Here is a 115,343-nt window from a genome sequence, read left to right as displayed (position 1 = left end):
AGGGCGAAATTACCGAGCGCGCGAATACCGACGGCGATATTATGTCGATATTTTTGCCCACCACACCAAACCCTACATCGGGTTTCTTGCTGTTCGTCCCCAAACGCGATGTCATCGAACTGGACATGACCGTTGAGGACTCTGCCAAGCTGGTTATTTCGGCGGGCCTTGTCTATCCAAATTCAAAAACGTTGGAGAGTGGCGGTGCGCCAATTGCCGATTTGAACGGACGCGTTTAGGCGAACATTTCGCGTAGATCGACGCTGCTGCGTTTGCCGATGTTATCAACGTCTGTGCGCAAAAACTGCTCTGCTGCCTCGCAGCCTGCATCTTTCAATTGACCGATAACATGCGGATTTGCCACCATTTTGGTCGCCGCAGACAGTTTCGCCATGAGCACGTCATCCGCAATCATATGAACGCGAACGCGCGCCATATTGTCAGAGGTCAATGTGCCCTCCTCAATCAAACGCTGAACAAAGTCGATCGCACGTAGCTCACGCAAGAGGCTTGAATTAAAGCTGATCTCGTTGATGCGGTTTTGAATTTCACCGGGGGTTGTCGGGATATCATCCCGCTCCAGTGGATTGATGTTAATAATAACGATATCCGCAGGCAGCGACGGATTGAACAGTGGGAAAAGCGCAGGGTTGCCTGTAAAACCGCCATCCCAGAACGCCTCAACGCGGTCCGTGGTCTTGTCATACATTTCGATTGCCTTGAAAACTGTAGGCAAACAGGCAGAGGCCATTAGCGCATTTGGACCAATCTCGGCACCCTCAAAAATTCTGATCTTGCCGTTGCGCACACGGGTTGCGCCCACATAGAAAAGCGGCGCATGGCTGTCACAAACGCGGTCATAGTTGAACTTCTCGACGATATCCTTGAGCGGGTTTTTATAAAGTGCGCCATAGTCATAAGGCGACATCAGACGCGTCACTGCGTTGCCCATGATCACGGGCAGGCTGTATTCGATCTGCTTGCTCAGCGTTGAAAGGCCGAAGGGAGCCATCCAGTCGCCCATTGACAGATCCGTAACCCCGGCAACTTGCATCCACAACCATTCAAGGTTTTCGCGTGCACCTTCGCGACCACCACTAATCATCCCTGCCTTCAAGGCCGCCCCATTGAGTGCCCCTGCAGATGTTCCCGAGATACCCGATATTTCAAGCTCGTCTTCTTGTAACAATCGGTCGAGAACACCCCATGTGAACGCACCGTGCGCACCTCCCCCTTGAAGGGCGAGGTTGATCTTTTTGGTCTTTGCCATGATGCCGCGCCCCTTTGGGAGTTGTGTTTAAAGTGCTGTCCATCCGCCATCAACGCTGATGGTGGTGCCGGTAATCTGGTCGCCTGCTGCCGAACACAGGAAGGCGGCAGTGCCGCCCAACTGTTCAACAGTTGCGAACTCTTTGCTGGGCTGGCGCTTGAGCATGACGTTCTGGATCACCTCTTCACGGCTCATGTCGTATTCTTTCATCGTGTCGGGGATCTGCTTTTCCACAATCGGGGTGAGCACATAGCCGGGGCAGATCGCATTTGCCGTGATCGGCTCTTCGGCTGTTTCCAATGCTGTAGTCTTTGTCAGTCCGATAATCCCGTGCTTGGCCGCGATATAGGCCGATTTGTAGGGTGAAGCGGTGAGGCCATGAGCGGACGATATATTGATCACACGGCCCCATCCTGCCTTGCGCATCATCGGCAGAGCGATGGCTGTGGTGTGAAAGGCCGAGCTGAGGTTGATCGCAATGATCGCGTCCCACTTCTCGGCAGGGAAATCGGGGATAGGTGCAACATGCTGGATGCCTGCATTGTTGATCAGGATATCGCAAACGCCTGCTTCCTCGATCAACATGCGGCATTCGTCGCCCTTGGACATGTCCGCTTTGATGTAGCGCGCCGTCACGCCTGTCACATTGGCAATTTCCTCGGCCAGTTTGTGATCCTCGTCGCGGTCGGTAAAGGAGTTGAGCACAACGTTCGCCCCTGCCTGTGCCAATTGTTGCGCAATCCCCAGACCGATGCCGGAGTTTGATCCGGTGATAACAGCTGTTTTACCGGACAGATCATATGTAAGGGCCATGGGAATTCTCCTGTGAATTGGATGTCGCCCCGCTTATGGCGTGGACAAGCTGGAATGAAAACGGACAAAACCGTGATCTTGTTCCCCTTTGCACCCAATTCAGTGCCCTGCCAAAAAAAAACGCCCGCACAAGGCGGGCGTCAAGTTATTGAGGCAGGTTTCATACAGGCAAGAAACCTATCGAGCAGTGACACCTTTATAGTGAATTATCCCCCAAACGCCAAGCATTAAGTTTGCGCCTCCGTTCAGACCCCGTTAGAGGTTTAGATAATAAAAAAAAGGGCAGCGCGGGATTGTTTCGAAAATGGCTTTAGATAATTTCTCAAGTGCACAGGGCTTTGCAGCCGTCTCTTCACTGATTCTCTGGGGATTCGCCGCACAAGCGGAGCCGCGCCATGCGATTGCCATGTACGGTGATCCTGCCCTGCCCGCAGACTTCACCAGTTTGCCCTATGTAAACGCCGACGCGCCCAAAGGCGGTGCTATCGTTTTGGGTAATACAGGCGGCTATGACAGTTTGAATCCCTTTGTGCTCAAAGGGACGTCGCCTTGGCAACTCCCCTTCTTTACCCATGAGACGCTGATGGGCCGCTCTTGGGATGAACCATTCACGCTGTATGGCCTTTTGGCGGAAACGGTCGAGACGAATGAGGACCGCACATGGGTCGAATTTACGCTGCGCGAAGGTACGACATTCTCTGACGGCTCACCGCTGACTGTTGAGGATGTGATTTTTAGCTTCAACATGCTCGGCACCGAAGGGCATCCGCGGTATCTGAGCCTCTACAACCAGATCGCAAGTATTGAACAAACCTCGGAGCGCGCTGTGCGCATCACGTTCGACAGTGAAAACCGCGAGCTTGCCTTGCTGGCGGGATTGCGACCCATCGTGTCCAAGGCTCAGTGGGAAGGGCGCGATTTTGCCAACGCAACAGTTCAGGACATTCCCCTTGGCTCTGGTCCCTATTCGGTCACGGATTACGAGCCAGGTCGCTTTGTGCAACTCACCCGCAATCCCGATTATTGGGGTGCAGATATCCCCTTTCGCCAAGGCACCCATAATTACGACAGCGTAAAGCTGGATTTTTATGGCGATTCCAAAGTGTTGTTCGAAGGGTTCAAAGCGGGCGAGATTTCCGCCGTGCGCGAATTTAACGCCGAGACATGGTCAAGCCAGTATGATTTTCCCGCCATCGAACGCGGCGATATCGTAAAATCGGTGATCCCGCACCAAAAGCCGTCAGGCATGACAGGTTTTGTAATGAATACGCGCCGCGCCCCCTTTGACGATTGGCGGGTGCGCGATGCGCTGATCCACGCGTTCAATTTCGAATTCATCAACGATACGCTGACGGGAAATGCCCAGCCGCGTATCACCTCATATTTCTCTAACTCTGTTTTGGGTAAGGAGGACGGCCCCGCCGAGGGTCGCGTAGCAGAGCTTTTGCTGCCTTATCAGGACACCCTGCCCTACGGCACAATCGAGGGGTATGCCCTGCCCGTCAGTGATGGCTCCGCGCGCAACCGTGCGGGCATTCGCGCGGCAATGGCCCAGTTCGAGGCAGCGGGCTATATGGTCGAGGGCGGCAAAATGCTGCGCGGGGACGGCACGCCTGTCTCCTTCACGATCCTCATTGCCAAAGGCAGCACCGAGGACATCGCCATTGCCGAGCTTTACATGCGTGCGTTGGAGCGTCTTGGCATTGACGCTACAATTGATGCCATTGATGACGCACAGTATTTCTCCCGTACGGGGGAGTTTGATTTTGATATAACAACTTTCCGCCGCTCCCTCTCACTCAGTCCCGGCAACGAGCAGAAGTTTTACTGGGGCTCTGAGGCTGCGGATCAACCGGGCTCGCGGAACCTTATGGGTGCACGCAGTCCTGCCATTGATGCGATGATCAATGCCATGCTCAATGCCCGTGACAGTGCTGACTTTATTGCGGCAACCCGTGCGCTGGATCGCATCCTAACAGCAGAGCGTTTCGTCATCCCCTTCTGGTCCTATACCGAGGGGCGCATTGCCCATGTGAAAGAGATGAAGTTTCCTGACACATTGCCAATTTATGGCGATGGTTCTCAATGGATGCCCGAAGTGTGGTGGTGGAACGACAGCCAGTGAGAATACGGCACTGTCATAAAACTGTAGCCTTCGGAGCTTAGGTAAGCTGCATGAATATACTTGTCTTATGCACTGGCAACTCTGCCCGCTCGATCCTCCTTGAATGTCTTCTGCGGCGTTTGGGCGATGGCCTTATCACCACTTACTCCGCTGGCAGCCAACCCGCAGGCATTGTGCATCCGCAATCCATCGCCCTGTTGTCTGCCAAAGGCTATGATGTCAGCACCCTTAGCTCGAAAAGCTGGGATGTGTTCGTGGACGGTGATGCGCCAAAAATGGATGCGGTGATTACGGTTTGCGGATCGGCCGCCTCCGAGACATGTCCCATCTGGCCAGGTGTGCCGCTGCGCGCCCATTGGGGGGTCGAAGATCCTGCCGCAGTTGAAGGTCCCGACGCGGTTGCCGCATTCCAAACCGCCTATGCCATTTTGCACCGTCGCGCGGCCAAATTCGTTGCTGGCGACATCGCCAAAATGGGCCGATCAGAGCTTCAGGCCCATCTGACCGCCTGCGGGAATGTCGCATGAAACGCAAGCTTGCCGCCGAACTGATTGGCACCGCCATGCTGCTGATCTCGGTCATTGGGTCCGGGATCATGGGTGTGGAGCTAGCACAAGGAAATGACGCGGTAACCCTGCTTGCCAATGCAATTGCGACGGGCTGTATGCTGTTCGTGATCATTACCGTGCTTGGTCACATCTCGGGTGCGCATTTTAATCCCGCTGTAAGCCTTGCGTTCTATTTGCGCGATGAATTAACCGCAACGGGCCTTGCGGGATACGCTGTCGCTCAAATCATCGGCGCAGTCTTGGGCGTTTGGGCAGCGCATCTGATGTTTGATCTGCCGCTGCTGCAACTCAGCCAGACGGTGCACCGCACTGGGCCTGCGCAATGGTTCTCCGAGGGGCTCGCCACATTGGGGCTGCTTTTTGTGATCTTTGGTGGATTGCGGGCGCGGCCCGATGCCGTGCCGACCCTTGTGGCCCTTTATATCACAGGGGCTTATTGGTTCACGTCTTCAACCAGCTTTGCCAATCCTGCCGTGACCTTTGCGCGTGGTTTTTCGGACACTTTCGCAGGGATCTATCCCGGTCACATTGCGATGTTCATTCTGGTACAGGTCGCTGCGACCCTGATCGGCCATGTCGCGTTGAAGTGGGTATCAGACGAGTGATGTGACCCAAAGCAGCGTTGCATCATCTTCGGAGACTGAGATAATATTGTGACCCATCGCCGCGTCGTAATATGCGCTATCGCCACGCCGCATCTCGATCGGCTCGTAAAACTCTGTGTAAAGTTTGATCACACCTGTTAGCACATAGAGAAATTCCTCGCCGTCATGACGTACCCAACCGTCGAATTCCTCCATCGTACGCGCACGGATACGGGCACGGTAGGGCAGCATGTTTTTCTTGCGCAGCGTGTCCGCCAGTAATTCATGCTCATACGTGGTGGTAGCCTGAGCTGTCCCCTCACCCGACTTGGTAACTGCCATGCGGCCATTGATCTGGTCACCCGCTGGGGGTGTGAAGAGCTGTGGTACAGTAATCTCAAGGCCGACCGCCAGTTTTTTCAGGGCGTCATATGTCGGTGACATCTGGGCATTCTCGATCTTTGACAAGGTCGAGCGGGCAAGTCCGGCCTGACTGGCCGCCTGCTCAAGTGTCCAGCCCCGTGCCTTGCGCAATTCGCGCACACGCGCCCCCAGATCAATCGGTGGCACAGTATGTGCTGCACCATCTTCACGGGCGATTTGAATCATTGATTTTGCGGCATCATTTGTCATGCCCATCATATAGAGCCAAGGCACGGACCTTGCAACGCGCAGCACTGCACGCTAGCGATTGCACATGAAATCAGAATTCGATCAAGGGCCACTGGCCGCCTGTCCTGCGCCGTTCAACATGGCGCGATATGTGCTGGAACGTGGCGCTGCCATGCCCGATAAAATTGCACTCTGCGTTTTGGGCGTCGAGCAGTGGACATACGGTGAATTGCGCGATGCGGTGCTGGGAACGGCCACGGGTTTGTTGCAGGCTGGTGCAAAACCTGGTGACCGCGTGTTGATGCGCTTGGGCAATACGGTGGACTTCCCGCTCGCCTATCTCGGGGCGATTGCCGCAGGTCTGGTGCCTGTGCCGACAGCCTCCGCGCTGACCGCGCGGGAAGTGGCGCCAATGATTGCCACGCTCAAGCCCTTACTGATCTTGCGCGACCCCGATGTAGAGTGTCCAGATGATCCGCGCATTATGACGCTCAACGCCTTGCGCGGTATGCGCGATCTGCCTGCCGCACAGTGGCAAATGGGCGATCCCGAGCGTGCGGGGTATATTATCTATACCTCTGGCACTTCGGGAAAGCCGCGTGCCGTTGTGCATGCACACCGCGCAATTTGGGCGCGTCAGATGATGTTCGAGGGCTGGTACGGCTTACACAGTGAGGATCGTGTCCTGCATGCGGGTGCGTTCAATTGGACCTATACTCTTGGGACGGGCCTGATGGACCCTTGGACCATGGGGGCAACGGCGCTCATCCCCGCCGCAGGAACGCAAGCCGCCGATCTCCCTAACTTGATTGCCGCGCATAAGGCAACGATTTTTGCCGCCGCACCTGGGGTTTATCGCCAACTTTTAAACCAACCCGACATAGTCTCCATGCCTGACCTGCGCCATGGCCTCAGCGCAGGAGAAAAGCTGCCGCCTGCGACCTGCGCCCGTTGGGAAGCAGAAACCGACACGCCAATCTATGAAGCTTACGGCATGTCAGAATGCTCAACTTTTATCTCAGCTGGCCCTTCGCACCCTACGGCATCCACTGTATTGGGCCGGCCACAGAACGGCCGGCGGATTGCCCTACTGGGCGAAGATGGCCCTGTGCCGCTGGGCGATGAAGGTACCATTGCTGTTCATCGCTCTGATCCCGGCCTGATGCTGTGCTATCTGGATGCGGCAGAGGAGACCGCGCAAAAGATGCAGGGCGAGTGGTTCCTGACAGGCGATCAGGGCCGCATGGATGCGGACCACCAGATCACCTATCTGGGACGCAACGACGATATGATGAATGCAGGCGGTTTCCGTGTCTCGCCCGTCGAGGTGGAATCCTGCCTTGCCCGTTATGATGGTATCACCGCCGTAGGCGCGGCAGAAGTCGCCGTGAAAGAGGACGTAACCGTTATTGCGGCCTTCTACACTGCCGCGACCCCACTGGACGAGGACGCGCTGCGCCGTTATGCCGAGGCCAATCTGGCGCGGTACAAGCAGCCGCGCCTCTATATCCATTTACCCGCCCTGCCCATGGGCGCCAATGGCAAGCTCCTGCGCGCACAACTGCGCCAGCAATTTGAGGCCTCCCGATGAGTGAAACAGTCAAACTTGATATCATGTCCGATCCGATCTGCCCTTGGTGCTATATCGGCAAGGCACATCTGGACCGCGCCCTTGCGGCGGCCCCTGACCATCCGTTCCTGATCGAATGGCATCCGTTTCAGCTTAACCCCGATATGCCACAGGGCGGTATGGACCGCCGCGCGTATCTTGAGGGTAAGTTTGGCGGCAAGGAAGCAGCCGTGAAAGCCTATGCACCTGTGGTCGAGCATGCGGAGAAGGCAGGCCTAAAAATCAACTTCGAAGGGATGAAGCGCACGCCGAATACGCTCAATGCCCACCGCCTTATTCATTGGGCAGGCATCGAGGGGCGTCAGACTGCCGCTGTGTCAGCCTTGTTCAAAGCCTATTTCGTAGAGTGTCGGGATATTGGCGACGACGAAGTGTTGGCCGATATTGCTGACAGCATCGAAATGGATGCCGCATTGGTGACGCGCCTGTTGGGAACCGACTCCGACCTGCAAGAGATCCGCGACCGTGACGCTCACAGCCGCTCTATGGGAATCAATTCGGTGCCAACATTCATCGTTGGTGGCAAGCACGCCGTACCGGGCGCACAGCCACCTGAATTATGGGCAAAAGTGATTGCCGAAGTGACAGGTGCCTCAACGTAATGTTGCAAAAGCGCCGCGTGCTGCGCGGTAGCGTGAAAAAGAGCTAGGCGGCAGGTCTCCTGTGGCCTAGAAATTAACCCAAGGGGCAAAAAGCCTCATCTAAAATAATAATACCTTTGAGCAGGTGTGCAGGCAGTGAACAGGCAAGCGTTTTGGGACGCACCCTTTCCGATATTTGTGCGGCGTTATCGTCGCCATACCGCTCATTTTGCGCTTCTGCGCGAGGTTTGGTGTATTGAGAAAGGCTGTTATATATGATTTCCCCGATGTCCTCACGTGTGGTCCTGACCTACGGATCGTTTGATCTGTTCCATCAGGGGCACGCCCGTCTGCTGCAACGTCTCTCCATGCTGGGCAGTGAATTGATTGTCGGATGCTCAACCGATGCTTACAATGAGAAAATGGGCGTTCCCGCGGTGACCTCCTATTCGCAGCGCCGCCTGATGCTTGAAAGTTGCCGTTTCGTGAGCCGGGTCATCGCGGAGCAGGAATGGGACCAGAAATATACCGATATCATCAACTATAACGTTTCGGTTTTCGCGATGGGTGATGACTGGACAGGCCAGTTTGATCATTTTGAGGACATTACCCAAGTCGTATATGTCCCCCGCGCCGACATCATCGGAGAGCGGCGCCCGTTCCATGTTGTGCCACAACCCGCTCTGCGTGTGGCTGCTGGATAATCCCTTTCGGATTGTCACGCTTGCACTCTTGCCTTAACAGCCTAGAAATAAACATTCTTAATCTGTTAAGTACATCGGAGTGCTGTGTGTCTTCATCACCTGAACCGTTTCGGATGGGCCGTACCGAGTTTGTGGCCCTGCTGGCCATGATGCTGGCCTCTGTTGCCTTTTCCATCGATTCCATGCTGCCTGCCCTGCCCCAAATTGGTGCCGAACTCTCACCCGATGCGATTGAAAAAGCACCGCTGATCCTGAGCACATTCCTACTCGGCATGGGAATTGGTACATTCTTTACCGGGCCGCTGTCGGATGCATTCGGGCGCAAGCCTGTGATCCTCGTCTCCAGCGCTCTTTTTATCCTGAGCGCGGCAGTCGCCTACGTCAGCCAATCCTTCGAGATGGTACTGATCGCCCGTTTGGTCCAAGGCCTGGGTGCTGCCGGTCCACGTGTTGTGACAAATGCAATCGTGCGCGACCGTTTTTCAGGGCGTCAAATGGCCAAGATTATGTCGATCATAATGATGGTTTTTGTGCTTGTTCCGGCGTTAGCTCCCCTGCTGGGATCCTTCATTATCGGCTGGAGCGGCTGGCGCGGTATCTTCGTAGCCTTCATCCTTTTTTCCGCGACATTCACCATCTGGATGATGATCCGTTTGCCCGAAACCCTGCCCGTCCAAAACCGTCGTCCTTTGCGCCTGCGGCTAATGGGATCAGCGGTGCGCGAAGTACTGTCGCAGCCCATTGTGCGCCTGGCCATTATCGCCCAAATGCTCGTCTCGTCGATGATTTTCCTGACACTGATGCTGGTTCAGCCGATTTATGACATCGTTTACGGACGCGGGGACGAATTTCCCTACTGGTTCTTCGGCATCGCCATTGTTGCTGGCAGCGCAAGCTTGCTTAACGCATTGTTGGTCGAACGGTTTGGGATGTGGAGGCTGATTACCACAGCAGTCATCGTTCAGATTGTCTTTGCAGGTAGCTTCATCATCTTTGATTTGGGCAGCGGCGCAAATGGATTTTTCTTTTTTCTCTTCTGGATGACGGGGATATTTTTTCAGGCGGGTTTCAGCATCGGTAATCTAAACGCTATCGCGATGGAACCTGTAGGCCATATTGCGGGCATGGCGGCCTCTGTTATCAGCGCTATTGCCACTGTCGGGGCTGTAATTATCTCTGGGCCTATCGGCACACGGTTTAACGGCAGTGAGCAGATGCTCACCATTTCAGTGCTTGCCATGGCATTGCTTGGATTGCTGTGTATGCTTCGTATGGGTCGGCTGATGCGAGATCCCGCAAACTCTTAGGCTTTTGCCTTTTTCATCGCTTTTTCCTTTGCCACGACGTGCTCGGCCAGATCGCGGGCAATTGCAAATGCGCCTTTGATCTTATCCGTATCCGTCGCCCAATCGCGGCGTACCACTATCTTGTTGTCTTTGACTTTGGCCAAGCCACGCTGATCATTGATGAATTGGACCAGCCCCTCTGGCGAGGCGAATTTATCGTTGTGGAACTGGATCGTCGCCCCTTTAGGACCGCCATCAAGCTTAGAAATTCCAGCGCGTTTGCACATCGCTTTGATCCGCACCACCAACATCAGGGTGTTTACCTCTTTTGGCAGCGTACCAAAGCGGTCAATCAGTTCAGCGGCAAAACCTTCAAGCTCAACCTTTTTGGTCAACTCCGATAGGCGACGGTATAGGCCGAGGCGTACATCAAGGTCAGGCACGTAAGCCTCTGGGATGAGCACAGGTACGCCAAGGTTAATCTGGGGTGCCCATTGGCCATCGTTGTCCACAACACCTTCAAGCTGCCCCGAGCGGATTTTGGCAATCGAGTCTTCCAGCATGGATTGATACAGCTCGAAACCCACATCGCGCATTTGGCCAGACTGCTCTTCCCCCAGAAGGTTGCCTGCCCCGCGAATATCGAGGTCTTGGGAGGCCAGGGTGAACCCCGCTCCGAGCGTGTCGAGCGAGCCAATTACGCGCAGACGCTTTTCTGCCAGCGGTGTGAGTTTTGCACGCGGTTTGGTTGTCAGATAGGCATAGGCGCGGGTTTTGGAACGGCCCACACGGCCCCGGATCTGGTACAGTTGGGCCAGGCCGAACATATCGGCACGGTGGACAACCATCGTGTTGGCAGTCGGGATATCGAGGCCGCTCTCGACGATCGTCGTGGCCAGCAGGATATCATAGCTGCCATCGTAAAAGGCATTCATCCGATCATCAAGTTCGCCCGCCGCCATCTGGCCATGGGCAATGACATAGGACAGCTCAGGTAGCTGATCCTTAAGAAACGCTTCAATCTCTGGCAGGTCGGAAATACGCGGCACAACATAGAATGATTGGCCACCACGGTAATGTTCGCGCAGCAAAGCCTCGCGTAGGGTGACCTTGTCAAATTCGGAGACATAGGTGCGGATACTCAAACGGTCCACAGGCGGCGTGCCAATGATGCTCAGATCGCGCACACCTGTCAACGACAGTTGCAGCGTCCGCGGAATCGGCGTGGCGGTCAGCGTCAGTACATGCACATCCGTGCGCATCGACTTGAGGCGTTCCTTATGCCCCACGCCAAAGTGCTGTTCTTCGTCAATCACCAACAGGCCAAGGTTATTAAACTTGATGGATTTCGCCAGCAGCGCGTGCGTGCCGATAACGATATCGACTGTGCCTTTGGTAATCCCATCACGGGTGGCAGTGGCTTCTTTGGCGGTGACGAAACGGCTAAGCTGCCGCACTTCAATCGGGAAGCCGCGAAACCGCTCCGCAAAGCTCTTGTAGTGTTGACGGGCAAGCAGCGTGGTCGGCGCAATCACTGCAACCTGAACACCCGACATTGCCGCGACGAACGCCGCACGCATGGCGACTTCGGTTTTGCCAAAGCCCACGTCGCCGCACACTAAACGGTCCATCGGATTACCGCTTGTCAGATCGTCGATCACATCACCAATAGCTGACAACTGATCGTCGGTTTCTTGATACGGGAAACGGGCGGAGAACGCGTCCCACATGCCCGGTGGCGGCTCAAGCACAGGCGCGCGGCGTAAGGCACGCTCGGCTGCGATTCGGATGAGTTTGTCGGCCATCTCGCGAATGCGCTCTTTGAGTTTAGCCTTCTTGGACTGCCACGCGCCGCCACCGAGCTTGTCGAGCAGACCTTCTTCATGGCCATAACGGCTCAGCAGTTCGATATTTTCAACTGGAAGGTAAAGCTTTGATTGCTCTGCATATTCCAGCACTAAACACTCATGTGCGGCACCGATTGCGGTGATAACTTCCATGCCCAGATAGCGGCCGACGCCGTGGTCCACATGCACAACCAGATCGTTTGGTGTGAGGCTTTGAACTTCGCTGAGGAAATTCTCGGCGCGACGTTTGCGCTTGGGACGCCGGATGAGGCGATCCCCCAGCACGTCCTGCTCGGAAATTACTGTGAGGTTCGGCGCCTCGAACCCGTGTTCCAGCGCCCACACCGCGAGATGCAGGCCGCGTTTGCCAATGCGCGTGAAGTCTTTGACAGGGATCGCCTCTGACAGGCCTTCTTCCTCGATCAGCCCTGTTAGCCGCTCGCGTGCACCTTCGGAGTAGCTTGCGATGAGGACCGGCCCTGCATCAAGTTTTGCTTTCACGTGCGACGCTAAAGCCCCGAAAAGGCTAATGGATTCCTGTTGGCGCTCTGGCGCAAAGTTGCGCCCGATGCGCGCCCCTGCATCCAGAACGCCCATACCAGTTGGCTGCGGCAGCGGAGCCAGTTGCAGCACGCGACGGTCCGCAACAGCTGCCTCCCATGCAGCATCGTCCAGATAAAGCCCCTCAGCAGGCGCAGGCTTATACACGCTGTCCATCTTGGAGCGGTTCGCCATCGCAATTTTGCGCGTCTCGTATTGATCCGCAACACTGTCCCAACGCGCCAGCCGCGTGGCTGTCAGTTGATCATCAAGGCTAACAGTGGCCTTGGGCAGATAATCAAACAAGGTCTCAAGCTGGTCATAGTAGAAGGCCAGCCAATGCTCCGCACCCTGATGTTTGCGGCCTGCCGAAATCGCTTCATAAAGCGGATCATCCGTACCAGCCGCGCCAAATTCGATGCGGTAGTTCTGGCGAAACCGCGTAATCGCCGCCTCGTCGAGGATGACTTCGGAGACAGGAGCAAGCTCGACCAGTTCCAGTTTTTCAGTGGTGCGCTGCGTCGCCGGATCAAAGCGACGCGCACCGTCCAACACATCGCCAAACAGATCAAGCCGCACAGGCCCCATGTCTCCGGGGGGATAGATGTCGATGATGCCGCCGCGCACGGCGTAATCGCCCGCTTCCATCACTGTGGGGCTTTGGACAAAGCCCATGCGCACCAGAAATTCGCGTAGCGCTTTCTCATCAACCCGAGCGCCTACTTGGGCACTCCATGCGGCTGTGCGTAAAATTTCGCGGGGCGGAATACGCTGGGTCGCAGCCCCCATCGTCGTCAGCAGAATAAACTGTGACGGCATCCCGTGCACCAACCCCGCAAGCGTCGCCATCCGCTGAGCCGAAATATCAGCATTTGGCGAGACGCGATCATAGGGCAGGCAATCCCAACCGGGAAAGACAACCACAGGCATATCAGGTGCGAAAAACCGCAGAGCCTCCTGCATTGCGGCCATGCGTTTATCGTCCCTCGCCACATGGATCAGGGGCGTGCCCGACTTGGCCACCTCGGCCAGCAGCAAAGAGGCGTCAAACCCTTCAGGCGCGCCAGACAGCGTGATATGGGTGGAAGATTTCATATGCTGTGTGATGTGGCCCGTGTGACCCAGCTGTCAACCGCCAAAGGGGCCAACATTCAGGTTCTGGTACATACCCCAAAGTGCGGTGACAAAGATAGAGATCATGCCAATGATCTGGGTATAGAGGCGGTGACGCATCAAACGCTTGCGCAGCTTTTCGCCGCGCGCCTCCTCCTCTTGGATCAAACGCGCAGTGGAAATGCTGAGTAGCCCGACAATCGAAAGAGGAAAGCCGAGCAAAATCAAGGATTGCGAAAATTCGTTTCCATAAACAAATCCGAGCAAAGCAAGAATCGTCAGGAAGAAGCAGGCAAACCCCGCGATCCACAGGCCGGACATTTGTGCGATGAACAAGATGCGGTTAGTGTTGATGCGTACCAGATCCTCAAGGTCGATTTCGGTCTGGCCGCCGTGCCGCTTGGCCCGCAAGACCATGTCAAACGGTACGCCAAGGCCATAGTGGCTGGTCGTAGACCACACAACAGCAAGCACAATCCAGAACCACAGGTTCGAGAAAGAGCGCATGTCGATCAATTCAAAAAGTGTCTGGTACCAGTCCAAAGCAATGCTCGTTATTCGTGTTGCCCCCCTCATAGCGGGGTGCGTTGGTAATTCCTACCCCTAGAGGGCTCTTGAGCATGGCAAAAATACGTGTCAACTTTGACTGACATATCAGCCCGAGGACCACGCCCATGCAGCCCATCCAAGCTCCCTTTCCCGCGACCCGCCTGCGCCGTGTGCGCCAGAATGAGGGCATCCGCGGATTGGTGCGTGAAAACTACCTCTCGCCTGCTGATTTCATCTGGCCAGTGTTTGTGCGCAGTGGTGAAAATATCGTGGAAGAAATCCCTTCCATGCCCGGGGTGATGCGACATTCGGTTGACCGGATTGTAGAGGCCGCAAAAGAGGCTTGGGACCTTGGCATCGGGGCGCTGTGTCTATTCCCCTATACTGGTCTCGAAGAGCGCACCGAGGATTGTGCAGGTGCATGGGATCCTGACAACCACGTGAACCGCGCCATTCGCGCGATCAAGGCTGTGCTGCCTGATCTGGTCATCATGACTGACGTGGCGCTCGATACCTATAACATCAACGGGCATGACGGCTTTGTCGTGGACGGTGAGATCATCAATGACGAGACGGTCGAGGCTTTGGTGAAGATGTCAGTGGAGCAAGCCCGTGCGGGTGCAGATATTATCGGGCCGTCCGATATGATGGACGGGCGCATCGGCGCGATCCGCGCAGGGCTGGAGGCGGACGGCCACCGCAATGTTATGATCCTCAGCTATGCCGCGAAATACGCCAGTGCGTTCTATGGCCCGTTCCGTGATGCGGTTGGCGCATCAGGTGCGCTCACAGGTGACAAGAAAACCTACCAAATGGATCCCGCCAACAGTGATGAAGCGCTCCGCCTTGTGGCGCGTGATCTGGCCGAGGGCGCGGATATGGTCATGGTCAAACCCGGCCTGCCCTACCTCGACATATGCCGCCGCGTGAAAGATGCGTTTGGTGCGCCGACCTTTGCCTATCAGGTGTCGGGCGAATACAGCATGATCAAGGCGGCTGCGACCCAAGGCATGATTAACGAAGAACGTGTGATGATGGAAAGCCTGTTGGCCTTCAAACGCGCAGGCTGTGACGGCATCCTTACATATTTCGCCCCTGCCGCTGCGCGTCTGCTGAATGCACAAACGCCACGTGGATGATCCTTGTATGAAGGTGGTGCTGGTCACCCCTGAAATCCCGTTCAACACAGGCGCAATCGGGCGGACATGCGTGGCGCTGAATATGGAGCTTATCCTGATAAAGCCTTACGGCTTTTCTCTGGATGAGAAATCAGTACGCCGTGCGGGGACCGATTACTGGAAACACGTGACCTTGGCGGAATATGACAGCTGGGAGGCGTTCATCTCAGCCCGACAGCCTGCGCACGATCACCTCTACTTTTTTGAGGAACATGGCACACGGAGCATCTATGAGCCTGAGTTCCAGAAGGACGCTTATCTTGTATTCGGATGCGAGTCTGCGGGCCTGCCGCGAACGATCCTTGATGATGTAGAGGACCGCGTCTTTCACCTACCGATGCTAAACCCGAAGGTACGCTCGCTCAATCTGGCAAATGTTGCCACGGCAGTCGTATATCAGGCCATGCGCACACAGTTGGGCGGCTGAGCTGCGTAGCTAAAACAGCATCTTTTCGCCAACCTGTTCAAACCTCATGACAACCTGCAAAAAACCGCCTATAGGTGGGGACAAGTCGGGCAAACCGGCACTTTGTTGAGCAGTGTAATCAAGACAGGCAAATCATATGACCCATTCTATACTTACGCGCCGCGCATTTGCGTTGGGCGCGGTTGCTGGCACCACCACTCTGGCCGCATGCGGTAATGGCGTAGGTTCTACCGGCGCTGGCACAATCGATGCGCGGGTAAATACCACACTAGAGCAGATGTACCGCGAGTTCCCCAACACGCGGACCCTGGCCGAAAAATCCAACGGCATGCTCGTGATGCCATTGGTCACCGAAGCGGGCCTTGGCCTTGGCGGCGCATTCGGACGCGGAGCGCTGCGGGTAAATGATACTTCGGTTGATTACTATTCGGTTACAAAAGCCTCTGGCGGTCTGCAGATCGGCGCACAACAATACGCGCACGTACTGTTCTTTATGACCAATGACGCGCTGACTAATTTCCGCCGCTCGCCTGGCTGGGCTGCGGGTGCGAATATCGAATATGTGATTTCGGACCGTGGTGACAGTGTGAACGCAGATACAACAACGGTGCTGTCACCTGTCTTGGCCGTTGTCTTTGGCCGTGCGGGTCTGCGCATCGGCGCGACCCTTGAGGGCAGCAAATACACACGGATCATTCCCTGAACAAACCTATGGCGCGACATGAATATCGCGCCATAGGCTTATGATTTAAATATCCATTCTGCGCAAACGCTGGATCAGACTTGAGGTGTCCCAACGTCCGCCACCGAGTTTCTGAACATCCTTGTAGAATTGATCGACCAATGCGGTGATCGGCAGGCTTGCACCCGTCTCATCAGCAGTATCAAGACAAATCCCCAGATCCTTGCGCATCCAATCCACGGCGAATCCGTGCTCGAATTCGTTGTCGATCATCGTCTCATAGCGGTTGGCCATCTGCCAGCTGCCTGCGGCGCCCTGCGAGATCACTTCGACCACAGCGCGACCATCAAGCCCTGCCTTTTCTGCGAAGTGCAGGGCCTCGGATAACCCCTGCACGACACCCGCAATCGCGATCTGGTTGCACATTTTGGTCATTTGGCCCGCGCCGCTGTCGCCAATGCGACGGCAAATTTTGGAGTAAACCTCCATCGCGGGCAAAGCCGTGTCAAAAGCTGCCTGATCCCCGCCACACATGATTGAAAGTTGTGCATTTTCTGCACCGGCCTGACCGCCAGAAATCGGCGCATCGACAAAGCTGATTTTGAGCGCGGCGGCGGCTGCATTAAGCTCGCGTGTGACCGCAGCCGATACAGTTGTGTGATCCACAAAAACAGACCCTTCGGCCATCCCTGCAAAGGCACCGTGCTCCCCCAAACAAACGGATCGAAGATCGTTGTCATTGCCGACACAGGCCATGACAAAATCCGCGCCTGCAACGGCCTCGCGCGGTGTGGCCGCATGACCGCCACCATAGGTTTTGGCCCAGTCTGCGGCTTTGGATGTTGTGCGGTTGTAGACCGTAACATCATGCCCTGCCTTTTGCAGATGCCCTGCCATCGGCGCTCCCATTACGCCCAGACCTAAAAATGCCAGCTTTGTCATGTGCTTTTCCTTGCTTTGATGTTGCGCTATTGCTGCGTTTGTATCTATCACCGCGCACGCCTGCGTCAAACGCATCAAAGGGCGGCATCACAGGGGTTCTACTGCATGGCACTGATTTTTCGCTGGCTGATCCGCCTGACCGCCGCAATGCTGGTGATTGGTGTGGTGGTGATTGCCATGGTCTATTGGCTCGCCTCGCGGTCTTTGCCGGAATACAATGCCGAAGTCGAAGTCCCCAACCTTGAGCGCCCTGTCGAGATTGTGCGCGACAATGCCAATGTCCCTCACATTTTCGGCCCGCGTGATGAGGATGTGTATTTTGGTCTTGGATTTGCCCATGCCCAAGACCGCATGTGGCAGATGACCACCATGCGTCGCACAGCCCAAGGGCGTCTGTCCGAAGTGTTTGGTGCCGCAACGCTTGATACAGACAAACTCCTGCGCCGCTTTGACATTTATGCGCTGTCAGTCGCATCGATGGAAGCGCTGGATCCTGCTACACAATCTGCTTTGCGGGCTTACTCCGCAGGCGTGAACGCGCGTCTTGACCAAATCAACATGGAGGCCTTGGGCCGTGGAGCGCCGGAGATGTTCCTGTTTAACGCTCCTATGGCACCGTGGCGTCCTGCGGACAGCGTTGCCCTTGTGAAACTTATGGGTTTGCAATTGTCTGGCCACTTGGACGCCGAAGTAACCCGTGCCCGTGTCTCCCTTGCCCTGCCCGACGATGCGCGTCTGCGCGATATCTTGCCCGATGCACCCGGCGCAGGCGTTGCTGCGCTGCCCGAATTCGCAAGCCTCTTTCCTGACGCACCCCGATTTGCCGATGCCACCCCCTACACCTCACATCCATTGTCTCCGTTCAAACGCACTGCCTTTGCTGGTGCGTCAAATGCTTGGGCGGCGGCCCCTTCGCGCTCTGCCTCGGGGGGGACGCTGTTGGCCAATGATCCGCATCTTGGGCTCACTGCGCCTTCTATCTGGTATCTGTCACGGCTTGAGCTTGAAACAGGCGGTGTGATTGGTGCGACCATTCCAGGCATCCCCGTGGTCCTGACGGGTCGGTCTGCTGATCTGGGTTGGGGACTGACGTCCTCCTATCTCGACGATCAGGACGTCTATATCGAAGAGTTGAACCCCGCCAACCGCGAGGAATACCGCACGCCGACGGGATTCAAGAAGTTCCGCACGCGGGCCTCGATCATTAACGTAAAAGACCTTGATCCTGTCACGCTCACCTTGCGTTGGACAGACAATGGCCCTGTCTTGCCGGGCAGCCATTATAACCTTGGCGCAATTACCCCCCCCGGTCATGTGGCCTCTGTCAACTGGACGGTGCTGAGCCAGCGCGACACCACCCTTCAGGCCGCGATGGAGCTGATGCGGGCCAAAACTGTGGCTGACGGGATAAGTGCTACGGAGAAGTTCATCGCACCCTCACAGAACCTGACGCTGGTGGACCGCGAAACCATTGCGTTGAAAACGATTGGTGCCGCGCCGAAACGTGATCCGAACCATCAAAGCCAAGGGCGCATGCCCAGCCCGGGCTGGATTGAGGCAAACCGTTGGCAGGGGACATTGCCCTTTACCGCCAATCCCGGTTTTGTGGCCCCCGAAGGCGGGATATTGGGTAATACGAATAACAAGACAGTAGACCGCCCCTTTCCCAACCACATGTCGTTTCTGTGGGGCGACACTCAGCGCGTGCAGCGTTGGCAGCGTTTGATGCAGGGGCGTCAGGTCCACACCCGCGACAGCTTTATCGAGGCACAGTTGGACACGGTCAGCTTCACCGCCCGCTCGCTCTTGCCGCTGATCGGGGCCGAGCTTTGGTTTACTGGAGAAGCAGCACCTGACGGCACCCCCGAGGCACTGCGCCAAGATGCGTTGAGCTTGCTCGCCGGCTGGTCGGGAGAGATGAACGAGCACCTCCCAGAGCCGCTGATCTATGCGACATGGCTCCGCGCGCTCCAGTCACGGCTCATTCAGGATGAATTGGGGCCGCTTGCCGCAGAATTTGATCACGTTGAGCCGCTGTTCATCGAGCGGGTGTTTCGCAATATCGAGGGTGCTTCCGCATGGTGTGACGTCTTCCAATCCGCCCCCACCGAGACATGTGCAGATATGGCGCGGCTTGCTCTTGATGATGCGCTTCTGACGATCTCCAACAGCTATGGTACATCGCTTGAGTCCCTGCGCTGGGGCGATGCACATCAGGCAACCCATGACCATCCTGTGCTTGGGACGGTCCCTGTGCTGCGCTATTTCGTGAATATCCGTCAAAGCACATCTGGCGGTGACAATACCCTTATGCGCGGCCGGACCAAAGGCACCGACCCTAATCCATTCCACAATGTCCACGGCGCGGGGTACCGCGGGGTCTATGACTTTGCCGATCCCGACAGCTCTGTCTTTGTCTCTTCCACAGGGCAATCCGGGCATTTCCTGTCTCGCCACTATGATGATTTGGCACAACTGTGGCGGCGTGGCGAATATATCCCAATGTCGCTTGATCAAGAGCTGGCGCGTGCGGCGGCTGTTGGTGTGACCTTGTTGATCCCCCAAGCGCCATGAGCACCCCGCGCGTAATCCTGTTTAACAAACCTTTTGGGGTTTTGTCGCAATTCACCGACAAAGGCACCGAAGGTTCACCGCGGCCCACGCTCTCTGGCTTCATTGACGAAAAAGGGTTCTACCCCGCTGGCCGCCTTGACCGCGACAGCGAAGGGTTAATGGTTCTGACGGACCATGGCCCGTTACAGGCGCGGATATCGAACCCGAAATATAAACTGGAAAAAACCTATCTGGTGCAGGTCGAAGGGGCGCCCGACACAGCAGCGCTTGATGCGCTGCGCAGCGGAGTGAGCCTCAAAGATGGCGTTACGCGCCCTGCGCTTGTGACTCAAACCGATCCGCCCGATGATCTGTGGGAACGCGACCCGCCTGTGCGCTTTCGTAAATCTGTGCCCGATGCGTGGCTGTCGATCACGATAACAGAGGGGCGCAACCGCCAAGTGCGGCGCATGACCGCCCATGTGGGCCTGCCAACCCTGCGCCTGATCCGTGTCCAAGTGGGGGACTGGCAGCTTAACCAGCTTCGCCCAGGTGCATGGCGCTTTGCCGCCGCGAACGGTGCCTGAAACTTACAAGCCGACAGCGCGGGTGATTGCCACGCCCGTCACCGCAGTAGCGCCGGTCACAACTGTGCCCCACGTGAGGTCCACCATAACCAAGGTCGGCGTCCAATCGCGCAAAATCGCATAATTCGTGAATTCGAACGTACCGTAGGAGGCCGCACCGATCAGAGCGGCAGACCCAAAGACCCACCAAAGCGATTTATCCGCATCAAGTGCAGGCCAAGCGACAAACCACATCACCACAAAAATCAAAAATGCATAAAACAGGAACGCCGGCAGCACCCGAAACTCATCGAGCATCAATGGTCCGATATCGCGGGCGAAAATTGGTTTAATGAAGTAGCTCAGCCCTATGAAATCGGCGATGAGGAAAGCTGCAAACGTAGCGATATAGACGACGGCATAAGACATGTGGGGCTCCTTCTGGGGCATTCATTGCTCTATATGTGGCAAACCCCGCAAAAGGCTAGAGGCGCTGGTACGCGGCCTCCACGTCAGCGGACCACCGCACCACCAAATCAAACCCTTCATCCGTCTGTGTCTCGCTCACCACCACGTCCTGTGCAAAGAGCCACGCACGCTTGCGCCCGTCAGAAAAGGGCAGCGACAGTTCGGCCGTGCGCAGCGCCCCTTGGAGCGCCTCTGCCACTGTGGCTTGGAGCAGTTCAAGCCCCTCACCTGTAATGGATGAGATTGCCAACACTGAATCGTCGCGCTTTGCCCGTTCGCGGACAGCTTCGGCACGGTCGGGTGGCAGCAGGTCAAGCTTGTTCCAGACTTCAAAAGTGCGGGTATCCTCGGGCACTCCCAGCGATGTCAGAATATCGCGTACATTGCGGGCCTGCTCCTCGCTTTCTGCGTGTGAAATGTCGCGCACGTGCAAGACGATATCAGCGGCCAGCACTTCTTCGAGGGTGGCACGAAAGGCCGCGACCAACTCGGTCGGCAAGTCGGAGATAAAACCAACCGTGTCGCTGAGGATGATTTCTGGCCCGTCGAGCAATTCGAGGCTGCGCATTGTGGGGTCCAGCGTCGCAAACAGCATATCTTTTGCCATCACATCCGCACCTGTCAGGCGGTTGAACAGAGTCGATTTTCCCGCATTGGTATAACCAACAAGGGCGACAATCGGGAAAGGTATCTTGGCGCGTGCCGCACGGTGCAATGCGCGGGTTTTCACCACTTTATCAAGCTGGCGGCGCAAGCGGACCAACTGCTCGTCAATGGCACGGCGGTCGGATTCGATCTGCGTTTCACCCGGACCACCGACAAAGCCGAGGCCACCACGCTGACGTTCCAAGTGGGTCCAAGCCCGCACCAGACGCGTGCGCTGGTAGTTAAGGGCGGCCATCTCGACCTGCAACACCCCCTCACGGGTGGCGGCACGGTCACTGAAAATCTCAAGGATAAGCCCCGTGCGGTCGAGGAGTTTTACATTCCACGCCTTTTCAAGGTTGCGCTGCTGTACAGGTGTGACAGGACCGTCCACCAACACCAACTCAATTTCGTTCTCGCTCAGGATTTCTTTGAAATCAGCAATTTTGCCTTTTCCAAACAACTGCCCCGCATTTACGGTGCGCAGCGGAACGATATCTTGACCCACAACTTCGAGGTTCGGGAGTGCTTCGGCCAGTGCCACAGCTTCCGCCAATGCCGGCACGGGATCGCGACGGTCATTGTCGTTTTTGATGTCAGGATGCAGCACCCAAGCACGCGTCAGCGCGGGGCCATCTGTCTCATCAATCTGGAATTGTGTTTTGCTCAATTAGCGTCTTCGCCCTCATACAGGCTGATCGGCTGGCTTGGCATGATGGTCGAAATTGCATGCTTGTAGACAAGCTGGGATTGGCCGTCACGGCGCAGCAGAACACAAAAATTATCAAACCAGGTAATTACACCCTGCAATTTGACCCCGTTAATCAGGAAAATTGTTACCGGTACTTTAGTCTTACGTACGTGGTTCAGGAACGCATCCTGAAGGTTCTGTCTATCAGACGCCATAGTTTGATCTTTCATTTTTTTCTTGTCATTAGCCGCAATCGGCACGTCGAGGTTGACTATGAAGTGCGATAAACGAAGTTTAAACCCCCAAAATCCAGCAATTGCAAAGGGCTGGCTCTACGCGTGTCAGCTACGCCACAGGTCGGGCGTCAGCAAAGCAATGATCGCAAGCGTTTCAAGACGCCCCAAAACCATTGCTCCCGCAAGGATTGCTTTGGCTGAATCGCCGAGTGACATCAACACAATCGGCTCTTGCCCGCCAACTTCGGTGAGGGGACCAGTCGTCGACAGCATCGCAATTGAAAGAACGAGCGCCTCCTCAAAGGTGACCCCTACAAGGGTCAGCGCAAGAGTGACCGCGGCAAATGAAAGCGCAAAAAGCATAAAGAATATCCAAGCGATGAACGCCCCACCCGATTGCAAACGCCGCCCCGCAACCCCGGCGCCAGAGACGGAATTGGGATGGACCAGCTGCTCCATCTCGCGCATTGCGTTTCGGTAAAGCGCGAAGACCCGCAACAGCTTTACACCGCCCGCAGTGGTCGCCACGCCGCCGCCAACCAGCGCGAGCCCCATCAGGATCAACCCCGGTGTTCCCAAGCCTGACCAGCTTTGTGTCTCGCTCCAGTACTCCGAGACAAATCCCGTGGTCGACATGAAGGACAACACGGTAAACAATGAGCCCCACAGAGCAGCGAGCGCGCCCAGAATAGTGTCTTCACTCTCAAGCTCGAACGCGCCGATAAAATGCCGCGCGAACAAAATTGCAGGCACGATCACCACAATACTCAAACCGATGCGAAATTCAGGATCGGTGCGTAGCCCCCCTTGAGAGGCAGTCATGGTATCGGAGGAAAAGGTCAGGCGTGAAAGCGCAAAAAGCATAAACATTGCCATGATGATCTCACCCACAAGGCCCACAGAGGCACCCTCGACACCGCCGCTGGCGGATATCCCTGACGTCGCCATCACAGACATTGCATGGCACAAGGCCCCGAAAGGGTCCTGCCCTGCAAAAACCAGCAACACCCACAGTAGAAGCGTCAGTCCGCCATAAAGCGGTGCGAGCATTTGTGCCGCGCGCCAGATGCGGCGGCGCGGGTTGAGCGGTGCGGTCTCATAAAGACCTGTTTCGCGGCGGCCCGGTTCTGCTTGTGCGGTAACTTCAAAACCGCCAAGGTTGAGCGGCGCAAGGATTGCCACAGCGGCCACCCACATGAGTAATCCGCCCATCCATCCTACCTGTGCACGCCACAGATGCAGCGCCGGTCCCAGCCGTGTCGGATCATCAAAAAGCGTCGCACCCGTAGTGGTCAGCGCGCTCACCATCTCAAAGTAAGCGTTATAGAACCGGGTTGTGGGCAATGCTTCGACAAAGGGAATTGCAAAGAAAACAGGCAAAAAAACAAAAGCCGAGAACAGCGAGAGCAGCGGCCCCAATGCGCCGTGACGGGGTGCGCGTCCCGCATGGGCGACCGAGATGAGCGCAAAGGCCAAGGTCCCTAAAAGCCCGGCATAGAAAAACGCCTGACTTGTCTCGTGGCGATCTGCCACGGCGCCGTAAGCAGCGGGTACAAACATCGACAGCGCACTCACCCCAAACAGCAGCAAAAACAGCGGGAGCTGCATCATCTTGTCCGTAAAGGTGGTCTTTTTTGGCACTGATGCCCTTCCTAGAAAAAGTCGATCGAAACTTGCATCAACTGTTCAAGCTGGGCCACGTCCTTGGTCAAGACAAACACGGCGATCACGTCCCCTTCCTCGATGCGGGTGTCGCCCATGGGGCGGGTAATCTTGCCCCCTTTGCGGATCGCACCGACCAGCGCACCTTCGGGGAAATCGATCTCGTTGATTTTCTTGCCCGCAATTGGAGAAGTCGAGAGTACTTCGGCCTCGATGACTTCAGCCTCGGCATCGCCAATGGAATAGACCTGCCGCACGCGTCCGTGGCGGATGTGGCGCAGGATCGAGCTGACGGTGGTCGCGCGCGGGTTGATATAGGCATCAATGCCCAGCGGCTGCATCAGCGGCACCAGCGTCGGGTCGTTGATCAGCGCAATCACATAGGGACAGCCCTCGGCCTTTGCACGCACACAGGCCAGCATGTTGGTTTTGTCATCGTCGGTTACAGCAAGCATCGCATCGGCGCGGCTGATCCCCGCCTCCGCCAGCAATGCCGCATCAAGGCCGTCGCCGTTAAGGACAATCGTGCGCTCCAACGCTTCGGCGGCACGCTCCGCGCAATGGCGGTTCTTCTCGATGACTTTGGTGCGGATGCGTTTTGCCCGCCGCTCCAGTGTGAGGGCCACGGATAGGCCGACATTACCGCCACCCACGAGAACAACGCGGTCTTGGGTGCTGGTGGTTTTGCCAAAAATCTCCATTGCACGGGAAATGTCGTCGCGGTGCACAAAGATGTAGGCATCATCGCCCGCAAAAAGCTGGTCTTTCGGCTCTGGCGCAAACAGCGTTCCTTCGCGGCGGATACCCACAACTACGGCGCGCAGGGTGGAAAACAGATCCGTCAACTGGCGCAGGGGCGTGTTGAGTACGGGACAGTCATCGTCCAGCGTGATCCCTAAAAGCTGGGCCTGATTTTCCATAAACAGTTCGGTGTCAAAAGCCGCAGGTGCTGCAAGGCGTTGCAGCGCCGCCGCGGCCACTTCACGCTCGGGGCTGATAACCACGTCGATGGGGAGGTGATCACGGCGGTAGAGGTCAGAATAAATCGCATCGAGATAGGACTGCGAGCGCAAGCGTGCGATCTTGCGCTGGATGCCAAAGACCGAATGGGCCACCTGACAGGTGACCATATTCACTTCATCCGAATGTGTGGCCGCGATGATCATATCGGCATCCCGCGCACCCGCACGATCCAGCACGTCAGGATAGCTGGCGAACCCAGCTACACCTTGCACATCAAGGGTATCAGTGGCGCGGCGGATGAGATCAGCGTTGCTGTCAACCACGGTGACATCGTTCCGCTCACCCGAGAGGTGGCGTGCGATTTGCCAGCCAACCTGCCCTGCACCGCAAATAATAACTTTCATGATGTGGAGATCTCCTGCTGCGCAGGCAGTGCTGCACACCGCCGACACGCCCGTGCCTGAATAGGGCAAGAGATGTCAGAAGCGGCCTGCGGGGTCAATTCAAATGTCCCCGCAAGACCTGCCGGTGACCTCAGGTCTTAATCCTCGTCTACATGGGCGATGCGTGTGCCTGACTTCGCGGAGGTGACCACCCCGAGGCTCTTTAATTTGCGGTGCAGCGCAGAGCGTTCCATACCGACGAAATTGGCCGTGCGGCTGATATTGCCGCCAAAACGGTTGATCTGGGTGAGCAAATATTCCCGTTCGAACGCCTCACGTGCTTCGCGCAGCGGAAGACTAGCCATGGCACCTGACAGCACCACGCGGCCCTCTTCTTCGGCGTGGTCTTCTTCACCAGGCAATTCACGGGCCTCGATGGGGGCCGTCCCTTCGCCAAGGATGAGCACACGCTCCACCAGATTTTTGAGTTGTCGCACGTTTCCGGGCCAAACCATTGTTTGCATTAATGCTTGGGCGTCATCGCTGATCTCACGCAAAGGCAACCCTTGGGCGCTGTTGAATTCGGCAATAAAATACTCAGCCAAAAGGGGGATATCTTCGCGACGTTCGGCCAAGGACGGCACAGCAATAGGGACAACATTGAGGCGGTGATACAACTCCTCGCGGAAACGGTCAGCTTCAATCTCGGTCGACAAGTCTTTGTTCGTGCTTGAAATTACCCGCAGATCGACACGCACTTTGTCATTTCCACCAACGCGGGTGAACTGCTGGTCCACCAATACCCGCAGGATTTTGGACTGCGTGCCCAGTGGCATGTCAGCCACTTCGTCGAAATACACAACACCACCATGACCCTGCTCCAGTAGACCCGGCTCTATCCCGCGCTCAGGGCTTTCGCGGCCAAACAGGACTTCCTCCATCCTGTCAGGGGCCACGCCTGCGCAATTCACGGTAATAAAAGGGGCCGAAGCGCGGTTTGAGTTGGTGTGGATATAGCGCGCGGCCACTTCTTTTCCGGCACCAGCGGGTCCTGTCAGCATCACGCGGCCATTGGATTTGGTCACCTTATCAAGCTGGCTCACCAAGGTTCGGAACGCGCCCGAATTGCCGATCATCTCGGCGGTGGAGTGGTCCTTGCGCTTGAGCGTGAGGTTTTCGCGACGCAGGCGGGATGTCTCCATCGCGCGGCGGATCACAACCATAAGTTGATCGATATTAAAGGGCTTTTCAATGAAATCGTAGGCACCCTGTTTAATCGCTGCGACTGCAATCTCGACGTTGCCGTGGCCAGAGATGATGACGACAGGCACGTCAGGATTGTCCCGCTTCACCACTTTGAGGATGTCGATACCATCCATCTTGCTGTCTTTGAGCCAAATATCGAGGATCATCAGCGCAGGCGGCTCGGCGTTCACGGCGGCCATGGCATCATCGGAGTTTCCCGCCAGCCGCGTGGCAAAACCTTCGTCCTTCAGAATATCCGAAATCAGCTCGCGGATATCACGCTCGTCGTCCACAATCAGAATGTCACTCATGATTTTTCTCCTCATTGCCCGTATTATTGTCGATGCCCAGCGGCAGTGTAATCACTGCCATGGCACCAAAGTGGTTTTGCCCGTCAAAGACAGGTGCATCGGTGAGAGTCAGGCTGCCGCCATGCTCCTCGATAATTTTTTTCACGATGGGCAGGCCGAGGCCCGTCCCCTCGGAGCGTGTTGTCACATAAGGCTCGAACAGGCGTGCGCGGTCTTCGGGCAGGCCGATGCCATTGTCAGCGATGGTGATATGCGCGGTGCTTGCATCCGTGGTCATGGTCACATGAACTTGGGGGACCAACCCCTCGGGTGCGCCGTCTTCTTTGAGTGTGTCGATGGCTTCGCCCGCATTCTTGATTAGGTTTGTTAAGGCCTGTGTAATCATTGTTCCATCGATAAGGGCGGGGATTTCTGCCGCAGGCACGTCAGATATGAGTTTTATGTCAGGTCTGCCCGTTTTTTGCAGCAGCACAGCATCGCGGACCAACTGGCTGAGATCTTGGTCTCGGCGCTCAGGCTCTGGCATACGGGCAAATTTCGAAAATTCATCGACGATGCGGCGTAGATCGCCTGTCTGGCGGATGATGACGCCTGTCATCTGGTCAAGGCTGTCCTGATCCGCTCCCAGCTTGGGGCCGAATTTGCGCTTGATCCGCTCCGCGCTGAGCTGGATCGGCGTCAGCGGATTTTTGATCTCATGGGCAATGCGGCGGGCAACATCGCCCCATGCGGCCATGCGCTGCGCACTCACCAGATCGGTCACATCGTCAAAGGCCACAACATAGCCCTCAAGCCGCCCGTCATCCGTGCGCCGCGTAGCCATCCGCACCAGCAGGTTTTCCATCCGCCCCTGACGCGAGACTTTAACCTCTTGCTGGGCCGCCTCTTGCGCGGTGGTGGTGAGGGTTTCATAGAGCGGCCCAAACTCGGGCACAGCAACAGCCAAAGCCAGTGATTGTTGATCCTCTTCCCAATCCAGCAGGCGCATCGCGGAGCGGTTGACGAAAGTCACGCGCCCCTCGGGATCAAGGCCGACCACACCGGACGTCACCGAACTCAGCACCGAATCGAACAGACGGCGGCGGCGCTCAATCTGGCGGGTGTTGTCGAGAAGCGTGTTGCGCTGACCTTTGAGTTGCTTGGTCATCTGGTTAAAGTATTTACCAAGCTCGGCAATCTCGTCATCGCCGTCATCTTCGCGCACTTGAACATCCAGATCGCCTGCACCCACCCGCTGCGCCGCGCCGGTCAACCGCCCGACAGGCCCCGACAACCGTTCCGCAAACCACAGACCCAGCCAGACAGCCGCAAGAATAATAATTACAGCAAACGCGAGATAAAGCAGACCAAACTCGAAAAGCATTCGCCCCCGTTCGCTCTCAAGCTGTTGGTACAGGCGAATCGTCTCTTGGGTATCGTCCAACAGGCTCAGGATTTCACCGTCCACCTCGCGACTAACATAGAGAAACCGGTCCACGAAGGAGGTCAGCCGGATCAGGGCGCGAAACTCGTTGTTGGCCCAATCCTCAATGATGCGCACATCCGACGTCCCCACACCTGCAAGCTGCTCGGCGGTGGGGCGGTCGTAGTCAAACAGATAGGAGCGATCGCCGCGTGCACGAATCTCCGCAGTGCCGTCGATCATATAGGCCTCGCGCAGTCCCCGCTGGATTTGGCGCTGCCCTTCGCCCAACAGCTCGCTGTCACTGAGGGCGATGCCGTCGCGGCGCGCACGATCAATGCTACGGGCAAGGCTGCGCGCATCCTCGCGCAGGCCGACCCGCTCTTCTTCGGCGTAGGCTTCGGCAGCAAGCAGCGAGTTGCCCACCACCACACGCACGCGTTCCGAAAACCAGCCCTCGATCCCGACATTGATCGTCAGCACCGCAAAAACCGCAACAGATACAGTTGGAATCAGCGCCATCAGCGCAAAGACCCCGGTTAGACGCAAATGAAGGCGCGATCCCGCAGACTTTGCCCGCCGCGCCGCGATGAGCCGTGCAACCTGAGACAACACAAGGGCCGCAACCAGCAGAATGTAAATAAGGTCCAGAAGGAGAATGAGGCGTAAGGTGTCGGTGCTGCCCTGATCCAATGGCCCAAGCGCCAAATAGGTCGCAAGCGCCAGTAAGGGGCCCAGCACCACTAGGCCGAATGTCATGAGCGTGCGCACACGCCTCATCCGCCGCAACCGCGACAGCCGGACAAGCCAAGTGTTGCGTGTGATTGCTGCCACGCCGCGCGTCCTTACCTGATGTGGTGCAAACGCACCGTACCGCCGTATTATGTGGTCCTAACAAGGGATGTTCCTTGATGGCCACGCTTATGTGACAGTTTTACATCATTTTGCGACCGCGTGTAACCTCTATTTCGAGGTCAGTGATCTTCTTTCGCAAAGTATTTCTGTTTATTCCCAAAAGCTCGGCACATTTTGCCTGATTTCCTGACGTAGCGGCAAGGGCGACCTCGATCAGTGGCGCTTCAACCTCGCGCAAAATACGCTGGTACACGCCTGATGGCGGTAGCATATTACCGTGCAGCTCAAAATACCGCTTTACGTGGCGTTCGACACTTGCGCTCAACTTGTCGCTGCCGCCCGTGGTACGAGTGGGCGCTGGCCCCGCCTGCCCACCGATGACCTGCTCGGCCTCGGTGCCTGAAATCTCGGCAGCGCGACTTGTCAGGGCCAATTGGCGCATGGCGTGTTCAAGCTGGCGTACATTTCCGGGCCATGGGTAGTTAGTGAATATCTTTGCTGCGCTCTCCGACAAAGCGTGAGGCGCACCAGCGGCACTATCCGCTTTCTCCAAAAAATGCGCCGCCAGAAGCGGGATATCCTCAACCCTGTCGCGCAAGGCTGGTACATGGAGTGTTGCGCCTGACATGCGGTAGAACAGATCACGGCGCAGGGCATCCTTTGCATCATCAGCCCCCAGATCGCGTTGGGACGTGGCCATAAAACGAGGCGCATTGTCTGATTGGGCGTCCATCATCCGCGCAACCCGCGCCTGTACTTCGCCCGAAATGTCGCTGATCTCGTCTATGAGTAGTGTGCCGCCACGGACCCGCGCCAAAACCCGCGCAGGGCCTTCTATATCGCGCAGCTCTGCTTCGGTAACTGTGACAAAGGGCAAGGTACGGCGGTCCGACAGGTCATGGATTGCACGAGCAATCAGGGATTTCCCGGTGCCACTTTCTCCCCAGATCAGCACAGGCAGATCGGTGTTCATCACACGCGCAATAACACGGTAGAGCGCCTGCATGACTGCCGTTTTGCCCACCATCGGCAAATCGTCTTCGTCTTTTTGCGGCCCCTCCTCCTGCACACGGCGCGGTGCGCCACTTCGGTCAAGTGCGCGTGCCGTCCGTTTCATCAGATCAGGCAGGTCGAAAGGCTTTGGCAGGTAGTCATAGGCATTGGCCTCGGCCGCCTTGATCGCTGTCATAATCGTGTTCTGCGCCGAGATGATAATGACAGGCAGATCGGGGCGGTCCTGCGCAATCTTGGGCAGCATCTCAAGGCCGTTACCATCAGGCATGACCACATCGGAGATCACCACATCGCCCTTCCCTTCCGCCACCCAGCGCATGAGGGTGGTCAGGCTGGACGTTGCGTGCACTTTGCATCCTGCCCTTGTCAACGCTTGGGTAAGGACGGTGCGAATGGTGCGGTCGTCATCAGCGACCAAAATTGTGCCATCCATGTGTTAACTCTCCTTTGACGGGGTGCGGGTTTTCTTTTCCGTGCTGGCATCGGCACGCGGCAGCGAGATACGGAAAACGGTATGCCCGGGCGTCGAGGTGACGGAAATCCAGCCATCATGCTCCGACACGATCTTGCTCACTAACGCGAGGCCAAGGCCCGTGCCATTTTCGCGACCCGAGACAAAAGGCTCGAATACATCTCCTGCAATGGCATCGGGTAGACCCGGACCATCGTCAATCACTTCTATCTGGAGCGGCAGCGCGATCCCCTGCCCGTCCGCGCGGCGCAGCCTGAAGGAATGTTCATAGTAGCTGTGCAAACGGATTGTACCACCTGAGCTACCTGCCGCCTCTGAGGCGTTTTTGATCAGGTTCATAACCACTTGTAAAAGCTGGTCTTTATCCCCCCATGCAAGCGGCAACGAGGGATCATAGTCTTCCAGAATCTTCATTTGCGCACCAAAGCCAAGCAGCGCTGAGCGGCGTGCACGGTCAAGTACATCGTGCAAATTCACTTCGCCGCGCTCAGGCACTGTCAGATTGCCGAACTGCTCCACCTGCTCCAGCAGCTTCACGATGCGGCGGCTCTCTGCGACAATCAGATCGGTCAATTCGAGATCCTGCGGCGGCAAATTCATCCCCAGAAGTTGCGCCGCCCCCGTGATCCCTGCAAGCGGGTTCTTGATCTCATGCGCCAGCATTTCGGCCATGCCGATCGCTGATTTCGCCGCTGATTTGACCGACTGGTTTTGCGTCATCCGACCCGCTAGCTCCCGCGGGGAAATCATCAAGATCATTACCCCATCAGCACCGGACAGCGGTGCGATTTGTAATTGCGATTGAAGCGGCGCACGCTGACCGCTGCCCACATCCACGTCATTCACAAAAAGCGCTGTTTGCGAGGTCCGCGCACGGGCGAATGCATCCTCAAGCGGAGCATCTACAGCTATTACATCCCAAACAGGCGTGCCTGACATCGACTTGGCTGACGCGTTCAAGAAACCCTCAGCGGCAGCGTTAATATCGAGAATGGTATCATCCCCGCCCACTAAAATCGCGGGCACAGGCAGTGACGCCCAAAGCGCTCGCTCGGTTTGCCCCAATGGCGAATGAGTTTGCGGTGACGTCATGCCGCCGCATTCCGGAGGTCGGAGTTCAGCGCCGCAGGAAGAAGCAGCATTGTCTCTTCGGGGGATACTGCCGTCAGAATGCCGCGCCGTGCTGCGTCGGGCGTGCCTGCGTGATCCATGTACCAGCCAAGATGCTTTCGGGCCACGCGAAGGCCCAACTTGGTGCCATAGAATCGAAGCATTGCCTCATAATGGCCCAACACCATCGCCGTAAAATCGGAGCCTTGGGGGACCACAGGCGCAGGAGTGCCGTAAATATCATGGGCGATCTGGGCCAGCAGCCAAGGCCGCCCCTGAATGCCGCGCCCGATCATGACGCCCTGTGCACCTGATTGGGCCAAGGCGGCTTGCGCAGTTTTGGTGTCGATAATATCGCCATTTGCCACGACTGGAATATCAACTGCATCCACTACTGCGCGAATGGCCGCCCAGTCCGCACTGCCTTTGTAAAACTGACATCGCGTGCGTCCATGGATCGTGATCATCTTGACCCCTGCCGCCTCTGCTCTTGTCGCAATGGGGGCGGCGTTGAGCATGTCGTCGTCCCAGCCCAATCGCGTCTTGAGCGTGACCGGGATATCTACTGCTTCGACCACAGCTTCGATAAGCCGCAGGGCATGGTCGGGCGTTTTCATTAAAGCGGAGCCTGACGCCCCTTGGGTGACCTTCTTGGCGGGGCAGCCCATGTTAATGTCGATAATCCGCGCACCCTGTGCCGCGATCATCTTTGCGGCTTCTGCCATCGGTGCCGCTTCGCGCCCTGCAATCTGTACAGAAGTGCCCTCAACCCCAAGGCCAAGCTCGGCTTTCTCCCGTGTGCCCGGGCGTGACGTGAGCCATTCGCCCGAAGCAATCATCTCGGAGACAACAAGACCTGCACCAAATTGAGCCACGAGGCTCCGGTACGGCAGGTCCGTGATCCCTGCCATCGGGGCCAGAAAAACAGGCGGTGTAAGGTTTAGCGGGAAGGTCATACATCAGGTGCTTAAATCATGATCAGATAGCAGTTTGTTACAGCAAACCAGCGCAATACACAATGACAAGGCGCCGATACAGGCCTCACTTACACCACTGTTCGCCTAATAATTAGGCACGAGCACCGCATTGCGCCGCACCGTTGGATTACCTAAGACAAAGGTATCCAGAGAGAAAGAAGCCCGATGCATGTTTGCGCCCTTATCGTTGCCGCTGGCCGTGGCACCCGCGCGGGTGGTCCGCGCCCCAAACAGTGGCAAAGCGTGGGCGCGTTGCGGGTCATTGACCATACGATCACAGCGTTTCAGGCCCATGCTGGTATCCATGACATTGCGGTCGTGCTGCATGCGGACGATATGCATGAAGCACCACGTTTCAAAGCTGCGGGCATAACTGTGACTGCGGGCGGTGCGGAACGGAGCGATTCTGTACGTGCGGGGCTTGTTGTGCTGGCCGATTGCACGCATGTTTTGATCCATGACGCCGCACGCCCCTGCGTAAGTGCCGCTGTCATAACTGATGTCATCAAAGCGCTTGAATCACATGACGCCGCTGCACCAGGTTTGTCTGTTACAGACGCGCTTTGGACAGGGTCGGATAATAGAGTTACAGGAACACAGGACCGCACGGGACTATATGCGGCTCAGACCCCACAAGGGTTTGACCGCGAAGCTTTACTGGCTGCTTATGACACTTATGCTGGCATTGCCGCCGACGATGTCGCTGTCGCCCGTGCGGCAGGGATGACGGTTGCTATAACCGCAGGCGACCCAGATAATATAAAGATTACCACCAGCGGCGATTTTGCCCGCGCCAGAGCCATATTGGAGAAGAGCATGGACATACGCACAGGCAACGGGTTTGACGTGCACGCCTTCGGCGAAGGCGACCATGTGATGTTATGCGGTGTAAAAATCCCGCATAATAAGGGGCTTGTAGGGCACTCTGACGCAGACGTAGGCCTGCATACGATTACGGACGCGATCTATGGTGCGCTGGCAGCAGGCGACATTGGCACCCATTTCCCGCCTTCTGATCCGCAATGGAAGGGCGCACAGAGCCATATTTTTTTGCGTCATGCGGCACAGATGGCGCGAGACGAAGGTTTTACCCTGACCCATGTGGATTGCACGTTGATCTGTGAGCATCCAAAGGTTGGACCCCACGCGAGCGCCATGCGCGAAGCGGTGGCCGAGATGGTTGGCATTGACGTGGCGCGTGTTTCCGTCAAGGCAACTACATCGGAGCGCTTGGGATTTACGGGCCGTGGCGAAGGAATCGCCTGTATGGCGACTGCAACACTGGTGAAGTCATGATGATGTTGGCGCGGATGATCGGGACCGTGCTGGGGGTGGGTTATATGCGCCCCGCCTCCGGCACTTGGGGCTCGGCGGTTGCACTCCCTTGGGCATGGTTGCTCCATGTGATCGGCGGCTTTCCTCTTTTGGCTGTGGGCATTGTCGCCGCGTTTTTCAAAGGGTGGTGGGCTACGTCCAAGATGACTTCGGGGAGTGAAGATCACGACCCCTCCGAGATCGTGATTGACGAGTTGGTGGGCCAGTGGATCGCGCTGCTACCGCTCTCCATCGCAAGCTGGCGCATGGACATTGATATTCTTGTTATGTGGCCCGGCTGGATCGCGGCCTTTGCGCTGTTCCGTCTGTTCGACATCTGGAAGCCGTGGATCATAGGCTGGGCCGATAGGCGCGGCGATGCCCTTGGCGTTATGCTCGACGATGTAATTGCAGGTGTCTTTGCCGCGATTGGTGTCGTGCTGCTGGCAGGTGTTTTCCATGCGCTCTGAAATCCTTGCATTGGCGAAGGCGCGGGGCATTATGATTGCTACGGCTGAAAGCTGCACGGCGGGAATGGTCGCCGCTGCCTTGACCGATCTGGCAGGCTCCTCTGCTGTATTCGAGCGCGGGTTTGTCACTTACACGAACGCCGCAAAAATGCAGATGCTTGATGTGGGTGCAGACACTTTGGCAGCGCATGGCGCAGTGTCCGAGGAAGTGGCCGAGCAAATGGCACGTGGTGCGCTGACCCACAGCGAGGCGCAGCTTGCCGTCTCCCTAACGGGGATCGCCGGTCCGGGAGGATCGGAACACAAACCCGAAGGGCGCGTCTGCTTCGGCATCGCGGGCCCAAGCGGGTGGCAAACTGAAACTGTAGAATTTGGTGCTTTGGGGCGTAAGTATGTTCGCGCTGCCGCCCGTGATCATGCGCTAGAACTTGTGCACGCAGCACTTTGCGCACCGCCCGAATAACAGGCAAGTCCTCAAAATTCAGCCTATTTACAAAGCATCTTTAAAAACGCTCCGATATTAGGCAAGGTTGCGCCTATTGCCCCTTTTCGCGCCACCTGCCCTGCGCTTTATCCCTGCAAAACATTGGGAGAGACGAAATGAACGGCGCAGATACTGCATGGATTATGACTGCAACGGCCTTGGTGCTGTTGATGACACTACCGGGGCTTGCGCTCTTTTATGGCGGTCTGGTGCGTGCCCGAAACGTACTCAGCGTGTTCATGCATTGTTATGCCATTGCCTGTTTAATGAGCGTTTTGTGGTTTCTCGTCGGATATTCAATTGCCTTTGGCGAGGAAACCAATGGTTTCTGGGGCGGTTTGGGTAAAATCGGTCTTAATGGTGTAACGACTGACAGCCTGACAGGCACCCTGCCCGAAGTTGCCTTCTTTGCCTTTCAGATGACCTTCGCGATCATCACGCCTGCGCTGATTGTCGGTGCTTATGTTGAGCGGATCGGCTTTGGCTTTGTCATGCTCTTCTCCGGCCTGTGGATGCTGCTGTGCTATGCGCCTGTTGTGCATTGGGTCTGGGGCGGTGGTTTTCTGGCTGATGGTGGCATCTTTGGCGAGGTTGGCGTGCGCGATTTTGCGGGCGGCATTGTGGTGCACGAAACTGCTGGCCTTGCTGCAATAATCCTCGCCATCTTCCTTGGCGCACGCAAGAACCAGCATACGCCCCCGCACTCCCCGGGTCTGGTTATGATCGGTGCGGCGATGCTTTGGGTCGGTTGGTTCGGCTTTAACGGCGGCTCGCAACTGGCTGCGGATGGTGGCGCAGCTATGGCGATCACAGTCACACATATCTCTGCTGCTGCGGCTTCGCTAACGTGGATTTTGTGGGAGCGGATCAAGTTCGGCAAATCATCCCTTGTCGGTCTGGTCACAGGCACGATTGCGGGTCTGGCCTCCATAACACCTGCATCTGGCTTCGTGGGGCCATGGGAGGCGCTGCTCATCGGCTCTGTAGCGGGTATTCTATGTCAGGAAGCGGTCGTGCTGATCCGCAACAAGGCCAAGATTGACGACACACTCGATGTAATGGCCGTACACGGTGTCGGCGGTATCTTTGGCACGATCATGATTGCGGCCTTCAGCCAAGGATCATGGGCAGCACAACTCGGCTCCCTTGCGATTGTGGGCGTTTATACGACTATTGTGACTGTCGGCCTGATCCTCGTCTGCCGCATGATCACACCGTTGCGCGTTGATGCCGAGACCGAAGTAAATGGTCTTGACCTCGCTGTACATGGCGAGCGGGCATATGACATTACCAGCTAGGTTCCTGTCATCCGAATGATGAACGGGCGGTCCTGTCAGGGCCGCCCTTTTGCTATTCTGCTGCCGTAAAACAATCTGTCACAGCGTCCAGATCCGAACCAATGACAGCCTGCCACAGGGATACGGCCCGAGCATCACCAAGCAACGCCCGTACTTTCGCCAGCAACTTCTCGCTGCGTGTCTCAAGCGTCATAGGTGTCATCAGATCATGACGCAAACGGCGTACTTCACCTGTCTCCAGCGTCAGCGTAATCAGCGACTGTGTCTCGCTCAGACTCTCGTCCTCGACCACCTCGATCTTCTCACGCAGAGCGATGATGTCTTTGTCACGTGCAATCTCATCCGTGTAGCTTGCGATGGCCCCTGTGGCATGACCTAGCAGCGTCATTGCTGCCGTATGACCATAGCTGAATTTCACTTCCAGCCCCGTTTTAGGCGCGGCAATATTGCACACGGACATCCAGCGTGGATGGGTGCGGATCTTAATCGCATCGATGCGCTCTGCCTCTACATTCGCGCCGCCCAAGGCCTCCAGCATCGCGTGAAGGCCGTGACAGCAGGCGTGGAACTTGTGACTGATCGTGTTGATCTGCCACTCTTTGCGCGGCAGTTTAACTTCTGCGGCCTCACCGTGATGGGTAGCACCAAAGCCGAGCGGTCCTGCCAGCCCATCCTCCGCCGCAGTCATGCCAGCCTGTGCCCAAAGGGCGGCCTCAACACCCGTCCGCGCCGCAAGACCTGCATTCAACGGCTTTGCCATGGTGCCAAACTGCGCCTTTACACCAGAGGCCATTGAGGCGCACAGCCCCAGTGCATTGCGCGTCTGGCCCTTGTCTAAACCCAGCAACCGCGCAGCAGCGAGTGTTGCACCAAACGCGCCCGAAGTGGCGGTCTGGTGATAGCCAATCTGGTAGTGGTCACGGCCCAGCCAGACCCCCACCATGATAGAAGCCTCAACGCCAATGGTGGCCGCATCAATCGCATCAGACAAAGGTGTGTCGAGCGTCTCTGCCAGTGCCATCACGGCGGGCAACACAGCAACCGAAGGATGCCCGATATGGGCGAAATGCGTGTCGTCATAGTCAAGCGCGTGGCTCAGTGTACCGTTTACCAACGCCGCTTGGGCTGCGCCCAACTCCCCGCCGCCAAACACATGCGCGGGTCCGTCCTCGATGATTTGCGCCTGACGAAAGGCTGCAAACTCGGTTTCGGCCGCGCCCATACTCCCACAGGCCGCCCAGTCAAATAGCGACAGTCGCATCATCGCAGCAGCCTCCTCGGCCACCTCCATAGTGCTGAATTTAACGAGTTGCTCTGTAATCCCCATGGCGTCCTCCCGTGACGTCTTATCCTTGGGGCTCAGCCATAAAGCGCTTCTGCCCGCTTCTCAAACGCTTTGACGACACGTTGCATCGCCTCGTTGAAAACCACGCCAATAATTTTCTGCAAAATCGCGTTTTTAAATTCAAAATCTACATAGAACTGAACCGCGCAGCCCCCTTCGACATCCTTGAAAGCCCAGTTTGATTTCATATGCTTGAACGGACCATCAAGATATTCGGTGTCGATCTTTTTCGCTTCAGGCCAAAGCACCACGCGTGAGGTAAACCGCTCGCGAAATACTTTGAAGGAGATCACCAAATCCGCATCCATGACGCTGTGGTCCCCCTTATCCGTCACGGATTTGATCCGCGCGGCGGCCGTCCACGGCAGAAACTTTGGATAATCGGCAACATCACTCACCAGATCGTACATCTGTTGTGCGGTGTAGGGCATAGTGCGGTTCTCGGTGTGCGTGGGCATTGAATTCCTAGGTTTGTTTGGATAGCGCTGTATCAAAGCCCGCGAGGGCCTACAATCAAGAGGTGGCCATGCAGACGCGTCCTTATGTCATAGACCAAATGATTTCGGCCAAATCCATCGCGGCACGGATCGAAGAGCTATGCCGCGAGATTGAAACCGAGTTTGCAGGCACCGATAAACTGGTTGTCGTGGGCCTGCTGCGGGGGAGTTTTGTCTTTATTGCCGATCTGGTGCGGGAATTGGACCTTCCAATCGAAGTCGATTTTCTTGAAGCGTCGAGTTATGGCGATGGCATGGAGAGCACGCGAGAAGTACGTATTCTTAAAGACTTGCGCGGCGGCATTGAAGGGCGAGATGTATTGCTGGTCGAAGATATTGTGGACACGGGCCACACGTTACTCCACGTCACAGGCATGTTGAAAGCGCGCAAACCTGCGCGGCTGAAGACGGTGGCACTGCTCGACAAACCCTCACGACGTGAGGTGGATTTGCGGGCAGATCACACAGGCTTTGAGATACCGGACGAGTTTGTAGTGGGTTATGGTATTGATTTTGCGCAGCGGAACCGAAATCTGCCATTTATTGGCAAGGTACGGTTCACGGACGAGATATAGAACGATGGACCCACGTCACCTGTTTTGGATGAAACGCTGGGTACAAAACCCGCCATCCCTCAAACGGATCAAATTCATTTTTGCAGTGGCCGCCATCGCCGCCGTCATTTTCGGATTAGAATATTTCGGGTTGTGGCCAGAATGGGCAAAGACGGAGCGTTTGCCCCGCCGTCCCATAGCTTACTAGGCAATTCCAAGCTTCTTATTCCGTGCCGCACGAAGCTGCGCAAAATCGTCACCCGCATGGTAGCTTGAGCGCGTGAGCGGTGTGGCTGAAACCATTAAGAACCCTTTGCCGTATGCGGCCTTCTCATAGGTGGCAAACTCGTCAGGATGCACAAAACGGTCTACGCGATGATGCTTTGGTGTGGGCTGAAGGTACTGTCCGATGGTCAGGAAATCGATGTCAGCGGCGCGCATGTCGTCCATGACCTGCATCACAGACTGACGGTCCTCGCCCAAGCCGACCATGATGCCCGATTTGGTGAACATCGACGGATCGAGTTCCTTGACCCGTTGCAATAGCCGCAGGGAATGGAAATACCGCGCACCGGGGCGCACTTCGGGATAAAGGCCCGGAACGGTTTCCAGATTGTGATTGAATACGTCAGGACGTGCTTCCACAACTTTTTCCAGCGCACTCGGGGCACATTTGATAAAGTCAGGTGTGAGAATTTCGATAGTTGTTGCAGGCGCACGGTGACGGATCGCCCGGATGGTCTGGGCAAAGTGCTCTGCCCCGCCATCCTCGACATCATCGCGGTCCACGGAGGTGATAACCACATGGTTCAACCCCAGCTTGGCCACAGCATCGGCAACGCGACCCGGCTCAAACGCATCAAGATCCTCGGGCGGTTTGCCCGTGGCAATATTGCAGAATGTACAAGCACGGGTACAGACCTCGCCCATAATCATCATAGTGGCATGGCCCTGTGACCAGCATTCCCCCACATTGGGACAGCCCGCTTCTTCGCAAACCGTCACCAATTTGTTCTCGCGCATAATCCGCGCCGTATCCTCATATCCTTTGCCACCCGGTGCGCGGACGCGAATCCAGTCCGGCTTTTTCGGCTGGGCGTTATCAGGGCGGCGCGCCTTTTCAGGATGACGCTGTTCGGGAATCTTCAGATCACGCATATATGCCTCGTTTGATGATTAAGGCATATCTATCACATTGAGCTTTGAACAAAACCCTATCTGCATGCAATGCGGCTATGCACCGCGATTAATCAGCCAATCATCGCACCGCTTTTGTCTGCATTTTGATCGTAATGCCGTCTTAGGCCCATTAAAGCGATCCTTAACACGATCTTGCCGGAACGTGCGGACCATCCGAGCGTCTTTTCAGCAGCTTCCAACCCCTCAAGGAAGCAGCAACATCGCAGCGTGACATCCGATAGACCTGGCCCGATTTCACGTAATGCTGCAACAACACGGGCATGGGCACGGCGTGCCGCAGGCGACGTATTATGCTCCGATGCAGGGCCGTCACTGCGCAATGTTGTCAAAAATTTTTCCCAGTCACCTGCAACTTCATTCTCCATCTGCGCCATTTCGAAATCTTCGCGCAAACGCTCACCTGCATGCACCAGATCATCGCTGAGGAAACGCTCACCCTCTCGGTCGCGCCGCCGCGCAAGAGCGGCGAGCGGGCTTTCTGCCAAACCATAACGAATGCGGCGCGGTGCCTCCGATACTTCACCCGTCTCGGCATCAGCTAGACCTGTGGCATGAGCGCTCTCGTTTCGCGCCATCATATCGGCAAGGGCGCTGCGTCCCGCAGCCGTGATATGGTACCGCGTGATCCGCCCGGCCACGGGTGCAACAATCCACCCTTTCAACGCCATCGCTTCGGCGATTGCGCGGTCAACAACACCCGTTCTCGTGCTTTGGCCCTCTGCGCTTTCACGTACGATAACAGCCCGCTCCATATCGGCGGCGACGGCCAGAACAGCACCTGTCTCCGATAGACGGCGTAAAACACGCACACCATCAATCGATAGCTGCGCCACGTCTGGCAACGTCGCCCCGTCAGCCATGCCGTCACTCACTACCGCTGGCCACTTCTTCGCCGGCGTCACTTCGGGCCGACCACCCAAGGATTTAAGGACACCATCCACTAGAGGATCGTCACGCAGCGTTTCCACCCGCCTGATCTGCCTTAGAATTGTCGAGGCATGGCATCCCTGTTTGCGTGCCAAGGCACGGATCGGAATACCCATTTCTGTATGGTCAATATAATTTTGTACCGAGCGGGGAACCCAACCCGGCACAGTATTGCCACCTCCTGAAAAGTGATTCTGAGAGTGTTCCATGTCCTGTATCTGCGGTCCCATGTCTGAGTGTCCCTCCTCAGTTTTGTTAACAATAGGTAAATTCAACCTAGGAGCGAATTGGTTACGCTTTAGTTAAAATCACCACTGAGGGACATGATTGTTCAGAAAAGAGAAACAATCATAAACGCGCCGCACGGTGCATCAGCACAGTGCGCAACAGGCCGAAAACTATGGAAATATGGCGATATTAAGGCAAGCAATCAGCATGCCACATTCCTTAAGGAGAGATAAATCGTGAAAGATATCCACAGCATACTCGCCAGCCTCCACCGTCCGCGCATTCTGATGCGGGCCGCCCGTATTGGAGCAGAAGAATATCGTCGTGCGGTGCATCTGCCACGTTTACTGGGATATGGTGTTCTGCCCCGTCATGCTGATGCACTCATGCGTCTGGTCGATATTGAGGCTGATATGGAAACACAACGCACTGTGTCGGACCCCTGCTACAGCATAGTTCGCCATGTTGATGTTCTGATCGCAATCGTAGGGGAAGCACGTGAGTTGCGGGCCCTGAAATCAGGCCCGCAACTTGTCTAATAAGATAACTTTTGACTACATGAAGCTGTCTGGCTCAGCCGCTTTCCGTTTGGCTACAAATTCGTCCAGTGCTTCGGTAATTGCAGGGTCCATTGCAGGCTGTTGGTAGTCGGCAAGCATTTTTTCGACGCGCAATGCGGCGAGGGTCTGCGTATCGCGCGCACCCTCGTCTTCCCATGTCTCGAATGGCTTGTAATCCAGCAGATCGGATTTCCAAAAGGCGTTCTTGAAGTTCGCTTGAGTATGCTCACACCCCAGATAATGACCACCCGGCCCCACTTCGCGGATTGCATCCATTGCTTGCGCGTTTTCGTCGATCTCTACACCGCGTGCCAGATGATGCAATGCACCCAACTGGTCAGCGTCCATGACGAACTTCTCGAAGGAGGAAACTAGGCCCCCCTCCAACCAGCCACAGGCGTGCAGCATGAAGTTTACGCCAGAAAGCAGCCCCATATTCAAAGAGTTCGCCGTCTCATAGGCAGCCTGTGCATCAGGCAGCTTGGAGCCGCAAAACGAGCCGGACGAGCGGTAAGGCAAGTTCAGGCGTCTCGCCAATTGTCCTGCGCCATAAGTGATATGCGCAGCTTCGGGTGTACCAAACGTTGGTGCACCGGAATTCATATCAATCGACGTCACAAAGGCACCCATGATCACAGGCGCACCCGGCTTTATCAACTGGCTATAGGCGATCCCCGCCAGCGCTTCGGCCAAGACTTGCGTGAGCGTCCCCGCAACAGAAACCGGCGCCATGGCACCACCGACGATGAACGGCGAGATAATGCAGGCCTGATTGTTCTGCGCATAAACTTCCAACGCACCCATCATCACATCATCAAATGTCATCGGAGAGTTGATGTTGATCAGCGAAGTCATCACTGTATTTTCCTGCACGAACTTCTCGCCGAACAGGACACCACACATATCCACCGAATCCTGCGCTCGGCTCGGCTCGGTCACGGAGCCCATGAATGGCTTGTCGCTCAGGGTCATGTGGGCGTGCAGCATATCGAGGTGACGCTTGTTCACCGCCACGTCGGTCGGCTCACATACAGTACCGCCCGAATGGTGCAGCCACTTGGACATATAGCCAAGTTTTACGAATTTGCGGAAGTCATCCATCGTGGCATAGCGGCGGCCCCCTGCGGCATCACGCACAAAGGGGGGGCCGTAGACAGGCGCCAGTACAAGGTTCTTGCCGCCCACAACGACATTGCGGTCGGGGTTACGCGCATGTTGGGTGTAGGAAGAAGGCGCTGTTTTGATCAATTCACGTGCCAGACCTTTTGGCAAACGAACCCGCTCACCCTGCACATCTGCCCCTGCCTCACGCCAACGCGCCAAAGCACGCGGATTATCGGGAAAATTTACGCCAATCTCTTCGAGGATCGTCTCGGCGTTAGCTTCGATGATGTCCAAAGCCTCTTCGCTCAAGATCTCGAAGTTGGGGATGTTCCGTTCGATATACTTTGCTGTCTCGAACGAGACTGCCGTTCGGGCGGCCCGCCGTGCTGCTCCGCCGCCACCGCGGGCGCGTCTTGCTGCTTCTGCCATGTCATTTCCCCTCAATTATAAACTTAGCTCCGAGTAGCCTACTCTGCCGCGCCCCTTCGCGCAGATTGCGGCCATGCTGGTAGAAAAGCGACATATTCCTCCCCAAGGCTGTCAATTTCTAGCCCCAGCACGTTGTCATGCGTCCCGCGCTCCCCTCAGTGTGGCAAAGCGTAAACGCCAAATCCACCTTGCTACCCCGCGCCAGCGCGCATAATCAGTGCGCATGACACAATATACCCATGACCGCCTCCTCATCATTGACTTCGGCAGCCAAGTGACCCAGCTGATTGCTCGCCGCCTGCGCGAGTTGAATGTCTATTGCGAAATTCATCCCTATCAGAACGTCACCGACGCATTTCTCGCGGATCTGGCCCCCAAGGCTGTGATCCTGTCTGGTGGTCCTGATTCCGTGACCCGCGAAGGGTCACCGCGCGCGCCTGAAAGCTTGTGGAGCATGGGCATTCCGGTCCTTGGCATCTGCTACGGCCAGCAAACAATGATGACCCAACTGGGCGGCGAAGTACGCGGAGGTAAAATTTCCGGCGGTGGTGGCACAGCTGAATTTGGCCGCGCAAAAGTGAGCAAATCAGCGAACCTCGACTTGCTTGACGGCTGGTTTTCGCAGGGCGACGAAGTTGTCTGGATGTCTCACGGTGATCACGTCGCCAAAATCGCACCGGGGTTTGAGGTCTATGGCACCTCCCCCAATGCACCCTACGCAATTCTTGCCGACGCGTCGCGCCATTTTTACGGTGTGCAGTTCCATCCCGAAGTTCACCACACGCCCCGCGGCGCGAAACTCTATGAAAACTTCGTGCGGATCGCGGGTTTCACGGGCGATTGGACGATGGACGCCTACAAAGACATCGCAATCGAGAAAATTCGCGCCCAAGTTGGGGACAAGCAGGTGATTTGTGGTCTATCCGGTGGCGTTGACAGCTCCGTGACCGCAGCGCTTCTGCATGAGGCAATCGGCGACCAGCTCACCTGCGTTTTTGTGGATCACGGCCTGCTGCGCAAGGATGAGGCCGAAGACGTTGTTGCCATGTTCCGCGACAATATGAATCTCAAAGTGATCTATGCCGACGAAAAAGAGCTCTTTCTTGGTGAGTTGGAAGGCCAATCCGACCCCGAAACAAAGCGGAAAATCATAGGCAGCCTGTTCATCGACGTGTTCCAGAAATACGCCAACCAGATCGAGGGCGCAGAGTTTCTGGCCCAAGGGACGCTCTATCCCGATGTGATCGAATCCGTGTCGTTCTCCGGTGGTCCATCGGTCACCATCAAGAGCCATCACAATGTAGGCGGTTTGCCCGAGAAAATGGGCCTAAAATTGGTAGAGCCGCTGCGTGAATTGTTCAAAGACGAAGTGCGCGCCCTTGGCCGCGAGCTTGGCCTGCCTGCCAGCTTTATCGGCCGCCACCCTTTTCCTGGTCCGGGTCTTGCCATCCGCTGCCCCGGTGAGATCACCCGCGCCAAGCTCGACATCTTGCGCGAAGCTGATGCCGTCTACATCGACCAGATCCGCAAACATGGCCTTTATGATGAGATATGGCAGGCATTTGTGGCAATCCTGCCCGTGCGCACAGTTGGCGTGATGGGCGATGGCCGCACATACGATTTTGCCTGTGCTTTGCGCGCCGTAACCTCAGTCGATGGGATGACCGCCGATTATTACCCCTTCAGCCACGAGTTTCTGGGCGAGACAGCAACCCGCATCATCAACGAAGTACCGGGTATCAACCGCGTGACATATGACATCACGTCGAAACCCCCCGGCACTATCGAATGGGAATAGCCTGCACAAACCGTAGCCAGACCAATGGCTTGAGCCGACTATGAACGTCGTGCTCAAGGCTGCTTTGTGGATGACCGGGGCAATTGCTTCGTTCTCATTCATGGCTGTGGCGGGAAGAGAGCTTTCGGGTGAGTACGATACTTTCGAGATCATGCTCTACCGTAGTCTTGTAGGTGTGATCATCGTTGTGGCCCTGACGACATTGAACAAGAGGTGGCACGAAGTTCACAAAGATAACATTCGCCAGCACTTCTTACGCAATATCTTCCATTTCACAGGCCAGAACTTGTGGTTCTATGCTGTGGCCGTGATCCCGCTGGCGCAGGTTTTCGCGCTTGAGTTCACTTCCCCGCTTTGGGTAGTACTTCTTGCACCCCTTTTATTGGGCGAAAAAATGACGCGTATCCGCGGCCTCTCGGCCATCCTGGGCTTTGTTGGCATCCTGATCGTCACCCGTCCCAATCCCGAAACATTCGAGATTGGTCTGCTCATCGCCGCCTGCGCGGCGATTTTCTTTGCATTGACGATCTTACTCACGAAACGGCTCACCCGCGGCAATTCTATCACCTGTATTCTCTTTTATCTCACCACCATTCAACTGGTACTGGGACTGGTCACAGCAGGCTTTGACGGTGATATTGCACTCCCAACAGGTGCAAGTTTCCCCTACCTGTTCCTAGTGGGCTGTGCAGGCCTATTAGCGCATTTCTGCCTGACAACTGCACTGTCCATCGCGCCCGCGACTGTGGTGGTGCCGATTGACTTTGCCCGCTTGCCCGTAATCGCGGTTGTTGCCATGGTGCTTTACGACGAGCCGCTTGAGGTTTGGGTATTCGTTGGAGCACTGCTTATCTTTGCGGCAAATTATCTCAACATCTGGAATGAAACCCGCAAGAAAGCATGATCAATTGCGCATCATTCGGATCGCTGGAGCATGCTTGCTTCTTTAGTCTTGCGCTATGACAGAACGCACCATAACTGCCGAAAGCTGGGGTTTGCTGGCCCTTCTCGCCACACTCTGGGGCGCCTCCTTCCTCTCGATCCGTATCGCCCTCGACGAAGTGCCGCCGCTTACTGCCGTGGCCCATCGCGTCGGCTGGGCCACACTTGTCCTATGGGTCTATGTAATTGTGCGCCGCATGCCTCTGCCCCGTGGCCGCGCTGTCTGGATCGGCTTTGCGGGCATGGGCTTGCTTAACAACGTCATCCCGTTCTCGCTCATGGCGTGGGGTCAGCTGTATATCCCTTCCGGCCTAACCTCGATCTTCAATGCCGCGACTGCAATATTCGGCGTCTTGATTGCGGCACTTCTGCTCGGTGATGAAAATCTCTCAAAGCGTAAAGCGATTGGTGTCGCTGTAGGATTTGCAGGTGTGGTGACTGCCATAGGCATCGACAGCCTACGCGCATTTGACATCACATCACTGGCGCAACTTGCTGTTCTCGCTGGTACAGTATCCTATGCCTTTGCAGGGGTTTGGGCACGTAAACGCTTGTCCGGACTGGCACCGCAAGTCGCCGCCGCAGGCATGCTCACCGCTTCAACCCTTATCATGGTGCCGCTGGCATGGGTGATCGACGGCCCGATCCGACTTGACCTGCAACCGCTCACAATGATGGCCATTGCCTATTACGCGCTGGGAGCCACAGCGATTGCCTATCTGCTCTATTACCGCGTGCTGGCGCTCGCTGGCAGTGGCAACCTGATGTTGGTCACGTTGATGATTGCCCCCATCGCAATTCTGCTGGGCGCCGTGGTTCTTGGCGAAACGCTGAGCGCCAATGCCTATAACGGCTTTGCCCTGCTGGCGCTTGGCCTCATCATCATTGACGGTCGCCTGATTGACCGTCTGCGGCAGCCGCGCTAGGGAGGGCGGACCCTTTTGACCGGAGCCGTCAATGACATACCCAAACGCCAAAAGCTGGACCGCAGCGCCACGCAAATCCGTGATGTTGTTTGGCATGTCAGGATTGGGAAAAACCCATATTTCAAAGCTACTCATACAACAGGGCGGTTGGTTCCATTATTCTATCGACTACCGCATCGGCACGTCCGGCATGTACCGCCATATCAAAGATAATTTAATTGCCCACGCCATGAGAGAACCGTTTTTGGCCGAAATGCTGCGCAAGGATGCCATTTATCTTGAGCCGAACGTACATGACCACGATCTGACTGCCGTTGCCGCTTATCTGGGCAAACCCGGAGATCCCACAAAGGGCGGTCTGCCCATGAAAGAATACGCCCGCCGCCAGCAACAGTTTCGGATGGCTGAAATCAAAGCGTTGATGGACACCACCAAGTTTATGAACCGTGCGCAAGACTTGTATGGTTATCCGCACTTTATCTGCGATACTGGCGGCTCCATATGTGAATGGATCAATCCCGAGATCGACGATGACCCCCTTATGCTGTCACTCACTGAGAGCTGCCTCCCCGTCTGGATAAAAGGGGACGAAGCCCACACACAAGCGCTCATTGAACGCTTTGATCGTGCGCCTAAACCAATGGCCTATCAACCTGAGTTTCTGGCGCGCGTGTGGGGTGAATATTTGATTGAAAACAACGCACAAGAAGACGAAGTTGATCCTGATACCTTCATCCGCTGGACCTATGCCCAAGCGCTGGCACACCGTCAACCGCGGTATGCGGCGATGGCGCGCTACGGTGTGACAGTGACAGCAGAAGAAATCCACGCCGTGACGGACACCCCTTCCTTCGAGGCGCTGATCGCATCCAAGCTCTGAACACCTCTGCATGACGCCCCTTGAGGGACCAGCCTGACCGCCCTACCTATGCTGCGTATCTGAAAAAGAAGTACCTGCCCCATGCCAATCAAGATCCCTGCCAATCTGCCTGCCTATGATGTTCTCACGCGTGAGGGTGTCCGCGTTATGGACGAGGATCAGGCTGCGTTGCAGGACATCCGCCCCCTGCGCATCGCATTGCTCAATCTCATGCCAAAGAAAATCCAGACGGAGAACCAATTTGCCCGCCTGATCGGGGCCACACCACTGCAGATCGAGCTGACGTTGCTGCGCATGTCTGACCACCAGACCCGCAACACCGCCGCAGAGCATATGGAGAGCTTTTATCGCCCCGTTTCAGATGTTTGGGATGAAAAATTCGACGGGCTGATCATTACAGGTGCACCAATTGAGCATCTGGAATTCGAGGATGTTGACTACTACGCAGAGCTGAAGCGGGTGATGGACTGGACCCAGACAAATGTGCAGTCAACAATGGCTGTGTGCTGGGGGGGCATGGCGATGATCAACCATTTCCATGGCGTCAAAAAGCATATGCTGGACGCCAAGGCATTTGGCTGTTTCCGTCACCGCAATTTGGCTCCCGCCTCTCCCTACCTTAACGGCTTCTCAGATGATTGCGTGATCCCCGTATCGCGCTGGACCGAAATCCGTCAGGCCGAAATCGACGCCATACCAGCCCTCAAAACCCTGCTGGGCAGTGACGAAGTCGGCCCCGCCCTGATTGAAGACCACGAGAACCGCATCGTCTACATCTTCAACCATTTCGAATACGACCGCGATACGCTCAAACAAGAATACGATCGCGATGTTGCAGCGGGTACACCTATTAACGTGCCCGTAAACTATTACACCGACGATGATCCAAGCCAACCACCCGTGAACCGCTGGCGAAGCCATGCGCATTTGCTTTATGGTAACTGGATACAGGAAATTTATCAATCAACGCCTTATGACATTGAAAAAATCGGTAATTAGTATGTTTGTCTTCGCCGCGTTCGTTCTGGCGTTTATTCTTGTTGTGCAATGGCGTGCTGCTGCACGGGAAGCATCGGCGAGTACGGCCTACCCGCCACAAGGCCGCGTTGTCGACGTGGACGGGACCCCTGTTCACGTCCTTATCGCAGGCAGCGGGCCTGATCTGGTACTTTTGCACGGTGCAAGCGGCAATGTACGCGACTGGACCTATGATTTTACTGATCGCATCTCGGACCGCTACCGCGTGATTATGTTTGACCGACCGGGTCTGGGCTGGACCGGCCGTTTGCCGGGGAAATCCGGTCCGTGGAATACACGTGTCGAAAACCCGATGGAACAGGCCGACTTGTTGCAAAAAGCAGCTGCTATTGTCGGGATTGAGCGGCCCATCGTGGTCGGACACTCTTTTGGCGGGGCCATTGCAATGGCATGGGCGCTTAGCCAACCTGAGGAAACTGGGGCAGTTGTCATGCTGGGCGCAGTGTCCAACCCGTGGCCGGGTGATTTGGGTTGGACCTATACCGTCACAGGGAGCACTTTGGGTGGCGCGTTGATGGTGCCTGTCGCCTCTGCCTTTGTGCCAAAGTCCTATGTCGACAGCAGCGTGGAATCGATTTTCGCACCGCAAGCTGCCCCCGAAGGATACGCTGAGCATGTCGGTGCGAGTTTGGTCCTGCGCCGCGAAAGCCTGCGTGCCAATGCCCAACAGGTAAACTCCCTGCGGCCCCATATCGTAAAAATGTCCAAAAGATACGAGGGTTTGTCCATGCCGCTTGAAATCGTGCATGGTGACGCCGATACAATTGTCCCGCTCTCTATCCACTCAGAGCCGTTGTCCAAACAGGTGATTGGCGCCAACCTCACCGTTTTGCGCGGCGTAGGCCACATGCCCCATCACGCAGACCCCGATGCCGTAGAGGATGCAATTGACCGTGCAGCAGCGCGTGCGGGTTTGCGTAAGTCCCCGTAACATCGCATATTGCGCAAAACGATAGGCTGGAGGCCCGAGATGGAGCTGCCCTTTAATGGTGCGATTAGCGCCTTTTACACCAATGACGCACCTGACGATGTGCGCAATGCGATTGCGTCCTCAAAAAAGGGCGAAGTCCTTTCGGCTAGCTACCCTCATCGCAAAACGATGAGCCGAAAACGTTACGAGCGCGAAATGGCGCTGTTGCAGATCGAATTGGTGAAGTTTCAGGCTTGGGTCCGCGACAGCGGCACGCGCATTACCATCGTCTTTGAGGGGCGTGATGCGGCGGGAAAAGGCGGTACTATCGGTCGGTTCAGAATGAACCTGAATCCGCGTTTGGCGCATGTTATAGCCCTAAGTAAACCAACTGAAAAAGAACGTAGCGAATGGTATTTTCAACGCTACATCGAGCATCTGCCCGCCGCGGGTGAGATGGTTTTCTTTGACCGCTCCTGGTACAACCGCGGTGTGGTCGAACCCGTCTTTGGCTTTTGCACACCCGAGCAAAACGCACATTTCTTCAATCAAGTACAACCCTTCGAGCAGATGCTCGTCGATGATGACGTGTACCTCTTCAAATTTTGGCTCAACGTTGGTCGCGCTGAACAGCTCAAGCGAATGCTCAAACGCGAAGGTGACCCACTTAAGCAATGGAAGCTGAGCGGGATTGACGTTAAAGGCCTGCATCTTTGGGACGAATATTCAGCCGCTATTCAGGACACCCTCACGCGCAGCCATACGGATCATGCGCCTTGGACTGTTGTGCGCTCGGATGACAAGCGGCGTGCACGACTGAACGCTATCCGCAAGGTACTGCACAGCTTTGACTATACACACAAAGACATTGACGCGATTGGCACGCTCGATACTGCCATCTGCGGCGGACCTGATATCTGGGATGTCTAAACGCGGATACCATCACGGAAACCTGCGCCAAGCATTGGTTGACGCGGCCTTGCAACTCATCGAACTGCGCGGCCCGACAGGCTTTACCTTGTCTGAAGCGGCAAAACAGGCGGGTGTGACACCTGCCGCCGTTTACCGGCACTTTGAGGGCCGCGAGGACCTGATTGCAGAAGCCGCCTTGCAAGGCTATGAGATATTCGGGGACTTAATGCAGCATGCGTATGAGAGCGGTCAACCTTCGGCCCTTCAAGCGTTCGAGGCAACTGGCCGCGCCTATCTCGCCTTCGCACGCAGGTTTCCGGGGCATTATATCGCGATGTTCGAGAGCGGTATCCAAATCAACCGCACGGCAGCCCTCGCATCAGTCGCCAACCGCGCCAATGGCGTGTTGGAAAAAGCGGCAACCGATCTAAGCCAGCATATCCCCGAGCACAAACGCCCGCCGCCGTCGATGTTTTCAGCCCACATCTGGGCGATGAGCCATGGAGTTGTCGAGCTTTTTGCCCGCAACTCTCCCGGCCGCGCATCGCCTTTCCCGCCAGAGGATTTGCTTGAAACAGGGATCGGGATCTATCTGCGAGGCTTGGGCCTCATTGCACCGGATGAATAGGATTGGAACTATATGCCAGTAAACATGCGTCTCTTTATCTACGAATACGGCGTGCTGGTTGGGTCAGGGGTCGCATTTCTCATTACAGCACTCTGGGTCTTTATGTTCTTTAAGCCTGACCGCCACAGCCATGCGGGATATTTGCCAGCGGAAGTCATCTCGACCTTTGATACGACATCAGACAACGGTTTCAGCTAGCGTGCTGTTGTGAGCTTACCGGACGGTACACAAACGACCGTGACCACAAGGAGCATCGCCGCCGCGCAATGGTTTTTGACAGAAACATGTGTAGAGCGCCGCCAGCGAGAAAGCGGTCGGGTTTTCTACAAGCTGGTCGCGCCTTCTAACTGCACATCCTGAACAGACTCCAGAGCATCGATCGCTTCAGCCGCAATGGTAAATGAGCGTTTGCGCGCCGCATGATCATGGATTTGGCCTGTGAGGATAAGCTCGTCGGGCTTGTATTTCTCAATCAGGCCCGCGAGTTGCCGCCGAACAGTCTCGGGCGCACCTGTTGCATTGATCCTAAGCGCCTGATCCACCCCGCGCCGCAAGGCTGGCCCGATTTCGGCGTCGATATCATCCACGGGGCGCGGCAGTTTCCCGCGCATCCCGCTGCGCAACCGCGCAAAGGCTTGCTGGACCGAAGTACGTAAATAATGCGCCTCTGCATCTGTATCTGCAGCGATGACATTGACCGCCAACATAAACTTTGGCGCAGCAAGCGACGCCGAAGGTTTGAAATCACGGCGGTAGATATACACCGCATCTTCCAAAGCGTCTGGCGCAAAATGCGAAGCAAAAGCATAGGGCAGCCCAAAGTGCGCAGCCAGTTGTGCACCATAAAGCGATGAGCCAAGAATCCAAAGCGGCACATGGGTTCCTTGCCCAGGATGCGCCTGTACAGGAGCGCCCGCCTCGACATCGCCAAGGTAGCCCATCAGTTCCAACACTTCGGCGGGAAAGTTATCCTCACCACTGCGGCCACGCCGCATGGCATGCCATACCGCGTGATCCCCACCCGGTGCGCGGCCCAGTCCCAGATCGATCCTGTCACCATAGAGTGTGGCCAGCGTGCCAAAGTGCTCCGCAATGGTCAGTGGCGCATGATTGGGCAACATGACACCGCCCGCGCCCACACGGATCGTCGAGGTTTTGCCCGCCACGTGGCCCAGTAAAACGGACGTCGCTGCCGATGCGATCCCCGGCATGTTGTGATGCTCCGCCATCCAATAGCGATGGTATCCCAAACGCTCGGCATGTTGCGCCAGATCAGCAGAGTTTTGCATAGCGTCAGCAGCAGTACTGCCTTCCGGCACAGGACAAAGATCTAGGATGGAGTACTTCATGGGTCGATTGCTCTCATTTATGATTGGATTAACGTACTCAATTGTTGGTTTCAACAAAAGCCCCTGCCGTGTTGCCGCTAAACGCCCTCAAACCAGCCAACCTGTCCGATCGCTGCCTCAATGGTCTGAGCAACTGATGTGAACTGCTGTTCGCCAAAATGGCCAATGGAAAACCAGCCTTGCCCATCTTCCTCATCGCGGCGGAACTCGTCAAAGCCAAAACTGGCATCGGGCCGCTGGAATATGTCCACGCAGATCGCGTCACCGTACAGATTGACGGAATGAATGACTTTATTCTCATGGGCCATTTAAAACTTCTAATCCGTTGCTCAAACGAAAAAGGCCGCACCATGTGGCGCGGCCCCTTCCAATAATATTCGTAAAACTTAACGCTTGGAGAACTGGAAGCTCTTACGCGCTTTTGCTTTACCGTATTTCTTACGCTCGACAACACGGCTGTCGCGGGTCAGGAAGCCTGCCGCCTTGAGTGCGCCACGGTGGGATGGGTCAAACAACTGGAGTGCTTTGGACACACCGTGCTTAACCGCGCCCGCTTGACCTGACAAACCGCCGCCTTTGACTGTCGCATAGACGTCAAACTGGCCGTCTGTGCCCGTGATGCCGAAAGGCTGCTGCAGGATCATCTGCAAAACAGGGCGCGCAAAATATTCGTTCTGCGGCTTGCCGTTTACGATAACCTTGCCAGAACCGGGCTTGATCCAGACGCGGGCGACCGCATCTTTCCGCTTGCCTGTGGCATAGGCGCGGCCAAACTCGTCTTTTACGGGCTCGCGTGGGGTCAGCTCGACTTCTGGAGTGGCTTCAATGCCTGCAACAGATGCGAGATCTTCGAGTGTGTTGATTTCGTCAGACATGCTCATGCGCTCCGTGTGTTTTTCTTGTTCATGGATGCAACATCCAGAACGGTAGGCTCTTGGGCCTCATGAGGATGCTCACCGCCTGCATATACACGCAGGTTGGTCATGATCTGGCGGCTCAGACGGTTACCGGGCAGCATGCGCTTAACAGCAAGTGTCACGATACGCTCGGGGTGCTTGCCCTCAAGAATGTCGGCTTTTGAGCGCTCTTTGATCCCGCCGGGGTGGCCGGTGTGCCAATAGAACATCTCTTCACGCTTTTTGCCGGTCATTTGGATTTTCTCGGCGTTGATTACGATGACGTTGTCGCCGCAATCCATGTGAGGAGTGAAGGAGGGCTTATGCTTGCCCCGCAGACGCATGGCAATGATCGACGCAAGACGGCCCAAAACGATGCCTTCGGCGTCGATGATGATCCATTTTTTGTCAATGTCTGCCGGTGTTGCAGAAAAGGTTTTCATGTAGGGTAATCCCATTCGTGGTGGATCGGGGCAAATGCCCCTATGTGATGGAGGGCTTATATCCGAGCCACAGGTCGGGTCAAGCATCGCGAACCTTTATATATTCAAATAAATCATCGACTTACAATTACGGTATTATTTTACCCCATAAAATCGCTACTTTGAGATCACCACTCTTCTCCCTGCCCGCCATCCCGTGTAGAATCGTGAGAAATGAGCAGGATACCCTGATGATATTGAATGCCTCGCTTCTATTTTCTGTTGTCGCTTTGTTTGGCCTGTCTACTTATGTCGGGCTCATTCCCGTTCATCGCATGATCCGACGGCGCGAGGCGCAGCATGAACTGCGTGCAGGTTCTGCCAGTTACCTGCGGCGCATGGGGGGTGTGGTTTTTGTGATGATTTGGGTCGTGACTGTTTTGTGCCTGTCCACCATTCTCGGTGATTGGGCAGTAACGGGTGATCTGAACGCTGCACTGGAGCGTGCAGGTATGCGGACGGCTGTCATGCTCGAAATTGCTGCTTCAAACACTGGCATGCGCTAATGTATGCAGAACAATCCGCACTCCAATGCCCTTCTTGTGGCGGCATGTGCTATTTCTCGCCCGTGGCACAAGCATTGGAGTGTCTGAGTTGCGGGAAGGTCTACAATCTGGACCAGCCTGACGATTATCTTGCGCGTGACGAGTTTGCCCACAACAAGAACGTCCCTGACGCAGACCCGAAAAGCGCACCGCCCCAGCAGACCCATCAATGCCGTAACTGTGGCGGTGAAGTCGTTTTCACTGGCCCTGCCCTGTCCGAGAATTGTCCCTACTGTAACGGGCCAGTCGTTCTTGTTCCGGGCGACAGCGGGTACAAAACGATGGCGCTCATTCCATTTCGGGTGGATGCGCCCTTTGCCAAGCGGTTGGCGCAGGATTGGATTGACGCACGCATCTGTGTACCCGCTGACTTGGCGCTGACCGTGGAACAAGGGGTGGTTGTGGGCCTGTATGCGCCGTTCTGGACTTTTGATAGCGACGAGGCTGTGCACTACTGGGCAAATTACGTCACCTACCGAAACAACAAGATCCGCACCCGCAAGACCGAAGGGGCGCTCGACATTATGTTTGACGACTTGTTGATGCCGGCCTCACCCCATGTGACACCGCTGATCCGCGACGGCATCCTGCATGATTTCGATCCTGCCGACTTGCGACCCTACCGTGCGGGCTATCTCGCTGGTTTTGCCGCCGAGATGCACCATCAAAGCGTGATGGAAGGGCTGTCTGCCAATGAAACGGATAAGGACACGCTTATCCGCAATCACATCAAAGACGAGGTCAACAAGACCGCCGTCCACGGCATCCGCTACCTGACCGATACAACTGGTATCCACTACCGCCGTATCCTGCTGCCTGTGTGGATTTTGCATTATACCTATCGCGCTCATGCCTACCGTATTGTGGTGTCTGGCATTGACGGCCGCACCTTTGGCGAGCGACCTTTCTCCTACCGGAAAATGGCGCTTTTTTCGGCGGCTGTGACAGCCTGCGCTATGACGGTCGGGATGCTGCTGGGTGCTCAGGCGGCGTTCTAAACGCCGATCTCATCGCTTGGATTGTCCAGCAAATCGCGCAGCCGGGCCATTGCGGCCTCGAAACTCTTGAGGCTCACGCCTGCGTTAATGGCCATGCGCACGGCATGTGGCGTTTGGGCATTACGCGCAGCAAATTCTTCGGCTGCCCGCACCCGCACACCCCGCGTCTCGGCGGCGCGGCAAAAGGCGCTGGCCCGCCAGCCTTCAGGCAGGTTGAGCCAGACAAACGGCACATCCTCCCGCCAGCGCAGGTCATATCCGCCCAGCATGTTTACAGCCGCTCTGACGTAATCGGCCACCCCGTCGCGGGTGCGGGCCCTGACAGCATCAAGCTGCGGGTGGGAGAGCAGTGCTGCCGCCAGATCAGTGATCGGTGTAGCCAGTCCAAAAAACCCGTGCTCGGCGGCGCGGTGCAGCGCGGGTGTCATCTCGCGGGGTCCAACAGCGCAGCCAAGGCGCAGCGCAGGTGTGATCGACTTGCTGAGCGAGGTCAAATACCATCCCCGCTCCGGGGCAAGCTGTCTATAGGCGGGTTCTTGTGCCTCTCCAATGCGGTAGCAGTCGTCTTCAACGATTTGCAGGTCAAATCGACGGGCCACTTCGACGATCTTATGACGCCGTGCCAATGGCGTGAAGCCACAGGTGGGACTGTGTACTTCGGGTGAGGTACAAATGATCTGACCCTCGGGATACCGCTCGGCGGCAGCCGCAAGAGCATCTGGACAGATCCCGTCTGCGTCCATCGCAATCGGCACAACATCGGCACGCAAGGCCGCGGCTACGCGCCTGAACCCAGGATAGCATAATTCTTCGACGAAAATCACTGGGCGGCGGCCCTTCAGAATGGTTTGGAAGATCAGCATGATCGCATTCTGACCGCCATGAGACAGCACGATATCACTCTCGTTCACGGGGCCAAGGTTCGTATCACGCAGCCAGTGCAACATCGCCTCCCGCGCAGGCTGCGCCCCGCGGCGTGAAGGGTAATGCATCACGCCCGACGGCGGATCATTGGCAATTTGCGCCAGCAGAGTGCGGATTAGCTTGGACTGCCCCCCGTTCGGTAGATGCGGGGAAAAGAGGTTAACGTCAAAATTGTCACCCCCGGTCAGATGCTCAATCACATCCATTTCCATCAGGTTCAGTGGAGGCTCTATCCGTGCGGTATCGGCAACGAAAGTGCCACGCCCCACTTCGGCGACCAGCACCCCCTCATCGGTGAGAACGGTATAGGCCCTTGCCACCGTTCCCGGTGTCATTTCCAGCTTCCAGCCCAACTCACGCACAGGCGGCAGCTTGGCACTCGGCACAAGAGCACCTGACCCGACCGCATCGCGGATCGCCTGAACCACCGCTTTGTATTTCGGTTTGATCGCCGGATCGACCTGCGGCACCCAAATTGTATCCATTACAATGTTTCCATGGCTATCGTTGAAATCATATTGTACCAATTATTCATGGCGACAATGCCACATTGTGTCAATACAATTTATCATAGGAGATTTACCCATGACACACGCAGCGATCCTGACAAACGACGCCCTCGCGGTTCTGAATTCCACGCGCAGCCTTCCGCTGCTTGCAGTGGTCAGCGTCAAGTTTGCAGCCTGCGTGACGAAATGGGTGACCCGCCGCCGCACTCGCCTCTCGCTTCAGCATCTGGAAGCATGGCAGTTGCAGGACGTGGGGCTAACACCTGAAGCGGCTCATCGCGAGGCGCGAAAGGTGTTCTGGCAGGCGTGACATCCCCGTGACGCCACACCAGACCTCTTCACTTGGGCAGGGTTCATCCCTGCCCTTTTTTGATACAATATGATCAATAAACGAATTGTACCCCTAGAGCGATTTCACAGGTGGAATCGCATATGTCATTGTCGCCTGCGCCACAGGCTCCTCCATGCCCACGGAATAGATCAAAACATGGCTCACCGACAGTTGCCGCCCCAGTTTCAGCAGCTTTGCAGTCGCAATCAGATCAACGCCAGCCTTAGGCTTGCGCATAAAATCGAGCGAGCAACTCGTCGTCACTGCCAGCGCTTGCGGCCCGATCATCGCCAGTGTCGCAATATAGGCAGCAACATCGGCCAACGCGAACATTGACGGGCCAGACACCGTACCGCCCGGACGGAGGTGTTTCTCGGTGATGATCAGCCGCATGGTCACCTCGTTGGGCTTGACCTCTTCTACGTTGAAGTCATCGGCCACCTGCTGAAACACTTCACGCATAAATGCCATCAGCTCTGGCGCCTGCATCATCACTTCACCTTTGACGGCCATACTTGTTCTCCCTGTCCTGTTGCGCCTAGAGTTGCCCCAAGCAAGAGAGGGCGCAAGATGGCAATTCTGAAAATTACGCAACGGGACGCGGTCACGCATCTCACGATGAACAGCCCTGAGCGGCTAAATGCGCTCAGTGACGAGATGTTGGCGGCGCTGCAAGAAACGCTGGATAGCTTGGCCGACGACCCTGACTGCCGCGTCATCACCCTTTCGGGTGAGGGAAAAGCATTCTGCGCAGGCCACGATCTGCGCCAGATGCAAGCCATGCGCCAAAACGAGGACGCAGGGGCCGCCGCCTTTGCCGATCTGTTTGCACGCTGTACCGATGTGATGATGCGCATCCAGTCGATGCCGCAGCCAGTGATTGCTCAGGTGCACGGCATTGCCACCGCCGCTGGTTGCCAGCTGGTCGCGACCTGCGACATGGCAGTTGCCGCGCAAGGTACACGGTTTGGCGTAAATGGCGTGAACATCGGCCTCTTTTGTTCGACGCCTATGGTTGCCCTCACCCGAAACATCGCGCCCAAAAAGGCCTTCGAGATGCTGACAACAGGAGATTTCATCAACGCAGAGCGCGCCGAAGAGTTTGGCCTGATCAACAGGGTGGTGACCTCCGATGCGTTAGAGGCGGAGACAGCCGCCCTCGCCGATCAAATTGCAAGCAAGCTTGGCGCGGCCGTCAAGATTGGCAAACGCGCATTCTATGACCAACTCGCCATGGGAACCGCCGCAGCTTATGCCCATACGGGTGCTGTGATGGTCGAAAACCTAAGCAACGCTGACACCAATGAAGGCATGCAAGCCTTCATTGAAAAGCGTCCACCCGGTTGGAAACACTGACTGTTTCCTGAAACGGGACGGTTTATTTCCAAAGCAATCATCGCAATTTTGCCATAATTTTGGTAACAAGCCTCTCATTCTCGTGAGGAGCCCGTGATGAAAAGTTTCAAGCTTGGCGTGTTTGGCGCAAGCCTTTTATATAGTGCCGCGGCTGTTGCTGGACCTTTGCCTGCACCGATTGAAGATGCTGATTTTCATCAGTTCCCCCCCGAGTTGGTCGAGCTGGGCCGCGATCTGTTCTTTGATCCCATTCTGTCGGGCAACAAGAATATTGCCTGCGCCACATGTCATCACCCCAGCCTAGGCACCTCTGACGCCATGTCGCTGTCGGTGGGCGAAGGGGGTGTAGGCCTTGGCGAATCGCGCCGCGTTGACATGGGCAACGCGCCCAAAGCGCGCATTCCGCGCAATGCGCCTGCCCTGTTTAACCTCGGGGCAAAAGAATACACTGTGATGTTTCATGATGGCCGCACGGCCAAAGACCGTCATGCCATGTTTGGGATCCGTATGCCTGAAGGCCGCACGCTGGAACGTCCCGTCGTTTCGGCGCTTGCCGCGCAAAACATTCTTCCCATCCTCTCCCCCGATGAGATGTCAGGCCACCCAGGCGAAAATGACGTGGCCGATGCCGTGGCCGCAGAGCGGATAATGGGCGATGGCGGCGCATGGGATCTGCTTGCCCAGCGTATAGACAGCATTACGGAATACCAGCAGCGATTTGACGCCCTCGGCACATCGGAAATACATATCACAGATATTGGCACGGCCCTTTCGGCCTTTATCGGGTCAGAGTTCCGCGCCACAGACAGCCCTTTTGACCGATACCTGCGCGGTGAAGATGGCATGTCGGAGGAACAGCTTGCCGGTATGGATCTGTTCTATGGCAAAGCCCGGTGCTCGACCTGCCATTCAGGGGCCTTCCAGACCGATCATAATTTTCACGCTATTGGCCTTCCCCAAATCGGTCCGGGCAAGGATGACTACGCTTCTGACGCGGGGCGCGGCATGATCACAGGAGAGCCAGAGGACATGTATCGTTTCCGCACGCCCACCTTGCGCAATATCAGCATGACTGGCCCCTATGGCCACAATGGCGCCTATGCCAATCTTGAAGATATCGTGCGCCACCACCTTGATGCTGTCAAAGGGCTTGCCTCCTATGACCGCAGCAAAGCAGTGCTGGCTAAGGATATGACCGCTGATGATTGGAAAGCCATGGATGATTTCGACGAAGTCATGCGCATCGCCGAAGCTATCGAAATCAGTGATGTTGCCTTGGTTGAAGACGAGATCGCCAAGATTATGTCATTTTTGGGTGCATTGACTGATAAGGATGCAGGAAAACGTGGCCTTGGAACCCCCAATTCAGTTCCCTCCGGGCTGCCTTTGGATGCTGCGGCTCCTCCGTCTTAAACATCTGACAGATAACAACTGTAACCCCCTCGGCACCCTTGGTGACCGGGGGTTTTTTCTGGCCATTAACCACTGTTGCCAAATCGGCACCGCAGTGTTGCTGAGTTACGTCTAGCAAATCGGGCAGGAATAAGGCACAAATAGGACATGGCACGACGAGCTGCCCCATTTTGGGTTGCCGCCAGCGGAAGGTCCCTCCAGATCAGACTCTCATCTGATCCCCCTTATTCCCGCAGCGGCGACCCCAAAATACCCTCTCAGAAATCATTTAGATACAATGGCTGTTACGAAGTGCATTTTGCCGCATCGTTGATGCGCACGCCCTGTTGCGCCGCCCCCTCCGCTCCATTATCTGGCGGCTATGGATAAAACATTACACATCATCGGCGGCGGTATGGCCGGATCAGAGGCTGCATGGCAGGCGGCAAACCTTGGCATCCAAGTGGTCATCCACGAGATGCGCCCAAAGGTAGAGACATTCGCGCACCAGACGGGCCTGTTGGGCGAGATGGTCTGCTCCAACTCCTTCCGTTCGGACGATAGCGAACAGAACGCTGTGGGTTTGCTGCATTGGGAAATGCGCGAGGCGGACGGGCTGATTATGCAAACGGCTGAAAAGCATCGCTTGCCTGCGGGTGGTGCGTTGGCGGTGGACCGTGATCCCTTTGCCCAATCAGTCACAGACGCACTGATGGCGCATCCGAATATCTCTGTTGAGTATGGCGAAATTACCACCCTGCCCGAAGACGGTCATTGGATAATCGCAACGGGTCCGCTCACCTCTACCGATCTGGGTGCCGCTATTGCGGCTGAAACAGGTGCCGAAGCACTCGCATTTTTCGACGCAATCGCCCCGATCGTTTACCACGACAGCATCGACATGAGCAAAGCGTGGATGCAGTCGCGCTATGACAAGGGCGAGACAGAGGAAGAGCGCACGGCCTACCTCAACTGCCCCATGGACAAAGATCAGTATTACTCCTTTATCGACGCTTTGGCCGCTGCGGAAAAGACCGAATTTCATGAAGGTGAGACAGCAGGTTATTTCGACGGCTGCCTTCCCATCGAAGTTATGGCTGAACGTGGCCGCGAAACGCTGCGTTTTGGCCCTATGAAACCTGTCGGCCTCACCAATCCACACCAACCCGATGTAAAAGCCTATGCCGTAGTGCAGCTGCGCCGCGACAACAAGCTCGGCACCCTCTACAATATAGTGGGCTTTCAGACCAAGATGAAATACGGTGCGCAAACTGCTGTTTTCAAAATAATTCCGGGCTTGGAGAATGCACAGTTTGCGCGTCTTGGCGGTATCCACCGCAACACATTCCTGAACTCGCCCACATTGTTGGACGGTCAAATGCGCCTGAAATCGAAACCGCATATCCGGTTTGCAGGACAGATCACTGGGGTTGAAGGTTACGTCGAGAGCGCTGCAATGGGCCTGCTCGCTGGCCGCCTTGCCGCTGCGGAAATAAACGGCGGCGCACTTGACACACCGCCGCCGACCACTGCCACAGGTGCGCTCATCACTCATATCTCGGGCGGTGCCGAAGCCAAGACGTTCCAGCCCATGAATGTCAACTTCGGACTATTCCCACCTGTCGAAGGCTTGAAAAGCGGACGACGCGGACGCAAGGACCGCTATAAGGCCTACACAGACCGTGCAAAAGCCGATTGGCAAAATTGGCTAAGTGCTGGACAAGAGGGTTAACGGACTTAAGATATCTGAATGAGTATATTTTTAGATCAAGCTTTCGTTAACCGTGATCACGAAAGCACCCGTAAATTTTATAACACTTGGGCACCATCCTATGACGCCGAGATAACCGCAGCGGGCTATGTCACACCGACCCGCTGTGCCGAAGCTTTAGCCTCTCACACCGCTGATCTTTCAGCACCAATTCTCGATTTTGGATGCGGCTCCGGCCTATCTGGCCAAGCGTTCAAAGACGTAGGATTTACCCAGATTGACGGTGTTGATCTGGCCCCCGCCATGATCGAGCAAGCCCGCGCAAAGGACATCTATCGCAGCTTGTCCGTGATTGAAGCAGATGCAACACCAAAGGGGCAATATGCCGTGATAAGCGCGGTTGGTGTTATCGGCCTTGGGGCAGCGCCCAGCACCACAATCGACGTATTGATGTATGCCCTGCCAAAGGGCGGTAAACTGGTGTTTTCTTTTAATGATCATGCCCTTGCCGATCCGACGCAGACAGGACGCCTGAACGAGTGGATTGATTGCAGCGCGGCCCGTGTTCTTTTTGCAGAATATGGAGCACATCTGCTAATTCAGAACATGAATTCAACCGTATATGTGATTGAAAAATATTGATCTTTCGAACAAGATTCGCACCATCCCCGACCGGACCACTGCACCTTGGTCATGCCTATTCAGCATTGCTTGCTTTTGATCTAGCTCAGGCGGCAAGCGGCGCACTTCTGTTACGGATAGAGGATATCGACCAGTCACGTGCCCGCGCAAATTGGGAAGCACAAATTTACGATGATCTTGAGTGGCTTGGTCTTCGGTGGGAAATGCCTGTCATGCGGCAATCTAACCGACTGCCCGCCTATGATGCTGCTTTGGATGCGCTTTGGGATCGCGGGTTGCTATACTCTTGCACCTGCACGCGGGCCGATATCGCCGCCGCCGCCAGTGCGCCGCAAGAGGGGGCACCGCTGTTGGGTCCTGATGGCATCATCTATCCAGGAACCTGTAGGCCAACGAATCCTATCTCTGGCCCGCGCCCCCGCGATACCCCTTTGCGGCTAGATATGACTCGCGCTTGTAAAATGATCGGTTGGCCTTTGACATTTGCCGAGGAAGGGGATGGGAACCCGAAAACCATTACCGTCACCCAAAACGAAATGATCAGCGGCGTTGGCGATATTGTTCTGGCGCGGCGTGATATGGGAACATCATATCACCTTTCGGTTGTTATCGATGACGCAGAACAACGGATAAGCCATGTGGTGCGCGGCCGTGACCTTATTGAAGCAACACCAGTTCATGTCGTGCTGCAGCATCTACTCGGGCTATTCCAGCCTACCTATCACCATCACCGCTTGATCCGCGACGCGGCGGGAAAGCGACTGGCCAAGCGAGATGACGCGCGCGCAATAGCCCTGTTTCGACATAAGGGGTGCTCTGCTCAGGATATCCGCGCGATGGTAGGTCTTTAGCCGCGATAATTACTCTGGCGGTCTATGATCAACCTCACCATTCAATGAAATTTCCGTGTAAAAGCAGCTTCGTGCACCTGTGTGACAGGCCGCTCCGATCTGGGCCACTTGCATCACGATACAATCGCGATCGCAATCAATGCGCATCTCCTTCAAGGTTTGCACATGACCTGATGTTGCTCCCTTGGCCCAGAGCTCCTGCCGTGAGCGGCTCCAATAGGTTACTTGGCCACTTTCCAGCGTGCGCATCAAACTCTCCTCGTTCATCCATGCCATCATCAAGATCTCGCCGCTCTCGTGATCTTGGGCAATTGCAGGGATTAGACCCGCCTCATTATACTTCAGAGTTAATGGATCAAAGGACATGGTGGCGCACCCCGTTCAAAAGTTTTTTGCATCCGCACTGGTTAGGCTTATGTAGAAGACAGACAAAGGAATTGCCATGTCCAACGATACTGATCTGATCAAGCTTTACTCAGCCCGCATTCTTGCGCTGGCGGCGGATATCCCGCATCTGGGCCGCCTTGATGTGCCTGACGCGAGTGTAACCCGCCGCTCTCCGCTGTGCGGATCGAGCGTGACCGTGGATGTTCGCGTAGCAGGCGGTCAGCTCACTGCGCTGGGACAAGACGTGAAAGCTTGCGCTCTAGGTCAGGCCGCTGCTGCGATCACGGCGGAGGCTTCGGAAGGGGTAACGCTGGAGACTGTGCAAAAGGGTCGTGACCAACTCAAGGCAATGTTGAAGGGAAAAGGCGGTGTACCGGATGCGCCCTTTGACGGGTTTGAGGTTCTGACGCCAGCGGTTGAATACAAAAACCGCCACGCTTCAATTCTGCTCAGTATTGAAGCTTTGGCCGAGGCTATGGACAGCGCAATTAGCTGATTTCATATTACTATAGGGCAAAAAAAGGCGCCGCACATCCGAGGGATGGCGGCGCTAAAAATGCGTTTCTCATGTGGGACACAAGGCCAGAATGGGGAAAGGCACCCCCGGAAAAATGTCATGGACAGGCAGAACGTGACATCTATGACGCATCAGTTTGGGACATATGCGCCGGAAAACCGACCCTGGCATGAGAGCGCAGGCAGAAACTCAAACAAGTGCGGGAAGATGCAAACCAACCATCAAAATCACAATCAAGGCTGCGGCACCTGCCGCGTCATGTACCAGTGTGTCCTGAGACCGTGTGGCGATGGCTTTAACTGTTTTGTAGAAGGTCATGTGTCTCTCCGTTCTTGTTGCCTCTTTGTTCTCATATAATTAACATCAAGTAAAGAACTTTATGAGAACATTTGTGAACTTTTTGGAACACCAAAAGTTAACCCACTGTAATTAAACGAATTGCTTCATCCTGCCGCATGAGCCACAAAAGCATCCGCGCCGCTCGTCCCCGATCACTTTCCAACTTTGGGTCTTCGTACAGCAATTTGCGCGCATCCGTTTGTGCCACAGCCATCAGAGCTGCCTGCTTTTCAAGGTCGGCCACTTTGAACCGCGGTACACCTGATTGCGCTGTGCCTATCAGATCCCCCGTGCCGCGCATTTTGAGGTCGGTCTCGGCGATGACAAATCCGTCTTCAGTTTCGCGCAGCACTTCGAGGCGCTGGCGTCCTGTTTCAGTCAGCGGGTTCTGATACATCAACAGGCAGCTCGACGCCGCTGTGCCGCGCCCTACCCGTCCGCGCAGTTGGTGCAGCTGGGCCAGCCCGAAACTCTCCGCCCGCTCAATCACCATGATCGAGGCGTTGGGCACATCAACCCCCACTTCGATCACCGTGGTCGCAACCAGCAGCTTCGTCTCACCCCGCTGAAAGGCCAGCATTGCCGCATCCTTGTCTGCGGGGGGCATCTGGCCATGGACCAACCCTACGACACTTTCCCCCATCGCCGCGCGCAGACGCTTAAACCGCTCCTCTGCCGCAGTCAGATCACTCACTTCGCTCTCTTCAACCAAAGGGCACACCCAATAGCATTGCCGCCCGTCGGAAATTGCCGCACGCAAACGGTCAACCACCTGCTCATACCGTTCGGTGCTGATCAGCACGGTTTGGATCGGTTTTCGACCGGGAGGCTTTTCGTCCAAAACACTCACATCCATATCGCCGTATTGCGCGAGTGCGAGGCTGCGCGGGATCGGTGTCGCCGTCATAACCAGCACATCCGCCTGCCGCCCCTTGCGACCCAACTCAAGCCGCTGGCGCACGCCAAAGCGGTGCTGCTCATCCACAACTGCAAGGCGCAGATCGTTGAACACTACCGTTTCCTGAAACACTGCATGAGTGCCGACCAGCACTTGAATGTCGCCACGCTCCAACGCCGCAAGTTTGGCTGTGCGCTCGGCCCCTTTGTCACGGCCTGTCAGGATTTCGAGGACCACACCTGCACTCTCGGCCAAAGGGCGCAAACCCTGCAAATGCTGGCGGGCAAGGATTTCGGTGGGGGCCATCAACACCCCCTGCCCCCCTGCCTCCACCGCCGCAAGCAGCGCCATAAACGCCACCAGAGTCTTACCCGCGCCCACATCCCCCTGAAGCAAACGGTTCATCCGCTGTTCCGTGGCCATATCCGCAATAATTTCGATAATAGCGCGTGTCTGAGCCCCCGTCGGCTTATAGGGTAAACTCTCCAACACCTTGGTCTGCAAGACGCCTGTTGCATGGGCAGGCCGACCTTTCTTTCGCCGTTCCACCTGCCGCGCAAGCGCCAGCGTAATCTGATGGGCCAACAACTCATCATATGCCAAACGTTCCCGCGCGGGCGCTGTCGCAACGATGTCACGCAAGCTCGCAGGGTCATGGGCAACGGTCACAGCGGCGGCAAAACAGGGCCATTCCGCCTTTTTGATTTGGCTCGGATCAATCCACTCTCCCATCGGCGGGATCAGGGCCAACGCCCCACGCGTCGCCTTGTACATCAGCTTTTGTGTGACCCCGTGGGTCAGTGGATAGACAGGCTCAAACGCCGGAATACTGTCCGCCTCGGCTTCTGGAACCATAAAATCAGGGTGAACCATTTGGGGCGTGCTGTCGAACACCTCAACTCGACCCGACACGATACGGCGGCTCCCTTCGGGCAATGTCTGCTCCCAGTAATTGCCGCGCGCATGAAAAAATACCAATTGGAACGTCGTTTGCGCATCCTCTACATGGATGCGATATGCGCCGCCCTTGTTGCGCGGAGGATAGTGCTTTCCGATGGTCACAGCGACCGTCACTGTAGTAGGAAACAGTGCCCCTTGCACCGTCTCCAGCAACCTGCGGTCAATCCCCGATTGCGGCAGGGTAAAAAGAAGATCACGCGGTGCGATGACGCCCAGCCCTGCAAAATGCTGTGCAGTCTTCGGTCCAATCCCCGTCAGCGTATCCAGCCCTGCAAAGAGCGGAAACAAAGCTTCGGGCCGCGTGCTCATATCCCTTCAATCAGGGCGAGCCAGCCGTCCTCATCCAGCATTTCAATGCCCAGATCAGCCGCTTTCTTCGCTTTTGAGCCCGCGCCTGGCCCGGCGATCAGCAAATTTGTCTTGGCACTCACCGACCCTGACACTTTTGCGCCTAACCGCTCCGCACGGGCCTTGGCCTCGGCGCGGGTCATCTTCTCCAGTGTTCCGGTAAAAACCACAGTTTTACCAGCCACGGGCGAGCCTGAGGTATCTGCGCGCACCGCCTCTTGCACATCCAGTTCCGCAACCAAGCGCATAATCGATGCGCATTCCGCTTTCTGTGCAAAGGCACTGACCAAAGAGCCCGCCATGACCGCACCCATGCCATCAATCGCCAGCAGATCGTCCCATGCCGGTCCCTCTTGCGAACGGGCATCCTCCATCGCTTGGGCCAGCGCTTTCCATGTCCCATAGTGCAGCGCGATCATATTCGCCGACGCCTCGCCCACGTGGCGTATGCCAAGGCCAAAGATCAGCCGCGCCAGCGGAATTTTGCGCTTGTCTTCAATGGCTGCAAACAGGGCATTGGCCGATTTCTCGCCCCACCCCTCCCGGTTTTTAAGCTGCTGGATGCCGTTGCCATAGCGCGTTTGAAGCGTGAAGATATCTGCAGGCTCCGCAATCCAGCCATCGGTATAGAATTGCTCAACCTGCTTTGCACCCATGCCATCAATGTCAAACGCCGCACGAGACACAAAATGCTTCAGCTTTTCCACCGCCTGAGCGGGGCAAATGATACCGCCAGAACAACGGCGCACGGCATCGCCAGGCTCTCTAATTGCATCGCTGCCACACTCTGGGCATTTGTTGGGAAACACAAATTCGGGCGCATCGGGGCTCCGCTTGCTTATGTCAACGTCCGCCACTTTCGGGATCACGTCACCGGCACGGTAAACCTGTACCAAATCACCGACACGGATATCTTTTCCGCCCCTGATTTCCTGCCCTTTGCTATCAAGGCCTTTGATGTAATCCTCATTGTGCAAGGTTGCATTTGACACGACAACGCCACCCACGGTGACGGGGGACAGGCGTGCAACAGGGCTAAGGGCACCCGTGCGGCCCACCTGTATATCAATGCCATCTAATCTGGTCCAAGCAAGTTCGGCCGGAAATTTATGTGCGATCGCCCACCGCGGCGTCGTGGAGCGGAACCCAAGCCTTGATTGCAGCTCAAGATCGTCAATTTTGTACACAACTCCGTCAATATCATATCCGAGATCGGGGCGTAGTTCCGCAATCTTATCGTAATGTGACACAAGTTCCGCAGGACCTTCGCAGGTCACAGTGAGCGGATTGATCGAAAACCCCAAATCCGCCAAAGTTGCGATTGAGGCCGATTGTGTCTTACCTAACGGCGCAGAAAGGCTACCCCATGCATATGCGAAAAAGCGCAGCGGTCGTGCGCGAGTGACCTCGGCATCAAGTTGGCGCAGTGATCCCGCAGCCGCATTGCGCGGATTGGCAAATGTCTTGCCGCCGCGCTCTTCTTGCCGCGTATTTATTGCATCAAAATCTGCGTGGCTCATATAGACTTCACCGCGGACTTCCAGCAGATCGGGTGCATCTGTCAGCTTGTGTGGTATATCCCCCACTGTGCGGGCATTGGCCGTTACATTTTCCCCGACGGTCCCATCTCCGCGCGTGGCTGCCTGAACCAAAATACCCTTTTCATACCGCAAGGAAAGCGACAGCCCGTCAATTTTTGGTTCGGCGGTGTAGGTGAGTGGTGCATCCGCAGCCAAGCCCAAATATTTGCGGACCGAGGTATCAAATTCTGCCACATCCTCTTCAGAGAACGCATTTCCGAGCGACAACATACGAACATCATGTCTTATCTTGCCAAAGCCGGAGGCTACTGCGGCGCCGACCTGCTCGCTCGCGCTGTCTTCGCGTTTGAGATCGGGAAACCGGTTTTCTATCGCAGAATTGCGACGCTTAAGGCTGTCATACTCGGCGTCCGACAACTTGGGCGCATCGTGAGTATGGTAATCGGTATTTGCTTTGGACAAAAGCTCAGCCAACCGCGCGAGCTCGGCGTCCGCCTGCTCGCGCGTCAAATCACCTACATCAGAATTCGCAATATTTGTCTCGAGAGTCACAAAAACCTGCCCTTGGTCTGCCGCTTACCTGTAATTAGATAGGCCGCGACCAAAGGCAGGTCTAGGTCATTACTGTGGTTTTACGCCCTTTCAGGCGCTTACTGCGATATCCATTTCCACAGGATCAGGATCGCGCAGCACATACCCGCGGCCCCAAACAGTCTCGATATAGCTGGACCCGCCCGTTGCATTGTTCAACTTCTTACGCAGCTTGCAGATAAAGACGTCGATAATTTTCAATTCGGGCTCGTCCATCCCGCCATACAGGTGGTTCAAGAACATCTCTTTGGTCAATGTCGTGCCCTTACGCAGGCTCAAAAGTTCCAGCATCTGGTACTCTTTGCCTGTGAGATGTACGGGCTTCTTCTCCACACTCACTGTCTTTGCATCAAGGTTGACTGAGATCAGACCGGTATCAATGACAGATTGCGAATGCCCTTTGGAACGACGAATGATCGCATGGATACGCGCAACCAGCTCCTCCCGGTGAAACGGCTTGGTCAAATAGTCGTCTGCTCCAAATCCAAATCCCCTGATTTTGCTTTCTGTGTCATCGGCCCCAGACAGAATCAGGATAGGCGTTTCAATCCGGCTCAACCGCAATTGTCGCAAGACTTCGTGACCAGTCATATCCGGCAAATCGAGGTCAAGCAGGATAATATCATAGTCATAAAGCTTGGCCAGATCGATCCCCTCTTCTCCCAGATCCGTCGCATAGACGTTCAGGTTCGCATGGGTCAGCATCAATTCGATGCTTTTCGAGGTCGTTGGATCATCTTCGACAAGCAAGACGCGCATATTGTTCAACTCCGCCAGATAAGGTAAATTCTATGGACCCAATCGTGAACAAAAAAGGTTAACTGGTGGTAAACATAACCAATGCGTGCAGTAAAACAACCTAAAGTTGTCGATATTTCTGGACCATTGTGGCTTTGAGAGCCGCCTCTCCATGGGTGGAGACTGCCCTTACCCACTCGATAAACTCGTCTTCGCTCAGTTTATAGCGCTTCAGCGCATCATCCTTGCTCAGCAATCCGTAGACCACACCGCGTACGACCGCCGCCTTCCGCGATGCCACCCAGCGCTGCGTGCCAATTGCAGGCAAGTCCGCCATCGACATTACGGAGCCATCTGCAAGCGTCACGGCACGCGGACCATCAACTTTCTTTAAATACATTTACAACACCATCCTCGTTACAAAGACACCATTGCGCCATGGCCGTTAAAGACAAATGAAGCCGCCCCTTGTGAGTAGTTCGCATTTTCCTATATTCCACAGTAACACCGCCCCACAGGATGCCTCCCATGCTTGACCAGACCCCGCCGCTCAATTCGCTTGGCTTTGCCAAAGCGCCTGCTGACACCCGCGTTGTGGTCGCCATGTCGGGTGGTGTGGACAGCTCGGTTGTGGCTGCGATGCTCGCCGAGGAAGGCTATGACGTCGTAGGCGTTACCTTGCAGCTTTATGATCACGGGGCCGCTTTAGCGAAGAAAGGGGCCTGTTGTGCGGGGATCGATATCCATGATGCGCGCCGCGTCGCCGAAGATATGGGGTTTCCCCACTACGTTCTTGACTATGAAAACGTGTTTAAGGATGCGGTGATCGACGAGTTTGCCGACAGCTATCTGGGCGGTGCCACTCCGGTACCTTGCATTCGCTGCAACGAGCGGGTGAAGTTCAAAGACCTTTTGGAGACGGCCAAAGACCTAGAGGCCGATTGCATGGCCACCGGCCATTACATCCAACGGATGACAGGGCCGAACGGTCCCGAACTGCATGCCGCGGCTGATGCGAGCAAAGACCAGAGCTATTTTCTGTTCTCCACGACGCCAGAGCAGCTTGATTATTTGCGCTTCCCGCTGGGTCATCTACCGTCCAAGGAAGCAACGCGGGAGTTGGCCGAGAAATACGGTCTGCGGGTGGCGAACAAGCCTGACAGTCAGGATATCTGCTTTGTCCCTGATGGTGATTACGCCGCCGTGATCCGCAAACTGCGGCCCGAAGCGGCTGATCCCGGTGATATCGTAGATACCGCAGGCCGTGTGCTGGCCCAGCACGACGGGGTGATCAACTATACCGTCGGTCAACGGCGCGGTCTTGGCATCGGCGGGTTGAGTGAGCCGCTTTATGTGGTGCGCCTTGATGCGGACTTGAAACAGGTGGTTGTGGGGCCAAAAGCAATGCTGGCCACGCGCACCGTGCCGATCAAAGAGATTAACTGGCTCGGTGATGGTGACTTCACGGCGCGTGCAGAATGGCCCGTAGCCGTGCGTGTCCGCTCCACCCGTCCGCCAGTCGATGCGATCCTGCGGCCCCTCTCGGCAACCACTGCCGAAGTCGAACTGTTGGTGGCAGAAGAGGGTGTGAGCCCCGGTCAAGCATGTGTTTTCTATGATCCTGACAGCAGCCGCATTTTTGGCGGTGGCTGGATTCACCGCGGCTGACTACGCCTCGGCCAGCCCGTTCAAAACTGCCCTTGCGGCCCTTAGACCCGGTGCTTCGCCGCCACGGCCCAGCCGTTCCATCGTGAGGTCCATTGCGGTCCGCTGGGCGTCAGGTGATGCAATGACATCCTCAATCCCCTGCGCAATTGCCTTCGGTGTGCAGGCCTTGCCTATAAACTCAGGCACAGCACGGGTTTCAGACACCAGATTGACCAGTGTGACCGTATCTACCAGCATCATACGGCTGATGATAAAACGGCTGAGCGGGCTCATGTCATAAGCGATAACCATCGGCGTTCTGGACGCCGCAAGTTCAAGCGAGACCGTGCCAGAGGCCGCGAGCGCAATGTCAGCGGCCTGAAACGCAGCGCGCTTCTGCGCCATTGCCGCCTCGTAGTCACCACCGCGCGGATCAAGGACAACTGTATCGGGCCATGATGCGGTAAGATTCACCACCGCATCAGCCACGGGGCCAGCAGCGGGTACGACAATCTGCATGTCGGGATGTTTGGCTTTGAGCGCCTTGATTGCATGGCCAAATCGCTCTCCCAATCGCGCAACCTCACCACGGCGCGAACCGGGCAGCACCATCAGCAAGGGTTTGGACCCCAAACTATGACGTTGGCGGAACATGTCGGCCTCTGCTTTTGTCGCAACAGGCTCTGCAACTACCGGATGGCCGACAAAATCACAGCGCATGCCAGCGGCCCGCATCAAGGGAGGCTCAAAGGGAAAGAGGGCCAGCACATGATCAATATGCCGCGCCATCTTTGCTGCACGCCCTGCCCGCCATGCCCAAACTGTAGGGGCCACATAATGCACCGTGCGGATATCACTGCCCGCCTTGACCAACTTTGCCACACGCAAGGAAAAATCGGGGCTGTCGATCGTGATCAGCACGTCAGGGCGCGTCTCGATCACAGCCTGTGCAGTCTCGGCGATGCGGCGCTTGAGGTGGCGATACTTGGGCAGAACCTCGGCCAGCCCCATGACGCTTAACTCATCCATGTCAAAACGACTGCGCAAACCTTCAGCCTGCATTTGCACGCCGCCGATCCCCTCAAAACTCACATCGGGGCGAAGGGATTTAAGCCCCGCCATAAGCGCACCCCCGAGTTTATCCCCCGAAGGCTCTCCTGCAAGAATAAAGACCCTCAGGGATGTCATTCTCCCGTCCGCGCCCAAAACACCAAGCCATTGGCGTCAGCACGCTCGGCACAGGCCTTGGGGTGTAGGACAAGCACATCACCGGCATCGACCACGACCCCACGCAATCCTGCGCGGTGGGCAGCATCAAATGTCTCGGGTCCAACTGTGGGCAGATCAATGCGACGCGACTGACCCTCTTTTGGTCCTTTGAACAATATACCGTCCGTCACTTTGCCAAGGTCGCCGAGCATCGCATCCGTGCCCCGCGCATCCTCCATCGCAACCACCTTGCCTTGCGCGACAACGCAGGCTTGCCCCTTATCTTGGGGTGACATTTTAAGGATGTGGTTAGCGGCTATTTCAGCATCGTTACGCATCTGCGCGTCAGGCCATTCAGCGCCATAGACGCCCCCTTTGGCCAACAAATTTGGGGCTACGTCATGTGCACCCACAACTTCGAAGCCCGTCTTCTCGAACAATTCCACCACAACGCGCAGCGCGCCGTCATCGCCCTGCTGCAAGGCTCCCATGAACATCGGGACCAATGGCGCTGTTTCCGCGTCAATTTTGCTGGGGTCTAGCGCAGGACGGTCGAGCCCGCCCGCAAAGCAAACCTGTGTGACCCCGCGTGTCCCAAGATCCAGCAAAAGCGTACCGAGGGTTTCAAGCCGGAAACTTATGTCCGCTTCAACACCGCTCAGTTCAATGCCCTCATAGCCACAGATCAGCGGGGGCGTTACCACCGCTTTCGCCACCAGCGCAGGCAAATCGCCGCGCCCTGCGATCAATGCCAACGTCATTTCGGCGTCAGGAAGTGACGGCCACTGTCGGCCAGCACAAAGTCGACGATCTCGCGGACGTATTCGCTCTCTGTTTCGGCGCCCAACCGTGCGGCCCGGTCATGGAAGGTGCCATCCCCCTGTGCCAACATCTGAAACGCTGCACGCAAAGCTGTGATATCACCGCGCGCTACGCCACGGCGCTTGAGACCAACAAGGTTCAGCCCGTCGAGATGCCCACGCGGCGCTTGAACGAGGCCGTAAGGGATTACGTCATTCGTTACCATTGTGACCGCACCGATAATCGCCCCACGCCCCACGCGAACCCATTGGTGAATCCCAGACAGACCACCGATGATCACCTGATCCTCGATCACGCAATGCCCCGCAACAGCGGCGTTATTTACCACAATCACATTGTTCCCGATGACTGCATCATGCGCGATATGACAGCCAGCCATGAACATCCCATCATCGCCGACTGACGTCACACCGCCGCCACCCTCAGTGCCGCAATTCATGGTCACATGTTCACGGATGCGGTTGCGCTTTCCAATTTCGAGGCGACTTGTCTCGCCCTTGAACTTCAGATCCTGCGGAATTTCGCCAATGACAGCGAAGGGAAAAATAACCGTCCCCTCACCCACCGACGTTTGCCCCGTGATCACAACATGCGATTTCAGGACCACATCGGCATGCAGCACCACTTCCGGACCAACGACACAAAACGGCCCCACAGTCGCCAAAGGATCAATCTGAGCGCCGTTCTCGATTACAGCGCTGGGATGGATGGCCATTATGCGTCACCTTTTGGTAGATCAAGCATGGCCATAAACTCGGCCTCTGCCGCCATCTCGCCCTCGACCGTGGCAACACCGGAAAATTTCCAGATTTTGCCGCCCGGCTTGCCGCGTACAGTCTTCAAATCCATGCGCAAGACATCACCTGGCACAACCTTTCGGCGGAACTTGCAGTTATCAATCGACATGAAATAGATTAGCATTTCCTTGTCCATCTGTTCCAGCGCCACCCCAACCATGACACCCGCCGTCTGGGCCATCGCCTCGACAATCGTCACTCCGGGCATGATAGGTGTGCCGGGAAAATGCCCCTGAAAATGTGGCTCGTTCATGGTGACGTTTTTGTAGCCCACTGAGGATTGCGTGCCATCAATTTCCTCAACCTTGTCAACCAGCAAGAAGGGATATCGGTGCGGAAGAATCCGCTGGATCATCTGGATATCAGCGCGTTTGAGGTCTTGTGTCATGGAGGGTCCTTTCGGGGATCTTTGCGCAAACAGCTACCAATTCAAATCGCGCGGAGCAAGCAGGTGCGGCCTAGTCTTGTGACGCCTCGGGCGCAGGTGCTTCTACCGCACTGCCATCACCCAACTGCTGGTTGAGGCGTTCGATTGCAGCGTTGGTAATATCGCTGCCGGGCGCACTGAAAAACACAGTGCGGTTTTCAAGCACAACTGCAGCACCCGATTCCACCATCAGTTCTCTCAAAATTGGAGTTGCAGCCCGCAGAAAAGTTTCGCGCTGTTGCGCCAGCAAGGCATTGAGAGCACGAGATTTGGCCGCCTGCTCTTGGCGCGATGCCTGCACGCGGGTATCAAAAGCGTCTGCAAGTGGTCTGAATGCCTCGGGGGTCATACTCGCACGGCGCTCGGTCAGGTCTTGCTCTGCACTCGCAAGTTCCGCCTCAATGCGTCGGTTCTCGGCGACCAACTCGTTGCCTGTCGCTTCGATATCACGGGTGACACGCTGGCCAAAATCACTTTCGAAAAACAGCCTGTCACTATCAAAGACTACGATCCCACCCGCCGGCTGCACCTGATCCTGTGCAAAAGCTGGAGCCGCACAAAGCAGCACCAGCGTAATATAGATCAGAGAAAGCGCGCGGCGCATGTCTTAGAATTGCGTTTGTAGGGTGATTTCGAACTTCTGCTCACGGTCATAGTCTTCTTTTTGGATCGCGTCCGATATGTTGAACTGAAGCGGTCCAACTGGTGTGTCCCAAAAGATCGACACGCCGATGACATGACGGAACGACCCGCTTTCACCAGAAACGGTCCCACCGCTCAGGTTTACATCGGATAAATCCCACAGGTTACCGACGTCATAGAAAACGCCGCCACGGATGCCGTATTCCTCAGGAAGTCCAAGGGGAAATTCCGCTTCAAGACGACCCACAAGATACATATTACCGCCCAGTGTATCATTCTCTGACGATCCGGTATCGCGGGGACCAACACCACCCGGCTCAAAGCCGCGCAACTGTGCCGGTGTCAGGATAAAGCGGTCAAGCGCGCGGTTTGTGCCGCTGCTCCACGCGATAGCGCCGCCTTCAAGGGTCGCACGCAGGGTAAGCTCTTCATTAAAGAATTTCTTTTCGCCAACAAGCTTCGCCACTGTGCGTACATACTTCTGATCGCCACCCAATCCGGCGAAATCCTGACTGAAGCGGAACAGGACGCCAGCGTTCGGATCAAGGCCTGTGCGTCGGGTGTCATAGCTATACTCATAACCGAGGGCCGAGCTTACCAAAGCTCCTGCTGCAATATCATTCGCGATGATACCACCTGCAAACGCGCTCCCATCTTCATTGGGATCCCGCGCAGTGGCTTCCACTTGCTCTGCGGTATAGCGCAGCTGCAAACGGCCGTTTTCACTTACCGGAAAAGACAAGCTTGGACGGAAGGTCAACCGCGAGCTGTCATACGTCGAAAATGACGAATTTGTCTCGGAATAGTCAAGTTCCAGTCCGAGGGCTACATCACGGCCCAACAAAGACGGCTCGATGAAGTTAAAGCCGTAACGGCGCGCATCCGCGGCTGTCGAAACGTTAAGGAGCAACTTTTGACCGCGTCCAAGGAAGTTCTCCTCGGCGAAGCTGATTGCGACGCCAAAACCGTCAGACGAGGAAAACGATCCACCGAAGTTGAGCGAGCCTGTAGGCTTTTCTTCAACATCAACGTCAATCACCACCTGCTCGGGCGTTGATCCTTCGCGGGCGTTCACCTCAGCAGATTCGAAATACCCGAGCGCACGAATACGCTCAGCCGACTGGCGGATTTCACGTGGGTTAAAGGGGTCGCCTTCCACACTGTCAAACTGCCGACGCACAACACGATCGAGAGTGGTTGTGTTGCCCTCAATATCGATACGCTCAACAAAAATACGTTGGCCACGCGACAGAACAAACTCGACATCCAGCGTTTGCGTGCGGTCATTGCGCGTCACACGCGGCTCGACCCGCATAAAATCCACTCCATCACGGATCGCCTGACGCTCAATACGGGCAATGTCGGCTTCGACAAGTGTCGGCGAATAGACAACGCCCGGCTTCACCTTGACGATCTTCATGTACTCATCGCTATCGACGTTGTTTAACTCTGAAACAACCGAAATCTGGCCGAATTGGAATTGCTGGCCCTCTTGAACATTAAAGCCCACGAAATAACCGTCACGCTCCTGTGTCAGCTCTGCGTTCACAGAATTGATGCGCATGTCGACGTAACCGCGGGAGAAGTAAAAATCGCGCAAGACCTGCTTGTCGAACTCGACACGGTCCTCGACGAATGTGTCGCGGCGCACAAGACGGCGGAAGATGCCCGCCTGCTTTGTGCCCAAAACGCGGCGCAAGCGGCGGTCCGAGAATTTGCGATTGCCGACAAAGCTCAGGCGCTCAACCTCGACGTTGTCCCCTTCAAAAATTTCAAACACCAGATCCACACGGTTCTGGCTGCGCTTGATCACTTTGGGCTGCACACGGGCCGACAGCCGGCCATCATTGGAATAAGCCTGCGCAATGGAATTGGCGTCTTTTTCCGCAAGTGTCGGGTTGAACACGCGGCGTGCGGTTGAATCCACAACGCTCGACAGCGCCTCGTCTTTGATGCGGCGGTTCCCCTCAAACGAGATGCGGTTGATCGTCGGCAGCTCAACCACTGTGATTTTGAGGGTTCGGCCTTGCGGCGTTATTGAGACACTTTCAAACAAACCGGAGTTGTTAAGACGCTGATATGCGTCGTTCAACTCACCTGCACTGATCGCCTGACCGCGTGCGATTCCAGCCTGAGACAGGATCGCGCTGTCACCGATACGCTGGTTGCCATCAATGCTGACTGTGTTGAATTGATACTGCTGGGCCGCGACTTGCGGCGCCGGAACAATCCAAGCGGTTGTAATTAATAGCGAAAAAGCAAGACCTTTGAGGCCCGACCGATAGTAGCTGTACTGCTCAGGCGTGCGGGATGCGCGCATCATAGACCCCAGGTTCATGGTTTATACCCAATTTTATTGACACCGTTGATACCCTGACTAACCGTAGGGGCCGTGGTTGTCAAAACTATGAAGCCGCTTTTTCAAACCAAATGAGCCCACGCAGCGCGCGGACTCTACCAGATGTATAAATAGTGCCGGTGGTTTACGGCAAACTGCCAAGGTAGGCACCTGCGCAAAGGGCAAAAATCATCGTGCACATGTACAGGGCGCGATCCCAGTTCAGATCGATCAGCACACTCAAGCCGCGGTAGCCTTTTGAAATGGTTTGCATGGGTCGCTCCTTTGATCCGAGTTTGTCTCGTCCTTCATGATTGCCAGCTAAATGTGGCAACCACGGGGATCAAATGTGGCAAAAGCAAGGCAATGGCCCTGCATTTGCAACAATACAAAGTTGTGACGCAGTATTATGGACAGAACAAATCCTGCGACAAAGCAAAGATCATAAGGCTGAGAACCAGCGTAATCCCCACAGTCATCAAAATACGCAGCGCTTTGTCGCTGGGCGGCTTCCCGCGAACAGCTTCATACGCATAAAAGGTCAGATGCCCCCCGTCGAGCGCCGGAATGGGGAAGAGATTGAGCAAACCGACTGCTGTGCTCAACACTGCAATAAACTCGATAAAGCTCATGGCACCTTGGCTCGCCATGGCACCGGACACTTTCGCTATACCCACAGGGCCGGACATGTTGCAGGTGCTGATTGTGCCCGTCAGCATGTGCCACATACCTGAGACAGATCCCTTCATGATACGCCATGTGGCAGCAATGCCATCTTGGGTGGCGTCAAAGAATCCAGGTGTTTCCTTGGCCGAAATGATCGCGCCACTGCTGGCTACGCCGATCCGTAATACATTTTTAAAGCTGCCATCCGGTTGCGGCACGTCCGTCGACTTGGGTACCAGCGTAAATTGTAAAATCTCGCCTGCACGCCAAACATCCAGCAACAAGGGGCGCCCTTCGGACCCCTCAACAGCCTTAACCAGCTGCTGAAAAGCAAAGGTCGGCGCACCATCGATACCCACAATCGCATCACCGGGGGCAAGCCCCGCCTCAAGTGCTGCGGTCTGCGGACCAACCATACCTACAAGGGCTGGCATCGGGTATGGCCCGTCAACTGTCAAACGTTCACCATCACGTTCAACCGTATATTCAAGGACCGGCTCCAACGGCAGCGTGTCCATAAAATCACGGCTCTCGGGGGCTTCTTGGTCTGCTGGTAACGCACGGCCCGCGATTTCCAATATGACATCACCCTGTTCAAGACCGACAGTGTCTTGCGGCAGTGGGCGTAGGGCTTCAACAGTCCATGGATCCCTGTCCTCCCCCACACTCAGGATGATGCCAGTGAAGATGATAATAGACATCGCAAAGTTGAATACAGGTCCCGCCGCAACTGTCAGCGCACGCGCCCAAAGGGGTGCACCATGCATCGTCTCACGTAAGCGTACGGGGTCGGTCGCAACCTCTTCCATCGCGTCCTCGTCCTTGCCCGAGGCCGCATTGGCATCGCCCGCAAATTTCACATATCCGCCAAAAGGAAGCAAAGCGATCTGCCACTTGGTCCCCCGCTTGTCGTACCGCGAATAAAGCACCGGACCAAATCCAAGCGAGAAAACATCTGCCTTGATCCCGCACCAACGGCCCACAATGTAGTGACCGTACTCATGAATCGCGACGATCACCGACAATGCGATGACAAAGGCTGCCAATGTCCAGATGAAGCCGCCGAATTGCGGTACAAGTGTTGTGATATCCAATGCTCTACCCTGCTCTTTTTTCAATGGCCAACCGTGTGGCCTTGCGTGCCTGATGGTCGGTTTCGAGCACGTTATCAAGGGTCATGGTGGCATCAATATGACCACCTGCCGCATCCATCTCATCAAGTGTTTGTGAAACGACGTCCGACATTTGGGTAAATTTCAGATGACCCGCGATAAATCCGTCGAGCGCAGCCTCTTTAGCCGCATTGAATACTGCGCCCGCAAGTCCGCCCCGCGCCATGACCTCACGCGCAATGCGCAATGCAGGCCACCGCACATCATCAGGTGCGCGAAACTCGAATGTCCCGATCGCTGCAAGGTCGAGCCGCTCCACCGGCAGATGACGCCGCGCAGGGTGGTGCAAGGCATAGCCGATGGCATGACGCATATCCGCAGGCCCGACATGGGCCATCAGGGCACCGTCGTTAAAGCCAACGAGCGCGTGGATCATGCTTTGGGGATGGATCAATACTTCGATCATCGCAGGATCAACGCCAAAGAACTCTCGCGTTTCGATAACTTCCATCGCCTTGTTGAACATGGAAGCGCTATCAATTGTGATGCGCTGCCCCATGTCCCAATTGGGATGCGATGACGCCTGATCGAGTGTGGCCCCCGCCAATTCCTCAATCGGCCAATCGCGAAAGGCACCGCCAGAAGCTGTAATGATGATCCGCTCCACGGCGTCCATCGGCTCCCCGACCAAAGCCTGAAAGACAGCGGAGTGCTCACTGTCCACAGGCAGGATTTCCGCACCATGCGCCCTGCTCGTCTCCAGCAGCAGTTTGCCTGCACAGACCAGCGATTCCTTATTGGCAAGCGCAAGCGTCGTCCCTTGGGAGAGGGCCGCCATACCGGGCGCCAAGCCAGCCGCGCCTACAATCGCCGACATGATCCAATCGGCGGGACGGTGCGCTGCCTCAACAATAGCTTGCGCACCTGCCGCTGCTTCAATGTCCGTCCCAATCAGAGCGTCACGCAGTTCATCCAGCTTTGTCTCATCGGCTGTCACGGCGACCTGCGCATTAAGGGCGATGGCATCTTCGGCCAATTGCTTGATATTACGTGCACCGGTCAGGGCGATCACATCATAGGCGTCTGGCGCACGCCTGATCAGATCAATGGTGTTTTGCCCGATTGACCCTGTCGCGCCAAAAATGCTGACCCTGCGCATGCGCTCAGCCCACCCCGGGTGGAAAGCCGATAAATTGCCCCATGATAAGCAGGAAAACAGAAGCACCCAACATGCCGTCAAAACGGTCCATCAATCCACCATGGCCGGGGATCAGGTTAGAGCTGTCTTTGACACCCATCTTACGCTTCATGCCACTCTCGGCGATGTCGCCCATCTGGGACGCCATTGAAATCGCGATGGAAATGCCGATCAGCTGCAGGCCAACACCTGTGTTAATCGAAAAGAGAAGGCCCACAAGCGCGGCTCCGACCCAGCCCGCAGCAGTCCCCGACCACGTCTTTTTCGGGCTAACCGAGGGCCAGAATTTTGGCCCGCCAAACGCGCGGCCAGCAAAATAGCCGAATACATCCGTCACCACGACGACAACTACCAGCCAGAGCATCCAGCCAACGCCCATATCATCACGCACCTGCATCATGCCAAAGCCTGACATAAGGATCATCACGGTGAACGCCATATAGATGGTGCGGTTCTTCTCCAGTTGACCGAACCCGATAAGCGCAGGGGCCAGCAAAAGGGGCAAAGCGAAACCGACAGGCAAATAGACGGCTGCAAAGACAGCAGTACCTGTCAAACCGCCCAAGACCCGCGATAGATTGCGCCGCTCTGGCGGCGTAATGATGTTCACCAGCTCCCAAATCATCAAGCCGCAAATCACCGCGACAAGGACGTGAAACACATGCCCCCCCGCCAAAATGGCAATGAGCGCCACCAGCACCATTACCAAAGCTGACGCTACGCGGGTCGTCAGATCAGACCATTTTTCAGGTGCATTCATATTAGCCCTCAGGGTTTGACCCCGCCAAAGCGCCGATCCCTGCCGCCATAGGAGGCGCACAAGCTTGCGAACTCCTCGCGGGTGAAATCGGGCCAGAGCGTGTCGATAAATTCATATTCCGCATAGGCGGATTGCCACAGCAGAAAGTTGGAAATTCGCGCCTCGCCGCTGGTACGGATCACTAGATCGGGATCAGGTAAAACGTAAGTATCGAGATACTTTGGCAAGGTTTCTTCATCTATCGCTTCAGGGTCTAAACGCCCCTCCGCAACATCTTGTGCCAACCGCTTGGTTGCGCGTGCAACCTCGTCTCGGCCACCATAGTTGATCGCGATGGTTAGGTTAACACTGGTGTTGTCTTTGGTGAATTCCTCAAGGTCGTTCATCAACTTGATCAGCTTGTCATCCAGCCGCACACGGTCGCCAATGAAACGCACCCGCACGCCGCGCTCATTGAGCGCGCGGGTCTCTTTGGTGATATAGCGGCGAAAGAGGCTCATCAGGCCTGCAACTTCAACCTGCGTGCGCTTCCAGTTCTCGGTGGAGAAGGCAAAGATGGTCAGGTATTTGACCCCCACATCAGGACAAGCCTCCACCACTTCACGCACACGCTTGGCACCGGAATGGTGACCAAACAAACGCGGCCTGCCGCGCTGGGTTGCCCACCGGCCGTTCCCGTCCATGATGATCGCCACATGGCGAGGTCCGCCCGGACCGGGAACAGGAAGCGGCTCTAGCTTTTTCTTGCCGCGCTTAATCATGAAATCTGGTGCATTCTATGGGGCCTGCTTTAGGGTCGGTTCTGTGCAGTAGGACGGCGACCCGCCCAAATTAAGGCGAAAGCAGTTAAACTTGCATGATTTCTGACTGTTTGGTCTCGAGCTGGTCATCAATCATCTTGATGAACTTCTTCGTCAAATCTTCCATCTCGCCTTCCCAGATTTTCTGGTCGTCCTCGGACATCCCGTCGGCTTTGGCTTTTTTGATCTGATCCATGCCGTCGCGGCGGATGTTACGGATGGAGACGCGGGCATTCTCGGCATAACCGCCTGCGACTTTGCTAAGCTGTGTGCGGCGCTCTTCGTTCAGCTCGGGGATGGGTAGCATGATGATGGTGCCATTGAGCTGCGGATTGATGCCAAGACCACTCTCGCGAATGGCCTTCTCGACCTTGCCGACCAGCCCCTTGTCCCAGACGTTAATTGTGACCATCCGTGGCTCTGGTACGTTTACCGTACCCACCTGATTGATCGGTGTCATCTGGCCGTACGCATCCACCTGAACCGGATCAAGCATGGAGGCTGAGCCGCGCCCTGTCCGCAGGGAGGCAAATTCGGTGCGCAGTGATGCAATCGCACCGGTCATCCGGCGTTCCAGATCATCGGTGTCCAGCATAAAATCTTCTGACATGCGGTATCCTTTTTGTTTTGCCAAACATTTTCAACATTTCACGAATGTTTAATGCCCCATACAGCAAAAGGCCAGAAGGCTTTGATGTGGTTTTGTAACTGGCCGTTTTACTTGCTGCGATTTCCTCTAATTCAGATCAAAAGCAGCAAAGAGCGGCTGAAATCTTCAGCGTTTGTTATCATCTGTTTGTCATCGAATACCAAAGACTGCTCACTAGGGTATCAGTATGACAATTGTGACAAATGCCACGATGATCTTCATCGGGAACCAACCATTGATCGACGTTGATGAAACCGATGGATTTTACGAAAATGCAGGTGCCATCGCGGGTACTTATGATGATCTGGAGATGGTCGGGATCACGAGCTATGACGTGACCGAGGACGGGGTGATCTGGAGTGACGAGACAGGCTCCCCCGACTACATGGAATACACAATCGACGGGGTGACCTACTCAGGCCCACAGGACGCCATTATTCTGTATAATGCTGTTATTACAGAACGCGATGGAACGGTTCATATGGTCGAGGTCTCGGTCATTCAGGCACCCAACGGCGACACATTTGTCAATGACGTGGGAAACAGCGGTTCAACGGACAATCTCAATATCAAAAGCATCGAGCTGGTAAACCCTACCAGCACCGCATCGGCAGGACGCAATACCTTCGCCACAACGCAGGATACGGCGGTTTGTTTTTGTGCGGATACGAAGATCACCACGCCCATCGGACAAAAAATGATCCAGACGCTAAAAGCGGGCGACATGGTCATGACACTGCAAAATGGCGCACAGCGGATCGAATGGATCGGTGTGAGCCAGTTTAACCTGCGTGCGCAGCAGGTCCCCATCCGCTTTGAAGCGGGTGCGTTGGGCGCAGGACGACCCTCACATCCTCTCCGCCTCTCTCCACAGCATCGCGTGCTCCTCCATTCCCCCATTGCAAGACGGATGTTTGGCAAAGCGGAAGTTTTTGTCAGCGCAAAACACCTTCTGGGGCTGGACGGGATATCCTCTGATACAAACTGTCGCGGCGTGCAATACTGGCATATCCTGTGTTGCGACCATACCGTCTTGCTCGCCAACAATTTGCCCACAGAATCGCTCTTTCCAGGTCCAGTGGCACGCGCATCTCTGCCGCTGGTCGCAATGGAGCGGGTGGCCCGGATTTTAAAATCTAGACCACAGGCATTTGACGCCCCCTGCCACATTTCACCCGAGGCAAAGCAACAACGCAAATTGATTGCACGTCATGTTAAGAACGCAAAACCCTGCCGGACAAAGAAATTTCTACCCCTGAACGCGGGTGTAAGTCCCCTCACCCGCAAGGATACCCTTGAACCCGCCCGGCTCATCCAGTGAGAACACGATGATTGGCAGGTTGTTATCCCGCGCCAAAGCAATTGCCGACGCATCCATCACGCCCAAACGTTTGGCCAACACATCGTCATAGCTGACGGTTTCATAGCGTTTTGCATCAGGGTATTTCATCGGATCCTTGTCATAGACGCCGTCAACTTTTGTGCCTTTGAAGATTGCCTCACACGACATCTCGGAGGCGCGCAGTGTTGCGGCAGTATCGGTGGTGAAATACGGGTTGCCCGTACCGGCGGCAAAGATGCAAACGCGCTTTTTCTCAAGGTGGCGCACGGCGCGGCGGCGGATGTAGGGCTCGGCCACTTCATTCATTGTAATGGCGGAAATTACGCGCGTGTGGATACCCTCCGCCTCAAGGGCCGATTGCACGGCAAGCGCGTTCATCACAGTCGCCAGCATGCCCATATAGTCCGCAGTCGTCCGCTCCATCCCTTGCGCGGAGCCTTGCAAGCCGCGAAAAATATTGCCGCCCCCGATGACCATACAAATCTCAACGCCCATATCATGCACGGATTTCACTTCTTTTGCGATCCGCTCAACCGTAGGCGGGTGCAGGCCGAACCCCTGATCCCCCATCAATGCTTCGCCAGAGATTTTCAGCATCACGCGTTTGAAGGCGGCTTTGTTCGGATCGGACATGAGGGAGGTACCTTTCACGGGGGGATAACGTTTGGCTTTTGTTTCGGCGCAAAATGTAGCAATTAGCGCCAAGGTTCAATGCGGCGCAGCAACGGGGAGCAAAGAAATGTGCAATGACGTGACTGTTGCTTTGCTCGACACCATTCCTGCGCAGCGGCCTGTGCTGATCGCGGGGCCGACTGCCTCCGGCAAATCCGCACTGGCGCTCAAGATCGCACAACAGAATGGCGGTGTGATCATCAATGCGGATGCCAGTCAGGTCTATGCCTGTTGGCGGGTGATTTCGGCACGCCCCTCTTTGGAGGAAGAAGCGCAAGCGCCCCATAGCCTTTATGGCCATCTTCCACAGGACGCCCCCTACTCTACCGGCCACTGGCTGCGGGAGGTGACCGAGATTATCGCGCAAGATGCACGACCCATCATCGTGGGCGGCACAGGCCTGTATTTTCAGGCACTCACAGAGGGGTTGGCAGACATTCCCGCCACGCCCGATGAAATCCGGAAGCGCGGCAACGAGATGGCGATGGAGGTGCTGATCGCGACGCTCGATCCTCTCACACGCGACAGCATTGACCTCGCTAATCGCGCACGGGTGCAGCGTGCCTGGGAAGTTCTTGAGGCAACGGGCCGTGGCCTTGCCCAGTGGCAGGCAGACACGCCTGCACCGTTGCTGCCCCTGTCTGATTGCACCGCGATCGCACTTTCTGTTGATCGGGACTGGCTTAACGCGCGGATCGAGCGTCGGTTTGACCTGATGTTAGAGGGGGGGGCTCTTGAAGAAGTGCGCGCCATCGAGCCCTACTATGATCCCGATCTGCCAGCGCACCGCGCCATCGGCGTGCCAGAGTTGATCGCGCACCTGCGTGGCGGGATGACATTGGAGGAGGCTCGCGCTGCTGCGGTTATCGCAACGCGGCAATATGCCAAAAGGCAACGCACGTGGATACGCAGCAAAATGGGGGCTTGGCAGAAGCTCAAGATGCCCTGTTACCTTCAATAAATTATTTCATTTTTGCGCTATTCACTATTCTTTTCATCAGTATAAGTGCAAGTTTAATTGCGATATATCAATCAGGACTGAAACATGAGCGCCACTGACCTTCAAGTTCTGACGCTGACCCAGTTAGCGGGTGGACAGGACTGGCGGCTAGGGCTGGCCCACGATAGGCCGTATCACGCGCTCTTTTGGTTCACGCGTGGTCAGGGCCGTATCCTGCTGGAGGGACGCCGTCGCGGTCTGGGGCCGCATAATGCCGTCTTTGTCCCAGCGGGCACACTGTTCTCGGTAGATTTGGGCCGTCAGTCATTGGGTCAGGTTGTCACGGTGCCTGTCGGCACGCCACTACGCCTGCCCGATATGCCGCGACACCTTCGGGTGCTTGATGGTCAGGTGCAGTCAGAGTTGTCATCCTTTATTGAAGGCGCCCAACGGGAACAGTCGGTGAAACGCCCCCTCTATCAGGATGCGATGGAGGCCCATATTGCGTTGATGTCTGTCTGGCTGCGGCGCCAGATCACGCTGGAAGAGCATGTTCCCGCCAAACGCAGCGCAGGGGAGCGGATTTCGCGCGACTTCGTGCGCTTGATCTCACAGCACTATGCTTCCGGTGCCTCCATGTCATTTTACGCCAAGGAATTGGGCGTCACACCAACGCATCTTACCCGCGTGGTCAAACACGCCAGTGGCAAAACCGCCGCCGAACTCCTGACGGAGCGCGTGGTCCACGCCGCCCGGATCCTACTCGAAGAGACAAGCCATCCAGCCCGCAATATTGCACAGCACCTAGGATTTGGAAGTGCGGCCTATTTTACCCGCTTTATGCAACAGCACACAGGCACCACACCAAGCCGCCTGCGCAAATCCACACCGACAACGGCTCAAGCTCCAAAACCCCTTATGGCCACGCGTTCCTGATAGGCACAGCCTTCGCATGAACTTGTTTATTGTTCAAAACCGACCCCGCAAGTCGTTAATAACCGATATTTCGTCTCCCCTTGTCATTGACGCCACCTGTTAACTCGTGCCTCATGGCGCTGTTGGACAGCAAAGCATCCGCGGTCTTACAGTTAAAAGCTCGGCAAACGGGCGATAAAAGCAATATGGTCTGGAAACCGGACCGGGGGGATACGATTATTGGATGCGGTTTTGCTGCATCGGTGGGCCGCTGACGCCCCTAACTCCCCAATACAGTATATCTATGGGCATCTGCCCCAATCAGACAAACGGGAGCCTCCCGTTTGTAGCCAACGACAGGGACGACCATTCATGGGAATTTTCATCCTCCGACGTCTGGGTGTGATGCTACTGACGGCACTCTGCCTGACGTTCATCGTATTCTGGCTGACGAACCTTTATCCGAACCTCGAAAAACTCGCCAAAACCCAAGGTAACTTCCGCATGAGCGATGAGGCTGTCTCCTCCTATCTGGGGGATCGCGGTTATCTGGAGCCTTTGCCGATTAAATTCGGACAGTGGCTTGGCGTTGCACCCGGTTGGGTGACAGAGAAGGAGGATGGCACCGAATTTGGCCGCTGTTTTAGCGAAGGTACGCCCGCCAAGGAGCGCGACAGTTTCTGCGGCGTGCTTCAGGGCGATTGGGGCCAGTCGACTGTATTCAAGGATGATGTGGGCAGCATTGTCGCAACGCGACTGGCCCTCACCGGTAAGCTGATGTTTTGGGTGCTGGTGCTGATGGTTCCCTCCGCCCTGATTATCGGGGTGTTGGCGGGGATGCGCGAAGGCTCCAAGCTCGACCGCTCCCTTTCGACTGTCTCTATCGTTAGTACGGCAACCCCCGAATATGTTTCCGGTGTTATTTTCATCGCGGTTTTTGCTTCCTCCGCCTTTGGCCTCAAATGGTTCAAAGGCTCTGCCACCTCCGCGATGGAGAGTGCCAATTTCGAGAACTTCTTTCTGCCCGTACTGACCATATCGCTATATGGCATGGGATATATTGCGCGGATGACGCGGGCCTCCATGACCGAAGTGATGACGGCACAATATATCCGCACCGCGCGCCTCAAGGGCGTGAGCTTCAAGAACATCGTGCTGAAACACGCCCTGCGCAATGCGCTGATCGCACCCTTTACGGTGATCATGTTGCAGATCCCATGGCTATTGAACGGCGTGGTGATCGTTGAGACGCTCTTTAACTACAAGGGCTTTGGTTGGGTCCTTGTGGAGGCGGCAGGCAACAATGACATCGAGTTATTGTTGGCCGTGTCCGTTGTGTCGGTGTTTGTCGTGCTGCTCACGCAGCTTATCTCGGACATCGGCTATGTCTTTCTCAATCCACGCATTCGCATTTCATAAGGGAGGGCAAAGACCATGGAACAACTCACTTGGACGGGCGCGCTGTCGCCACTTAATCTTTTCCTCTTTCTCGCTGTGGCCGTGCTGGTTATAGCGATTGTCAGCCAAATACTGCTGAGCCTTGTGCCATCGGGTGATGTGCGTATGGCCCATGCCGACGGGACCATGGACGCTGACAAAGGCGTGTCAGGGTTCATCGGGATGATCACGCAATATGCATTGCTGGTCACCCTTGGCATATTGGTTATCTATGTGCTGGCAGGTATCTTTATGGGAACAGCCGCAGGGATCATCGGGGGCATGGCACAACAGCTGTTGCCCGTGTGGATCGCCCTCATCTTCACCTTTGCGCTCTCAATCACTTTCAAGCGCAAGCTGGGCCTTTATGGCAAGTTATTTGACAGCACCGTTGGCATGATCGGCTTTGGCCTTGTGATGTTTTGGGTTTTCGCAGGCTTCTTTGGCGGGGTCCTTGATCTGATCGTCACGCATGACACTCTCAGCCAGTATTCTGGCATGAAGAACAAAGTACCAGGAACCCCGCTTAGAGGCGCCGAGGACGGCGACTACCAGTACTTCCTGTTAGGCGGTGACAATCTGGCGCGTGATGTGTTCAGCCGTCTGTTTGATGGCGCATGGCTTGTGGTGCTGATCGCGCCGATGGCCACGCTCTTTGCCTTTATGGTGGGCATCACGCTTGGCCTTCCTGCGGGATATTATAGCGGTCGCCTTGATACCGTATTGTCCTTCTTCGCCAACCTAATCCTTGCCTTTCCGGTGATCTTGCTCTTTTTCCTGCTGGTGACACCTGAGATGATCGAAACGGGCATGCCGAACTATATGGCGGCGGTGCTTTTCTTCTTTCCCATAGTCTTCACCTGCGTTTTGCTCAACTCGCGTTTCTACACACAGCCAACCGTGCGCACACCGCTGTTAATCATCGTGCTGGGGTTGATGTTCTGGGCCTATGCAGCACTAATCTCAAACGACGGGGCCATCGTGGAGAATGATGCCTATACCCTGCCCGGCCTGCCAAATTTCCTTGATTGGATTGATATGCCATCGGAAATTTTGGTGGTATTTGTCTCGGTGGTTTTTGTGAATTCGCCGACAGTGTTTCGTATTGTGCGGGGCCTCGCCCTTGATATTAAAACGCGCGATTATGTGGCGGCGGCACAAACGCGCGGTGAAGGGCCATGGTACATCATGCTTTGGGAAATTCTACCCAACGCACGTGGGCCTCTGATTGTCGATTTTTGCCTTCGCATCGGGTACACAACCATCCTGCTCGGAACGCTTGGGTTCTTCGGATTGGGTCTGGCCTCGGAAAGCCCTGATTGGGGGACCACCATCAATGCGGGAAGGCGTTTGCTGTCGATCTATCCCCACGCGGCGATTGCCCCTGCGGTATCCCTGCTGACGCTGGTGTTGGGTCTGAACCTGCTGGCGGATGGGTTGCGCGAAGAAAGCCTGCGCGACTGATAGTGAGCGGGGAGTATCGGGGGCCAGCCCCCGATACTCCCCGCAGTTTATTTTGCAAAATGAAGCCACAAGAGGTGCTTTATTTTGGATCTGGGAGAATTAGAAAATGCCTAAGACCGATTATGACGGCCCCATCCTCGAGATCGACAAGCTTTCGATCTCCTTCTTTACGCGTCTGCGCGAAATTCCTGCGGTGATGGATTTTTCTGTATCCGTCAAACCCGGTGAGGCCGTGGGCCTTGTGGGTGAGAGCGGATGTGGCAAGTCCACCGTGGCGCTGGGCGTGATGCAGGATTTGGGCAAGAACGGGCGCATCGTCGGTGGCTCGATCAAGTTTAAGGGCCAAGACCTTGGCGAGATGTCGGACGCAGAATTGCGCAGCATCCGCGGCTCAGAGATAGCTATGATTTACCAAGAGCCAATGGCGTCTCTGAACCCTGCGATGAAGATCGGACGCCAGTTGATGGAAGTGCCGATGATCCACGCAGGCATGTCCGAAAAAGAAGCCTATGACCGCGCATTGATGGTGGTTACAGATGTAAAACTTCCCGACCCCAAGCGTATTCTAGAAGCCTATCCGCACCAGCTTTCCGGCGGCCAGCAACAGCGGATCGTGATCGCGATGGCGCTGATGAGCGAACCATCTTTGCTCATTCTGGATGAGCCAACAACGGCGCTGGACGTGACGGTTGAGGCGGCTGTGGTTGAGCTGGTGAAGGATCTGGGCAAGAAATACGGCACCTCGATGCTGTTTATCTCGCACAACCTCGGGCTGGTCCTTGAGACCTGTGACCGCATCTGTGTGATGTATTCCGGCGAAGCGGTCGAGCGCGGCTCCATCGAGGATGTATTTGACGAGATGCAGCACCCCTATACGCAGGCGCTGTTCCGCTCTATCCCCCTGCCCGGTGCGGATAAAAACGCGCGCCCCCTGATTGCCATTCCCGGCAACTTCCCCCTGCCCCATGAGCGGCCCAAGGGCTGTAACTTTGGTCCGCGCTGCGATTACTTCGAGGCGGGGCGCTGTGATCAGGGCTATATCCCCATGCAGGACGTGCAGGGCAACGAGCGCCACGCGACCCGTTGTGTGAAGTTCGACGAGATCGACTGGCAGGCACCGCTGGAACTGGCCGAGGTCAAGAAGAAGGGTGAGATTGGTGAGGTGGTCCTCAGGATCGACAATCTCAAGAAATATTATCAAGTGGCGGCCAATGCGATGTTTGGTGGCGGCGATACCAAAGTGGTGAAGGCTAACGAGACTTTAAGTTTTGAGGCGCGAGAAAGCGAAACACTGGCGATTGTGGGCGAGTCCGGCTGTGGTAAATCCACCTTTGCCAAAGTGCTGATGGGGTTGGAGACAGCCACGGACGGGACAATCACGCTGGACGGTGAGGGCATCGGCGACGTGCCCATTGAGAACCGCACGACCCAGAACGTGGCCGATATCCAGATGGTATTCCAGAACCCGTTTGACACGCTCAACCCCTCGATGACCGTGGGCCGACAGATTGTGCGGGCCTTGGAAATCTTCAAGATCGGCAAGTCCGAGAAGGACCGCTGGCAGCGCATGCTGGAACTGCTTGATCTGGTGAAACTACCGCGTGAATTTGCGACGCGGATGCCGCGCCAACTGTCCGGTGGACAAAAACAACGTGTGGGCATTGCACGTGCTTTTGCGGGAGATGCCCGGATTGTGGTCGCGGACGAGCCTGTATCCGCTCTTGATGTCTCCGTGCAGGCGGCAGTGACCGACTTGCTCATGGAAATTCAGCGCGAGCAGAAAACGACACTGCTGTTCATCTCCCACGACCTCAGCATCGTGCGTTATCTCAGCGACCGCGTAATGGTGATGTATCTTGGCCATGTGGTCGAGCTTGGAACCACGGATCAGGTCTTTAGCCCGCCTTATCACCCCTATACCGAGGCGCTGCTGTCGGCTGTGCCCATTGCGGACACCAAGGTGAAGAAAAAGCACATCGTGTTGGAGGGCGACATCCCCTCAGCCATGAACCCGCCTTCAGGCTGCCCGTTCCAGACCCGCTGTGGCTGGAAGTCAAAGGTTGCCGGCAATCTGTGCGAAACCGAAGTGCCGCCCGTGCGGATGCTGGAAGGTCAGCACCAGATCAAATGCCACCTGCCACAAGCAGAGTTTGACGGCATGGAGCCGGTGATTGAAATGGGCGATGTGGCTGCGGAATAGCGGCCACACCGTTTTCACGGCATTAGGGTAGAGAACGGTGGGAGGCACACGAATCGAGCAAAGCCATTGGGCGTTCCCGAAACAGCATCTGATCCAAGGGCGCAGCGTCACGCTGGAGCCTTTGACGCAGGTGCATTTTGATGAGCTATGGAATGCCACCCACGCAGCACCTGACAGCTTTGACTATTTGCGGTACGGGCCATTCGAGGTCCGGCAATCTCTGAAAAAATTGATCACCGATCTATCAACCCGCAAGGATCAACCGTTTTGGGCGGTGCGTACATCCAGAGGCGCGGCGCAAGGATGGCTGTCTATTTGCGATGTCTCTCAGGCCGATGGCGCGTTCGAGATCGGCAGTATTTGGTTCTCTCCCGCCCTACAGGGGACACGCGCCGCCCGTGAGGCGATATTTCTGCTGATGTGTGAGGGGATGGATACCCACAGATATGAGCGACTGGTGTGGCGCTGTCAGGCACAGAACGAAAAGTCCTTCAAAGCAGCGCTAAATTTGGGGTTCACCCATGAGGGAACATGGCGCAATGCTGCCGTCGTCAAAGGGTGGCAGCGTGATGTGGCGTGGTTCTCGGTCCTGAAATCGGAATGGCCGCTTTGCCGTGCAGCATTCACCGCGTGGCTGTCAGATGATAACTTTGATGGGGATAGTATACAGCGCCGCCGCCTTCAGGACATTCGCGCAGAACTCGCAAAACATTCGTCTTGATCAGAACAGTGGCAGCTCAAGCAAAGCCATTGCAATCACGCAGGGAAAATACGCCGCTGCGAAAAAGAAGAACGACGGGAAGCGTGCGCGCATAGCTGCGGCTGCGATTGCCATAACGGGACCAGCACACAGCGCCAGAAGCGTTGGCATCACGATCATCTCGTTATATTCGAAACCCGGACCCCAAGGCATCGCAGGGTTTTCAAGCCCAGCAGCAATTGTACCTGCGATCATCCCCAACACGGCGCCCATCAACATCGGTTTGACGTTGCGGCGCGCCGTGGGAGTTTCACCAACCATAGACGGTGAGCTGTACATGGATGTAGCAGTGCCACCTTCAGTGCGTGTCATGTTACCAAGTCCACCGGAGTGGTTGTTGATACGTGCGATCCGCTGATTGAAGATATCCTGGCTCATGGTACTCACTTCCGTCATACTCGTTACCCGTTAACCTATCGTTGGTTATTGGGGCCAGAATTGGGCAAAAGGGCGCTTCGAATTAGGCGGGAGGGTCGCAATCTAGTCAAAGTTTATGAAAATTGTTTGATATCAATAAGAACCATACAGTGGCTGTATGTTTGAACGGCAAAGCTGACGTTAGGTCAGTCTAGCGTAAACTTGTTCAACCTTTTCCCGCAATGATGCGGACATAGCTCTTTGTCTCGCGGAACGGGGGAATCCCACCGTATTTCTTCACCGCACCCGGACCCGCATTATAAGCCGCGAGCGCCAGACGCCACGATCCGAACTCTTTATACTGCATCTTGAGATAGCGCGCGCCACCATCAAGGTTTTCATGTGGTACCGTAGGGTCCACGCGCAGATCCTTGGCGGTGCCCGGCATCAACTGGGCGAGCCCGATGGCCCCTGCATGAGAGACTGCGTTCTGATTAAAACGGCTTTCTTGATTCACAAGGCGCAGGAACAAGTCCTGCGGGATACCATGTTTATCGGCGGCGGCACGCGCCATGGCCAGAAACGGCCCTTTGTAGCGGCCCCGATATTTCTTAACCTTCTCCGTATTCGTGCCGTCATCCCATTTTGTTGGCGTAATAACTTTGGGCGGCTGGAGGCGGGCAGAGCTGTGATATTGCTTGGACGCGCGGTTATCGAGCAGCTTTTTCTGAGTAGCGAAAAGCTTGCTACGGCTCTTGGAGGAGAAGATGTCCGCACTCACTGGTGCACCGAGGCTGATGGCTCCCGCAATCATTGCTGCTACTGCTATGCGCATATTGTTCCACACCCTCAAGATCGTGTTTCGCAAACTCTATATCAAAGATACCCGCTGTGACCAGACCTTGATGCGAAATCTCGTGGCATCTGACCGCTTATCCCCACAATCGCAGTGTCCCTGCCCCACGATAACGTTATAAGTGCCGCGATACGGATTGGCGGGATTCGGCCGATACCAGATAACAGTTGATACCAGACACCAAGAGGGAGAGCAGCATGGCCGGCTCAGTAAACAAAGTAATTCTTATCGGCAATCTGGGGCGCGACCCCGAAGTGCGCAGTTTCCAGAATGGTGGCAAAGTGTGCAACCTGCGCATCGCTACGTCCGAGACATGGAAAGACAAAAACACCGGCGAGCGGCGCGAGAAGACCGAATGGCACTCTGTCGCGATTTTCCAAGAAGGTCTTGTGCGCGTCGCCGAGCAATACCTGAAGAAAGGCTCGACTGTTTATATCGAGGGTAAATTACAAACCCGCAAATGGCAGGACCAGTCGGGTCAGGACAAATATTCGACCGAGATCGTGTTGCAGGGCTATGACGGCGTGATGACCATGATCGGCGGACGCGGCGATGGCGGCGGCGGTGGCAACATGGGCGGTGGTGGTGGCGGTGGCTATGACCAACAAGACAGCGGCAGCGGTTACGACCAGCAAGGCGGCGGTGGCGGTGGCTATGGTGGCGGTCAGTCCCAAGGGGGCGGCGGTGGCGGCTCACGCGATCTGGACGATGAAATTCCGTTCTAAGACACTGTAATGACGCCAGAGATCAAGATATTCGTGTTTGCAGGGGCAATGATTGCCTTTGCCTACACGGCCCTCTACCCGAGGATGCAGACAAAGACACTCAACCGCATGATGGTTCTTGATCTGGGAGTGACGGCAGCCATCCTGTTATCCGTTGGATTGGTCTACTACGGCACAGGCACCGCATTTTCGGTTTTCTTCTTTGATTTACCTTGGTGGGCCTTTGCCCTGCTCAGCGCCGCAGTCGTTGAAGTGCCGTTCTTTGTGTGGTTTTGCCAACGCTGGAATATCGACCTAACCCCGCCAGAGTAACGTACTCAACGCTGAGCGAGCGCATCGTCAAGCAGCGCCAGTACATCCGCTTTGGCCACATCGCCCGTGACAAACGACGCACCAATGCTGCGGGCAAGGATGAAGCGCAGTTGCCCTTCGACAACCTTTTTGTCCTGCCCCATAAGGGCCAGCAGCGCCTTGGCATCAGGCAAATCGCCCTCGATGTCAGATAGGTCCACCTTCATCCCCATGTCGCGCAGATGCGCACGCACGCGGCTCGGCGCTTCTTGGGCGCACAGACCCATCCGCGCGGACAGCTCAAATGCCAGCGCACAGCCGATCGCCACGCCTTCACCGTGCAGCAGCCGGTCAGAATAGCCTGTCGCGGCTTCTAACGCGTGGCCAAAGGTGTGGCCAAGGTTCAAAAGCGCGCGCTCGCCCTGCTCGGTCTCATCGCGCATGACAATGTCGGCTTTCATTTGGACGGAGCGGCGTACCGCTTCAACCCGCGCAACCCCATTGCCATCGGCAAGATCGGGGCCGTTCTGCTCCAGCCAGTCAAAGAAATCCGCATCGCCCAGCAGGCCGTATTTCACAACTTCACCATAACCCGCGAGGAAATCGCGCGGCTTGAGCGTTCCAAGGACCGCCGTATCGGCCAGCACCAAGGACGGCTGGTGAAACGCGCCGACAAGGTTCTTTCCGTGATGCGTGTTGATGCCGGTCTTGCCACCTACCGAGCTGTCGACCTGCGCCAAAAGCGACGTGGGGATTTGCACAAAGCGCACACCGCGCCGCAAGATCGCGGCGGCAAAGCCTACCAGATCACCGATCACACCACCGCCAAAAGCGACCACGACATCACCGCGCTCAACCTCTTGGTCGAGCAGCCATTCAACACAGCGCATCAACTCTGACCAACATTTTGTGCCTTCACCCGCAGGCAAGATCAAACTTTCCATGCTGATCGCGGCGGCGGACAGCCCGTCGCGCAATGTCTCAAGATGCAGGCCCGCGACAGTCTCGTCGCTGATCACAACAACGCGGGGGCGCTTGAGCAGCGGTGCGATAAACGCTCCCGTTTGCCCCAACAAACCCGGACCGATTTCCACATCATAGGCACGACCCGGCAGGGCCACATGCACACGCTCGTTCATTTCACAACTTCCATCACATCAGGCCGCGTCAGCAGCGTCTCGATCACACGTTCCGCCATGGCGTCGATCGACAGGTCAGGCGCACAGGCGACATGCAACTCTGCCAAACGGTAGACGGGCGTGCGTGCGGCAAATATCTCACCCAAAGTTGCACGCGGATCGACAGTGCGCAGCAAGGGCCGCGTGTCTTTATGTTTCACACGGCTCCATAACAGATCAAGGGAGGCATCAAGCCACAAGGCCACGCCCGCCCTGCTAATATTTTCGCGGTTCACCTGCGCCAGATAAGCGCCGCCCCCCGTCGACAAAATCCCGTTTTGGGTTTCAAGCAAACGTTGGATCACTTCGGTCTCGCGCTTGCGAAAGAAGACTTCCCCGTCGCGCTGGAAAATCTCTGGCACCGACAGATTCGCCGCAGCTTCGATCTCAGCGTCGCTGTCGAGAAACGGTACATCCAGCTTGAGCGCTACCGCACGGCCAACTGCCGTTTTGCCAGCACCCATCATTCCCACCAAAGCAACCGTCTTTTTAAGGCGGTAGTGGACGTCTCGTCGGCGGATGTCAGCCGTGGATGTATCATTTTCACTCATTTGTATCTGAATGACGTGATCTTACTGAAAAGGCCATATATAGTTTGGGAAAATAATAGCAGATCGGGCAAAATTTCATGTTAGGCAAACTCTTCAAGCTTCTGTTTATCCTTGCGATTCTCGGATTTATCGGACTTGTAGGCTATGCCTATGTGGGACCAGAGTTGGGGCTGAACTTCGCCCCCACCCCGCAAGAGGTCCGATTGCCCGTCACGCTTGAAGGTCAGTAAGGCGATGCAGACGCCCTTTTGGCCATTGGTCCGCTGCATCAGCCTTGGCTTGTTATTGCCAATGGCACAGGGCGTGGCAGCCGAAACAAGGGCACCATTGTCTGTGATTGACTGGCTCGACAACCCCTCAACACAAACGCAGCTGCCCCGTGCGCCAATCCAGCGCAAGCCAGTGAAGCCGAAAGCGATCAAGGAGCCTGCCGTCACCGAGAGCGGCACCGCCCCAGAGGTCACAACACGCCCTCTTGATGCGGGTGCGCCGCCTGTGATCGGGTTGGCGCCGCCAACTATGACAGGCATGCAAGCGGATATCTGGTCCTCCAGTGACATAAGCGCGGTTAGCCATAGAATCAGCACTCTGCCCGATCTGGACCTGCCCGCCGCTAACGCGCTCTTGTTTACCGTCCTGCTGGCTGAAGCCACGGCACCGCAAGGCGGACCCACCGCGCAGGACATGCTGACGAAAGTGCGTGTCGAGAAACTGATGAAGCTTGGGGCAATCGATCCTGCCCTCGCCTTGGTTGAGCAGGCAGGCGGTCCAACATCGCCAGCGCTGTTTGATCTGTGGATGCAACTGAGCCTTCTGGTCGGCACCGAAGATAGTGCGTGCGGTGTGCTATCACGCGCTGCGCATCTGACAAGCGACACAGGCATAAAGATATTTTGCGACGCCCGTGCGGGCGATTGGGAAAATGCGGCGCTGACACTTGGTTCGGCCAAGGCGCTGGCTTTATTGCCGCGCCCGACGTTGGACGTGCTTGACCGTTTTTTGAACCCCGATGTGTTTGAAGATGCGCCCCCTCTGCCCGCTCCGGCCCCCGCGCAGATGAGCCCGCTCACGTTCCGATTGTTCGAGAGTATCGGTGAGCCGCTGCCCACTGGCCCCTTGCCGCGCACCTATGCGTTTGCCGATCTGCGCGACATATCCGGTTGGAAATCCCAGCTTGAAGCAGCGGAGCGGCTGACCCGCGCTGGGGCATTGCCAGAGAACCGCCTCTTGGGCCTGTATACCGACAGAAAGGCCGCTGCATCGGGCGGCATCTGGGACCGTGTGCGTGCCGTGCAGCAGTTTGACGATGCGCTGGAGACCGGCAAGGCCATGGCCATTGCAACCGCTTTGGCTGTGGTTTGGGAGCAAATGCAAGAGGCAGAATTGGAAGTCAGCTTTGCCACTACTTTTCAGGAGCGCCTTGGAGCCATTGAGTTAACGGGCCGTGCAGCAGCGCTTCAGGCACGTATCGGATTGTTATCGCCTGAATATGAAACTGTAGCTGTCCAAATGTCAGATGCGATTACGCTTGGCGATATGACCGCACTGATCCGCGCTGTTGCATCAGGCGAGGCCGCAGGAGCTGCACCTACCACTCCTCTGCCACGGGCAATCTTTGACAGTTTCACCGCGCCTGTTGCACGCGACGCGTGGATTGAGATGGCCCAGAACGGGCGGTTGGGTGAAGCGTTGATTGCGACGCTCGACTCCCTGCGCGATGGCGCACGCGGCGACTCTCGTGCGTTGCGCGAAGCACTAGGCACCTTGCGTGCCTTGGGGCTCGAAGACACCGCCCGACGTGCCGCGTTGCAAATTCTGCTGCTGGAGCGATCCTGGTGAGTAGTCGCGCCCCTTCGGGTTGGATTTCCATGTTTTTGGAGGCGCAGGCCGCTGAGTTGGGGGCTGCCACCAATACGTTGCTGGCCTATGGGCGCGATCTCAAGGATTTTGACGCTTGGCTGGCGCATAGAAACCTTGGGTTCGAGGCCGTGTCCCGCGCCGATGTAGAGAGTTATCTTGTCTATTGCGACGCTCAAGGACTGGCAAAGTCCACCCGCGCACGCCGTCTATCGGCGGTGAAACAGCTATATCGCTTTGCCTTTGAAGAAGGGCTGCGCAGCGACAACCCCGCAATCCAAATTAGCGGTCCGGGTCAAGACAAGCGCCTGCCAAAAATTCTATCCGTGGAAGAAGTGGACCGATTGCTGTCAGCTGCGCGCAGTTTGGGGCGCAATGACACAGACCGTGTGCGCAACACTTGCCTGATGGAGCTGCTTTATGCCACGGGGATGCGGGTGAGCGAACTTGTGGGTCTGCCGGTAAGCGCCACACGCGGCGATCCAAGGCTGCTGCTTATTCTCGGTAAAGGGGGCAAAGAGCGTATGGTGCCGCTTTCGCCTGACGCACGCGACGCGCTGGCTCTCTGGATCAAGATGCGCGACGAGCGTGAGGCAGAGAATGCAGCACTAAAGAAACCCGCTTCGAAATTCCTCTTTCCCTCTCGAGGTAAAGAAGGGCATCTGACACGCCATTGGTTTTACAACTTGATCAAGGATATTGCCGTGGCGGCAGGAGTTGATCCGGCAAAAGTCACGCCACACACGCTGCGGCACGCTTTTGCCACGCACTTGTTGGCAGGTGGCGCTGATCTGCGGGCGATCCAGACGATGCTCGGCCATGCTGATGTGGCAACAACCGAGATTTACACACATGTTCTGGAGGCGCGCCTGTCCGAGCTGGTCCTCGATCATCATCCTCTATCGGAGACAGCCACACGCAAAGCTTCGGGCAAAACATCTTCTGACGGCCAGTAACCACTCAGCAAAGCATCTGCATACTGCGGCGGCAGGCGAGCATTCTGCATATCGGCCACTGCCCCAGAAGCATCATATATCAATCGCTCGATACGCACCTCACCACCACTCAGCATTGCAAAGCGGGTATCCGGCGTTCCGTCATGGGGCGGCATACCGATCACACCTGCGTTGATCCAACGGCCCCGCGCTGTCTCGCGCACGAATGGCAGACCCGAATGGCCCGCAATCACTGCATCTAACGGCCCTGTAAACGCTTCCAATGCTTCCCATTCGGCGTCAAATATCTCCGCAGCATCTGCTTCCCAGATGAACCGCGCCACATCACTAGCCCCGCCATGCAGCACGCCGTACCGTTTGCCAAGATGTGTGAAGCTTAGAACATCGGGCAGCGTGCCCATCCACGCCTTTGCGTCACGCGTTAACTGGCTTTGCGCAAAATTGTACCATGCAACGCTTAACCGATCGCAAGTTGTTCCATCCTCAAACCCGCACCCGCAATCATCGGCACCCTGCGCGAGTTGCACCTCACAATTACCAGCCAAAACAACACAGTCCGAGGTTCGTATCGCAGTCACAGTAGCAATTGGCGCACCGCAGTAAGCGACGACGTCGCCGGTACAAATCACGTGGTTCGCTGCCACGCCGCGCTGGGCAGTTATGGCAAACAGCGCACGCACTGCCTGAATATTGCTGTATGCACCTCCAAACAGCACCACTTCGCCGTCCAACACACCCAAATCCCTGTGTTTCATGTGCGCGCCTCCTTGAATGCAGCGGGGCCTGCCCCCATAACAATGCCAACAACCCTGAAAGGTTTTTCTACATGGACATGAGCCTGGTGACTATAGATGGTGCCTTCTGGATCTCAGTGGGTACAATTTTATTTCTGCTTGTCTTATCAGGGTGCTTTTCCGGATCAGAAACTGCGCTGACGGCCGCCTCTCGCGGCAAATTACGGACTCAAGCGGACAAAGGCTCAATCGGGGCGGAGCGTGCGCTGAAAATCACCGAAGATAACGAGCGGCTGATCGGTTCGGTTCTGCTGGGCAACAATCTGGTAAACATTCTCGCAGCGTCCTTGGCCACAGCACTCTTTACGCGCCTCTTTGGCGAAAGCGGTGTCGCGCTTGCAACACTGGTGATGACGCTGTTGGTGCTGATCTTTGCCGAAGTCCTACCAAAGACCTATGCCATCACCAATGCCGAACGTGCGGCGGCCCTTGTCTCTGGCCCGATCAGCATTGTCGTTCTGGTCTTCTCCCCTGTGGTGAGCGTTGTACGCCTTTTGGTGCGTGGCATGCTGCGCCTTCTGGGCGTGGCCGTTGATCCCGACAGCAACATCCTTGCTGTACGTGAAGAGATTGCAGGTGCGCTGCAACTGGGCCACTCCGAAGGGGTCGTTGAGAAAGAAGACCGAGACCGCATCCTTGGTGCGCTTGATCTACGTGAGCGCGTCGTCGAAGAAATCATGCTCCACCGCTCCGGCATCGAGATGATTGATGCCGCTGACGCGCCCGCCGATATCCTTGAGCAGTGTTTACGCTCCAATCACACCCGCTTGCCGATTTACCGTGACGATCCTGAAAATATCATCGGTGTGATCCACGCAAAAGACCTGCTGCGCGCAATGTATAAACTCATCGCAGGCACCAAGGACGGCGCAGCTGCCTTTAAGGACTTTGATATCGCTGATGTGGCGATGGAACCTTATTTTGTGCCTGAAACCTCCACACTTGATGAACAGATGCGGCAATTCCTCCACCGCCGCACCCATTTTGCTTTGGTGGTGGATGAATACGGCTCACTGCAAGGCTTGATCACTCTAGAGGATATTCTTGAGGAAATCGTCGGCGAAATCACAGATGAGTTTGACCCACTGGCCGATCACACGGTGAAAACTGATGCAGAAGGCCAGTACCTTGTGGACGGTGCCATGACGATCCGCGATCTCAACCGCGCAAATGACTGGAACCTACCCGATGATGAGGCCAACACCGTCGCAGGTTTGGTCATCCACGAGGCGCAAATGATCCCGACGCGCGGTCAGGTGTTTTTGTTCCATGGCTTCCGGTTTGAGGTTCTCGCCCGCGAAGGCAACCGCATCACAAAATTCAAGATGCGTCCGCTTTAGCGCGCAAGCCTGCTTTATTCTGCAAAATAAACTGCTGGCCCCCCAGCGCTTCAAGAAGCAGGGGGGTGGCAGAGCCCCCATTTTTACGCTCGCAGCCGCAGGCCTTTCGGATCAAAGGGTGGCTCGGCAAGTACCGTTGCTTTATGCGCTACACCCAAAACCATGACATCAACCACATCTCCCGCAGACACCCCTTTGACAAAGCCGAGGGCAAGCGACAGGCCCACCGAATAGCCATAAGCGCCTGACGTGACGCGCCCGATGCCCACGCCATCCTTGAAAATCGGCTCACCGCCTGTGGCATCTGCATTTGACGCCTCTGTCTGCTTGCTATCGAGTGACAGCAACACCAGTTCCTCGCGCGCGGCAGCAGCCATCGTTTCGGTGACCGTCTCACGGTTGAGGAACGGTTTGTCGAGCTTGCACAGACGCGCAAGGCCCACTTCTTGTGGATAATATTCAGGGCTGTATTCGCGTCCCCAAGAGCCATATCCCTTTTCAATCCGTAGTGACATCAACGCGCGGCTTCCCACGGGGCCTGCGCCTACGTCGTGCCCTGCGACGATAAGGGCAGCATAGAGGGCGGTTTGGTCTTCTTGTGCACAGTGTAATTCCCACCCGAGGTCGCCGGTAAAGGACACCCGCAACGCCAAGCAATGCACGCCGCCTAACTCAATCCATTTAGAGCGCATGAAGGGAAAATCGGATGTGGCAAGCGAAGTATTGGTCAGACGCTGCAACATCTCGCGCGACTTTGGTCCTGCCACGTTGAACCCGCACATCGTGTCAGTGCGGCTCTCGAATGTGGTTCCTTCGGGCAGCGGCACTTCTTTAAAGAACCGCTTGTGATAGCGCTCGGCCATACCCGACCCGATGATCCAGAATTCGTCCTCGGCCAAACGCGTCACGGTGAAATCGCCTGCAATCCCTCCGCGCTTGCCGATCAAAGGTGTCAGGCAAGAGCGTCCGACCTCGCGCGGCATGTTGTTTGCGAAGACTGCATTGAGCCACTCCTCCGCCCCTGCCCCTTTGCAGGTATATTTGGCAAAATTCGAGATATCGATGATGCCAGCGTACTCGCGCAGCATCCTACATTCTGCTCCCACCACGTTCCACCAAGGCTGGCGGGTGAAACCATGTGTCTGGTCCTCGGCACCCATTTCGGTCCCGTAGTAGAGCGGATGCTCCCAACCGTAGTTAAGGCCAAAGACAGCACCCATCTCGCGTTGTGTTTCATAAATCGGGCGTACACGCGCCGGACGACCCGCGCTGCGCTCTTCATGAGGGAAGTGGATTTTGAAACGGTTGGCATATTGGTCGCCCACTCGCGCCTTGGTGAAGGCTTTATCCGCCCAGTCTCCGAACCGTGCCACGTCCCATGCGAACATGTCATAGCGGCTCTCGCCCGTAACGATCCAGTCGGCTGCAAGCAGGCCCATGCCGCCCGATTGCGAAAATCCGGGGATGATGCCGTTACAGCAGAAGTAGTTGCTCAACTCTGGCACAGGCCCGAACAATACATTGCTGTCGGGTGACCAGATCATCGGCCCGTTGATGACCCGCTTGATCCCTGCCGAACCCACGGCAGGGACACGGTCAATCGCACGCATCATGTTCTCTTCAATCCGCTCCAGATCGTCAGCAAACAGCTCATGTCCGAAGCCTTGCGGCGTGCCTTCTTCAGCCCAGAACCGCAGGTCTTTTTCATAAGCGCCCACAAGCAATCCCTTGCCTTCTTGGCGGAGGTAATACTCCCCATCGCGGTCAGCAACGGAGGGCAATCGGCGGTCCAGCCCTTCAATCTCGGCAATGCTCTCGGTCACAAAATACTGATGTTCGGTCGGTTGCAGCGGTAGGGTGATTCCAGCGAGTGCGGCCACTTCACGTCCCCAAAGGCCTGCGGCATTCACAACCCATTGGGTTTTGATGTCGCCCTTTTGTGTGCGGACGATCCAAGTGCCATCAGACTGTTGCTCTGTCCCTGTGACAGGGCAAAAGCGGATGATCTCCGCTCCGTTCTGACGCGCTCCGGCAGCGTAGGCATTGGTCACGCCAGAAGGGTCCACATTACCACCGTTTTCCTCGAACATGATACAGCGGATGCCGTCGTAGTTGACCAGCGGGTGAAGTGCCTCGGCCTCGGCGCGGTCTACCTCGCGAAAGGGCAATCCATAGTACTTTGCCTTGGCTGCTTGCAGGCGCAATTGATGTTCCCGCGCTTCTGTCTGCGCCAGATAAAGCGAGCCGGGTTGAAACACACCACAACTCTGCCCTGTCTCCGCTTCCAATGCGTTATACAGGTCCATCGTGTAATTCTGTATGCGCGTGATATTGTTGTTGTCATGCAGACCGTGGATATTCGCCGCTGCATGCCAGGTGGAGCCTGACGTCAACTCGTCCCGCTCAAGCAAGACAACATCCGTCCACCCCAGCTTGGTCAAGTGATAGAGAATGGAGCAGCCGATAACGCCGCCTCCGATGATGACAGCTTGGGCATGGGTGCGCATGGTGCAGGGTCCTGATCGTATTGGGTTCACCTTACCCTGACGGCCCATCCCCCCTGCGGATAGCCATCGCGCGACATATTCTGTCGCAGGCAAGCCAACGGCGATTTAATCCCGTCTCAGTTCTCTTGCGGAAATGCATCTTTCAAACGGTTTTGATCACCCTCGAATGTCATTGCGCTCTGGGCACGGGCCAGCATTGTATTTGCGGCTTTTCCCGCCGCATCGGCGAGTTGCGCGTCGGGATGGTTTTGCAACGCCTTCAGCACTTTTTGTAGTCTGTGCTGTACTTCGAAAAGAGCGGCGCCGTCCCGCGAAAGTGCGCCAAAACCGTCTTCAATCAGGTCAACAGGATCAAGGGGTTCAACCCACAACCGCTCCAAAGGCTCGTCGCGGTCCTTTTGCGTCTCGTCTTCGTAATAAGCCAGAACGCGGCCGACGCGATTGATCATGTCAATCGCCGTACCCGGATCGTTGATGCCCGGTGATAGTGCTTTGGAGGCGATCTCACCCATCGCGATAAGGCCAAAGCGCGGATCCTGATCAAAACTACGCTCAATTCCGATTACGACACAAGCCTCGAGCGCATCCTCAATCTCATCGTAGTCCTTTTCGCCCTCTGCATTCCCGCTATCCACGACCTTTGCCAATGGTTCATTGAGGAATATGAAGTCGCCGATGTTGGCCGTCAAATACACATCCTGCCCAAGTGATTTCGCCGCGTCATTGAGCGCTTCAGGAAAGATCTGGTTGATATAGCCGGTTTTCTGCGCCCTGATGACCCGTGCGTCGTCGGGAACTGCATCGGTAAGCGCATTTGCACCCAGACATGGATTGCGCAAGCGCTCCACAAAGCTGCTGCGCGTGGTGCCTTCCACATGCTCTGATGTTTGGGTCAAACTGCCAAAAGTCTGAAGGTGCAGAACCCACCTTATCAGATAGACCACAATCACAGCGAGCACACCCACGGTGGTCACAAAGAGGACGGTCGCGCGATCCTCGGCATAGACGCCCAATTCCCTGAGAATAATAGCGATCAGCGCATATACATAGGCACCGATAAACACCGCAAGTGTATTTTGTGTTGTGCGATCCTCAAGCAAAAGACGATGCACGCGCGGCGACCATTGCTGGGATGTGGCGCGGTGCACCGATACCATGCTGGTGATCGAAAACGTTGTCACCGCAAGCATCGCGTTTGCAATGATATTGAGTAAACGGTCCGCCGACGAGACACTAAAGAACGTCGCAATCTTGTCAGGGAGCAACGGATCAAGCAACTGGGTCAGACCTAACGCAACAATGGACATAAGCCCCATGAGGACGACCCGCACCCAAAGCTTGCGGGTGTATTGATCAATGACCCGCAAGAGTCGGACAGGGATAAATTTTATTCTTTCCATAGCTACCTAGGTAGCACGGGATTATTCCTGTCCAACAGGGATAATCGCATTTCCGTGTGGATGATATCCGACAAATTCTGTCGCAAAAACACTTGCCCTTGCTGCGGTGATGACATTCTGTGGACCCAACCAGTCTGGAGTTATCACCCATGAAAACCACCACCCGTGTCGCCATTATCGGCGGCGGCGTTGTCGGCGCCTCTGTCCTCTACCACCTTACAAAGCTCGGCTGGTCCGATGTAATGCTGTTGGAACGCTCCGAACTGACCTCCGGCTCAACCTGGCATGCGGCGGGCGGGTTTCACACGCTTAACGGTGATACAAACATGGCTGCCCTTCAGGGCTATACCATCAAGCTTTATAAAGAGTTGGAAGAAATCACGGGGATGTCCTGCGGATTGCACCACGTGGGCGGTGTCACACTGGCAGACAATCAGGAGCGTTTCGATATGCTGTTGGCAGAGCGGGCCAAGCACCGCTTTATGGGACTGGAGACCGAGATCGTTGGGCCTGAGGAGATCGCCAAAATTGCCCCTGTCACCAACCTCGACGGAATTATTGGCGGACTTTATGATCCGCTGGATGGGCACCTCGATCCTTCGGGTACCACCCATGCCTATGCGCGTGCTGCCAAGATGGGCGGTGCGACGATTGAGACGCATACAATGGTCAAGGAGACCAACCAGCGGCCCGACGGCACATGGGATGTGGTCACCGACAAAGGCACAATTCACGCCGAGCATCTGGTGAACTCTGGCGGCCTCTGGGCACGCGAGGTTGGGGCGATGGCGGGTGTTTATCTGCCGCTCCATCCCATGGAGCATCAATATCTGGTCACAGAAGAAGTCCCGATGATCAAGGAGATGATGGCCGAAGGCCGCGAACATCCCCATGTGATGGACCCCGCTGGCGAAAGCTACCTGCGTCAAGAAGGCATGGGCCTGTGTATTGGTTTTTACGAGCAGACCTGCCGTCCGTGGGCGGTGGGCGGCACGCCTTGGAGCTTTGGTCAGGATCTGTTGGCCGATGACTTCGACAAAATCGAGGAGAGTATCAACTTTGCCTATCGCCGCTTTCCCGATCTGGAGAAGGCAGGCGTCAAGAACGTGATCCACGGGCCGTTTACCTTTGCCCCCGATGGCAACCCGCTCGTTGGTCCCGTGCCGGGTCTGCGCAACTACTGGTCCGCATGCGGTGTCATGGCAGGCTTTTCCCAAGGAGGCGGCGTTGGCCTCACCCTTGCCCAATGGATGATCGAGGGCGAGCCCGAGCGCGATGTCTTTGCCATGGATGTGGCGCGTTTTGGCAAATGGATCAGCCCCGGCTATACCCTGCCGAAAGTGATCGAGAACTATCAAAAACGTTTCTCTGTCTCCTACCCCAACGAAGAACTCCCCGCTGCGCGGCCCCAGCAGACCACGCCGATGTACGATATCTTCAGCAGCATGGGCGCGGTCTGGGGCCAGCAATTCGGGCTGGAAGTGCCCAACTATTTTGCGCAGGGCGATGAGCCGACATATGAGACTCCCTCCTTCCGCCGCTCTGACGCCTTTGACGCCACAGGCCGAGAAGTGCGCGCCGTGCGTGAGGCTGTGGGCATCAACGAGGTGCAGAACTTTGGCAAATATCTGGTGAAAGGGCAAAATGCGCGGGCTTGGCTCGACAAGGTCATGGCGGGGCGTGTTCCAAATCTTGGACGTATCTCGCTGACACCGATGCTGTCGCCCAGAGGGCGTCTGATCGGGGATTTTACCATTTCCTGTCTTGGCGAAGAGCTGTTTCAGCTCACTGCTTCCTATGGTGCACAAGCCTTTCACAGCCGTTGGTTTGATCAGAACATGATGGAAGGCGTCACGGTCGAGAATATCTCGGACCGCCGCACGGGCTTCCAAATCGCAGGGCCAAAAGCGCGAGAAGTCCTACAGGCTTGCACGCTGAGCGATGTAAGTGCGATGAAGTTCCTCGACGTGGCCGAGATGACCGTCGGCATGACAAATTGTCTAGTGCAGCGCGTGAGTTACACAGGCGATCTGGGCTACGAGATCTATTGCGATGCCATGGGCCAACGTCAGTTGTGGAACACGCTTTGGTCAGCAGGCCAGCCCCACAGCATAACACCTTTTGGTATGCGCGCCATGATGTCCCTGCGGCTGGACAAGTTCTTTGGCGCTTGGCTGCTTGAGTTCGGGCCAGACTATACTGCCGCCGAGACGGGGATGGACCGTTTCATCAGCTTCAAAAAGAACACCGACTTTATTGGCCGCGCCGCGGCAGAGCAGGAACGCAGCACTGGACCTATGCGCAAATTGGTGGCGTTTGAGGTGGACGCAACGGATGCCGATGTGCAGGGTTATGAGCCGATCTGGCATGAGGATAGCGTTATCGGCTTTTGTACCTCTGGTGGATATTCGCATTATGCAGGCAAATCTATCGCGCAAGGGTTTGTGCCTGTTCCCCAAGCAACCGAAGGGCTGGCTGTGGATATCGAAATCCTCGGCCAGATGCGCCCTGCCCGTCTGATCACTAAACCGCTCTTTGATTCAGATGGCGCACGGATGCGCGGATAATATGATCTGCGTCCTCATCCTTGCAGCAGGTAGCTCAACGCGCATGCGTGGGCGTGACAAACTGATGGAGGATGTAGACGGCATGCCGCTCTTGCGGCGCACCGTGCTTCGGGCGCAGGCTACAGGAGAAGCTATCGTCGTCACCCTGCCCCCAGCCACACATCCCCGTTACACCGCGCTCAAGGGTCTGGATGTACTTAAGGTCCCTGTAACGGATGCAGCTCTCGGCCTGAGTGCCAGCTTACGTGCTGGGCTTGGTGCCCTGCCTGCGGGATGCGTTGCAGTAATGGTTATGCTTGCGGATATGCCTGATTTGACAACAGACGATCTCAACACAATCATGCAGGCGGTTGATCTCAAAAGTGAAACTCTCATCTGGCGCGCAACAACTTATGATGGCGCCGCTGGCCATCCAACAGTATTTCACGCATCTCTTTTTTCCGAACTTATGGCGTTAGAGGGGGATAAGGGCGCAAAACCCATGATCGAGAAGTACCGCAGCCGAACGCTTCTCATCCCCCTGCCCGATGCCCATGCACGCACAGATCTCGATACGCCCGAAGCGTGGGACGCCTGGCGCGAGGCGCAGCAGTCTACTTGACCAACAGGGCCGCCTCATGCGCCTTGATACTCCGCCGAGCAGAGGCATAGCGTGTCACCCCTTCCATCGTCGCAAGCTCTGGAAAAAGCTCGAACAACTCCGTGCGTTGCGCATTGCCCACTCCAGCTAAGGATTGCAGACCCGGCTGAAAACTCTCGCTCCATGTGCCATCGGACAGGATCACTTCGTGATGATCAAACATGAGGTGGATATAGGTCAACTCTTGCACTCTGGCGACCGCAACTCCCGGTAGCCCCGTAAGATGCTTGGCCGCGACCAAAACTTCGCTCTCTTCGAAATAAAGAACGGTTTTTTCACTCGCGACAAGCATGCGATGGTTTGGCGATACCATCATATCGCGTTCTGGCAAGTCGTTGCCAAGACCGCCTTTGCAGATGCAGACAGGAGACATATGCTGGTTCATCAACAAGTCCGCCGCCGTAAGATCGCGGCGTCCAATCCAACGAATGACCTGCAGCCCGTTGTCGCGCGTCACGACGCGGTCCCCAACCGCAAGCGTTTCCACAGCGACTTCGCCACGTGGCGTAGCAATGCGCGTTCCTGGCGTAAAGCACGGGATAATCTGTTCAATTTCGGAGAAAACGATTTTGCCGACATCTTTCCCATCGGCGTCAGTATAATAGACTGTGCCGTTCTCGGGATTATCCTCATCAACAACAACTTTAAGCTTACCGCCGTTTGCAGACTTCGTGAGGTTTAAACTGTCATAATCGACATTGCCGTGTTCGCCTCCCGTGACGATGTCACCAGGGTTCAGATCATAGAAGATATCTTTTCCCAAACCGCCAATAAGCGTATCCGAACCTTTTCCCCCCGAGATCAGGTCGTTGCCAGTGCCGCCATCAATATAGTCATCGCCCGCGCCGCCAAATAGATCGTCGATACCGTCACCGCCAAGCAATGTATCATTGCCATCTTCGCCGAAGAGAAAGTCATTACCTTCTTCGGCGCGCAGTTCGTCATCGCCAGACCGCCCGGCAAGCGTATCATTGCCCTGGCCAGTTGTGATTAAGTCGTTTTCATCAGTACCAGCAAGGCTATCGTCTCGTGGCGTTCCAATAATATCAGCCATGAATATAATCCTTCAATTAAATTGAACGAACGGACCAAATATCGTCCTAATTCCTCCAGTCTAACACAAGTCAACCGCGCAACCTATAAATTTGTTAATTTTGTGTTAATTTCCAGCATCTTAAGAACAATTTGCCCTTTCTGCGGTGATTGACCCCACTCTCGAAACAATATTGCCAAACGATGAAAAGCGGAGCCGATTACGACTCCGCTCTCACTCACTCAGGATCACTAGCCCCAAATGATGCTGCATACACGTGGACCCCAAGGCGGCCCCCTTACGGGCCCGCCTTAGGGAATTCTGTTTGGAAAAGTCAGCTTTTCTTGGTGATCAGCTTGGCTTCGTGCTTCTTGAGCGACTTACGGGCGGCGGCATATGCGTCGATCCCTTCGCGTGTGGCGAGTTCCGGGAAGAGTTCCAGAATTTCGTCACGTGCTGCGTCACCCACACCGGCCAAGGAGTTATCACCCGGTTGGAAGCTTTCGGTCCAAGTACCGTCTGACAAGATCACCTCATGCTGGTCGAACATAATGTGGATATAGGTGGTGTGCGACACGTCAACTTGGTCGATACCTTCCATATCCGTCAGGTGCTTCGCTGCGACCAAGACTTCACGCTCCTCAAAATAGAGGGCCGTTTTGTCGTTGGCGATCAGCACACGGTGCTGAGGCGATACCATCATGTCACGCTCGGGCAAACCGTTACCCAAAGCACCCTGCTGGATCAGGATCGGGCGCAGATGCTCGTTTGCGACCAACTCTTCTCCGGACATCGGACGATGACCGATCCAGCGGATTTCCTGCATCCCGTTGTCGCGGGTGATGATGCGATCTCCGACTTTCAGCCCTTCAACCTTACGCTCACCTTTCGGTGTGGCGATCATTGTACCCGGTGTGAAACAAACGACGACTTTCTCAATGTTTGTAAAGACCAGCTGACCTGCGTCAGACCCATCTTCGTTGAAATAGTCGACAACACCGTTTTCACCGTTGTCTGGATCGTATGTCACTTCGAAGCGACCACCCTCTGGTGCGGAACCTGCAAGTTCCAAGCAGTCGAAGTCGTCCCCGCCCTCAGAGCCATCAACAATATCGCCAGCATTCACATCGCGGAAGATATCGCGGTCATTGCCACCTGTCATGGTGTCATTTCCGGCATTCCCTAGGAGAAGATCATCGCCAGAGCCGCCAAGGAGCACGTCGTCGCCTTCACCACCCTCAAGCGTATCGTCACCCAGTGCGCCCTCAAGCGTGTCATCACCCTCATCGCCGCTCAGAACATCGTCGCCCTGACCACCGTCGAGAAGATCATCGCCCTCACCACCGTGCAGTGAATCGTCGCCTGTCGCGCCGCGCAGAGTATCGTCACCCTCGCCACCTTCAAGCGTGTCATCACCGGCACCACCGTCAAGGCTGTCATCACCGACACCACCATCCAGCGTATCATCGCCCAAGGCACCAAGGAGTGTATCGTCACCCTCGTCGCCACTCAGGACATCATTATCCGCGCCGCCATCGAGCAGATCGTTGCCCGCGCCGCCATGGATTGTGTCAGAGCCGATGTTGCCACGCAGTGTATCGTCACCGATGTCACCTTCGAGCGTATCATCACCTTCGTTGCCTTCAAGGCTATCATCGCCCTGTCCGCCGATCAGTGTATCGTTGCCTGCACCACCTCTGAGCGTGTCATCGTCGATGCCACCATCCAGAAGGTCGTCGCCAATACCACCAAGCAGGGTGTCATTGTCATCACCACCAAAGATCACATCGTCGCCAGCGCCACCATCAACGAAATCGTCACCGTTGTCTGGTGCCAGATCAGGTCCAAGCGGGTTGGAGCCGTCATCTTCGATCTCAAATGCATCGAGGCCGAGATCAGGATCGTTGTTGGCATAGATGGTGTCATTGCCTTCGCCACCTTGGATGGTGTCGTTTCCTTCGGCGCCTACGATACGGTCATCGCCCTCGCCACCGTCAACTTCATCATCGTCGATACCACCGCTGATAACATCGTCACCTGCACCGCCGTTGATTGTGTCGGCATCGTCACCCGTGCTGATGGTGTCATTACCATCGCCACCGTCAACGCTGTCGCGGTCATCATCAGGGTTCGGATCCGCTGGGAAGACACCCGGATAGCCGATATCGGGCAGAGGTGAGTTACCACCTGTGTCGATAACATCGTCACCTTCGTTGCCTTCAACAGTATCGTTGCCGTCACCGCCGCTGATCGTATCGTCGCCATCAGCGCCAATGAGATCATCGTCGCCTTCGCCGCCGTTTAGGACGTCGTCACCCTCGCCACCGTTCAGGTCGTCATCACCTTCGCCGCCGTTCAGCGTATCGTCGCCCGCGCCGCCGATCAGGGTGTCATCGCCCTCATCACCGTCAAGTTCGTCGTCGCCTATACCGCCGTCGATGCTGTCATCGCCTGCGCCGCCTGAAACATCATCGTCGCCTTCGCCAGCAAGAACCGTGTCGTTACCGTCGCCTGCATTGATGATATCATCGTTTGGACCTTCACCTGGCAGGAACTCGTCATTGTTGTCGACCAGATCACCTTCGGGATCACCGACGTAATCCACATCGATAAGATCATCGCCGTCGGTACCTGTTACGATACCATCCGCAACTGTGACAAACAGAACCGCCGGATCTTCCAACTCGCCATCAGAGACGGTGTAGTTGACCTGCGCTTCGCCAACGAAGCCTTCGTTCGGGGTGAACGTCAGCGTGCCATCGTCGTTGATGACAACTTCACCATCAGGGCTGGACGCGCTGACAATGGTTAGTGGGTCGTTCTCGGGATCGCTGTCGTTGGCCAGCACCGGCACAGTGACCGAGCTGCCTGCATTGACGTTCGCCACATCATCTTCGGCCAGCGGGCCATCGTTGACGGGGTTCACAGTCACATCAACAGTACCTGTATCCTCACCGCCATTCCCGTCTGTGACGGTATAGGTGATGGTGGTCGGACCGTTGAAGTCAGGGTTCGGTGTGAACTCGATTGTGCCATCATCGTTGATCGTGACGGTCCCGTCAGGTGACGTTGCCGAAATCACTTCGAGTGGATCACCATCCGGATCCGTATCGTTGCCCAGCACGTCGATGGTGACAGGCGTGTCCTCATCGGTCTCTGCTGTGTCATCGTTTGCGACGGGCGGATCGGTTTCCTCACCCACGGATACTTTGGCAATAGCCTCATCTGTCTCACCGTTGCCATCCGAGATAGTGTAGGCAATTTCCGCGTCCCCTGTGAAATCGGGGTTCGGCGTGAAGGTGACCGTGCCATCGTCGTTGATCACAACATCGCCATCAGGTGACGTGGCCGCGATTACAGTCAGCGGATTGCCATCTGGATCGCTATCGTTGGCCAGCACCGGGATAGTGACAGGGGTATCTTCTGGCGTCGACACGCAGTCATCGACCGCAATAGGTGCGTCGTTCAAGTTCTCTACGGTCACGTTTACCCGTGCATCGTCAAATCCGCCATTGCCGTCCGTTACAGTGTAGTCGATCACTGCATCGCCGAAGAAATCCAGATCTGGCGTGAAGGTGATTGTGCCATCGTCGTTGATTACAACCGTACCGTCATCCGAGGAAGCCTCGGTAATGGTCAGCGGATCATCTTCCGGATCAGTATCGTTGGCCAGAACATCGATGGTGACAGGTGTCTCCTCAAGCGTTTCAGCCGTGTCATCCACTGCAACTGGGGCAAAACCGCTTGGCTCGGGGTTCACTGTGATGAACACAACTGCCGGATCTTCCAAATCACCGTCAGAGATAACGTAGTTGACCACTGCCTCACCTGTGAAATCATCATCAGGTGTGAACGTCAGTGTGCCGTCATCGTTGATTACAACATCACCGTTCGGCGAAGTAGCAGCTACTACCGTGAGCGGATCACCTTCTGGATCGCTGTCGTTGTCGAGGACGGATATGGTAACAGGCGTTGCCTCATCCGTTGTCGCCTCGTCATCTTCGGCCAGTGGGCCGTCGTTCACAGGGTTGACCGTCACAGTCACAACTGCTTCGTCAAAACCGCCGTTGCCGTCAGTAATAGTATAGGCAATTGTGGTTTCGCCGTTGAAGTCTTCGTTTGGCGTGAACTCAAGCGTACCGTCGTCGTTGATCGTGACATTACCATCATCCGAGGAAGCCTCGGTGACTGTCAAATCATCGCCGTCTGGATCAGTGTCGTTGCCCAATACGGTGATGGTAACCGGTGTGTCCTCATCCGTAATCGCTTCGTCGTCCGCTGCAACTGGTGGATCGGAAACCTCACCAACAGAGACCGTGACAACCGCGTCATCAAAGCCGCCATTGTTGTCGGAGATCGTATAGTTGATCACCGCGTCGCCGTTAAAATCAGGGTTCGGGGTGAACTCGATCGTGCCATTGTCATTGATGGTGACCGTACCGTCGTCGGATGTCGCGGCGGTCACGGTAAGCGGATCGCTGTCAGGATCGGAGTCGTTGTCCAGAACGGAGATGGTGACAGATATGTCCTCATCTGTGGCCGCCACGTCATCAACGGCAACAGGCGCATCGTTAATATTTGTCACCGTGACAAAGACTTGGCTGTCGTCAATGCCGCCATTGCCGTCTGAGATCGTGTAATCGATCACAGCTTCGCCAAAGAAATCCAGACTTGGCGTGAAGGTGATTGTGCCATTGTCGTTAATTTCAACTGTACCATCGTCCGAGGTTGCCTCTGTAATGGTAAGCGGATCGCCATCGGGGTCGGTATCATTGACAAGAATATCAATGGTTACAGGCGTTTCCTCAGGTGTCGTCTCGACGTCGTCGGTCGCTACTGGCGCGTCGTTCAGCGGGCCGACATCCACGGTTACAACTGCGGAGTCCAAACCACCCTGCCCGTCTTCTATGGTATAGTTGATGGTCGCTTCGCCATTAAAGTTAAGGGTCGGTGTGAAGGTGATCGTGCCGTCGTCGTTGATCTCGACAACACCCTGTTCAGAAGCTGCAGCCGTTACTGTCAGATCATCCCCGTCCGCGTCTTCGTCATTGGCGAGAACGTCGATGGTAACAGGTGTGTCCTCATCAGTTTCGGCAGTGTCATCAACCGCGAGGATATCGTTCACAGCGTTCACTGTCACGTTCACAACAGCATCGTCTTCGCCGCCATTATCGTCAGCGATGGTATAGTTAATGGTTGCTTCACCGTTAAAATCAAGGTTCGGCGTGAATGTGATGGTGCCGTCGTCGTTGATCACAACTGTACCATCGTCCGATGTCGCACCAGTCACAGTCAGCGGATCAAGCTCCGGATCACTATCGTTGGCCAGAACACTGATGGTCACAGCCATGTCTTCGTCTGTTTCCGCTGCATCGTCCTCCGCAACGGGTGGGTCGTTCACAGCGTTCACCTGCACCGTCACAACAGCATCGTCTGTGCCGCCGTTGCCGTCGGAGATTGTGTAGCTGATCGTAGCTTCGCCGTTGAAGTCAGGGTCCGGCGTGAAGTCGAGCGTGCCGTTGCCGTTGATCACAACCGTACCGTCGTCCGAAGTCGCCGCAGTCACGGTCAGGTCATCGCCGTCCACATCAACGTCATTGCCCAGCACATCGATGGTGACCAGCGTGTCCTCATCCGTCGCGTCGGAATCGTCCTCCGCAACGGGTGGGTCGTTCACAGCGTTCACCTGCACCGTCACAACAGCATCGTCTGTGCCGCCGTTGCCGTCGGAGATTGTGTA

At 56.0% G+C, this 115,343-nt stretch carries 108 protein-coding genes (1 of these 108 running past the window's edge); 53 read left to right on the top strand and 55 right to left on the bottom strand.

All coding sequences use genetic code 11. From position 1 onward, the window contains the following. Window positions 1–239, top strand: partial view of a DUF502 domain-containing protein gene (locus tag Q0775_RS16070; RefSeq protein ID WP_298863169.1) — the final stretch only. The gene continues 502 nt to the left of window position 1, outside the view; only the last 239 of its 741 coding nucleotides appear in the window; its start codon lies beyond the left edge, outside the window; its stop codon occupies window positions 237–239. Here the strand turns inward: Q0775_RS16070 and Q0775_RS16065 are convergent. Both Q0775_RS16065 and Q0775_RS16060 read right to left on the bottom strand, forming a co-directional pair. Next, entirely contained in the window at window positions 236–1,270 is a 1,035-nt protein-coding gene (locus Q0775_RS16065) for a patatin-like phospholipase family protein (RefSeq protein WP_298863166.1), read from the bottom strand. The genes Q0775_RS16070 and Q0775_RS16065 overlap by 4 nt on opposite strands. Window positions 1,271–1,297: 27 nt before the next feature. Then, the gene (locus Q0775_RS16060) at window positions 1,298–2,083 is read right to left on the bottom strand and encodes a 3-hydroxybutyrate dehydrogenase (protein WP_298863162.1); all 786 of its coding nucleotides are present in this window, start codon (window positions 2,081–2,083) and stop codon (window positions 1,298–1,300) included. A gap of 406 nt (window positions 2,084–2,489) precedes the next feature. On the opposite strand from Q0775_RS16060, the gene Q0775_RS16055 reads away from it, so the two are divergent. From Q0775_RS16055 to Q0775_RS16045, 3 genes are read left to right on the top strand one after another with little or no spacing between them, the layout of a single operon-like run. After that, window positions 2,490–4,208, top strand: coding sequence for an extracellular solute-binding protein (locus Q0775_RS16055; RefSeq protein WP_298863828.1), 1,719 nt, complete (start codon window positions 2,490–2,492; stop codon window positions 4,206–4,208). 50 nt (window positions 4,209–4,258) lie between these two features. Further along, window positions 4,259–4,735 carry an arsenate reductase ArsC gene (locus tag Q0775_RS16050; protein WP_298863159.1) on the top strand — a complete coding sequence of 159 codons (477 nt, stop codon included), beginning with the start codon at window positions 4,259–4,261 and terminating at the stop codon, window positions 4,733–4,735. Further along, entirely contained in the window at window positions 4,732–5,382 is a 651-nt protein-coding gene (locus tag Q0775_RS16045) for an MIP/aquaporin family protein (protein ID WP_298863157.1), read from the top strand. Before Q0775_RS16050 ends, Q0775_RS16045 begins: the two co-directional genes overlap by 4 nt. Here Q0775_RS16045 and Q0775_RS16040 read toward each other — a convergent pair. Continuing rightward, window positions 5,371–5,994 carry an XRE family transcriptional regulator gene (locus tag Q0775_RS16040; protein ID WP_298863154.1) on the bottom strand — a complete coding sequence of 208 codons (624 nt, stop codon included), beginning with the start codon at window positions 5,992–5,994 and terminating at the stop codon, window positions 5,371–5,373. The genes Q0775_RS16045 and Q0775_RS16040 overlap by 12 nt on opposite strands. Window positions 5,995–6,058: 64 nt before the next feature. On the opposite strand from Q0775_RS16040, the gene Q0775_RS16035 reads away from it, so the two are divergent. From Q0775_RS16035 to Q0775_RS16020, 4 genes are all read left to right on the top strand, one after another. After that, window positions 6,059–7,564 carry a class I adenylate-forming enzyme family protein gene (locus Q0775_RS16035; protein WP_298863151.1) on the top strand — a complete coding sequence of 502 codons (1,506 nt, stop codon included), beginning with the start codon at window positions 6,059–6,061 and terminating at the stop codon, window positions 7,562–7,564. Beyond that, a complete protein-coding gene (locus Q0775_RS16030) occupies window positions 7,561–8,205 on the top strand; it encodes a DsbA family oxidoreductase (RefSeq protein WP_298863148.1) in 645 nt (214 codons plus the stop codon). Before Q0775_RS16035 ends, Q0775_RS16030 begins: the two co-directional genes overlap by 4 nt. Window positions 8,206–8,459: 254 nt before the next feature. Then, window positions 8,460–8,888: an adenylyltransferase/cytidyltransferase family protein gene (locus tag Q0775_RS16025; protein ID WP_298863146.1), complete on the top strand. Its 429-nt coding sequence runs from the start codon at window positions 8,460–8,462 to the stop codon at window positions 8,886–8,888. Between the two features lie 86 nt (window positions 8,889–8,974). Then, entirely contained in the window at window positions 8,975–10,195 is a 1,221-nt protein-coding gene (locus Q0775_RS16020) for a multidrug effflux MFS transporter (protein WP_366863709.1), read from the top strand. Here the strand turns inward: Q0775_RS16020 and mfd are convergent. Then, on the bottom strand, window positions 10,192–13,656 hold the full coding sequence (gene mfd, locus Q0775_RS16015; RefSeq protein ID WP_298863143.1) for a transcription-repair coupling factor: 3,465 nt from the start codon (window positions 13,654–13,656) through the stop codon (window positions 10,192–10,194). The genes Q0775_RS16020 and mfd overlap by 4 nt on opposite strands. A 33-nt stretch (window positions 13,657–13,689) precedes the next feature. Continuing rightward, complete coding sequence (locus tag Q0775_RS16010; protein ID WP_298863139.1) at window positions 13,690–14,217, bottom strand: component of SufBCD complex; 528 nt, start codon at window positions 14,215–14,217, stop codon at window positions 13,690–13,692. A 131-nt stretch (window positions 14,218–14,348) separates the two neighbouring features. Here Q0775_RS16010 and hemB point away from each other — a divergent pair, with 131 nt between their 5' ends. The 3 genes from hemB to Q0775_RS15995 all read left to right on the top strand — a co-directional run bounded on the left by hemB (window position 14,349) and on the right by Q0775_RS15995 (window position 16,531). After that, complete coding sequence (hemB, locus tag Q0775_RS16005) at window positions 14,349–15,362, top strand: porphobilinogen synthase (protein WP_298863136.1); 1,014 nt, start codon at window positions 14,349–14,351, stop codon at window positions 15,360–15,362. A gap of 7 nt (window positions 15,363–15,369) precedes the next feature. After that, window positions 15,370–15,828 (top strand): tRNA (cytidine(34)-2'-O)-methyltransferase, encoded by a 459-nt coding sequence (locus Q0775_RS16000; RefSeq protein ID WP_298863133.1) that lies wholly within the window; start codon window positions 15,370–15,372, stop codon window positions 15,826–15,828. Window positions 15,829–15,964: 136 nt separating this feature from the next. After that, on the top strand, window positions 15,965–16,531 hold the full coding sequence (locus Q0775_RS15995) for a YSC84-related protein (protein WP_298863128.1): 567 nt from the start codon (window positions 15,965–15,967) through the stop codon (window positions 16,529–16,531). 45 nt (window positions 16,532–16,576) lie between these two features. On the opposite strand, the gene Q0775_RS15990 is transcribed toward Q0775_RS15995, so the two are convergent. Beyond that, window positions 16,577–17,527, bottom strand: a complete 951-nt coding sequence (locus tag Q0775_RS15990; RefSeq protein WP_298863125.1) for an NAD(P)-dependent oxidoreductase — start codon at window positions 17,525–17,527, stop codon at window positions 16,577–16,579. A 30-nt stretch (window positions 17,528–17,557) separates the two neighbouring features. Between Q0775_RS15990 and Q0775_RS15985 the strand changes: the two genes are divergently transcribed. After that, window positions 17,558–20,026, top strand: coding sequence for a penicillin acylase family protein (locus tag Q0775_RS15985; protein WP_298863122.1), 2,469 nt, complete (start codon window positions 17,558–17,560; stop codon window positions 20,024–20,026). After that, a complete protein-coding gene (locus tag Q0775_RS15980; protein ID WP_298863119.1) occupies window positions 20,023–20,592 on the top strand; it encodes a pseudouridine synthase in 570 nt (189 codons plus the stop codon). The genes Q0775_RS15985 and Q0775_RS15980 overlap by 4 nt, the downstream gene beginning before the upstream one ends. 3 nt (window positions 20,593–20,595) lie before the next feature. On the opposite strand, the gene Q0775_RS15975 is transcribed toward Q0775_RS15980, so the two are convergent. The 10 genes from Q0775_RS15975 to dusB form a co-directional block, all read right to left on the bottom strand. Beyond that, complete coding sequence (locus Q0775_RS15975) at window positions 20,596–21,000, bottom strand: DUF2177 family protein (protein WP_298863116.1); 405 nt, start codon at window positions 20,998–21,000, stop codon at window positions 20,596–20,598. A gap of 55 nt (window positions 21,001–21,055) precedes the next feature. Then, window positions 21,056–22,354 carry a GTPase HflX gene (hflX, locus tag Q0775_RS15970; RefSeq protein ID WP_298863113.1) on the bottom strand — a complete coding sequence of 433 codons (1,299 nt, stop codon included), beginning with the start codon at window positions 22,352–22,354 and terminating at the stop codon, window positions 21,056–21,058. Beyond that, entirely contained in the window at window positions 22,351–22,590 is a 240-nt protein-coding gene (hfq, locus tag Q0775_RS15965; protein ID WP_093915014.1) for an RNA chaperone Hfq, read from the bottom strand. The genes hflX and hfq overlap by 4 nt, the downstream gene beginning before the upstream one ends. Before the next feature lie 126 nt (window positions 22,591–22,716). Then, window positions 22,717–24,222 (bottom strand): potassium transporter TrkG, encoded by a 1,506-nt coding sequence (locus Q0775_RS15960; RefSeq protein WP_298863822.1) that lies wholly within the window; start codon window positions 24,220–24,222, stop codon window positions 22,717–22,719. 41 nt (window positions 24,223–24,263) lie between these two features. Further along, a complete protein-coding gene (gene trkA / locus Q0775_RS15955; RefSeq protein WP_298863110.1) occupies window positions 24,264–25,640 on the bottom strand; it encodes a Trk system potassium transporter TrkA in 1,377 nt (458 codons plus the stop codon). A 137-nt stretch (window positions 25,641–25,777) separates the two neighbouring features. After that, a complete protein-coding gene (locus Q0775_RS15950) occupies window positions 25,778–27,175 on the bottom strand; it encodes a sigma-54 dependent transcriptional regulator (RefSeq protein WP_298863104.1) in 1,398 nt (465 codons plus the stop codon). Next, window positions 27,168–29,357 (bottom strand): PAS domain-containing sensor histidine kinase, encoded by a 2,190-nt coding sequence (locus tag Q0775_RS15945; RefSeq protein WP_298863819.1) that lies wholly within the window; start codon window positions 29,355–29,357, stop codon window positions 27,168–27,170. Before Q0775_RS15945 ends, Q0775_RS15950 begins: the two co-directional genes overlap by 8 nt. A gap of 154 nt (window positions 29,358–29,511) precedes the next feature. Further along, window positions 29,512–30,879, bottom strand: coding sequence for a sigma-54 dependent transcriptional regulator (locus tag Q0775_RS15940; protein ID WP_298863101.1), 1,368 nt, complete (start codon window positions 30,877–30,879; stop codon window positions 29,512–29,514). A 3-nt stretch (window positions 30,880–30,882) separates the two neighbouring features. Next, window positions 30,883–32,010 carry an ATP-binding protein gene (locus Q0775_RS15935; protein WP_298863098.1) on the bottom strand — a complete coding sequence of 376 codons (1,128 nt, stop codon included), beginning with the start codon at window positions 32,008–32,010 and terminating at the stop codon, window positions 30,883–30,885. Continuing rightward, on the bottom strand, window positions 32,007–32,984 hold the full coding sequence (gene dusB, locus Q0775_RS15930; RefSeq protein WP_298863093.1) for a tRNA dihydrouridine synthase DusB: 978 nt from the start codon (window positions 32,982–32,984) through the stop codon (window positions 32,007–32,009). The genes Q0775_RS15935 and dusB overlap by 4 nt, the downstream gene beginning before the upstream one ends. 186 nt (window positions 32,985–33,170) lie before the next feature. Between dusB and Q0775_RS15925 the strand changes: the two genes are divergently transcribed. The 4 genes from Q0775_RS15925 to Q0775_RS15910 all read left to right on the top strand — a co-directional run bounded on the left by Q0775_RS15925 (window position 33,171) and on the right by Q0775_RS15910 (window position 36,571). After that, window positions 33,171–34,301 carry a bifunctional 2-C-methyl-D-erythritol 4-phosphate cytidylyltransferase/2-C-methyl-D-erythritol 2,4-cyclodiphosphate synthase gene (locus Q0775_RS15925; RefSeq protein ID WP_298863090.1) on the top strand — a complete coding sequence of 377 codons (1,131 nt, stop codon included), beginning with the start codon at window positions 33,171–33,173 and terminating at the stop codon, window positions 34,299–34,301. After that, entirely contained in the window at window positions 34,301–34,789 is a 489-nt protein-coding gene (locus Q0775_RS15920; protein WP_298863818.1) for a phosphatidylglycerophosphatase A, read from the top strand. Before Q0775_RS15925 ends, Q0775_RS15920 begins: the two co-directional genes overlap by 1 nt. Next, window positions 34,779–35,252, top strand: a complete 474-nt coding sequence (locus tag Q0775_RS15915; protein WP_298863087.1) for a CinA family protein — start codon at window positions 34,779–34,781, stop codon at window positions 35,250–35,252. Before Q0775_RS15920 ends, Q0775_RS15915 begins: the two co-directional genes overlap by 11 nt. Window positions 35,253–35,389: 137 nt before the next feature. Beyond that, a complete protein-coding gene (locus tag Q0775_RS15910; protein ID WP_298863082.1) occupies window positions 35,390–36,571 on the top strand; it encodes an ammonium transporter in 1,182 nt (393 codons plus the stop codon). Between the two features lie 52 nt (window positions 36,572–36,623). Here Q0775_RS15910 and Q0775_RS15905 read toward each other — a convergent pair whose 3' ends face one another. Together Q0775_RS15905 and Q0775_RS15900 are read right to left on the bottom strand one after the other, a co-directional pair. Continuing rightward, on the bottom strand, window positions 36,624–37,898 hold the full coding sequence (locus tag Q0775_RS15905; RefSeq protein WP_298863079.1) for an MmgE/PrpD family protein: 1,275 nt from the start codon (window positions 37,896–37,898) through the stop codon (window positions 36,624–36,626). A gap of 32 nt (window positions 37,899–37,930) precedes the next feature. Then, window positions 37,931–38,374: a type II toxin-antitoxin system RatA family toxin gene (locus Q0775_RS15900; RefSeq protein WP_298863076.1), complete on the bottom strand. Its 444-nt coding sequence runs from the start codon at window positions 38,372–38,374 to the stop codon at window positions 37,931–37,933. 68 nt (window positions 38,375–38,442) lie between these two features. Here Q0775_RS15900 and hpt point away from each other — a divergent pair, with 68 nt between their 5' ends. Next, window positions 38,443–38,988, top strand: coding sequence for a hypoxanthine phosphoribosyltransferase (gene hpt, locus Q0775_RS15895; protein ID WP_298863072.1), 546 nt, complete (start codon window positions 38,443–38,445; stop codon window positions 38,986–38,988). A 183-nt stretch (window positions 38,989–39,171) separates the two neighbouring features. Here the strand turns inward: hpt and lipA are convergent, their stop codons facing one another. Both lipA and Q0775_RS15885 read right to left on the bottom strand, forming a co-directional pair. Next, entirely contained in the window at window positions 39,172–40,125 is a 954-nt protein-coding gene (lipA, locus tag Q0775_RS15890; protein ID WP_298863069.1) for a lipoyl synthase, read from the bottom strand. Between the two features lie 92 nt (window positions 40,126–40,217). After that, window positions 40,218–41,210 carry a DUF6456 domain-containing protein gene (locus Q0775_RS15885; protein ID WP_298863066.1) on the bottom strand — a complete coding sequence of 331 codons (993 nt, stop codon included), beginning with the start codon at window positions 41,208–41,210 and terminating at the stop codon, window positions 40,218–40,220. A gap of 348 nt (window positions 41,211–41,558) precedes the next feature. Here Q0775_RS15885 and Q0775_RS15880 point away from each other — a divergent pair, with 348 nt between their 5' ends. Then, entirely contained in the window at window positions 41,559–41,861 is a 303-nt protein-coding gene (locus Q0775_RS15880) for a DUF6477 family protein (RefSeq protein WP_298863063.1), read from the top strand. Window positions 41,862–41,876: 15 nt separating this feature from the next. On the opposite strand, the gene Q0775_RS15875 is transcribed toward Q0775_RS15880, so the two are convergent. After that, complete coding sequence (locus Q0775_RS15875) at window positions 41,877–43,415, bottom strand: trimethylamine methyltransferase family protein (RefSeq protein WP_298863060.1); 1,539 nt, start codon at window positions 43,413–43,415, stop codon at window positions 41,877–41,879. Between the two features lie 223 nt (window positions 43,416–43,638). On the opposite strand from Q0775_RS15875, the gene guaA reads away from it, so the two are divergent. From guaA to Q0775_RS15830, 9 genes are all read left to right on the top strand, one after another. Beyond that, window positions 43,639–45,213: a glutamine-hydrolyzing GMP synthase gene (guaA, locus tag Q0775_RS15870; RefSeq protein ID WP_298863057.1), complete on the top strand. Its 1,575-nt coding sequence runs from the start codon at window positions 43,639–43,641 to the stop codon at window positions 45,211–45,213. 40 nt (window positions 45,214–45,253) lie between these two features. Further along, window positions 45,254–46,117, top strand: coding sequence for a DMT family transporter (locus Q0775_RS15865; RefSeq protein ID WP_298863054.1), 864 nt, complete (start codon window positions 45,254–45,256; stop codon window positions 46,115–46,117). A 55-nt stretch (window positions 46,118–46,172) separates the two neighbouring features. Next, window positions 46,173–47,081, top strand: a complete 909-nt coding sequence (locus Q0775_RS15860) for a DMT family transporter (RefSeq protein ID WP_298863053.1) — start codon at window positions 46,173–46,175, stop codon at window positions 47,079–47,081. A 31-nt stretch (window positions 47,082–47,112) separates the two neighbouring features. After that, window positions 47,113–47,961, top strand: a complete 849-nt coding sequence (locus tag Q0775_RS15855) for an ATPase (RefSeq protein ID WP_298863050.1) — start codon at window positions 47,113–47,115, stop codon at window positions 47,959–47,961. An 81-nt stretch (window positions 47,962–48,042) separates the two neighbouring features. After that, on the top strand, window positions 48,043–48,960 hold the full coding sequence (metA, locus tag Q0775_RS15850; RefSeq protein WP_298863047.1) for a homoserine O-succinyltransferase: 918 nt from the start codon (window positions 48,043–48,045) through the stop codon (window positions 48,958–48,960). Next, window positions 48,935–49,930, top strand: a complete 996-nt coding sequence (locus Q0775_RS15845; protein ID WP_298863045.1) for an alpha/beta hydrolase — start codon at window positions 48,935–48,937, stop codon at window positions 49,928–49,930. The genes metA and Q0775_RS15845 overlap by 26 nt, the downstream gene beginning before the upstream one ends. A 39-nt stretch (window positions 49,931–49,969) precedes the next feature. Then, window positions 49,970–50,839: a polyphosphate kinase 2 gene (gene ppk2, locus Q0775_RS15840; protein ID WP_298863043.1), complete on the top strand. Its 870-nt coding sequence runs from the start codon at window positions 49,970–49,972 to the stop codon at window positions 50,837–50,839. Beyond that, a complete protein-coding gene (locus Q0775_RS15835; RefSeq protein ID WP_298863040.1) occupies window positions 50,832–51,449 on the top strand; it encodes a TetR/AcrR family transcriptional regulator in 618 nt (205 codons plus the stop codon). The genes ppk2 and Q0775_RS15835 overlap by 8 nt, the downstream gene beginning before the upstream one ends. A 12-nt stretch (window positions 51,450–51,461) precedes the next feature. After that, window positions 51,462–51,647 (top strand): hypothetical protein, encoded by a 186-nt coding sequence (locus Q0775_RS15830; RefSeq protein ID WP_298863037.1) that lies wholly within the window; start codon window positions 51,462–51,464, stop codon window positions 51,645–51,647. A gap of 125 nt (window positions 51,648–51,772) precedes the next feature. On the opposite strand, the gene Q0775_RS15825 is transcribed toward Q0775_RS15830, so the two are convergent. From Q0775_RS15825 to rplM, 4 genes are all read right to left on the bottom strand, one after another. Then, complete coding sequence (locus Q0775_RS15825; protein ID WP_298863034.1) at window positions 51,773–52,798, bottom strand: LLM class flavin-dependent oxidoreductase; 1,026 nt, start codon at window positions 52,796–52,798, stop codon at window positions 51,773–51,775. A gap of 77 nt (window positions 52,799–52,875) precedes the next feature. After that, window positions 52,876–53,106 (bottom strand): hypothetical protein, encoded by a 231-nt coding sequence (locus Q0775_RS15820; RefSeq protein WP_298863032.1) that lies wholly within the window; start codon window positions 53,104–53,106, stop codon window positions 52,876–52,878. A gap of 78 nt (window positions 53,107–53,184) precedes the next feature. Then, window positions 53,185–53,673 carry a 30S ribosomal protein S9 gene (gene rpsI, locus Q0775_RS15815; protein WP_298863029.1) on the bottom strand — a complete coding sequence of 163 codons (489 nt, stop codon included), beginning with the start codon at window positions 53,671–53,673 and terminating at the stop codon, window positions 53,185–53,187. Between the two features lie 2 nt (window positions 53,674–53,675). Further along, the gene (rplM, locus tag Q0775_RS15810) at window positions 53,676–54,137 is read right to left on the bottom strand and encodes a 50S ribosomal protein L13 (protein WP_298863026.1); all 462 of its coding nucleotides are present in this window, start codon (window positions 54,135–54,137) and stop codon (window positions 53,676–53,678) included. A 230-nt stretch (window positions 54,138–54,367) separates the two neighbouring features. Here rplM and Q0775_RS15805 point away from each other — a divergent pair, with 230 nt between their 5' ends. Beyond that, complete coding sequence (locus Q0775_RS15805; protein ID WP_298863023.1) at window positions 54,368–54,682, top strand: hypothetical protein; 315 nt, start codon at window positions 54,368–54,370, stop codon at window positions 54,680–54,682. Further along, window positions 54,682–55,719 (top strand): hypothetical protein, encoded by a 1,038-nt coding sequence (locus Q0775_RS15800; RefSeq protein WP_298863020.1) that lies wholly within the window; start codon window positions 54,682–54,684, stop codon window positions 55,717–55,719. Before Q0775_RS15805 ends, Q0775_RS15800 begins: the two co-directional genes overlap by 1 nt. Here Q0775_RS15800 and Q0775_RS15795 read toward each other — a convergent pair. Continuing rightward, window positions 55,716–57,128, bottom strand: coding sequence for a PLP-dependent aminotransferase family protein (locus Q0775_RS15795; protein WP_298863017.1), 1,413 nt, complete (start codon window positions 57,126–57,128; stop codon window positions 55,716–55,718). The two genes, Q0775_RS15800 and Q0775_RS15795, sit on opposite strands and share 4 nt — an antisense overlap. A gap of 100 nt (window positions 57,129–57,228) precedes the next feature. Here Q0775_RS15795 and Q0775_RS15790 point away from each other — a divergent pair, with 100 nt between their 5' ends. Beyond that, complete coding sequence (locus tag Q0775_RS15790) at window positions 57,229–57,462, top strand: DUF1127 domain-containing protein (RefSeq protein WP_298863014.1); 234 nt, start codon at window positions 57,229–57,231, stop codon at window positions 57,460–57,462. Between the two features lie 93 nt (window positions 57,463–57,555). Here Q0775_RS15790 and Q0775_RS15785 read toward each other — a convergent pair whose 3' ends face one another. Next, window positions 57,556–57,996: a PaaI family thioesterase gene (locus Q0775_RS15785; RefSeq protein ID WP_298863011.1), complete on the bottom strand. Its 441-nt coding sequence runs from the start codon at window positions 57,994–57,996 to the stop codon at window positions 57,556–57,558. 57 nt (window positions 57,997–58,053) lie between these two features. On the opposite strand from Q0775_RS15785, the gene Q0775_RS15780 reads away from it, so the two are divergent. From Q0775_RS15780 to gluQRS, 5 genes are all read left to right on the top strand, one after another. Then, window positions 58,054–58,839 carry an enoyl-CoA hydratase gene (locus Q0775_RS15780; protein WP_298863008.1) on the top strand — a complete coding sequence of 262 codons (786 nt, stop codon included), beginning with the start codon at window positions 58,054–58,056 and terminating at the stop codon, window positions 58,837–58,839. Between the two features lie 96 nt (window positions 58,840–58,935). After that, on the top strand, window positions 58,936–60,252 hold the full coding sequence (locus Q0775_RS15775) for a cytochrome c peroxidase (protein WP_298863004.1): 1,317 nt from the start codon (window positions 58,936–58,938) through the stop codon (window positions 60,250–60,252). Window positions 60,253–60,613: 361 nt separating this feature from the next. Beyond that, window positions 60,614–61,963 (top strand): methylenetetrahydrofolate--tRNA-(uracil(54)-C(5))-methyltransferase (FADH(2)-oxidizing) TrmFO, encoded by a 1,350-nt coding sequence (gene trmFO / locus Q0775_RS15770; protein WP_298863002.1) that lies wholly within the window; start codon window positions 60,614–60,616, stop codon window positions 61,961–61,963. A gap of 18 nt (window positions 61,964–61,981) precedes the next feature. Continuing rightward, complete coding sequence (locus Q0775_RS15765) at window positions 61,982–62,584, top strand: class I SAM-dependent methyltransferase (RefSeq protein WP_298862999.1); 603 nt, start codon at window positions 61,982–61,984, stop codon at window positions 62,582–62,584. Next, window positions 62,581–63,435 (top strand): tRNA glutamyl-Q(34) synthetase GluQRS, encoded by an 855-nt coding sequence (gene gluQRS / locus Q0775_RS15760; protein ID WP_298862996.1) that lies wholly within the window; start codon window positions 62,581–62,583, stop codon window positions 63,433–63,435. The genes Q0775_RS15765 and gluQRS overlap by 4 nt, the downstream gene beginning before the upstream one ends. Before the next feature lie 9 nt (window positions 63,436–63,444). Here gluQRS and hisI read toward each other — a convergent pair whose 3' ends face one another. Beyond that, window positions 63,445–63,801 carry a phosphoribosyl-AMP cyclohydrolase gene (gene hisI / locus Q0775_RS15755; RefSeq protein ID WP_298862993.1) on the bottom strand — a complete coding sequence of 119 codons (357 nt, stop codon included), beginning with the start codon at window positions 63,799–63,801 and terminating at the stop codon, window positions 63,445–63,447. A 76-nt stretch (window positions 63,802–63,877) separates the two neighbouring features. Here hisI and Q0775_RS15750 point away from each other — a divergent pair, with 76 nt between their 5' ends. Then, the gene (locus Q0775_RS15750) at window positions 63,878–64,318 is read left to right on the top strand and encodes an iron-sulfur cluster assembly scaffold protein (RefSeq protein ID WP_298862990.1); all 441 of its coding nucleotides are present in this window, start codon (window positions 63,878–63,880) and stop codon (window positions 64,316–64,318) included. A 210-nt stretch (window positions 64,319–64,528) separates the two neighbouring features. Here Q0775_RS15750 and Q0775_RS15745 read toward each other — a convergent pair whose 3' ends face one another. The 5 genes from Q0775_RS15745 to Q0775_RS15725 all read right to left on the bottom strand — a co-directional run bounded on the left by Q0775_RS15745 (window position 64,529) and on the right by Q0775_RS15725 (window position 70,154). After that, the gene (locus tag Q0775_RS15745) at window positions 64,529–64,657 is read right to left on the bottom strand and encodes a hypothetical protein (protein WP_298862987.1); all 129 of its coding nucleotides are present in this window, start codon (window positions 64,655–64,657) and stop codon (window positions 64,529–64,531) included. A gap of 97 nt (window positions 64,658–64,754) precedes the next feature. After that, on the bottom strand, window positions 64,755–66,845 hold the full coding sequence (recG, locus tag Q0775_RS15740) for an ATP-dependent DNA helicase RecG (RefSeq protein ID WP_298862985.1): 2,091 nt from the start codon (window positions 66,843–66,845) through the stop codon (window positions 64,755–64,757). Continuing rightward, window positions 66,842–68,977, bottom strand: a complete 2,136-nt coding sequence (ligA, locus tag Q0775_RS15735; RefSeq protein WP_298862982.1) for an NAD-dependent DNA ligase LigA — start codon at window positions 68,975–68,977, stop codon at window positions 66,842–66,844. The genes recG and ligA overlap by 4 nt, the downstream gene beginning before the upstream one ends. Before the next feature lie 90 nt (window positions 68,978–69,067). Continuing rightward, window positions 69,068–69,775 carry a response regulator transcription factor CtrA gene (ctrA, locus tag Q0775_RS15730; RefSeq protein WP_298862979.1) on the bottom strand — a complete coding sequence of 236 codons (708 nt, stop codon included), beginning with the start codon at window positions 69,773–69,775 and terminating at the stop codon, window positions 69,068–69,070. Window positions 69,776–69,875: 100 nt separating this feature from the next. Beyond that, window positions 69,876–70,154 (bottom strand): DUF1153 domain-containing protein, encoded by a 279-nt coding sequence (locus tag Q0775_RS15725; RefSeq protein ID WP_298862977.1) that lies wholly within the window; start codon window positions 70,152–70,154, stop codon window positions 69,876–69,878. Between the two features lie 119 nt (window positions 70,155–70,273). On the opposite strand from Q0775_RS15725, the gene mnmA reads away from it, so the two are divergent. Continuing rightward, window positions 70,274–71,422, top strand: coding sequence for a tRNA 2-thiouridine(34) synthase MnmA (gene mnmA, locus Q0775_RS15720; protein ID WP_298862972.1), 1,149 nt, complete (start codon window positions 70,274–70,276; stop codon window positions 71,420–71,422). Here the strand turns inward: mnmA and lpxB are convergent, their stop codons facing one another. The 12 genes from lpxB to frr all read right to left on the bottom strand — a co-directional run bounded on the left by lpxB (window position 71,423) and on the right by frr (window position 82,782). Then, window positions 71,423–72,589, bottom strand: coding sequence for a lipid-A-disaccharide synthase (gene lpxB, locus Q0775_RS15715; RefSeq protein WP_298862969.1), 1,167 nt, complete (start codon window positions 72,587–72,589; stop codon window positions 71,423–71,425). Beyond that, a complete protein-coding gene (lpxI, locus tag Q0775_RS15710; RefSeq protein WP_298862966.1) occupies window positions 72,586–73,371 on the bottom strand; it encodes a UDP-2,3-diacylglucosamine diphosphatase LpxI in 786 nt (261 codons plus the stop codon). Before lpxI ends, lpxB begins: the two co-directional genes overlap by 4 nt. Continuing rightward, the gene (lpxA, locus tag Q0775_RS15705) at window positions 73,368–74,150 is read right to left on the bottom strand and encodes an acyl-ACP--UDP-N-acetylglucosamine O-acyltransferase (protein WP_298863816.1); all 783 of its coding nucleotides are present in this window, start codon (window positions 74,148–74,150) and stop codon (window positions 73,368–73,370) included. Before lpxA ends, lpxI begins: the two co-directional genes overlap by 4 nt. Beyond that, window positions 74,147–74,617 carry a 3-hydroxyacyl-ACP dehydratase FabZ gene (fabZ, locus tag Q0775_RS15700; RefSeq protein WP_298862963.1) on the bottom strand — a complete coding sequence of 157 codons (471 nt, stop codon included), beginning with the start codon at window positions 74,615–74,617 and terminating at the stop codon, window positions 74,147–74,149. The genes lpxA and fabZ overlap by 4 nt, the downstream gene beginning before the upstream one ends. A gap of 70 nt (window positions 74,618–74,687) precedes the next feature. Continuing rightward, window positions 74,688–75,260, bottom strand: a complete 573-nt coding sequence (locus Q0775_RS15695) for an OmpH family outer membrane protein (protein WP_298862960.1) — start codon at window positions 75,258–75,260, stop codon at window positions 74,688–74,690. A 3-nt stretch (window positions 75,261–75,263) separates the two neighbouring features. Further along, on the bottom strand, window positions 75,264–77,636 hold the full coding sequence (gene bamA, locus Q0775_RS15690) for an outer membrane protein assembly factor BamA (RefSeq protein WP_298862958.1): 2,373 nt from the start codon (window positions 77,634–77,636) through the stop codon (window positions 75,264–75,266). Between the two features lie 145 nt (window positions 77,637–77,781). Further along, window positions 77,782–77,910: a hypothetical protein gene (locus Q0775_RS15685; RefSeq protein WP_298862956.1), complete on the bottom strand. Its 129-nt coding sequence runs from the start codon at window positions 77,908–77,910 to the stop codon at window positions 77,782–77,784. A gap of 133 nt (window positions 77,911–78,043) precedes the next feature. Next, window positions 78,044–79,396 carry an RIP metalloprotease RseP gene (gene rseP, locus Q0775_RS15680; protein WP_298862953.1) on the bottom strand — a complete coding sequence of 451 codons (1,353 nt, stop codon included), beginning with the start codon at window positions 79,394–79,396 and terminating at the stop codon, window positions 78,044–78,046. Between the two features lie 4 nt (window positions 79,397–79,400). Further along, window positions 79,401–80,573, bottom strand: coding sequence for a 1-deoxy-D-xylulose-5-phosphate reductoisomerase (dxr, locus tag Q0775_RS15675; protein ID WP_298862950.1), 1,173 nt, complete (start codon window positions 80,571–80,573; stop codon window positions 79,401–79,403). A gap of 4 nt (window positions 80,574–80,577) precedes the next feature. Continuing rightward, window positions 80,578–81,372, bottom strand: coding sequence for a phosphatidate cytidylyltransferase (locus Q0775_RS15670; protein ID WP_298862947.1), 795 nt, complete (start codon window positions 81,370–81,372; stop codon window positions 80,578–80,580). Window positions 81,373–81,380: 8 nt separating this feature from the next. Next, entirely contained in the window at window positions 81,381–82,133 is a 753-nt protein-coding gene (locus tag Q0775_RS15665; RefSeq protein ID WP_298862944.1) for an isoprenyl transferase, read from the bottom strand. An 85-nt stretch (window positions 82,134–82,218) separates the two neighbouring features. Continuing rightward, window positions 82,219–82,782, bottom strand: coding sequence for a ribosome recycling factor (gene frr, locus Q0775_RS15660; protein ID WP_298862942.1), 564 nt, complete (start codon window positions 82,780–82,782; stop codon window positions 82,219–82,221). 226 nt (window positions 82,783–83,008) lie between these two features. Here frr and Q0775_RS15655 point away from each other — a divergent pair, with 226 nt between their 5' ends. Next, on the top strand, window positions 83,009–84,142 hold the full coding sequence (locus tag Q0775_RS15655) for a Hint domain-containing protein (RefSeq protein ID WP_298862940.1): 1,134 nt from the start codon (window positions 83,009–83,011) through the stop codon (window positions 84,140–84,142). Here the strand turns inward: Q0775_RS15655 and pyrH are convergent. Continuing rightward, the gene (pyrH, locus tag Q0775_RS15650; protein WP_298862937.1) at window positions 84,071–84,796 is read right to left on the bottom strand and encodes a UMP kinase; all 726 of its coding nucleotides are present in this window, start codon (window positions 84,794–84,796) and stop codon (window positions 84,071–84,073) included. The genes Q0775_RS15655 and pyrH overlap by 72 nt on opposite strands. A 106-nt stretch (window positions 84,797–84,902) precedes the next feature. On the opposite strand from pyrH, the gene miaA reads away from it, so the two are divergent. The 6 genes from miaA (at window position 84,903) to Q0775_RS15620 (ending at window position 92,512) form a co-directional block, all read left to right on the top strand. Further along, window positions 84,903–85,796 (top strand): tRNA (adenosine(37)-N6)-dimethylallyltransferase MiaA, encoded by an 894-nt coding sequence (gene miaA / locus Q0775_RS15645; RefSeq protein ID WP_298862934.1) that lies wholly within the window; start codon window positions 84,903–84,905, stop codon window positions 85,794–85,796. Between the two features lie 84 nt (window positions 85,797–85,880). Continuing rightward, complete coding sequence (locus Q0775_RS15640; RefSeq protein WP_298862931.1) at window positions 85,881–86,711, top strand: AraC family transcriptional regulator; 831 nt, start codon at window positions 85,881–85,883, stop codon at window positions 86,709–86,711. A gap of 351 nt (window positions 86,712–87,062) precedes the next feature. Further along, window positions 87,063–88,109: an ABC transporter permease gene (locus tag Q0775_RS15635; RefSeq protein ID WP_298862928.1), complete on the top strand. Its 1,047-nt coding sequence runs from the start codon at window positions 87,063–87,065 to the stop codon at window positions 88,107–88,109. 15 nt (window positions 88,110–88,124) lie between these two features. Continuing rightward, a complete protein-coding gene (locus tag Q0775_RS15630; protein ID WP_298862925.1) occupies window positions 88,125–89,591 on the top strand; it encodes an ABC transporter permease in 1,467 nt (488 codons plus the stop codon). Between the two features lie 106 nt (window positions 89,592–89,697). Further along, window positions 89,698–91,791, top strand: coding sequence for an ABC transporter ATP-binding protein (locus Q0775_RS15625; RefSeq protein WP_298862922.1), 2,094 nt, complete (start codon window positions 89,698–89,700; stop codon window positions 91,789–91,791). A gap of 37 nt (window positions 91,792–91,828) precedes the next feature. Then, window positions 91,829–92,512 (top strand): GNAT family protein, encoded by a 684-nt coding sequence (locus Q0775_RS15620; protein ID WP_298862919.1) that lies wholly within the window; start codon window positions 91,829–91,831, stop codon window positions 92,510–92,512. Here Q0775_RS15620 and Q0775_RS15615 read toward each other — a convergent pair whose 3' ends face one another. Continuing rightward, window positions 92,513–92,929, bottom strand: a complete 417-nt coding sequence (locus Q0775_RS15615; protein ID WP_298862916.1) for a hypothetical protein — start codon at window positions 92,927–92,929, stop codon at window positions 92,513–92,515. 205 nt (window positions 92,930–93,134) lie between these two features. Next, window positions 93,135–93,743 carry a lytic transglycosylase domain-containing protein gene (locus Q0775_RS15610; RefSeq protein WP_298862913.1) on the bottom strand — a complete coding sequence of 203 codons (609 nt, stop codon included), beginning with the start codon at window positions 93,741–93,743 and terminating at the stop codon, window positions 93,135–93,137. Between the two features lie 218 nt (window positions 93,744–93,961). Between Q0775_RS15610 and ssb the strand changes: the two genes are divergently transcribed. Continuing rightward, window positions 93,962–94,489 (top strand): single-stranded DNA-binding protein, encoded by a 528-nt coding sequence (ssb, locus tag Q0775_RS15605; protein WP_298862910.1) that lies wholly within the window; start codon window positions 93,962–93,964, stop codon window positions 94,487–94,489. 9 nt (window positions 94,490–94,498) lie between these two features. After that, entirely contained in the window at window positions 94,499–94,801 is a 303-nt protein-coding gene (locus Q0775_RS15600) for a hypothetical protein (protein ID WP_298862908.1), read from the top strand. 5 nt (window positions 94,802–94,806) lie between these two features. Here Q0775_RS15600 and aroB read toward each other — a convergent pair whose 3' ends face one another. Both aroB and Q0775_RS15590 read right to left on the bottom strand, forming a co-directional pair. Further along, window positions 94,807–95,919: a 3-dehydroquinate synthase gene (gene aroB, locus Q0775_RS15595; RefSeq protein ID WP_298862905.1), complete on the bottom strand. Its 1,113-nt coding sequence runs from the start codon at window positions 95,917–95,919 to the stop codon at window positions 94,807–94,809. Beyond that, window positions 95,916–96,509 carry a shikimate kinase gene (locus Q0775_RS15590; RefSeq protein WP_298862902.1) on the bottom strand — a complete coding sequence of 198 codons (594 nt, stop codon included), beginning with the start codon at window positions 96,507–96,509 and terminating at the stop codon, window positions 95,916–95,918. Before Q0775_RS15590 ends, aroB begins: the two co-directional genes overlap by 4 nt. A gap of 77 nt (window positions 96,510–96,586) precedes the next feature. Between Q0775_RS15590 and Q0775_RS15585 the strand changes: the two genes are divergently transcribed. Genes Q0775_RS15585 through Q0775_RS15575 form a run of 3 tightly spaced genes read left to right on the top strand, consistent with a single transcriptional unit; the run spans window position 96,587 to window position 99,322 of the window. Then, a complete protein-coding gene (locus Q0775_RS15585) occupies window positions 96,587–96,739 on the top strand; it encodes a hypothetical protein (protein WP_298862899.1) in 153 nt (50 codons plus the stop codon). Window positions 96,740–96,743: 4 nt separating this feature from the next. Beyond that, a complete protein-coding gene (locus tag Q0775_RS15580) occupies window positions 96,744–98,348 on the top strand; it encodes a hypothetical protein (protein ID WP_298862896.1) in 1,605 nt (534 codons plus the stop codon). A 29-nt stretch (window positions 98,349–98,377) separates the two neighbouring features. Beyond that, complete coding sequence (locus Q0775_RS15575; protein ID WP_298863814.1) at window positions 98,378–99,322, top strand: site-specific tyrosine recombinase XerD; 945 nt, start codon at window positions 98,378–98,380, stop codon at window positions 99,320–99,322. On the opposite strand, the gene Q0775_RS15570 is transcribed toward Q0775_RS15575, so the two are convergent. Further along, window positions 99,259–100,077: a metallophosphoesterase family protein gene (locus Q0775_RS15570; protein ID WP_298862892.1), complete on the bottom strand. Its 819-nt coding sequence runs from the start codon at window positions 100,075–100,077 to the stop codon at window positions 99,259–99,261. The two genes, Q0775_RS15575 and Q0775_RS15570, sit on opposite strands and share 64 nt — an antisense overlap. A 71-nt stretch (window positions 100,078–100,148) precedes the next feature. Here Q0775_RS15570 and Q0775_RS15565 point away from each other — a divergent pair, with 71 nt between their 5' ends. Next, window positions 100,149–101,456, top strand: coding sequence for an HlyC/CorC family transporter (locus Q0775_RS15565; protein ID WP_298862889.1), 1,308 nt, complete (start codon window positions 100,149–100,151; stop codon window positions 101,454–101,456). Window positions 101,457–101,539: 83 nt separating this feature from the next. On the opposite strand, the gene Q0775_RS15560 is transcribed toward Q0775_RS15565, so the two are convergent. Beyond that, entirely contained in the window at window positions 101,540–103,963 is a 2,424-nt protein-coding gene (locus Q0775_RS15560) for an FAD-dependent oxidoreductase (protein WP_298862886.1), read from the bottom strand. Window positions 103,964–104,079: 116 nt separating this feature from the next. Then, the gene (locus Q0775_RS15555; protein ID WP_298862883.1) at window positions 104,080–105,363 is read right to left on the bottom strand and encodes a DUF2254 domain-containing protein; all 1,284 of its coding nucleotides are present in this window, start codon (window positions 105,361–105,363) and stop codon (window positions 104,080–104,082) included. 149 nt (window positions 105,364–105,512) lie between these two features. On the opposite strand from Q0775_RS15555, the gene Q0775_RS15550 reads away from it, so the two are divergent. After that, window positions 105,513–107,930 (top strand): FAD-dependent oxidoreductase, encoded by a 2,418-nt coding sequence (locus tag Q0775_RS15550; RefSeq protein ID WP_298862881.1) that lies wholly within the window; start codon window positions 105,513–105,515, stop codon window positions 107,928–107,930. A 1-nt stretch (window position 107,931) separates the two neighbouring features. Further along, window positions 107,932–108,531 (top strand): nucleotidyltransferase family protein, encoded by a 600-nt coding sequence (locus Q0775_RS15545; RefSeq protein WP_298862879.1) that lies wholly within the window; start codon window positions 107,932–107,934, stop codon window positions 108,529–108,531. On the opposite strand, the gene Q0775_RS15540 is transcribed toward Q0775_RS15545, so the two are convergent. Continuing rightward, window positions 108,524–109,624, bottom strand: coding sequence for a Hint domain-containing protein (locus tag Q0775_RS15540; protein WP_298862876.1), 1,101 nt, complete (start codon window positions 109,622–109,624; stop codon window positions 108,524–108,526). The genes Q0775_RS15545 and Q0775_RS15540 overlap by 8 nt on opposite strands. A gap of 313 nt (window positions 109,625–109,937) precedes the next feature. Next, window positions 109,938–115,343: tandem-95 repeat protein (locus Q0775_RS15535; RefSeq protein ID WP_298862873.1), on the bottom strand; the 5,406-nt coding region annotated here is incomplete at its 5' end.

Source organism: uncultured Sulfitobacter sp. (assembly GCF_947499945.1).
Lineage (GTDB): Bacteria > Pseudomonadota > Alphaproteobacteria > Rhodobacterales > Rhodobacteraceae > Sulfitobacter.
The sequence above is the reverse complement of the archived record's forward strand: the minus strand, read 5'-3'. Positions and strand labels throughout refer to the sequence as shown.

Bases quoted from the DNA above. Each gene is read 5' to 3' on its own strand.
- Q0775_RS15855 (WP_298863050.1), top strand. From the start codon at position 47,113: ATGACATACCCAAACGCCAAAAGCTGGACCGCAGCGCCACGCAAATCC.
- Q0775_RS15550 (WP_298862881.1), top strand. From the start codon at position 105,513: ATGAAAACCACCACCCGTGTCGCCATTATCGGCGGCGGCGTTGTCGGC.
- Q0775_RS15590 (WP_298862902.1), bottom strand. From the start codon at position 96,509: ATGAGTGAAAATGATACATCCACGGCTGACATCCGCCGACGAGACGTC.
- Q0775_RS16040 (WP_298863154.1), bottom strand. From the start codon at position 5,994: ATGACAAATGATGCCGCAAAATCAATGATTCAAATCGCCCGTGAAGAT.
- Q0775_RS15540 (WP_298862876.1), bottom strand. From the start codon at position 109,624: ATGGCTGATATTATTGGAACGCCACGAGACGATAGCCTTGCTGGTACT.
- Q0775_RS15920 (WP_298863818.1), top strand. From the start codon at position 34,301: ATGATGTTGGCGCGGATGATCGGGACCGTGCTGGGGGTGGGTTATATG.
- Q0775_RS15945 (WP_298863819.1), bottom strand. From the start codon at position 29,357: ATGAGGCGTGTGCGCACGCTCATGACATTCGGCCTAGTGGTGCTGGGC.
- Q0775_RS15570 (WP_298862892.1), bottom strand. From the start codon at position 100,077: ATGAAACACAGGGATTTGGGTGTGTTGGACGGCGAAGTGGTGCTGTTT.
- Q0775_RS15835 (WP_298863040.1), top strand. From the start codon at position 50,832: ATGTCTAAACGCGGATACCATCACGGAAACCTGCGCCAAGCATTGGTT.
- Q0775_RS15990 (WP_298863125.1), bottom strand. From the start codon at position 17,527: ATGCGTTTGACGCAGGCGTGCGCGGTGATAGATACAAACGCAGCAATA.
- Q0775_RS15995 (WP_298863128.1), top strand. From the start codon at position 15,965: ATGACCCATTCTATACTTACGCGCCGCGCATTTGCGTTGGGCGCGGTT.
- Q0775_RS15775 (WP_298863004.1), top strand. From the start codon at position 58,936: ATGAAAAGTTTCAAGCTTGGCGTGTTTGGCGCAAGCCTTTTATATAGT.
- Q0775_RS15820 (WP_298863032.1), bottom strand. From the start codon at position 53,106: ATGGCCCATGAGAATAAAGTCATTCATTCCGTCAATCTGTACGGTGAC.
- Q0775_RS15900 (WP_298863076.1), bottom strand. From the start codon at position 38,374: ATGCCCACGCACACCGAGAACCGCACTATGCCCTACACCGCACAACAG.
- Q0775_RS15545 (WP_298862879.1), top strand. From the start codon at position 107,932: ATGATCTGCGTCCTCATCCTTGCAGCAGGTAGCTCAACGCGCATGCGT.
- Q0775_RS15765 (WP_298862999.1), top strand. From the start codon at position 61,982: ATGAGTATATTTTTAGATCAAGCTTTCGTTAACCGTGATCACGAAAGC.
- lpxI (WP_298862966.1), bottom strand. From the start codon at position 73,371: ATGACGTTGGCATTGATCGCAGGGCGCGGCGATTTGCCTGCGCTGGTG.
- Q0775_RS15885 (WP_298863066.1), bottom strand. From the start codon at position 41,210: ATGGGTATTCCGATCCGTGCCTTGGCACGCAAACAGGGATGCCATGCC.
- Q0775_RS15875 (WP_298863060.1), bottom strand. From the start codon at position 43,415: ATGGCAGAAGCAGCAAGACGCGCCCGCGGTGGCGGCGGAGCAGCACGG.
- mnmA (WP_298862972.1), top strand. From the start codon at position 70,274: ATGCCTCCCATGCTTGACCAGACCCCGCCGCTCAATTCGCTTGGCTTT.
- Q0775_RS15585 (WP_298862899.1), top strand. From the start codon at position 96,587: ATGTTAGGCAAACTCTTCAAGCTTCTGTTTATCCTTGCGATTCTCGGA.
- bamA (WP_298862958.1), bottom strand. From the start codon at position 77,636: ATGAACCTGGGGTCTATGATGCGCGCATCCCGCACGCCTGAGCAGTAC.
- Q0775_RS16035 (WP_298863151.1), top strand. From the start codon at position 6,059: ATGAAATCAGAATTCGATCAAGGGCCACTGGCCGCCTGTCCTGCGCCG.
- Q0775_RS16000 (WP_298863133.1), top strand. From the start codon at position 15,370: ATGAAGGTGGTGCTGGTCACCCCTGAAATCCCGTTCAACACAGGCGCA.
- Q0775_RS15600 (WP_298862908.1), top strand. From the start codon at position 94,499: ATGACGCCAGAGATCAAGATATTCGTGTTTGCAGGGGCAATGATTGCC.
- Q0775_RS15640 (WP_298862931.1), top strand. From the start codon at position 85,881: ATGAGCGCCACTGACCTTCAAGTTCTGACGCTGACCCAGTTAGCGGGT.
- Q0775_RS15910 (WP_298863082.1), top strand. From the start codon at position 35,390: ATGAACGGCGCAGATACTGCATGGATTATGACTGCAACGGCCTTGGTG.
- ssb (WP_298862910.1), top strand. From the start codon at position 93,962: ATGGCCGGCTCAGTAAACAAAGTAATTCTTATCGGCAATCTGGGGCGC.
- Q0775_RS15780 (WP_298863008.1), top strand. From the start codon at position 58,054: ATGGCAATTCTGAAAATTACGCAACGGGACGCGGTCACGCATCTCACG.
- Q0775_RS16055 (WP_298863828.1), top strand. From the start codon at position 2,490: ATGTACGGTGATCCTGCCCTGCCCGCAGACTTCACCAGTTTGCCCTAT.
- guaA (WP_298863057.1), top strand. From the start codon at position 43,639: ATGACACAATATACCCATGACCGCCTCCTCATCATTGACTTCGGCAGC.
- pyrH (WP_298862937.1), bottom strand. From the start codon at position 84,796: ATGTCCGATCCGAACAAAGCCGCCTTCAAACGCGTGATGCTGAAAATC.
- Q0775_RS15975 (WP_298863116.1), bottom strand. From the start codon at position 21,000: ATGTCTTATGCCGTCGTCTATATCGCTACGTTTGCAGCTTTCCTCATC.
- miaA (WP_298862934.1), top strand. From the start codon at position 84,903: ATGTGCAATGACGTGACTGTTGCTTTGCTCGACACCATTCCTGCGCAG.
- Q0775_RS15800 (WP_298863020.1), top strand. From the start codon at position 54,682: ATGTATGCAGAACAATCCGCACTCCAATGCCCTTCTTGTGGCGGCATG.
- lipA (WP_298863069.1), bottom strand. From the start codon at position 40,125: ATGCGTGATCTGAAGATTCCCGAACAGCGTCATCCTGAAAAGGCGCGC.
- Q0775_RS15960 (WP_298863822.1), bottom strand. From the start codon at position 24,222: ATGATGCAGCTCCCGCTGTTTTTGCTGCTGTTTGGGGTGAGTGCGCTG.
- Q0775_RS15940 (WP_298863101.1), bottom strand. From the start codon at position 30,879: ATGGATGGCACAATTTTGGTCGCTGATGACGACCGCACCATTCGCACC.
- Q0775_RS15565 (WP_298862889.1), top strand. From the start codon at position 100,149: ATGGACATGAGCCTGGTGACTATAGATGGTGCCTTCTGGATCTCAGTG.
- Q0775_RS15635 (WP_298862928.1), top strand. From the start codon at position 87,063: ATGGGAATTTTCATCCTCCGACGTCTGGGTGTGATGCTACTGACGGCA.
- Q0775_RS15825 (WP_298863034.1), bottom strand. From the start codon at position 52,798: ATGAAGTACTCCATCCTAGATCTTTGTCCTGTGCCGGAAGGCAGTACT.
- Q0775_RS15575 (WP_298863814.1), top strand. From the start codon at position 98,378: ATGTTTTTGGAGGCGCAGGCCGCTGAGTTGGGGGCTGCCACCAATACG.
- rplM (WP_298863026.1), bottom strand. From the start codon at position 54,137: ATGAAAACCTTTTCTGCAACACCGGCAGACATTGACAAAAAATGGATC.
- Q0775_RS15555 (WP_298862883.1), bottom strand. From the start codon at position 105,363: ATGGAAAGAATAAAATTTATCCCTGTCCGACTCTTGCGGGTCATTGAT.
- Q0775_RS15615 (WP_298862916.1), bottom strand. From the start codon at position 92,929: ATGAGCCAGGATATCTTCAATCAGCGGATCGCACGTATCAACAACCAC.
- Q0775_RS15580 (WP_298862896.1), top strand. From the start codon at position 96,744: ATGCAGACGCCCTTTTGGCCATTGGTCCGCTGCATCAGCCTTGGCTTG.
- trmFO (WP_298863002.1), top strand. From the start codon at position 60,614: ATGGATAAAACATTACACATCATCGGCGGCGGTATGGCCGGATCAGAG.
- trkA (WP_298863110.1), bottom strand. From the start codon at position 25,640: ATGAAAGTTATTATTTGCGGTGCAGGGCAGGTTGGCTGGCAAATCGCA.
- Q0775_RS15805 (WP_298863023.1), top strand. From the start codon at position 54,368: ATGATATTGAATGCCTCGCTTCTATTTTCTGTTGTCGCTTTGTTTGGC.
- hfq (WP_093915014.1), bottom strand. From the start codon at position 22,590: ATGGCGTCTGATAGACAGAACCTTCAGGATGCGTTCCTGAACCACGTA.
- Q0775_RS15950 (WP_298863104.1), bottom strand. From the start codon at position 27,175: ATGAGTGACATTCTGATTGTGGACGACGAGCGTGATATCCGCGAGCTG.
- Q0775_RS16060 (WP_298863162.1), bottom strand. From the start codon at position 2,083: ATGGCCCTTACATATGATCTGTCCGGTAAAACAGCTGTTATCACCGGA.
- Q0775_RS15790 (WP_298863014.1), top strand. From the start codon at position 57,229: ATGACACACGCAGCGATCCTGACAAACGACGCCCTCGCGGTTCTGAAT.
- Q0775_RS16050 (WP_298863159.1), top strand. From the start codon at position 4,259: ATGAATATACTTGTCTTATGCACTGGCAACTCTGCCCGCTCGATCCTC.
- Q0775_RS15725 (WP_298862977.1), bottom strand. From the start codon at position 70,154: ATGTATTTAAAGAAAGTTGATGGTCCGCGTGCCGTGACGCTTGCAGAT.
- Q0775_RS15630 (WP_298862925.1), top strand. From the start codon at position 88,125: ATGGAACAACTCACTTGGACGGGCGCGCTGTCGCCACTTAATCTTTTC.
- frr (WP_298862942.1), bottom strand. From the start codon at position 82,782: ATGTCAGAAGATTTTATGCTGGACACCGATGATCTGGAACGCCGGATG.
- dxr (WP_298862950.1), bottom strand. From the start codon at position 80,573: ATGCGCAGGGTCAGCATTTTTGGCGCGACAGGGTCAATCGGGCAAAAC.
- hpt (WP_298863072.1), top strand. From the start codon at position 38,443: ATGCAGACGCGTCCTTATGTCATAGACCAAATGATTTCGGCCAAATCC.
- fabZ (WP_298862963.1), bottom strand. From the start codon at position 74,617: ATGACACAAGACCTCAAACGCGCTGATATCCAGATGATCCAGCGGATT.
- Q0775_RS15905 (WP_298863079.1), bottom strand. From the start codon at position 37,898: ATGGGGATTACAGAGCAACTCGTTAAATTCAGCACTATGGAGGTGGCC.
- metA (WP_298863047.1), top strand. From the start codon at position 48,043: ATGCCAATCAAGATCCCTGCCAATCTGCCTGCCTATGATGTTCTCACG.
- Q0775_RS15925 (WP_298863090.1), top strand. From the start codon at position 33,171: ATGCATGTTTGCGCCCTTATCGTTGCCGCTGGCCGTGGCACCCGCGCG.
- Q0775_RS16030 (WP_298863148.1), top strand. From the start codon at position 7,561: ATGAGTGAAACAGTCAAACTTGATATCATGTCCGATCCGATCTGCCCT.
- hemB (WP_298863136.1), top strand. From the start codon at position 14,349: ATGCAGCCCATCCAAGCTCCCTTTCCCGCGACCCGCCTGCGCCGTGTG.
- Q0775_RS15795 (WP_298863017.1), bottom strand. From the start codon at position 57,128: ATGGATACAATTTGGGTGCCGCAGGTCGATCCGGCGATCAAACCGAAA.
- Q0775_RS15610 (WP_298862913.1), bottom strand. From the start codon at position 93,743: ATGCGCATAGCAGTAGCAGCAATGATTGCGGGAGCCATCAGCCTCGGT.
- Q0775_RS15670 (WP_298862947.1), bottom strand. From the start codon at position 81,372: ATGAATGCACCTGAAAAATGGTCTGATCTGACGACCCGCGTAGCGTCA.
- Q0775_RS16065 (WP_298863166.1), bottom strand. From the start codon at position 1,270: ATGGCAAAGACCAAAAAGATCAACCTCGCCCTTCAAGGGGGAGGTGCG.
- Q0775_RS15915 (WP_298863087.1), top strand. From the start codon at position 34,779: ATGCGCTCTGAAATCCTTGCATTGGCGAAGGCGCGGGGCATTATGATT.
- Q0775_RS15665 (WP_298862944.1), bottom strand. From the start codon at position 82,133: ATGATTAAGCGCGGCAAGAAAAAGCTAGAGCCGCTTCCTGTTCCCGGT.
- lpxB (WP_298862969.1), bottom strand. From the start codon at position 72,589: ATGACATCCCTGAGGGTCTTTATTCTTGCAGGAGAGCCTTCGGGGGAT.
- hisI (WP_298862993.1), bottom strand. From the start codon at position 63,801: ATGTCCTTTGATCCATTAACTCTGAAGTATAATGAGGCGGGTCTAATC.
- ctrA (WP_298862979.1), bottom strand. From the start codon at position 69,775: ATGCGCGTCTTGCTTGTCGAAGATGATCCAACGACCTCGAAAAGCATC.
- ppk2 (WP_298863043.1), top strand. From the start codon at position 49,970: ATGGAGCTGCCCTTTAATGGTGCGATTAGCGCCTTTTACACCAATGAC.
- Q0775_RS16025 (WP_298863146.1), top strand. From the start codon at position 8,460: ATGATTTCCCCGATGTCCTCACGTGTGGTCCTGACCTACGGATCGTTT.
- Q0775_RS15935 (WP_298863098.1), bottom strand. From the start codon at position 32,010: ATGACGTCACCGCAAACTCATTCGCCATTGGGGCAAACCGAGCGAGCG.
- Q0775_RS15695 (WP_298862960.1), bottom strand. From the start codon at position 75,260: ATGCGCCGCGCGCTTTCTCTGATCTATATTACGCTGGTGCTGCTTTGT.
- Q0775_RS15560 (WP_298862886.1), bottom strand. From the start codon at position 103,963: ATGCGCACCCATGCCCAAGCTGTCATCATCGGAGGCGGCGTTATCGGC.
- Q0775_RS15860 (WP_298863053.1), top strand. From the start codon at position 46,173: ATGACAGAACGCACCATAACTGCCGAAAGCTGGGGTTTGCTGGCCCTT.
- Q0775_RS15745 (WP_298862987.1), bottom strand. From the start codon at position 64,657: ATGACCTTCTACAAAACAGTTAAAGCCATCGCCACACGGTCTCAGGAC.
- dusB (WP_298863093.1), bottom strand. From the start codon at position 32,984: ATGACCTTCCCGCTAAACCTTACACCGCCTGTTTTTCTGGCCCCGATG.
- Q0775_RS15750 (WP_298862990.1), top strand. From the start codon at position 63,878: ATGTCCAACGATACTGATCTGATCAAGCTTTACTCAGCCCGCATTCTT.
- rpsI (WP_298863029.1), bottom strand. From the start codon at position 53,673: ATGTCTGACGAAATCAACACACTCGAAGATCTCGCATCTGTTGCAGGC.
- Q0775_RS15785 (WP_298863011.1), bottom strand. From the start codon at position 57,996: ATGGCCGTCAAAGGTGAAGTGATGATGCAGGCGCCAGAGCTGATGGCA.
- recG (WP_298862985.1), bottom strand. From the start codon at position 66,845: ATGAGCACGCGGCCCGAAGCTTTGTTTCCGCTCTTTGCAGGGCTGGAT.
- Q0775_RS15625 (WP_298862922.1), top strand. From the start codon at position 89,698: ATGCCTAAGACCGATTATGACGGCCCCATCCTCGAGATCGACAAGCTT.
- Q0775_RS15655 (WP_298862940.1), top strand. From the start codon at position 83,009: ATGACAATTGTGACAAATGCCACGATGATCTTCATCGGGAACCAACCA.
- Q0775_RS15985 (WP_298863122.1), top strand. From the start codon at position 17,558: ATGGCACTGATTTTTCGCTGGCTGATCCGCCTGACCGCCGCAATGCTG.
- Q0775_RS16045 (WP_298863157.1), top strand. From the start codon at position 4,732: ATGAAACGCAAGCTTGCCGCCGAACTGATTGGCACCGCCATGCTGCTG.
- Q0775_RS15845 (WP_298863045.1), top strand. From the start codon at position 48,935: ATGACATTGAAAAAATCGGTAATTAGTATGTTTGTCTTCGCCGCGTTC.
- Q0775_RS15865 (WP_298863054.1), top strand. From the start codon at position 45,254: ATGAACGTCGTGCTCAAGGCTGCTTTGTGGATGACCGGGGCAATTGCT.
- mfd (WP_298863143.1), bottom strand. From the start codon at position 13,656: ATGAAATCTTCCACCCATATCACGCTGTCTGGCGCGCCTGAAGGGTTT.
- Q0775_RS15830 (WP_298863037.1), top strand. From the start codon at position 51,462: ATGCCAGTAAACATGCGTCTCTTTATCTACGAATACGGCGTGCTGGTT.
- Q0775_RS15980 (WP_298863119.1), top strand. From the start codon at position 20,023: ATGAGCACCCCGCGCGTAATCCTGTTTAACAAACCTTTTGGGGTTTTG.
- aroB (WP_298862905.1), bottom strand. From the start codon at position 95,919: ATGAACGAGCGTGTGCATGTGGCCCTGCCGGGTCGTGCCTATGATGTG.
- Q0775_RS15685 (WP_298862956.1), bottom strand. From the start codon at position 77,910: ATGCAAACCATTTCAAAAGGCTACCGCGGCTTGAGTGTGCTGATCGAT.